The sequence below is a fragment of the Pseudomonas sp. UBA7530 genome, assembly GCF_002479365.1.
Classification (GTDB): Bacteria; Pseudomonadota; Gammaproteobacteria; order Pseudomonadales; family Pseudomonadaceae; genus Aquipseudomonas.
This window is the reverse complement of the sequence record NZ_DLMS01000006.1, coordinates 222,598-315,985: the sequence shown is the minus strand read 5'-3', so window position 1 is coordinate 315,985 and position 93,388 is coordinate 222,598. Positions and strand designations below refer to the sequence as shown.

The window sequence follows — 93,388 nt, the reverse complement described above, 5'->3', positions numbered from 1 at the left end:
AACCATCTCAAACCCGCCCAAAGAACAGAGCCCAGAACGCCATGACGATGATGATGGTGGTCAGCATGTTGGCGTCCATGAAAAGCCCTTATGTGAAAAAGCCCGATAACGAATTACCGGGCTGGTTTTGGAACAGCCGGCCTTACAGCGCGCGGCGGATGAACTTGAAGGCGGCAATCGCGATGATTACGCCGAGGACGATGCCCGCGACCTCGACGCCATCGGCCTGAGCATCAGTGAGGGCAGTGGTCACGCCAGTCGGGAGGGCGGCGTGGGCTTGCTGCATGGCCAGCAGGCCAACAGCGGCGGTAGCACCGAGCGAGCGGCGCAGGACTTTCAGGTTTTGCATGGGTGTGTCTCCTACAGGTTGAGTGCCTTTTTCAGCACGAGAGCGCCGAAGACGATGGCGAACAGCACCAGGGCGTGTTCACGTATCTGTGCATGGTCCTCGGCGGTTAGCCCGGTCGGGCTTATCTCACTGAGCGCGACGGTGGAGAGGGTGCCCACACAAACCGGGGTCTGGCCTGCGCTCTCCCATACGCCGTCGCACACAATGAAATTCATGGCGCCCCCTTACTCGGCCAAGCTGGGGTCACGAATGACCTCAGCCATGTCCAGGCAGTCGGGGCAGATCACGAGGGCGGGCGCCTTGTTCAGATCGGGCAGCAGGTCGGGCTGGGGAGCGGACTGGTTGTAGAGCTGGCCCATGGGCTGCCCGCAGCAGTCGCACAGCACGCGATCAACGATCAGCACGGCGGCGCCCTCCCGTCAGGCCTTGGCCGCGTCCGGCTGGGTGCCGGTCGGCTTGGGCTGTTGTTGGGTGCCTTGCGGGGCAGCAGGCTTGGCGGCCTGGCCTTTCGGGTTCACGGCTTCGATGTGCAGGGCTAGGTTTTTGCCCTTGTTCTGGCCGCCGCGTGCCACGTCGAAGGTGATGCGTACCAGCTCCAGCGGGGCGAACTGGGCGCCGGCTGCGAATACTTCGTCGGCGGCGTCTTCAGCGATGGCCATGCCGATGATGGACAGGCCGTGTTCGGTCTTGCCGTCCGGTTCGTCGCCGTAGAAGACCTTGGCGTATTTGGTGTCATCCACCTGGGTCATCTGAGTGCCGAGAAATGCAACTTCCATAGTCGAACGTGCCATTTGTGTTTCCTCGCTTAGTTGCGCGTTATTGCGCGGTTTTGCCTTTCAGCAGGCCGAGCGATCCCGCACGGGCAAACTTTCGTTTTTGCCCGAGGGTGGCTCTCGACTTGCCGGGGTTTCAGTTGCCGCTTGTGCAGCCTGTTAGTTGGTAAACACCAAGGGCTTTGCCCTTGTCATCCCACTCTTGCCGCCGAGGGCTCGGGAGCGCGGGGCGGTGGAGCTGCCCCACACTCACGAGCGGAGGCTATTTAGGGTGGTGGGCGTTCAAGGGTTCGCTCTGCCCGTGCCTCCGTTTGACCGAACGGTGAAGCGTGTTCGGACAAGCCGGGGGCGCGGCCCTTGACCGACATAGCAATGAGCGCGGCGGTCAGGCCTTTGAAGAAGCCGCGTGTTTCCGCTTGGGTGCTGGCTAGGCGCGGGTCAGCGGGGGGGCGCTGTTTGGCTAAAGCCTCCAGGCGATCCAGATACTTGCAGTAAAGAATGATCAGGGGCAGGAAAAGCACAGCCACCATGCCGACGGCGCAGGCGGCCAGAACGAAGAGGTACATGACCTGCAGCAGCAGGATTACCAGGCCCTCTAGGACGGCTTCTAGCGAGTTGATCCATTCAGTGATCATGCAGTCACCCCACCAGTTCGAATGGTTCGCGCAGAGGCACGAAGGGCGTTGGTTTGCCGGTGTCGCTCACAACGTGCCAGTACGCTTTCGGACGGTTGCCGGGCTTGTGTTTCTCGCAGGTGTAGGCCTGCGAAACGTGGTTCCGACCATTGACCACGGACCATCGCGCGGGGCGGCAGTCGGTGCATTGTGTGTATGGGTAAGTAGGCGCCTTGGGCGGTATCCAGTTGCGGTTTAGCCAGCACACAGAGCAGTCGCAGTCCTCGGCGTGGGGTTGGCGCAGGTACTGGCTCAGGCTTTTCATTGGCGGCCTCCAGCGCTTGGCGCTTTTCGAAGTCGGCGCCCTGGCCGTGGGCGAAGTCGTTGCAGCTGTTGCAGCCGCAGAAGTCGCCACCGCAGTCGCAGCGGTAATCACCGAAGTGGCCTGCATCGCAGTAAGCGCGAACCTGCAGACAGTCCTGGCAGAGCATCAGAGCGGCGATTTTCGCTAGCTGGGTAGTCATGCGGCAGCCCTCACACCACGGACGCGGTAGAAGTCGCGGGCGCGTTCCTGGGTAAGCCCCCAGTGACGACCAGGGCCGGACGGCAGGTCAGCGATGACGCGCTCTATATAGGCAGTGCACTCAGCCTTGTTTGGGCCGGTGTGGACGCGGTGCCAGCGGCGTTGTTTGGTGGGGCCGTGCAGGGTGCAGCATTCGACGACGTAGGCGGTCTTAGTCATCGGTGTAATCCCCCGCGCAGAAGATGGTTTTGCCTCGGTCGAGGTCGCGGCGGATGCGGTGCAGGTTGATGACGCGGTGACGGCCGATTTTCACGGTCGGGACGGTGTGGCTTTCGATCCAGCCGCGCACCACGTCTTCGGTGATTTGCTCCATGCCCAGGAGCTGAGCCAGCACGTATTTCGTGCAGAACGGTGCGTCGCGGAAATCCGTTACGCGTTGGGCGTCTCCCGAAATCGAAAGCCCCACTACACCAGACTGTTCCATGCAATTACCCCTATAATCCGACCCAATGTTCCACTTTTTGGAACCTAATGCGGAGCTCCTAAAGCGTAATCTTTACTCCTGGAGTGAATATTACGCCAAGATTTTGTTGGAGTAAATTTTACGCCTATTGATTTTTTATAAATGGACGCGGTTAGAGATAGAGCGCTTCAATTGATCAAGCGGATAGGCCCGAAACAGCTGAGCGAGCTGGGCGGGAAAAATCACGACAGGTGGAAGAACATCAGTCGGGGGGCTATCCGAATCAGCACGGTAGAGGTGGGCGTGCTTGCAGAGGCGTACCCAGAGTACGCGCTATGGCTGATATCCGGCCGGATTGAGCCTGAGAACGGCCACAGAAGCCCTGATTACGATGAAGCCAATCGAAACTTGGCCAATCCAAACGCGGGATAGCGATCACCCAGGAAGTGGCTAGGCGCTGGTACGCCCGAAAGTAGGTCAAGGATGGCAAAAAATGATTACACCCGAAATCCTAGAACAGTTCCCTAAAAAGCTCCGGCCAGTTCAATCGTGAGGGCAGGTATAGGATTATGGGATAGCCATAAGTGATACTTGTTACTGGTGAAGTGACACCAGATAATTTTGTTCAGATGTAAGTTATAAGGACGTAGTGATGGCGAAGTTTCTTAACACAAGCGCAACGAACTATTTTCTAGAGGAACTGATCAAGAACGCCAAAGATCGTTTAATTCTCATTAGTCCCTTCCTTAAGCTAAATGACAGGATTAAAGAGCTCCTTGTCGACAAAGATCGCTTAAAGATTGATGTGCGAATTGTCTACGGAAAGAGCGAGCTTCAGCCTGAGGAGATTAGATGGCTGAATGAACTGTCCTACATCAGAACAAGTTTTTGTAAGAACCTGCATGCTAAATGCTATCTGAATGAAGAGATATGCATAATTAGCAGTCTGAACTTGTATGAGTTTAGTCAGGTTAATAATAACGAAATGGGAGTGCTAATAGAGCGCTCGGATGATAGCGACCTATACCGCGATGCGTATGAAGAGGCGCAGCGCATAATTCGTATAAGCGAAGAGGTAAGGATTAGCCTTGAGCGTATAAGTGTCACTGAGAAAGAGGATGAAGATTCTGACGAAGAAAAAACCTCAAAACTTACATCGTCAAAGCTAGGTCAGCGTTATAAGCTGAAAACTCCAGAGCTTATCCAGAAGCTAGTAGAAAAAGGATATTTGGAGCTTCATGGAGAGAAACAGCAGCTGACAGAGAAAGGGAAGGGTGCAGGCGGGGAGCTAAGGGTTAGTCCAAAGTTTGGCCCATATTTCTTGTGGCCGAGCGATTTAGATATTTAGTGATCTTTTGTAAATTTTATATGTGTGCGTAACAAGGAAGAGGGACTGTTAATGCATTCATTTGAGCTTAAGAGAGAAGCTGAGCTTGCGCTTGGATCACTTGAGAAATTCTCAGGCTTCATAGATAGTGTAAGAAGTATTTCAAATGTCTTGTCAGATCTTCCTGTCCATCTAGGCCAGCTGTCAACGGTGGGCGATAATAGACTTGGAGCCGTTAGAGGTGAAATAAAGTCATCGATAGGCAATATTCGATCAATAGTCGCGTCGCTAAGTACAAGGCAAATATTTAAGGATATCGAAGGGCTTTCGAGCTTGCTTGAGGAACTGGGGGGTGGGGAGTTAGACGATTTAGGGCTGGTAGAAAAAACCAATTCAAAACTTCAAAAATTCTCTAGTGATTATGAGGGGTATATAGACAGCTATAGGGTAGAAAATGCTGTGCCTCTTTTATTTTCTTCTGGGCGACTTGTTTATTCTCTGGAGTCCTTGATAGGTGCATACAGGTTCTCTGCGACTAATCTATCCGGCAGTGATTGTATCGATGATGACGACTCTAGGTCACAGCTGTCACTGTATTTGTCGAATATTAAAGACTTAAGAGACTTTGCGGAAAAATTAAATGCTATATCTGATTTGTATGAGGATATAGCTGGTCTGCTAGGGATTGATTTAACTGACTATCCTTTGATTATTGATCAGGTTGAAGCTGGTAGCCTTTGGTCAAAGGTTTTTGGTGAGTCAAGAGTTATCGGTCTAATGGTTGAGGTTCTGAAGGGGAGCGCTGGGTTTCTATATAGAAACTATACAGTAGAGGGGAAAGTTGCTTCAATTCCTGGAAAGCTAGAATCATTGGACAAAATTATTGATCTTACAGGACGACTTGAACAGGCTGGTGTAGATACAGGTGAGATAAAGGATGAAGTTAGGCGGGCTGCAGTAGGTATAGCAAAGAGCCTTAATGAATTGCTAGATTATCAGCATAAAGTTGAAATTAATGGTGAAAGCCTCTCTGTAGCTGATGAGGTTTTAAAAGGATTGACAGGGGATTCCTGGCGGCGACCAAGACTGGCTTATGAGGATAAGGAAGATCCACCTTTGTCATTGCCACCACCAGAGTGACTACATTGGTCGGATTTTCTGGGAAGGACTGGCCTAGCCAGCTTGAATGAGGGCAGAAAGCCCCGTTTTATGGGGTTTCCTGGCTCAGTCGGGCGGTTCGTAGCGGATTCATAATCCCTGCTACCACCAGCCGCACAGACAATTCCCCACCCCCAAAACAACAAAACCCCGCCAAAGCGGGGTTTTGTTTATACGTGGCTTACAACGATCAAACGTTAAAGCGGAAGTGCATCACGTCTCCGTCCTTGACGATATAGTCCTTGCCTTCCAGGCGCCATTTGCCGGCTTCCTTGGCACCGCCTTCTCCCTTGTAGGCGATGAAGTCGTCGTAGGCGACCACTTCGGCGCGGATAAAGCCTTTTTCGAAGTCGGTGTGGATCACGGCGGCAGCCTGCGGGGCGGTGGCGCCGATGCGCACGGTCCAGGCGCGTACTTCCTTCACGCCAGCGGTGAAGTAGGTCTGCAGGTTGAGCAGCGAGTAACCGGCGCGGATCACGCGGTTCAGGCCCGGCTCTTCCATGCCCATGGTTTCGAGGAACATCTGCATCTCTTCGAGATCGTCCAGTTCGGCGATCTCGGCTTCGATCTTGTTGCACACCGGCACGACAATGGCGCCTTCTTCTTCAGCGATGGCGTTGACCACGTCGAGGTGCGGGTTGTTCTCGAAGCCGTCTTCGGCAACGTTGGCGATGTACATTACCGGCTTGGTGGTGAGCAGGTGGAAGGTCTTGGCCAGGCGCTTCTCGTCGTCACCCAGGTCCTTGAGCAGGCTGCGCGCCGGCTTGCCTTCGGTGAGGTGGGGGATGAGCTTTTCCAGCAGGGCCTTCTGCGCCACGGATTCCTTGTCGCCACCCTTGGCGGTACGGGCAACGCGCTGCAGCTGCTTCTCGCAGCTGTCGAGGTCGGCCATGATCAGTTCGAGGTCGATGATCTCGATGTCGCGCTTGGGGTCGACGCTGTTGGCGACGTGGATGACGTTCTCGTCTTCGAAGCAGCGCACCACGTGGGCGATGGCGTCGGTCTCGCGGATGTTGGCGAGGAACTTGTTGCCCAGGCCTTCACCTTTCGACGCGCCCGCAACCAGGCCGGCGATGTCGACGAATTCCATGGTGGTGGGGATGACCTTCTCGGGCTTGACGATCTCGGCCAGGGCATCCAGGCGCGGGTCGGGCATGGGCACGATGCCGCTGTTCGGCTCGATGGTGCAGAAGGGGAAGTTTTCTGCGGCGATGCCGGACTTGGTGAGGGCGTTGAACAGGGTGGACTTGCCGACGTTGGGCAGGCCGACGATGCCGCAATTGAATCCCATGGTGTGTCCCTCGGGGAAAGGTGGTTACTTGGTGGCCTTCTGGCTATGCAGTTTGCGCATGGCCACGGTCCAGTCGCCGGCGAGTATTTCCGGCAGGACGTCCAAGGCGAAGTCGATGCTCTTGTCGAGCAGTTCCTGTTCGCTGCGTGGGGCGCGTCCGAGCACGTAGCCGGAAACCAGGCTGGCGTGTCCCGGGTGGCCGATGCCGAGCCGCAGGCGATGGAAGTTATTCTGGTTGCCGAGCTGGGCGATGATGTCGCGCAACCCATTGTGCCCGCCGTGGCCGCCGCCCTGTTTGAGCTTGGCGACGCCGGGTGGCATGTCGAGTTCGTCGTGGGCCACCAGGATCTCTTCGGGTTTGATCTTGAAGAAATTGGCCAATGCCGCCACGGACTGGCCGCTGCGGTTCATGTAGGTGGTGGGAATAAGCAGACGAACTTCGCGCCCCTGGTGGTTGAACTTGCCCACCAGGCCGAAATATTTGCGATCTACGGAGAGGTTGACGCGCTGGCTCTCGGCCACGCGCTCAACGAAAAGGGCCCCTGCATTGTGCCGGGTCTGGTCGTATTCGGGGCCGGGGTTACCCAGGCCAACGATCAGTTGTACGGCAGTCATACAGGAGCCCTTTCGAGAACATGGCCCGGCGTGATCGCATGCCGGGCCAGCTACTGACGATTACTCGGCAGCGCCTTCGCCGGCAGCTTCTTCACGAACGCGCGGCAGGTGGATGCTGGCTACCGGCAGGTCGCTGCCGTGGGCCAGAGCAACCAGCTCAACGCCTTTCGGCAGCTTGATGTCGGACAGGTGAACGGTCTGGTCAACAGCGACCTTGGCCATGTCGACTTCGATGAATTCCGGCAGGTCTTTCGGCAGGCAGGATACTTCGACTTCGTTCAGGGCGTGCAGGACTTCGCCGCCGCCTTGCTTGACACCAACGGAGGTGGCTTCGTTGATGAAGTGCAGCGGTACGTGGGCGGTCAGTTTCTGGCCGGCAACGACGCGAACGAAGTCAGCGTGCAGAACGAAGCCTTTGGCCGGGTGGCGCTGCAGGGCTTTGATCAGGACGCTTTCTTTGGTGCCGGCAACGTCCAGGGTCAGAACGTGGCTGAAGGCAGCTTCGTTTTCCAGCAGCTTGGCCAGGTCTTTGGCCAGCAGGCTGATGGAGGCGGGGGCTTTGTCGCCGCCGTAGATCACGGCAGGCACCATGGACACGTTACGACGCAGGCGGCGGCTCGCACCTTTCCCCAGGTCGGAACGCACTTCGGCATTCAGGGCAAATTCAACAGTCATTTCACTTCTCCAAAATAACCAAACCGCCTTGTGGCTTGCGACCAGCCTCGGGCGGTAGGGCAAAAAGCCCCGCACGAGGCGGGGCAGTGTGATCTGGCCTGTTCCGCTTAGCGGAACATGGCGCTGATCGATTCTTCGTTGCTGATGCGGCGGACCGCTTCGGCGACGACCGGGGCGATGTCGAGCTGGCGAATGCGCGAGCAGGACTGCGCCGCAGCGGACAGCGGGATGGTGTTGGTGACCACCAGCTCGTCCAGGACGGAATTCTCGATGTTCTCGATGGCGCGGCCGGACAGCACCGGGTGGGTGCAGTAGGCGTAGACCTTGGCGGCGCCGCGCTCTTTCAGCGCCTTGGCGGCGTGGCACAGGGTACCGGCGGTGTCGACCATGTCGTCGACCAGGATGCAGGTACGGCCGTCGACGTCACCGATGATGTGCATCACTTCGGACTGGTTGGCCTTCTCGCGACGCTTGTCGATGATCGCCAGGTCGACGCCCAGGCTCTTGGCCACGGCGCGGGCACGAACGACGCCGCCGATATCGGGGGAGACGATCATCAGGTTGTCGAAGCGCTGGTCTTCGATGTCGTCGACCAGGACCGGGGAACCGTAGATGTTGTCCACCGGAATGTCGAAGAAGCCCTGGATCTGGTCAGCGTGCAGGTCGACGGTCAGCACGCGGTCGATACCGACCACGGTGAGCATGTCGGCAACCACTTTGGCGCTGATCGCCACGCGAGCGGAACGCGGACGGCGATCCTGGCGGGCGTAACCGAAGTAGGGGATAACCGCAGTGATGCGGGTGGCCGAGGAACGGCGGAAGGCGTCGGCCATCACTACCAGTTCCATCAGGTTATCGTTGGTGGGTGCACAGGTCGGCTGAATCAGGAAGACGTCCTTGCCGCGGACGTTTTCGTTGATTTCGATCATGACTTCGCCGTCGGAGAATTTACCGACCGAAGCATCGCCGAGGGGAATGTGCAGCTGACGAACGATCCGTCGCGCCAGATCGGGGTTTGCGTTCCCCGTGAAGACCATCATCTTGGACACGCGCAGTACCTGCCGGCTGGGGTATACCTGGATGGGTATGGAAAATGGCAGGGGCGGCTGGATTCGAACCAACGCATGCCAGGATCAAAACCTGGTGCCTTACCGCTTGGCGACGCCCCTATATTCTGTGTCGAATGCTGTTTAAATCGGTTTGCGATGCCTCCCGAGGGAGGTTATGGCAGGGGCGGCTGGATTCGAACCAACGCATGCCAGGATCAAAACCTGGTGCCTTACCGCTTGGCGACGCCCCTGTATCGTATAACCGAATGCTGAGCATTCACTTCTTGGCCAATGCTTGGAGCTTGCGGTGCAACATCGAGATGTTGCGACCTTGAGCGACAAAGCTCGGCAGAGTGCCTGGAAGTTGGCGGGCGACTTTATCAGCATCGTCCCGATTTGGGAAGCTCCCAAATACGCAAGCTCCAGTGCCGGTCAATCTAGCTGAAACAAATTTGTTCAACAAGATCAAAGCGTTACGAACTTCAGGGTAACGCTTCTCTACAACCGGCTGGCAGTCGTTTCGACCACCCCCCGCAAGAAGGCTGCGAACTTTAATGGGCGGCGTATCCCGTGTCAACTCGGGCGAGCCGAAAACTTCTGCTGTGCTTACAAAGACTTGCGGCGCGGCGACGAGGAACCAGGGTTCCTCGAGTTCCACTGGCGTCAGACGTTCGCCAACGCCTTCGGCGAAGGCGGCGCGGCCGCGCACGAAAACCGGTACGTCGGCGCCCAGCGCCAGGCCGATTTCGGCCAGGCGATCTTCGCCCAGTTCGGTGCGCCACAGGTGGTCGAGGCCGACCAGGGTGGTGGCGGCATCCGAACTGCCGCCGCCGATACCGCCGCCCATGGGCAGGCGCTTGTCCAGCCAGATGTCGGCGCCCAGTGCGGTGCCTGAAGCTTCCTGCAGGCGCCTGGCGGCACGCACGATCAGGTTGCTGTCATGCGGCACGCCTTCGATGGGGGTGTGCAGGTGGATTTCGCCATCCTGGCGCGCGCTGAAGCCGAGCTCGTCGCCGTGGTCGAGAAACTGGAACAGGGTCTGCAGCTCGTGATAGCCATCGGCGCGGCGGCCGAGGATATGCAGCATCAGGTTGAGCTTGGCCGGGGCGGGCAGGGTGAGTTCGGCGTGGGCGGGGATGGAGGTGCTGGTCATGGGGTGCGCTGAAGAGTCGTCTTAGGGTGCTTGTCTCCCCTCTCCCGCTTGCGGGAGAGGGGCCGGGGGAGAGGGGCGGCAAATCACCCTCTCCCCGGCCCTCTCCCATAAATGGGAGAGGGAGTGGTCCGCGGAAGTAGTTGGCCGCGTGGCCTATCCACCGGCTGCGTGCTATGGGAGACGCTGGACAAGCCGTCGCGGCTGAAGCCCCTCCCACAGTATGTACCGCTGGCTTACTGGCCGAGCTGTCGCGGCTGCCAGTCCTTGATCACCAGAGTCACTTCCAGGTCCTGGCCGTAGAGTTTCATGCGTTCCGGCAGGGCATAGCCGTTCTGCTCGGTATAGCGCTGGTATTCCACACGCCAGCCGTCCTGTTCCAGCTGCGCCAGGTGGCTTGCGCCGTCGAGGGTGATGCGGCTGCGGCTTTCCGGGGCGGGCAGGCCGCGAATCCACCAGAGCAGGTTGGACACTGGCAGATCCAGACGCAGTTGCTCGCGCAGCAGGGCTTCCGGCGATTCGGCGCGGAAGCGGCCACGGTTGGACACTTCCAGCAGGATGTCGCCCGGGCGCCCGGTCAGGCGCGCGGCGCCACCGCCCAGCGGGCCGGACAGGCGGATGTCGTAATAGTCCTGGCGCTGCAGCCAGAACAGCGTCGCGCTGCCGGAATCCTGCGGGGCGCGGATGCCGATCTTGCCGTTGATCTGCCAGCCGTCTAGCTGGGCGATCTGCTGCTTGTGAGCCTTCCACTGGGCTGGGTCGCCCTGGCCTTCCAGCGCTTCGTGCGAGGTGAGGCCGGCACAACCGGCGAGCAGGGCGAGGAGGCTGAATACGAGTAGGTGACGAATCATCAAAGAGTCTCGGAGCCGGTCAGGCGCAACAGGGTGTCACGCAGGATGGGACTGTCCGGCGCTGCACTCAGTGCATCGCGCCAGACGCTGCGGGCTTCGCGCTGCTTGCCCTGGGCCCAGAGGACTTCGCCGAGGTGGGCAGCGACTTCGTGGTCGGGGAATTTCTCCAGGGCCTGGCGCAGCAGGCGCTCGGCCTCGTCGAGATTGCCCAGGCGATAGTTGACCCAGCCGAGGCTGTCGAGAATCGCCGGGTCGTCCGGGTTGAGCTGGTGCGCCTTGGCGATCAGATCGCGGGCTTCTTCGTAGCGCGTGGTGCGGTCCGCCAGGGTGTAGCCCAGGGCGTTGAGGGCCATGGCGTGCTCCGGCTCGCGCTGGATGATGTAGCGCAGGTCGGTTTCCAGCTGGCCCAGGTCATCGCGTTTTTCCGCCAGCATGGCGCGGGTGTAAAGCAGGTTGAGGTCGTTGGGGTATTGCTCCAACCCATCGTTGATGACCTTCCAGGCCGGCTCGACCTGGCCGCTGTTGCTCAGGCCTTCGGCCTCGATCAGGTACAGCTGAATGGCGTAGTCCGGCTGGGCATCGCGGGCCTGGGCCAGGCGTGCGCTGGCTTCTTCGCCGCGCTGTTGGGCGAACAGCAGCTCGGCCTGACGTTGCTGGGCCGGCAGGTAGTCATTGCTCGGGCCGACCAGACTGTATTCCTGCAGCGCGCTGTCGTCGTCCTCCAGCGCCTCGTAGGCACGGCCGAGGTTGTAGTGCGCGGCATCGACATGGCTGCGGCGCTCGACCAGCTCTTCCAGGTAGACGATGGCCTCTTCCCAGGCTTCGGCCTCCAGGCACACCAGTGCCATGGAGAAGCGCAGGTCGTCGTCGTTGGGATTTTCCTGCACCAGTTTGGCGAACTCGCCCTTGGCGTCATCGAGGCGGTCCTGTTCGACCAGCAGGCGCGCGTAGGTCAGGCGCAGGCGCTTGTCGTCGGGGTTCTTGCGAATGCCTTTTTGCAGCAGCGGCAGGGCTTCGTCGCCCCGGCCGAGGCTTTGCAGCAGGCGTGCGCGCAGCAGGATCGGCGAGACCTCATTGGTGCTCGCTGCGCTGTCCTCGAGCAACTCCAGAGCTTCTTCGGCGCGGCCGTCCTGCTGCAGGAGGATGGCCTTGCCGAACAGCAGCTGGCTGTTGTCCGGGTTCTTGCTCAGCAGGCGGTCGAAGCCTTGCAGCAGGCCGGCGCGGGTATCCGGGTCGGTTTCTGCGGCGGACAGCGCGAGGAAGTCGAAATGGGTATCGCCCTGGCGCTGCAGCACCTGCTCCATATAGGTCATGGATTCGTCGTAGCGGCCGGCGCGGGCCAGCTGCACGGCGGCGGCGCGCTGCGCATCGATGTTGCCTGGTGCGTTGCCGGCCCAGATCAGCGCGCTGTCCAGCGCGGCTTGTTCGGCGCCGAGGTATTCGGCGATGCGGAAGGCGCGCTCGGCAACGCCGGCATCGCCGGTGATCTGCGCCTGCTGCACGTAGTTGCCAAGGGCGATGTCGAAGCGGTTGCGCTGCCCGGCCAGCTCGGCGGTGAGCAGGGCGAGCAGGCTTTCCTGGCTGAACGAGCCGTACTCGCTGGGTTCCAGTTGGGTGGCCTGGTCGGCTTCCTGCACCGGTGGCGTGCCGTCCGGCTCGCTGGGGGCGAAGGTTTGGCAGCCGCTGAGGAAGGCGAATGCGGTGAGCAACGCGAGGGGTCTGTTCATAGTGCCTTGTCGTGCGTTATTCCGGGGCGAGGGCCGTACCGGCTCGTGCCCTGCGACGTTCGCGGCATCATGACACAAGCCTTGGAGCAAGCCCACTGGCCAGGACGATGCGGCGAACCGTCTATTGGGACAATAGGTCGCAGGAGTTGTTCTCTCGGGGGCGAAGTAGGACAATTGCCGGCTCCCGTATTGCCCCTCAGCGACCCTGCATGGCCTTTATCGCCCTCGGTATCAACCACAAGACCGCCTCGGTAGAGGTGCGCGAGCGCGTTGCCTTCACCCCTGAGCAACTGGTCGAGGCGCTGCAGCAGCTGTGCCGGCTGACGCCCAGCCGCGAGGCGGCGATCCTCTCTACCTGCAACCGCAGCGAGCTGTACCTGGAGCAGGACCAGCTCAGCGGCGACGAAGTGCTGCAGTGGCTGGCCGATTACCACCGTCTGAGCATCGACGAACTGCGCGCCTGCGCCTATGTGCACAGCGATGACGACGCAGTGCGCCACATGATGCGCGTGGCCTGCGGGCTGGACTCGATGGTGCTCGGCGAGCCGCAGATTCTCGGCCAGCTCAAGTCGGCCTACGCCGTAGCGCGCGAGGCCGGCACCGTCGGCCCGCTGCTCGGGCGTCTGTTCCAGGCCACCTTCAGCACCGCCAAGACCGTACGCACCGACACCGCCATCGGCGAGAACCCGGTTTCCGTGGCCTTCGCTGCGGTGAGCCTGGCCAAGCAGATCTTCGCCGACCTGCACCGAAGCCAGGCGCTGCTGATCGGCGCTGGCGAGACCATCAGCCTGGTCGCGCGCCACCTGCACGATCAGGGCATCAAGCGTATCGTCGTCGCCAACCGCACCCTGGAACGTGCCAGCCAGTTGGCCGAGCAGTTCGGCGCCCACGCCGTGCTGCTCTCGGACATTCCCGACGAATTGGCGCACAGCGACATTGTCATCAGCTCCACGGCCAGCCAGTTGCCGATCCTCGGCAAGGGCGCGGTGGAAAGTGCGCTGAAAAAGCGCAAGCACAAGCCGATCTTTATGGTCGACATCGCCGTGCCGCGCGATATCGAGCCGCAGGTCGGCGAGCTGGATGACGTCTACCTCTATACCGTCGATGACCTGCACGAGGTCATCGAGGAAAACCTCAAGAGCCGCCAGGGCGCGGCCCAGGCCGCCGAGGAACTGGTCGCTGCCGGCACCGACGATTTCATGCAGCGCCTGCGTGAACTGGCCGCGGTCGACGTGCTCAAGGCCTACCGTCAGCAGGCCGAGCGCCTGCGTGACGAGGAACTGGCCAAGGCCCAGCGCATGCTGGTCAACGGCAGCAATCCCGAGGACGTGCTGGCGCAACTGGCGCGCGGCCTGACCAACAAGCTGCTGCACGCGCCCAGCGTGCGCATGAAGAAACTTACCGCCGAGGGGCGCGTCGACGCGCTCAGCCTGGCTCAGGAATTGTTCGCCCTCGACGAGAGCGCGCCGCAGGACAAAGGTCTGCAATGAAAGCGTCACTGTTGAACAAGCTGGACAACCTCAGCGACCGCTTCGAGGAACTGACGGCGCTGCTCGGCGATGCCGAGGTGATTTCCAAGCAAACGCAATTTCGCGCCTATTCCAAGGAATACGCAGAGATCGAGCCGGTGATCGCCACCTTCCGCGAGCTGCGCAAAGTGCAGAGCGACCTCGAAGGCGCCCAGGCGCTGCTCAAGGACAGCGACCCGGATCTGCGCGAGATGGCCGAGGAAGAAGTGGCGCAGGCCAAGGAAGCCCTGGCCATCCTGGAAGACAAGCTGCAGCGCATGCTGCTGCCGAAGGACCCCAATGACAGCCGCAACGTCTACCTGGAAGTGCGCGCCGGCACCGGCGGCGACGAGGCAGCGATTTTCTCTGGCGATCTGTTCCGCATGTATTCGCGCTACGCCGAGAAGCAGGGCTGGCGGGTCGAGGTGCTGTCGGCCAACGAGGGCGAGCATGGTGGCTTCAAGGAAGTGATCGCCCGCGTCGAGGGCGAGAACGTCTACGCCAAGCTCAAGTTCGAGTCCGGCGCCCATCGCGTGCAACGCGTGCCGGAAACCGAATCGCAGGGCCGCATCCACACCTCCGCCTGCACCGTGGCGGTGCTGCCAGAGCCGGATGAGCAGGCCGCCATCGAGATCAACCCGGCCGATTTGCGCGTGGATACTTACCGCAGCTCCGGCGCCGGTGGCCAGCACGTCAACACCACCGACTCGGCGATCCGCATCACCCACATTCCTACCGGCACCGTGGTGGAGTGCCAGGAGGAGCGCTCGCAGCACAAGAACCGCGCCAAGGCCATGGCCTGGCTGGCGGCCAAGCTGCAGGACCAGCAGGAAGCGGCGGCGCACAAGGAAATCTCCGAGACGCGCAAGCTGCTGGTCGGCTCGGGCGATCGCTCCGAGCGCATCCGCACCTACAACTTCCCGCAGGGCCGGGTGACCGACCACCGCATCAACCTGACCCTGTATTCGCTGAACGAGGTGATCGCCGGCGGCGTGGAGGCGGTGATCGAGCCGCTGCTGGCCGAGTACCAGGCTGACCAGCTGGCGGCGCTGGGCGACTAACCACAGCGGCAAGCTGCAAGCCACAAGCCGCAAGTTGAATGCGGGCCATCTTGTAGCTTGAAGCTTGCAGCTTGAGGCTTAAAAGTGATGGCCACCATCGAAACCCTGCTCGACACCGCTGACCTGCCCGACTCGCCCACGCCGCGGCTGGACGCCGAGCTGCTGCTGGCCGCCGCGCTAAACAAGCCGCGCAGCTACCTGCGTACCTGGCCGGAGCGCGAGCTGGAGGTCGATCAACTGGCGCTGTTCCAGGCGAATCTGCAGCGCCGCCGCCAGGGCGAGCCGGTGGCCTATATTCTCGGCCATCAAGGCTTCTGGAGCCTGGACCTGGAAGTGGCGCCGCACACCCTGATCCCACGTCCGGATACCGAGCTATTAGTGGAAACCGCGCTCCACCTGCTGCCGCCCACGCCACTGCTGGTGCTGGACCTCGGCACCGGTACCGGCGCTATCGCCCTGGCTCTGGCCAGCGAGCGGCCGGCCTGGCAGGTGACAGGCGTGGATCGTATCGAGGAGGCCGTGGCGCTGGCCGAGCGCAACCGTCAGCGCCTCGGGCTGGGCAATGCCGGTTTCCTGCTCAGCCACTGGTTTTCCGCGCTGGCCGGGCGGCGTTATGGTCTGATCCTAAGCAACCCGCCGTATATCCGCGCCGACGACCAGCACCTCGCGCAGGGCGACGTGCGCTTCGAGCCAAGCAGCGCGCTGGTAGCCGGTCGCGACGGGCTGGACGATATTCGTGCGATCATCCAGGCCGCGCCCGAGCACCTGCTAACAGGTGGCTGGCTGTTGCTGGAGCACGGTTTCGACCAGGCCGAGGACGTGCGCCGCCTGCTCGCCGATGGTGGTTTCGTCGAGGTACACAGCCGGCGTGACCTGGCAGGCCTCGAACGCATCAGTTTGGGACGTTTCGACCGTGAGTGATCAGATGCTGAGCGATGACGAGCTGCTGCGCTATAGCCGGCAGATTCTGCTGAAACAGATCGATGTGGAAGGCCAGCTGCGCCTCAAGCAGGGCCGAGTGCTGATCGTCGGCATGGGCGGGCTGGGCTCGCCGGTGGCGCTGTACCTGGCCGCGGCCGGGGTCGGTGAATTGCACCTGGCCGACTTCGATACGGTGGACCTGACCAACCTGCAGCGGCAGATCGCCCACGACACCGTCAGCATCGGCCAGGCCAAGGTAGACTCGGCCATGGCGCGCCTGGCCGCGCTCAATCCGCAGATCAGCCTGGTGCCGCATCGCCAGGCGCTGGATGCCGACTCGCTGGCCTCTGCCGTGAGCGCCGTCGACGTGGTGCTGGACTGCTCGGACAATTTCACCACGCGCGAGGCGGTCAATGCTGCCTGCGTTGCAGCCGGCAAGCCGCTGGTGTCCGGTGCGGCGATCCGCCTGGAAGGCCAGTTGTCGGTGTTCGATCCGCGCAATGTCGCCAGCCCCTGCTATCACTGCCTGTACGGCCACGGCAGCGAGGCCGAGCTGACCTGCAGCGAGGCCGGTGTAGTCGGCCCGCTGGTGGGCCTGGTCGGCAGCCTGCAGGCGTTGGAGGCGCTCAAGCTGCTGGCCGGTTTCGGTGAACCGCTGGTGGGTCGCCTGCTGCTGATCGATGCGCTGGGTACGCGTTTTCGCGAGTTGCGGGTCAGGCGTGACCCCGCCTGCGGTGTTTGCGGCGATGCCCAGTAACGCGCCGATCGGCGTTTTCGACTCGGGTGTTGGCGGCCTGTCGGTGCTGCGCGAAATTCGCCAGCTGCTGCCCAACGAGACGCTGCTCTACGTTGCCGACAGCGGCCACGTGCCCTATGGCGAAAAAAGCCCGGAGTACATTCGCGAGCGCTGCGTAGTGATCACCGAGCATCTGCTGGCGCAGGGTGCCAAGGCCCTGGTGCTGGCGTGCAATACGGCGACGGCGGCAGCCGCTGGAGAACTGCGCGAACGTTATCCTGATTTGCCCATCGTCGGTATGGAGCCTGCGGTGAAACCGGCGGCAGCAGCGACCCGCAGTGGCGTGGTCGGTGTGCTGGCGACCACCGGTACGCTCAAGAGCGCGCGGTTCGCTGCGCTGCTTGATCGCTTCGCCAATGACGTGCGGGTGGTCACCCAGCCTTGCCCGGGGCTGGTGGAATGCATCGAGGCCGGCGAGCTGCAGGCGCCGGCCACGCGTGAATTGCTGCAGGGATATGTGGCGCCGCTGCTGGCCGAGGGTTGCGACACGCTGATTCTCGGCTGCACCCACTATCCCTTCCTGCGCCCGCTGCTGGGTGAGCTGGTGCCGGCGTCGGTGACCTTGATCGATACCGGTGCGGCAGTAGCGCGTCAGTTGCAGCGTCTGCTCGCTCGGCATGATCTGCTGGCGACCGCGCCGGCCCAGGCGACTCGATATTGGAGTAGCGGTGAAATTTCGCAACTTTGCCGAGTATTGCCGATTTTGTTAGGTGAAAAAGCCGAAGTTCTTTCGATATAGTGAATTTTTTTTCCGATTGGGCTATCCCTCCTATCGGATACTTCTATATTTTTGTCACGGCCTGATAAAAACCTCTCGCTAAAAAAAGGAATGACTCATGAAGAAGTTGTGTGCCTTTGCCGCAGCTACGGCTCTCTCGTTCGGGATTCTTGGTGCTGCGCAGGCTGCGGATGTAACCGCGGCTATTGGTCAGAGTGGCGATTCCACCATGGTTTACCGCTTGGGCGCGCAGTGGGACTGGAACCATAGCTGGCTGGAAAGCAGCTACGGCCGTCTGACCGGTTACTGGGACCTGGGCTACACCTACTGGGACGGCGACGACACGGCGAGCAACCACAGCCTCTCCTTCGCTCCGGTGTTCGTTTACGAGTTCGCCGGGCAGAACGTGCGCCCCTATATCGAAGCCGGTATCGGCGTTGCAGCGTTCTCCAGCACCGAGCTGGAAAGCAACGAGCTGGGTTCTTCCTTCCAGTTCGAAGACCGCATCGGCGTAGGTCTGCGTTTCGCCGGCCAGGAAATCGGCCTGCGTGCGATCCACTATTCCAACGCGGGTATCAAGAAGCCGAACGATGGCGCCGAAGCCTACACCGTGCATTACCGCATGAGTTTCTAAGCCTCCGGCGACAGCGTTACAACCAAACCGCCCCTCTATATGAGGGGCGGTTTCGTTTCGCTCGCGGCTCAGATCATCGGGTCCCAGCGCTGCGACCAGTCGGTGTCTTCGGCGATGATCTCGCGCAGCAGATCGAACGACTGCTGCAGCACTGCCGAGTCGCGCTCGCGGGAATACACCAGGTAGGTCGGGTAGCTGAACTCCGGCGCGCGCGGCACGCGTTTGAGCACCTTCTTGTCCAGGTAGCTCTGCACCACCCGCGTGCGGAAGTAGCCGGAGCCGCCGTGTTCGAGGATGTACTGCAGGGCCAGCGGCCCGAGGTTGAACGACACCGGCGCCTTGGCCCGGTCTGGTAGCGCGCTGTCGTGTTGCAGGCGAAAGGCCTCGCCCCAGTCGACGTACACGTAGGGTTCGGGATTCTTCGCGCGCACCAGAATCAGCTTTTCTTCCAGTAACTGCTCTACCTGCATGCCCGGCCAGTAGTTGGGCTGATACACCAGGGCTGCATCCAGCACCCCCAGTTCCAGTTGACGCAGCAACTCCTGGCCGTCGCCGATATGGGTGTGCACGGCGTAGTGGTCGATGCGGGCGCGGATGCGGCTGACCCAGCGCAGCATCAGTGGGTTGCACAGGCTGACCTCGCCGCCGACGTGGATGACGTTGTGATAGCCGTCCGGCAGGGGCAGGTCGCGCTGCGCCGCCTCCCAGGTTTGCAGTATCTGGTTGGCATAGGCGACGAAGGCTTCACCGTCGGCCGTCAGCTTGGCCCCGGCTCGGTTGCGTACGAACAGCGTGCAGTTGAGGTGACCTTCGAGCTTCTGGATACGCGCCGTGACGGCCGTCTGGGTGACGTGCAGGCGTTCGGCGGCGGCGATGAAGCTGCCGCTGCGAACGATTTCCAGAAAGGTGCGGGTCAGATCGATGTCCATGTCGTGGCGGGCTCAGCAAGGGCAGGCAGGCAGTGTAAGGGCTGCTACGGCACTTTTCGATGAGCAGCACCGTTACGGCATCCTGAGCTGCAATCGCAGAGGGTCGAAACCTCAATCGAAGTGGGCCAACAGGTCTCGTTGCAGCGCCGCTATCACGTCGGTCTGGGTGATGATCCCCACCAGCTTTTCGTTCTCCAGTACCGGTAGGCAATGCAGGCCGCGGTCGGACAATACGCCGATCAGGTCGACGACGTGCGTATCGACATCGGTGCAGCGTACCGGGCTGCTCATCAGCTCGCCCAGGCGCGGGCGAGGGCGCCGCTTGAACAGGCCCAAGCGCCTCGCCGGGCGGTGATGCAGAGGCGCGATCAGGTCGCTGAGGCTGACGATGCCGACCAGTTGCTGGTTGTGGTCAAGGATTGGCAGCGCCTTGAGATGATGGTGGCGCAGCAGGTGCAGGCCCTGTTTGATGCTGGTGCCCGGCGTGGCGCAGACCAGGTCGCGTGACATCACCTGGCCAGCGCGGATGTCGCCCATGCTGCGGCGCAGCGCATAGCGCTCGGTGCTTTTGACGATCATCGCCAGGTCCTCGCGAGTCACGTCGACGAAGGCGCCCAGTTCGTCGAGCGCCTGGTCGAGGTCGGTATCGCGGATGCCTACGCGCTCGCCGGGCGATGGGTCGCGCGTATGGTGTTCATCGGCTGGCGGTGTGGTCTGGCGCGGGTAACGCATGCCGGTGAGGTTGTTATAGATCAGCGCGCTGCTCAGCAGGCCCAGCGCGGCGATTATCACGGCGATTGCCGGGTGCCAGGCAGGTATGCCCGGCGCTACCGGGGCGAATACGACGCAGAAGGCGATCGCGCCGCCCGGTGGGTGCAGGCAGCGCAGCGGGCACATCAGCAACAGGCTCAGACCTACCGCCAGGGCGGCACCGAGCAGGCTGTGATCGAGCAGATGGCCGACCAGCACGCCAACCAGCGTGGCGCACAGATAGCTGCCGAGGATCGACCAGGGCTGCGCCAGCGCGCCCGAGGAAACAGCGAACAGCAGCACCGCAGAGGCGGCCAGCGGGCCGGAGAAGTGCACGGCCAACTGCAGGCCGAAAAGCTGGCTGCACAGCCAGGTGGTGAAGACAAAACCCAGGCCGGCACCGAGTGCCGCGCGCAGCCATTCGCGTGGGCGCGTGTGCGCAGCGTCGGGAACAAAGGCGATGCACCATTGGTGCAGGCGAGATGGTGTGTTCATGGTATCCGGTCAAAAAAAGAGGGCTCTTCACTGCTGAAAAGCCCGTAGGGTGCCGCACGCGGCACTTCTGGATGCCCGTCCCTGGGCGAAGAAAACCTCAGGCGAGCAAGTGCTCTTCGGTCGTATTGCCGGGCTCTTCGAGTGGCTGCGTGGTGACCTGGCAAGGCCGGCCTGTCGCTTGCGTCATGCGCGCCGCCGCTTCCGGATCGTCGGCGAAGGGCAGCAGGCTGGCCTGGTCGAGCGTCGACGGTGTGCTACAGCACAGCCAGCAACCGAGCAGGCAACCCAGGGTGGCGAGAACCGGCAGGATCAGGGCGTCAGGCATGGGCGGCGGCTCCCACATCCGGGGTGGAGGGCACGGCATCGATGCGCTCACCGCTGCGTACCGTCAGCCAGGTGTTCCAGGCCATCAGCAGCATGCCGCTGGCGAAGATCGCCCCGCCCAGCAGGCGCACGACATAACCGGGGTGGCTGGCTTCCAGCGCCTCGACGAAGGAGTAGGTCAGCGTGCCGTCCTCGTTCACCGCGCGCCACATCAGGCCCTGGGTGATGCCGTTGACCCACATCGAGGCGATGTACAGCACGGTGCCGATGGTGGCCAGCCAGAAGTGCGCGTTGATCAGGCCGACACTGTGCATCTGCGTGCGGCCGTACAGCTTGGGCAGCATGTGGTAGAGCGCGCCAATGGAGATCATCGCCACCCAGCCCAGTGCCCCGGCATGGACGTGTCCGATGGTCCAGTCGGTGTAATGGGAAAGCGCATTGACCGTCTTGATGGCCATCATCGGGCCTTCGAAGGTGCTCATGCCGTAGAACGCCAGCGAAACGACCAGAAAACGCAGGATCGGGTCGGTGCGCAGCTTATGCCAGGCGCCGGACAGGCTCATCATGCCGTTGATCATGCCGCCCCAGCTTGGCGCCAGGAGGATGACCGACATGGCCATGCCGAGGGTTTGCGCCCAGTCCGGCAGCGCGGTGTAGTGCAGGTGGTGCGGGCCGGCCCAGATATACAGGGTGATGATCGCCCAGAAGTGCACGATGGACAGCCGATAGGAATAGATCGGCCGCTCGGCCTGCTTGGGCACGAAGTAATACATCATCCCCAAAAAGCCTACCGAGAGGATGAAGCCGACCACGCTATGACCGTACCACCACTGGATCATTGCGTCGGTGGCGCCGGAGTACACCGAGTACGATTTGAGCAGCGAGACCGGTTCGGCGATGTGGTTGACCACATGCACCATGCCCGTGACGATGATGAAAGCACCGTAGAACCAGTTGCCCACGTAGATGTGGCTCACCTGGCGACGGGCGATGGTGCCGAAGAACAGGTAGGCGTAGATCACCCACAACAGGGTGACCCACAGCGCGATCGGCCACTCCATCTCGGCATACTCCTTGGAGGAGGTGATGCCCAGCGGATAGCTGACGATCATCGCCAGCACGGCTGCCTGCCAGCCCCAGAACAGGAAGTTGGCCAGGCCGTCGGAGATGATCCGTACCCGACAGGTACGTTGCAGCACGTAGAAGGAGGTGGCGAACAGAGCACCGCCGCCGAAGGCGAAGATCACCAGATTGGTGTGGACCGGGCGGATCCGCCCGAAGCTGAGCCATGGAATACCGAAGTTCAGTTCGGGCCAGACCAGCTGGGCCGCGATGAACACACCCATGCCCATTCCGAGGATGCCCCAGAACAGAGTGGTGAGGGTGAAACGGCGAACGATCTCGTAGTTGTAATAGTGGGGGGCAGTCGCAAGGGTAGCCATCATGATTCCGTCTTGCTGAGAATTTCAGGCGCGCTCTCCTGTCGCTCGGAATGGGCCGTTGGCCGGTTCACGAGCATGTCAGGTTTCGTAGAGAGCACCGAAAGTGTGCGGGACGAGTGATGGATTCGACTAATTAATAATAAATTCTGCTTTGTTCTATTTTTTTGATATCAATCCATGGTGTGCGACGCAGTAGCGCACTGGATTGGTGCTGGTGCACTGAAATGGCTCGATGTGGAGCTAAGTATTTCTTCGCAGTTGATCGTTATGTATTTATAGAAATGCACTTGGCCAGCATTAAAATTCATACATAAGATGTTACTGACTGTAGGCGGTGGCGATACCGCGGCGTTCTTCCAGGCAGTCGCTTGCACCGAGTTCGAACTCGCGGCAGATCAGCGGGCGCTGTGCATAGATGGTGCAGCGCATGGTGTCGCGGTCGAGCGCTATGCACCAGCCGTCGTCCAGGCGGCGCATGACCTCGCCGCCCCAGTCGTCGGTCTCGACGTAGCGTTGTGGCACGCCGGTGTCGCCGATCAGCATGACTTCCAGCTGGCAGCAGCAGGCCGCACAGGTGCTGCAACTGATCTCTGGGACGGTCGGCAGTTGGGTGTGTGGGATGGTCTCGCTCATGGCGCGGCAGTGTACGCCACGCCGTGGCGATCAGGGACTTGGGCTGACAGGCGCGACGCCACCCTAAGCCGAGCGTCGGCTGCGCAGGCGCTGCTCGTATTGCGCGCGATACAGCCTGGCGAAGCCGTGTAGTACCGGCATCACAACGGCCCAGATCAGCGCCAGAATGGCCAGGGTTTGCCAGGTGCCGAGCGGCAAGGTCACACCTGCGATCTTGGCGCCGCCGTAATAAGACAGCGGTGCGGCAAGTGCGCCCAGCAGGCTGCCGCGCCACCAGGGCTGCGCCGTCCAGGCCAGGCAGTGGTTGAGCGTGCTGGCCAGCAGCAGCCAGAGTAGCGCCAGCCACAGGGGGATCAACTGGCGCGGTTCGCCGAAGTCGAACACCCCGAGGTTGAGCAGAAAACTGTCCAGCGCACTGCCGGCGAGAAACACGCTGAGCAGCAGCTTGCCTTCCGCTGCCCAGCTGCTGACCCACAGCAGGTGCACGCCGATGATCGCCGCCACTACCAGCAGCCAGGGGCCATCGCCGGCGAACACGCAGACGAGCCAGCCGAGCTGGAACAGGAGGGCGTTGGCGATCAGCTTAGGCATCGAAGTTTCCTAACAGTGGCGCAGGGCGAGCGGCCGGTTTGGCCAGCAGCAGTTGCGCGGTGCCAATGGTGCGTTCGAGGAAGCCGCCTTCGCAATAGCAGAGGTAGAACTCCCACAGGCGATAGAAGTAATCGTCGTAGCCCAACTGCTCCAGACGCTGGCGGGCCTGGCGCAGGTTGTCATGCCACAGGCGCAGGGTGCGCGCGTAATGCAGGCCGAAGTCTTCCATGTGATGCAGGTTGAGGTCGGTATGCCGGGTGACCACGTCTAGCATCTTCTGCACCGAGGGCAGGGCGCCGCCAGGGAAGATGTAGCGCTGGATGAAATCCACCGAGCGGCAGGCCTGCTCGTAGCGCTGGTCGCGAATGGTGATGGCCTGCAGCAGCATCAGCCCTTCGGGCTTGAGCAGGCGCGCGCACTGCTCGAAATAGGTGGGCAGGTAGCGGTGACCGACTGCCTCGATCATCTCGATGGAAACCAGCTTGTCGTATTGGCCCTTGAGGTCGCGGTAGTCTTCCAGCAACAGGATCACGCGGTCCTCCAGACCCAGCTCGCGGATGCGCCGCGCGGTGTAGGCGTGCTGCTCGCGCGACAGCGTGGTGGTGGTCACCCGACAGCCGTAACGGCTCGCGGCGTAGAGCGCCATGCTGCCCCAGCCGGTGCCGATTTCCAGCAGATGATCGGAGGGCTGCAGGGCGAGCTTCTGGCAGATACGTTCGAGCTTGTTCAGCTGCGCCTGCTCCAGGCTGTCGTTCTCGCTCCTGAACATGGCTGCCGAGTACATCATGGTCGAGTCGAGAAACTGCTCGAACAGATCGTTGCCCAGGTCGTAGTGCGCGGCGATGTTGCGTCGCGAGCCCTGCCGGGTGTTGCGATTGAGCCAGTGCAGGCCCTGGATCAGCGGGCGCCCGAGACTTGCCAGGCCGCCCTCCATGGCATCCAGTACATCGAGGTTGGCGACGAAGATGCGGATTACCGCCGTCAGGTCCGGCGTGCTCCAGTACCCGTGGATATAGGCCTCGCCCGCGCCGATGGAGCCGTTGCCGGCCACCAGGCCCCAGATGGCAGGGTCGTGCACCCGGATCTCGGCGCGCAGCTCGCTCTGCGGCGTGCCGAAATGCAGGGTGTCGTTGCCCTCCTGGATCAGCAGCAGGCCGTGGCGCAAGCTCTCCAGTTGGCGCAGTACGGCGCGTCGCAAGAGGCTGGCACCGATACCGTTGCCACTGCGTACCAGGCTTCGGGTAGAGGTCAGGCTAGAGCTCTTCATGGTGCATGTCCTTCACGTGCGGGCGGGCAACGCGCAAGTGGCCTTGCGCGGGGGTGTGGTCGAAAATCGGGATACGCTTGAGCAGCAGGCGCAGGGCCTGCCAATAGATGGCGGCCAGGGTCTTGCCGGTCATCCACGGGAAACTGAGCAGATAGCGATGCAGGCTGGCGCGGTCGAGCGCCTGGCGCTGCAGGCTGAGGCTGGCATCGAAGACCTTGGTCTCGCCTTGCCAGTCGGCCATGTGCACGCCAAGACGTTCGCCCACCGCGCTGAAGCTCATGCGGTATTCCAGTTCGCGCGGCAGGAAGGGCGAAACATGAAAGGCCTTGTCCACGCTGACCTGGTGACGCCCGTCGCCCTCTGCCGGCAGCACGTAGTGATAGCGCTCGCGCCACGGCGTGTTGCTGACTTCGCAAAGAATCGCCACCAGGCGTTCCTCGCTGTCATGGCAGTAGAAAATGCTCACCGGATTGAAGGCCAGGCCCCAGCTGCGCGGCTGCGTCAGTACGCAGATGCGCCCCTGCGGGCGCGCGCCAAGTGCCTCCTCGACGAGATCGCGCACCGCCTGGTGCAGCGCCACGCCCTGGCGCGTGGCCTTGGGCAAATAGTCGGTCTCGCGGAAGGCGAACGGCGCGAAGCGGCCGGAGCCGGCCAGCGCCGAGAGCGCGAACAGCTGCGCCTGCTCGCTCAGGTCGAGATACAGCAGGCCCATGCGATAGCGAAAGGCATGGGCGCGCGGGGCGAAGCGGCGATGCTGCACCCAGCCGCCGTACAGGGCGCTGTACATCACAGCGTTTCTCCGAAGGTGCGTGCCACGCGTAAGGCGCTGATCACGCCGTCTTCATGGAAGCCGTTGGCCCAGTAGGCGCCGCAGTAATAAGTGTGCTGGGCGCCGAGGAATTCCTCCCAGCGCGCCTGGGCAGCGGTGCCGGCCAGGCTGTATTGCGGATGGGCGTACTGGAAGCGCGCAAGGATCTTGGTCGGGTCGATGGCAGCCGTCTGGTTGAGGCTGACGCAGAATGTGGTATCGCTCTCGACGCCCTGCAGGATGTTCATGTTGTAGGTGACGGCTGCAGGCTGATCGGTCGGCCCGCCCAGCCGATAGTTCCAGCTGGCCCAGGCCAGCTGGCGCTTGGGTAGCAGGCGCGTGTCGGTGTGCAGCACCACGTCATTGTTGGCGTAGGGCAGGGCGCCGAGAATGTCCTGCTCCTGAGCGCTGGCCTGATCGAGCAGGGCCAGGGCCTGGTCGCTATGGCAGGCGAAGATCACCTTGTCGAAGCGCTCGGCGCCGGCTGCGCTGTGCAGGGTAACGCCGTCCTGATCACGGACGACGCGGCTGACCGGGCAGTTGAGGCGAATGCGTTCGGCGAAGCTTTCGGTCAGCGGGGCCACGTAGCTGCGCGAGCCGCCTTCGATCACCTGCCAGGTCGGCCGGTCGCTGACCGAGAGCAGGCCGTGGTTCTTACAGAAGCGTACGAAGAACTGCAGCGGGAAACCGAGCATGTCGGCCAGCGACATCGACCAGATGGCCGAGCCCATCGGCACGATGTAATGCTCGATAAAGCGGCGGCCGTAGCCGTTGCGCTCGAGGTATTGGCCGAGAGTGACATCGGCGCCGATGCGGTTGCTGGCCAGGTCGTCCAGCGACTGACGATTGAAACGCAGGATGTCGCGCAGCATGCCCCAGAACGCCGGCGACAACAGGTTGCTGCGCTGGGCGAACAGGGTGTTGAGGTCGTGGCCGTTGTACTCCACGCCGGTGGCCGGGTCGCTCACCGAGAAGCTCATTTCGGTGGGTTTGTAGCGCACCCCGACCTGCTCCAGCAGGCGAATGAAGTTGGGATAGGTCCAGTCGTTGAAGACGATGAAACCGGTATCGATGGCGTAGTTTCGCCCCTCCACCTGCACGTCGACGGTGTGGGTATGGCCGCCGATCCAGTCGCTGGCCTCGAACACCTGGATGTCGTGCCGGCGGTTGAGCAAATAGGCGCAGGTCAGGCCGGCGATGCCGCTGCCGACGATGGCGATTTTCATGCGTTGTCCTCGTTACGCGCCAGACGGCGACCTATGGCCAGTTGCAGGCTGCTGGGCAGGCTGCCGAGCAGTTTCAGGACGGCGATGAAGGGAGTGGGAAAGGCGATTTCGTGCGGGCGCTTGTCCAGGCGCGCGGCGATATGCCGGGCGGCGCGCTCCGCCGGCCAGCGCATGGGCATGGGGAAGTCGTTCTTCTGCGTCAGCGGCGTATCGACGAACCCGGGGCTGACCAGGGTGACGTCGATGCCTTCTGCCGCCAGGTCGATGCGCAGCGTCTGCATCAAATAACGTATGGCCGCCTTGGACGCGCCGTAGGCTTCGGCTCGTGGCAGCGCCAGGAAGGTTACCGAACTGCCGACCCCGACCAGATGCGGGCGCTCACCCTGGCGCAGCAGAGGCAGGGCGGCTTCAATGCAGTAGCTGGCGGAAAGCAGGTTGGCGCTGACCACGCGTTCGATCATCGCCGCCTCGAACTGGCGAACCTCGACGTATTCGCAGGTGCCAGCGTTGAGGATCGCGCAATCCAGCGCCCCCCACTGCTGAGCGATGCGCTCACCGATGGCGCGCACCTGCTCGGGATCGGTCAGATCACCGGGGGCCACCAGCACCTGCTCGCCATAGCGTGCGGCCAGGACTTGCAGCGGGCCCGTGCTGCGGGCGCTGAGCGCCATTCGATGGCCGGCGCGCAGCAATTCCTCGGCCAGGGCCGCGCCGATGCCGCTGCTGGCGCCGGTCAGCCAGATGCGTTTCATGCCAGCCTCCGTTTCAGCCAGGCGATCACGCGGCCAAGCACGGGCAGGTGCTCGTAAAGCAGCGCGCCGGCATCGAAGTAGTCGCGGTGCCGGTAGACGCGCTCGCGCCAGAGCAGGTGCGAGCAGCCTTCCACGGCGATTTCGGCACCGCCGCGCAGGCGCGGGTGGCGGTAGTACATGGTCCAGCGCAGGTAGCCTTCGTCGTCTGCGACCTGGTCGAAACCGTGAAACTCGAAGCGCAGCGCCTTGACGTTGGCGTACAGCTCGGCGAAGTAGCGGCGCATCTCGCTCAGGCCGTGCACTTCATGCAGCGGGTCGCGAAACAGCACATCGTCGCTATACAGCTCGCCCAGGCGATCGAGGTTGTCCTTGTTCAGCGCGGCGAAGCGCTCGGCGAAGTCGCGCAGGAAGGTGCTCATGCCATGACCTCGCGGCCCGGAAGGTTCTTGAACGCGGCCAGGGCGCGCTCGCGCGAGCGCGACAGGTCGACGATCGGCCGCGGATAACCGGATGGCGCGAACAGGCCGCCGAGCGCGGACGGATCATGGATGTCGCGCTTGTTCAGCGCGGCCAGCTCCGGCACCCACTGGCGAATGAACTGGCCATCGGGGTCGAATTTCTGCGACTGGCTGATCGGGTTGAAGATGCGGAAGTAGGGTGCGGCATCGGTGCCGGTGGAGGCGCTCCACTGCCAGCCGCCGTTGTTCGCGGCCAGGTCGCCATCGATCAGGTGACGCATGAAGAAGCGCTCGCCCTCGCGCCAGTCGATCAGCAGGTTCTTGGTCAGGAACATGGCGACGACCATGCGCAGGCGGTTATGCATCCAGCCGGTTTCCCGCAGTTGGCGCATGGCCGCGTCGATGATCGGCAAACCGGTGCGGCCCTCCTGCCAGGCGGCCAGCTCCTGCGGCGCGTTGCGCCAGGGCAGCGCCTCGGTTTCCAGGCGAAAGGCCCGATGCCGCGATACCCGCGGGTAACCGACCAGTATGTGCTTGTAGAACTCGCGCCAAAGCAGCTCATTGATCCAGGTAACGACGCCCTGGTTGCCGCTGTCGAATTCGCCACGGTTGGCGGACAGGGCGGCATGCAGGCATTGCCGGGGCGAGAGGATGCCGGCGGCCAGGTAGGCCGAAAGCTGGCTGGTGCCCGGTTTGGCGGGGAAGTCGCGTTCGTCCTGGTAAAAGGCCACCTGTGCGTCGACAAAGTGCTCCAGACGTTGCTGCGCCGCTTGCTCTCCGGCGGGCCACAGCAGGCGCAAGCTGTCGCTGGGCGTGGCGAAGCCCTTGACGCTGTCGGGAATGGCGTCGCGCTTCACGTCCAGCGGCGTCTGCGCCTTTGGCAGCGCGACCGGCGCCGGCATGGCTGTGTGCAGGCGCTCGTAGCAGACCTTGCGGAACTGGCTGTAGACCTGAAAGTAACCACCGGACCGTGTCAGCACGCTGCCCGGCTTGAACAGAAGCTGGTCGAGATGGCTGTGCCAGGTGATCGCCTGCTGGTTGAGGTAGGCGCTGACCTGCCGATCACGCTGGCTTTCGTTGATGCCGTATTCCTCGTTGGCGTGCACGGCGCAGATGTTGTGCTCCTGGCAGACATCGGCGACCAGGACCGGCACTTCGCTCCAGTCATGGCACTGGCGCACCAGCAGCGGCACGTTGAGTGCGGCCAGGGCCTGGCTCAGCTCACGCAGGTTGCGCAGCCAGAAGTCCACCTTGCACGGCGCGTCGTCGTGGCGCTGCCATTGGCCGGGCGTGACGAGATACAGGGCAATGGTCGAGCCGCTACTCATGGCCTGGCTCAGGGCGGTGTTGTCCTGAATGCGCAGGTCACTGCGAAACCACATCAGTTGTTGCATGGGGCTACCTCTTGAGCGCTTAGCAGGCGGTGACGCTGCAGCCAGGCGTGCGCGGCGAGCGGGTCGTTGGCCGAATCCAGGTCAGTGAGGGCGTCGCGGTGAATGTAGGCAGCTGGGCCGGCGATAAGCAGCGGCACCGGGCATTGTTCGGCCAGGCGTGGCAATTGGCGGCGCACCAGGGTGCCGTCCAGTGCGTCCTCGGCGTAGAGCAACACGGCACGCGGTGCGATGTGTTCCAGCGCCGTCAGCAATTCATTGGGCGGCAGCGGCCAATCGAAGACTTCCACCGGGCAATCGCTGGCACTGGCTAGCCAGGCGCACAGCCACAGGCCTGGCTCTATCGGCGCCTTGCCCAGGTTGACCAGTAGCAGCGGCGCGCCGCCGACCTGGCGATTGCAGTGGTAGATGCGGGTGGCCAGTTTGCTGCGCAGCCAGGACAGGAAGAACACCTGCTCGGCGCGCGCACCGAACTGGCCCTGCCAGCGCTGGTGCAGGTCGCCGAGCAGTGGCCAGAACAGCTGTTCGACCAGGGTGCTGGCCGGGTAGAGCGCCAGTGCCGAGTTGAAGCGATCGTCCAGGCGACGTTCATTGAGCTGGACGATGCAGCCGAGCATCTCGTTGCGCTGGCGTGTCCAGTTGTCGCCGCCGGTGGCCTGGGGCACCTGGCCGTGGTCGAGCAGCGCCTTGACCTGGCCGACGGCAACACCGCGGGCCAGCCAGGCGAGAATGGCGTTGATGCGTTCGAGGTTGGCCGGCGAGTAGAGGCGATGGCCCTTGGGCGTACGGTACGGCACGATCAGACCGTAGCGGCGCTCCCAGGCGCGCAGGGTCACCGGGTTGATGCCGGTGCTGCGCGCCACCTCGCGGATCGGCAGGTAGCCCTGGTCGAGCGCCTGGCGGTAATCGTGACTGGTGTCTTCGTCGGCGATGGTTTCGCGGGTCATGGCGTCACAGCGCGTTGCGCAGGGCAAGAGGCTCAGGGTGTGGCTGCAGGTAGGCCTGCTCGGCGATGTAGCGATCCGGGTGGCGGCGGAAGTGGTGCTTGAGCAGCGTCAACGGCACCACCAGCGGCACGATGCCCTCGCGGTACTGGCCGATCAGTTGCTGCATCTCCTGCTTCTCGTCAGGGCTCAGGGTGCGCTTGAGGTAACCGCTCAGATGCTGCAGCACGTTGCTGTGGGTGCCGCGGGTGGCACACTTCTTCAGCGCGCTCATCAGCTCGCTGAAGTAATGCGGCGCCAGTTCGCCGAGGTCGTGTTGGCTCAGTTCGCCGAGCAGGCGCCCCAGCGACTTGTAGCGCAGCGGGTCGGTGGCCATCAGCAGGTACTTGTAGCGCGAGTGAAAGGCGATCAGCGAGCGACGGGTCAGCCCCTGTTGCAGCAGGCGCTGCCATTCGGCGTGGGCGTAAACGCGGGTGATGAAGTTCTCGCGCAGCACCGGATCGTTGAGGCGACCGTCTTCCTCCACCGGCAGATCCGGATGCCGCGCGCAGAAGGTGGCGGCGAAGATGCCGCGGCCTGGCTCGCTCGGGCGGCCGCCGTCCTGATAGACCTTGACTCGCTCCAGGCCGCAGGAGGGCGATTGCTGCATGAAGATATAGCCGTTGATGCCCTGCAGTTCGCTCGCCATGCGCTCGCCATAGGCGGCCAGCGCATCGGTCACATCGCGCGAGCGGTCGACGCTGCCGACAGCACGTGGCGCCTGCGGATCACCGACCAGGCGAATCGGCTCGCGTGGGATCGGCATGCCGATCCCGACTTCCGGGCAGACCGGAACGAAGTCGAAGTGTTCGGCCAGGCTGCGGCTGCACAGCCGCGATAGCTTGTGGCCGCCGTTGTAGCGTACTTCGGCACCCAGCAGGCAGGCGCTGATACCCAGTTTGGCTTTGCTCGCTTGCATAACCCGACCTCGAAGAACCTTGTACATGAAATTGATCATGTACAACTTGTGTCCATCATAGGTGTGCGATTGTACAAGTCAAATCATTTGTACAGCTTTGGTATTGCTTTGTCGGGCAAGCACACGACAGCCGCAGAAGCGGCGCCGTTGAGAGCGGGGAGGAGGGATCAGCGCCAGCCTTGTAGCCAGCGCTCGCAATCCTGCAGTTGACGCCAATCGAGTTGCTGGCTGCGTCGGGTGAGTACAGCCTGGAGCTCCACACCAAGGATATTGTCGGCCTCGTCGCGGATCAGTTCGGTGACCAGGAAGTGGCGCTCGCGATTCTGTGGTTGCGCTGCCGTCCACTTCGACAGCAGCAGCTTGCGCGGGTTGAGATGACGCCTGCCAGGCCTGTCGTTGGGCAAACTCACTGCAGGTGCTCGAGCAGGCGCCGCGCCGCATCCTGGCCACTGAGCCAGGCCCCCTCGACACGACCGGACAAGCACCAGTCGCCACAGGCATACAGCCTCAGGTCGGCATCGGCCAGCGCGCCCCATTGGTGCGCCTGCGCCGGCCGGGCATAGAGCCAGCGGTGAGCGAGGGTGAAACTCGGTGGCGGCACCGTGCAGCCGATCAGTTCGGCGAAAGCACCATGCAGTTGTTCGATCACCGCCTCCCTGGCCAGGTCCAGATGCTGTCGGCTCCAGGCGCTGCTGGCGTGCAGTATCCAAGTGTCGAGGTGGTTGTCGCGGCCGGGTTTGCTGCGGTTGCGGGCGAGCCAGTCGATCGCGCTGTCCTGCACGAAGCAGCCCTCCACGCGGGTGTCCAGCGCGCTGTCGAAGCCCAGCGCCACTGCCCAGGTCGGCTCCATGACCACGCTCGCTGCGGCGCCGGCCAGTTTCGGTGCGGCCGCCAGCAGGGCACTGGCCTGCGGCGCGGGCGTGGCAACGATGACGTGACTGAAAGGGCCGTGGCTGTTGCCGTCGGCGTCCAGCAAGCTCCAGTAGCGGTCGCCGCGGAAAACTTCGGTGATGCGGCAGTTGAACCTGACCGGCAGGGCACCGAGCATGGCGCGGGTGATGGCGCTCATGCGTGGGCTGCCGACCCAACGCACCTGCTCATCCGGAGAGGCGCTGAGCTGACCATCCTGAGCGTTGTACAGACTTGGCTGCCACTCGGCGGCCCAGCCCCGCGTTTGCCATTGCTGCACCACTTCGACGAAGCGCCGGTCGCGGGCGGTGAAGTACTGTGCGCCGAGATCCAGGCTGCCAGCGTCGCTGCGTTTACTGGCCATGCGCCCGCCGCTGCCGCGACTCTTGTCGAACAGTTCGATGTCCTGCCCGGCGGCATGCAGGGCCTGGGCGGCGGAGAGCCCTGCGATGCCGGTGCCAATGATGGCGATGGGTGCGTTCATGGTTACCTCGTCAGCGCTGAATGCTCTACAGGCTAAGGTTTGGACAAAAGCTATACAAGGATGTTTTTATGTACAGCTGATGCCGTTCGAACCTGCTCAAAGCCTGCTGCGCGTCGGCTCTGCTGCGTTAAAAACAGGCTCGGACTGCTCATTTACAACTCGTAAAGTCGAGCGCGACTCCGACCGGTCCTCGCCTGTTTTTGCCTTGCATAGCTCTAGCTCGCCAGCCTTTGAACAGGTTCTGAGTGGCGCTCCCTTGCTTTAGGTTTAGGACAAACGCGGCATTCGATAAAGGCACGTGCGCGCGTCATGAACCAGACTAAAGGTGAAGTTACTTCCATTGCCAAGCGAGGACGATGCCATGCACATCCTGCTGACCGGCGGTACCGGTCTCATCGGTCGGGCGCTATGCGCGCACTGGGCCGAGCGGGGCCACCGCCTCACCGTCTGGAGTCGTGAACCCAGCAAGGTCGCACGTCTGTGCGGCTCCGACGTACGCGGTATCGCCCAGCTCGAGGAGCTGGCTGACGAGCCCCTGGACGCCGTGATCAACCTGGCCGGCGCGCCGATTGCCGACAAACCCTGGAGCAGCAAGCGTAAGGCGCTGCTGTGGTCCAGCCGTATTGGTTTGACCGAGCAATTGTTGGCCTGGTTGCAGGGCCGCACGCAGCGCCCGGCCGTCTTGTTGTCTGGCTCGGCAGTGGGTTGGTACGGCAACGGCGGTGAACGTGAACTGAGCGAAAGCACGCCGCAGGTGACCGATGATTTCGCCGCGCAGTTGTGCGGCGCCTGGGAGGAGACCGCTCTGCGTGCCGAGGAGCTGGGGATTCGCGTGGTGCTGATCCGTACCGGCCTGGTGCTGAGCCCCGATGGCGGCGTGCTCAAACGCCTGCTGCCGCCATTCAGGTTCGGCTTGGGTGGCCGCCTCGGCGATGGCCGGCAGTGGATGCCGTGGATTCATATCGCCGATCAAATCGGCCTGATCGATTTTCTCTTGCAGCAAGACGATGCTCGCGGTCCTTATAATGCCTGCGCGCCGATACCGGCGCGCAACGTCGAGTTCACCAAGGCGCTGGGCCAGGCACTGAGTCGCCCGACCCTATTGCCGGTACCGGCCTTCGTGCTGCGTACTGCGCTGGGCGAGATGTCCGAGTTGCTGCTCGGCGGTCAGCGTGCCGTGCCGACGCGCCTGCTGGAGGCGGGTTTCAGTTTTCGTTTCACCCATCTGGATGTGGCTCTGGTGGATTTGCTGAGCCATCACTGACTAGGATTTCGCATGACCGATCACGCATTGTTGCTGGTTAACCTGGGTTCGCCCGCGTCCACCGAAGTAGCCGATGTCCGCCGTTACCTTAATCAGTTCCTGATGGATCCCTACGTGATCGATCTGCCCTGGCCGCTGCGTCGCCTGCTGGTGTCGCTGATCCTGATCAAGCGCCCCGCGGCGTCGGCGCATGCCTATGCATCGATCTGGTGGGATGAAGGCTCGCCGCTGGTGGTGCTCAGTCGCCGCCTGCAGGAGGCGATGAAAGCTCAGTGGAGTCATGGCCCGGTGGAACTGGCCATGCGCTACGGCGAACCGTCCATCGAGTCGACGCTGCAACGCCTGGCCGCTCAGGGCGTTCGCCAGGTGACGCTGGCGCCGTTGTATCCGCAGTTCGCCGACAGCACCACGACCACGGTAATCGAAGAGGTCAAGCGGGTGGTGCGTGAGTGCGGGCTGGACCTGCGCCTATCCATACTGCCGCCGTTCTACGACCAGCCGGAATACCTCGATGCCCTGGTGGCCAGCGCCAAACCCTACCTGGAGCAGGATTTCGACCACCTGTTGCTGAGCTTCCACGGCCTGCCGGAGCGTCACCTGCACAAGCTCGATCCCAGTGGCCATTGCCTGAAAGGCGACGACTGCTGCCGCAACGCTTCGCCCGAGGTGCTCGCCAACTGTTACCGCGCGCAATGCCTGCGCAGCGCCGAGCTGTTCGCCGAGCGAATGGGCTTGCGCCCGGAGCAATGGTCGGTAAGTTTCCAGTCGCGCCTGGGGCGTGCCAAGTGGATCGAACCCTACACCGAGGCGCGTCTCGATGAGTTGGCCGCGCAAGGAGTGAAGAAGCTGCTGGTGATGTGTCCGGCCTTCGTCGCCGACTGCATCGAGACCCTGGAGGAAATCGGTGATCGCGGCCGCGAGCAATTCGTCGAGGCCGGTGGCGAGAGCCTGCAACTGGTGCCCTGCCTGAACGATCACCCGGACTGGGTAGCGGCGCTGAACGCGCTGTGCGAACGAGCGCCCTTGTCCATCTGAGTCGGGCCTGATCGCCGAGGCGAGCCATTCGCCTCGGCGGGTATGAAGCATTCGCCGACCTGATAACACCTTCGAGCGATACTCACGGCTGTTTATATCGTCCTAAGCTGACGCCACTTTCAACCGCCGCGCACCGCGTCAGCGGTGCCGAGGAGAGCGTCCGTGCATAACAACAATAACGGCTACCCCTCCAGTACCCGAGCCTGGGTCACTGTTGCCATCCTGATGGTGGCTTACGTGCTGTCCTTCGTCGATCGGCAGATTCTGAACCTGCTGGTCGAGCCCATCCGCCGCGATCTTGCGATCAATGACACGCAGATGAGCCTGCTGATGGGCCTCTCGTTTGCCCTGTTTTACACGATATGCGGGATTCCTCTCGGGCGCGTGGCCGATACGCGCAGCCGGCGTGGGTTGATCGCCGTGGGCATCCTGTTCTGGAGCGCCGCCACAGCTGCCTGCGGCATGGCCAAGATGTACTGGCAGTTCCTGCTCTGCCGCATCGGTGTCGGTGTGGGGGAGGCGGCTCTTTCGCCTGCAGCCTATTCGCTTATTGCTGACAGCTTTCCCGCCGAGCGCCGGGCTACGGCGATCAGCGTTTACTCGATGGGAGTCTATCTGGGCTCGGGCCTGGCCTTTCTGGTGGGCGGTCTGGTCATCCAATTCGCCTCGGCACAGGGCGACGTGACCCTGCCGGTGCTGGGCGAGGTACGTCCCTGGCAGCTGATCTTCCTTATTCTCGGTGTCGCCGGCGTGCTGTTCACCTTGCTGATGCTGGCGGTCAAGGAGCCGGCCCGGCGTGGCGCCGGCGCGGGCGTGGCGGTGCCGCTCAGCGAAGTGGGGCGCTACATTCGCGCCAACCGGCGTACCGTGCTGCTGCACAACTTCGGCTTCGCCGGCCTAGCTTTCGCCGGCTACGGCAGCGCGGCCTGGGTGCCGACCTTCTATATCCGTACCTATGGCTGGGACGCCGGCCAGGTTGGCATCGTCTATGGTTGCATCGTCGCGGTGTTCGGCTGCCTCGGCATCGTCTTCGGCGGACGCCTGGCGGACCTGATGGCCAAGCGCGGGCGCAGTGACGCCAACATGCGCGTCGGTCTGTACGCCGCGCTCGGTGCGCTGCCGCTGGTAGCGCTGTTCCCGCTGATGGACTCCGCGTTCTGGGCCAGCGTGCTGCTGGCGCCGACGGTGTTCTGCCTGAGCATGCCGTTCGGTGTGGCGCCTGCGGCGATTCAGGAAATCATGCCTAACTCGATGAGGGGCCAGGCGTCGGCCATCTATCTGTTCGTCATTACTCTGTTCGGCCTGGGGGTAGGTCCGACCGCGGTGGCGCTGGTCACCGACTTCGTCTTCGCCGACGATGCGGCGCTGCGCTATTCACTGCTGATCGTCACCACCCTGGCGGTGCTGACGTCGGTCATCCTGCTGGCCAAGAGTCTCAAGCCCTATCGTGAGAGCGTGACGCGACTGGAGCAATGGGCTGCCAGCCCGGCCTGAACAGGCGCCTTTTCCGACTTGCCGGGCTCTGTCCGGCACGGTTTATGCGCCAGCGCACGGGCAGCATGGAATTTTTGCGCTTTACTGAGGTTCTGAGTGTTGCGCGCGTCACTCCGGCGCGCGCCAGCCAGGGAACCTCCGGATGGGAGCGAGGCCAGTGTCTGCCGTGCAGGGCAGGGCATTCAACGACTCGATAGTGTGGCGACGGTTAGTGCTGCCGGGGCTCGCTGCGCTCCTGTTGCTGGGCGGCTGCACGGGCCGCCTGGACAACGACTCCATCGTCAACACGCGCAGCCCGCTCAAGCCCGCCGAAGTGCTGCAGACCGACGTCGACCGCATGGCGACCCTGGCCATGCGCAACAACCTCAACAGCCTTTATCGGCTGATGAACAAGCTGTACCAGCGCAACCCTCGCGAATGGCGCAAGAACTCCCTGCCCGACGCCGCGGCGGCCGAGCGCGCCATCCAGTACGCCATCGAGCATAATCAGGACTGGCCGACTCTGGGCGGCCGGCGCGATGTCGCCGCGCTGGATTATTCCTTGAGCCCCGGGTTTCAGGGGGACCGCGTGGCGGCCTTCACCTATGCCATTGGCAGCATGCTGGTCACCGCGCACGGTGGCCGCACGGAGTTCTATCTGACCGATAGCTTCGATGCGCAATTCATCCACAACGCCGCGCGTAACCTGGAGAAGGCCGGCTGGATGCTGTCGCAGCGGCGAGACGCCGCAGGCCGGCCGTTGCTGCTGTCCAACGAGTTCTCCGAACAGGGCGTCAACCTCAGCTACGCGGTGGAGTTCGGCAAGATGGTGGCGCGTCTCGACCTGCTCACGCACGTGCTGGAGGAGCGCTACCGGCGCATGGGGGCCAACTATGCGCAGAGCTTGTTCCTGCTGAACTTCCTGCCGGTGCAGTAGCGCGTCACGGATGCCAGCGCTGCTGGATTTCCTCCAGCGTTCCGGCTTTGCGCAGACGCACCAGGGCTTTGGAAAATTGCCGGGCGCGCTCGGTATCGCCTTTGGCGAAGGCGACGAAGCGCGGCATCCGGATCAGCGGGCGAGGGAGCACGCGCACCTGCTCCTGGGCGCGCTGTTCACGAATGAAATAAAGCAGCTGGGTGTGGTCACCGACGATGATGTCGATGCGCCCGGCCAGCAGCATCGATATCAGTTGCCGTGGGTTCTGTGCACTGCTGTCGCGGGCCAGATCGGCGCGATCGAACTTCTCTTCATAGGCATAGCCGCGAACCTGGCCGATCACGTAGGGCGAAAGATCGTCCAGCGTCTTCCAGTCTTTGATCGCGGTCTTGTCGGTGGTCATGAACACGGTGGATCCACTGCGCAGCGGGCCTACCAGTTCGTATTGCTGCTGACGTTGCGCGGTGCCGGCGAACTGGAAGGCCATCTGCACTTCGCCACGATCGAGCATGCGCTTGACCCGCTCCCAGGGATACAGACGAATTTCGTAGGGTACCTGTGCTTCACGCAGCACGGCGTCGATCAGTTCGACATCGAGCCCGCGTGGCGTATCGTCTTCGGCGGTGACGAAACTGTAAGGCGCGAACTGCTCGTCGCCCACGACCCGCCAGGGCTGCGCTGCCAGCGAATGGGTCAGTGCCAGCAGAGCGAGCAGCAGATAGCGCATGGCGGGATACCTCGTGACCGACCTGTATTCAGGCTAGTCAGTTTCTGCGAACGAGGCGGCTGAAACGATGAATATCAGACCTTGCGCACGAACTCGGACTTGAGCTTCATCGCGCCGATGCCATCGATCTTGCAGTCGATATCGTGATCGCCGTCGACCAGGCGGATGTTCTTCACTTTGGTGCCGACCTTGACCACCAGCGAGGAGCCTTTGACCTTCAGGTCCTTGATCACGGTGATGGTGTCGCCGTCCTGCAGCAGGTTGCCGACCGAGTCCTTGATCACGCGCGCGTCGTCGCTGGCCTCGGCATTCTCGCCGGCTTTCCATTCATGGGCGCACTCGGGGCAGACCAACTGATCGCCGTCTTCGTAGGTGTATTCGGAGTTGCATTTGGGGCAGGGCGGCAGAGCGGTCAAGGGGTGTCCTCGGAGGTCATGAGAAAACCGCAGATTATATAGGGTTTTGTCGACGAGCGCTGCTCTAGGGCGAGGCGCGTCTGGCAGTCGAGTGTTTTAAATATTGGACTTTTGTTGAGGCCGGTTTTACTGGGGATGCCCGTTTTGCGCCTTCAAGAGCGGTTGACGAATATGATTCGTCAAAAGATTTTGAGCGTATTCGTTTGACATATTTTACGGCTCGGGCAGACTGGCAGCAGATTCCGTTGCCGAACCGGGTAACGGGCAGCATCGCTGCAGCCCCTCTCTGGATGGAGCTGACCCGGTTCGAGCCGCCGTCGGAAGGCGACACGCTGGCTCAGGAAGAGTATGGGTGCACGGGGTTAGCCAAACAGGCCATCCGTGTAGGCAGAGCCTCTGCCGGACACCGGTCTGCACAGCAACGACAGGCCCGGCCTGTTCCAAGGTGACGTATGTCCGACAACAAGATTCGCAGCACCGCTCGCAAACCCGTCGTGTTGATGTCCATGGGCGCTCAAGAGCGCAAGGGCCACGACTATCAAGTCATGACGCACAAATATATCCAGCCTCTGGTCGAGTTCTCCGGTTGCGTACCGGTATTGGTGCCCACCTGCTGTGGCATCGAGGATCTCGATCAGTATCTGGATATGGCCGACGGCGTGTACCTCACCGGTGCCGGCAGTAACATCGACCCGGCACTTTATGGGCAGGAGAACGAAACGCCGAACAAGGCGCAGGATCGTGACCGTGATCTGTTCGACCTGCCGCTGATTCGCGCCGCCATCGCCCGCGGCCTGCCGATCTTCGGCATCTGCCGTGGCATGCAGGAAATCAACGTGGCGCTGGGCGGGGACATCTACCAGAAGGTCTATGCCGAGCCCGGCTTCAACGATCATCGTGAAAATCCCGATGACCCGGTCGAGGTACAGTACGCACCCAGCCACAGCGTGCGCCCGGTAGCGGGCAGCTGGTTCGCCGAATTGCTCGGCAAGGACGAGATTCAGGTCAACTCCCTGCATGGCCAGGCCATTCGCAACCTGGGCAAGGGGTTGGAAGTGCTGGCCACCGCCGAGGATGGCCTGATCGAGGCGGTTCACGCGCCAAGCCTGTCGCCGTTCCTGGTCGCGGTGCAGTGGCACCCCGAATGGCAGGCTGCACTGAACCCGGATTCGGTGAAGATCTTCCAGGCTTTCGGTGACGCCTGTCACCGTCGTGTGGCCTCACGTAGCAGCCGTCAGGCTGCCTGAACCAGGCACCGCCGCCGGCCCCTGAATCAGTAGGGGCTTGGCGGCTGCGGCCAGTTAAGGGTGCCACTGTCGCTGAAGCGGCGCGTGCCGAACAGGCCATCGGCCAGTTTGCCGCGCAGCACGTAGGGCACTTCCTGGCCCGGTTGATAGCCGGCGACGCCCCAGGCCTGGCGCATTACCGAAAACGCCGAAATGCTCACCGGCACGCTCACCAACGTTTCGCCGAAGCGCGGCACGCTGCCGCTCTGGTCGCTGACACCGCTGGCCAGCGGCTGGCCGTTCACGTCTAGATCCAGCGCCATGCCATTGAAATTCACCGTGCTGTCGTTGGGGTTCTGCACCCGCAGCTTGACCGCGAAGCGCACCTCCAGGCCCTGGCCGGGCAAAGGCTCCAAGCCGACCAGATCGACCCGCAACGGATCACGGTTGCCCAGGCTGGCGCAGGCGCTGAGGCCCAATATGAGCAGGCAGGTGAGGGTGAAGCGAGTGAGGCGAGGCATAGACATCGATCTACATCCATTAGCAGAGGTCACTGCATAGAGACTCTTGATGTCGGCGTTCTGCTCAATGGAGTGCGCGAGCGTGGTTAACTCGCCGTTTGCTGTGGCGCGGTGAATCCCAGGCTACGACGGTTATGAGCCGCAATATAGGTGTCGCGCGAGGGCCTGAGATGGGCGTGGCACAACTCGACCAGGCGCTGCGTATCACCCTTACGTAGCGCTTCGATGAGTAGCCAGTGCTCCTGGCGTGCCTGCTCCACGCGTTCCGGCAGCACCATGGTCGATGCTCGAATCGAGTGGGCGCGCTGCGCGTGATCCTGGATCGCCGCCACCAGTACCGGATTGTCGGAAAGGCCGAAGAACTCCCGGTGGAAGATCACGTTGAGGCGGAAGATTCGGCGCAGGTCACCGGCTGCCACAGCGGCGTCATGCTGTTTCTGAATTCCGATCAGGGCATCGAGCCGCCCCTCGCTCAGCGGAAAGCGAATCATCCGTGCGCCCTGGGTTTCCAGCAGTTCACGTACTGCGTAGAGGTGCTCCACCTCTTCCGCACCATAGGCTTTTACCAGTGCGCCGACATTGCGTTTGCGCTCGACCAGGCCCATGCGCTCCAGTTCGGCCAATACCTGACGGGCCACATGGCGCTTGAGTTGGAAACGGCTGAGCAACTCATCTTCCACGAGTCGCTCGCGCGGGTGCAGAGCGCCGAGCACGATCTCTTCCTCGAGAATTTCCACCACCCGGCTCACGGTTGGCTCGATATCCCGTGTTCTTGCTGTGTTCACGACGTCCAGGGTCACGCTGCCTTCTTCCGCGTCATTGGGGCTACGGCGCCAGAATATAGAGCGCTTTGCCCTGTGTCTCAATTGGTCTGGGGGATACCGCCAGCCTCTGGTCGGCAAGGCGATGGTTGCCAACGCCGAATTGACGTGGCTAACTATGTCGACAGGATTATCAATAATCTAATCGACAAGAGACTGCCGCATGACAAAAAAAGCAGCCGATACCCCTGCTGTGGTTGTACCCAAAGGCATTCGCAAGGGGCTTACCAATTATGGCGATACTGGATTCTCGCTATTTCTGCGCAAGGCCTTCATCAAGGGTGCCGGTTACACCGATGAGGCGCTGGACCGCACCATCATCGGTATCGCCAATACCGGCAGCGGCTACAACCCTTGTCATGGCAATGCGCCGCAACTGATCGAGGCGGTCAAGCGTGGGGTGATGATGGCGGGTGGGCTGGCCATCGATTTTCCGACCATATCCGTTGCCGAGAGCTTCTCCGCCCCCACCAGTATGTACCTGCGCAACCTCATGTCGATGGACACCGAGGAAATGATCCGTGCGCAGCCCATGGATGCAGTCGTGCTGATCGGTGGTTGCGACAAGACCGTGCCGGCGCAGTTGATGGGCGCGGCATCGGCCAACGTTCCGACCATCCAGCTGATTACCGGCTCGATGCTGACAGGCGGCCATCGTGGCGTTCGGGTTGGCGCCTGCACCGACTGCCGGCGCTTCTGGGGCCAGTTCCGAGGCCAGGAAATCGATGAACAGGAAATCAGCGAGGTCAATTCCAAGCTGGTAGCCAGTGTCGGTACCTGCTCGGTAATGGGCACGGCCAGCACCATGGCCTGTCTGGGCGAGGCATTGGGTATCGTGATGCCGGGTGGTGCGTCGCCACCCGCGGTGACCTCGGACCGTATTCGCATTGCCGAGCTGACGGGCAAGCAAGCCGTGGAGATGGCCCGCAGCGGCCTGACACCTGACAAGATTCTTACCGCCAAGGCGTTCGAGAATGCCCTACGGGTGCTGCTGGCCATCGGCGGCTCGACCAACGGAATCATTCATCTCACGGCAATTGCCGGACGCATGGGCTTCGATATCGACCTGGCGGCGTTCGATCGCATGAGCCGTGAGACACCGGTACTGGTCGACCTGAAGCCATCCGGGCAGCACTACATGGAGGATCTGCACCGAGCTGGTGGTCTGCAGACCGTACTGCATCAATTGCGCCCGCTGCTGCACCTGGATGCACTGACGGTGACCGGACGGACGTTAGGCGAAGAACTGGATGACGTCCCGGTGTTCATCCAGGACGTGGTGCGTAGCTTCGATGAGCCGATTTACCCCGCCGGAGGCATTGCGTTCCTGCGCGGTAACCTGGCACCGGAGGGCGCCATCATCAAGCAGTCCGCCGCCGATCCGGCGCTGATGGAGCACGAAGGGCGCGCCGTTGTCTTCGAAAATTCCGAAGACATGGCGCTGCGCATCGATGACCCGGAACTGGACGTTAACGCCGATGACATCCTGGTACTGAAAAACATTGGGCCCATTGGTGCGCCAGGCATGCCGGAAGCCGGTTACCTGCCCATTCCGAAGAAGCTGGCCCGTGCCGGCGTCAAGGACATGGTGCGTATTTCCGATGGCCGCATGAGCGGCACGGCGGCCGGTACGATCGTCCTGCACGTGACGCCCGAGGCGGCCAAAGGTGGGCCTCTGGCGTTGGTGCAGAACGGTGATCGCATCCGTTTGAGCGTGGCCGAGCGCAGCATCGAACTGAAGGTGTCCGACGAAGAGCTGGCGCGGCGGCGTGCGGCCTGGCAGGCACCCCAGCCGGTCGATGCCGAGCGCGGTTACCGCAAGCTGTTCTACGAGCAGATCACCCAGGCCGACAAGGGCTGCGATTTCGAATTCCTGAGGCCTCCATCCATGCAAGCCAAAGTGCCGGGGGATCGTTGATTCCCTGAGCACACGCCATGTGCCGCCTGGGCATCGCTCCAGGCGGCGTTTTTCCCGTCAGCACTCCCCCTACAAGAACAAACGGAGTTACTCATGGAAAACACCACCCTGGTGGTGGCCGTTTCGGTCAGCGCCATCGTCGCCTTGCTTATTCTTATTGTCCGATTCCGCTTTCAGCCCTTTCTCGCACTGATACTGGTCAGCGTCGGCGCCGGCCTCGCCCTTGGCATGCCGGCGCAGGAGTTGCTCGATTTCATCGTCAAATCCATGGGCGGGACCTTAGGTTTCGTTGCTCTGATCATTGGCCTGGGCGCCATGTTCGGCGAGATGCTGCGGGTCAGCGGCGGTTCCGAGCGGCTGGCGCTCAATCTCGTCGAACGCTGTGGCGACAGAACCGTGCCCTGGGCCCTGGGGCTCGCGGGGTTTCTGGTGTCGATCGCGGTGTTCATCGATGTCGCCATCATCATTCTGGTGCCGCTGATCTATGGCATCGCCAAGCGCACCAAGCGCTCGTTGCTGTACTACGGCATTCCCCTATGCGCGGGGCTGAGCGTGACCCACACCTTCATTCCGCCAACGCCGGGGCCTATCGCTACGGCGAGTATCCTCGGTGCCGACCTCGGCTGGGTGATCATATGGGGCGTGATTGCCGGCTTGCCCGCGATGGCCGTGGCCGGGCCCATCTTTGGCAAGTTCATCGCCAGCCGCATCTTCGTGCCGGTCCCGGAGCACATGAACCAGGGCGCGAGCAACTTCGATGATGCGAGCCGGCTGCCATCGTTCCGCTCCGTGGTGTTGACGTTGCTGTTGCCGCTATTGCTGATCCTCGGCAACACCTCGGCGGAGCTGCTGCTGGCCGAAGGCAATCCACTGCGCGACGTGCTGATGTTCGTGGGCAATCCGATCATCGCCTTGCTGCTTACCTGCCTGATGACCTTCTGGGTCTTCGGACACAAGCGTGGCTACAGCAAGGATGAGCTGCAGAAAATTGCCACCAAGGCACTGGAGCCTGCCGGGATCATCATTCTCATCACCGGAGCTGGCGGTGTGTTCGGTAAGGTGCTGGTCGCTTCCGGCATCGGTGAGATTCTCGCCTCCGGCATGCAGAATTTGGGCTTGCCATTGGTATTGTTCGCCTTCATGACTTCGGCGGTAATGCGTATTTCCCAAGGCTCGGGAACGGTCGCGATGATCACCGGAGCCAGCCTGACGGCGCCAGTGGCCGAATTGATGGGCGTGGGGGATCAAATGACCGCTCTGCTGGTGATCGCGATCGCCTGTGGCGGTACGGCATTCTCCCATGTCAACGATTCAGGCTTCTGGATGGCCAACCGCTACTTCGGCATGAGCGTCTCCGATACGCTGAAATCCTGGACTGTGATGAAATCCCTGGTTGGCCTGACCGGTCTGGTGATCTGCCTGGTGATCAGTCCGTTCATAGGTTGATCCGTCTCGTCGCTAGCTGCGTTGCCGGCTGCCCAGTACCAGCGCGATGCCGCCGAGCACTGCAACGGCGCTGAGCATCAGACGCAGGCTCAGCGCTTCGCCCAGCAGCAGGCTGCCGCCGATGGCGGCGAGGATCGGTACGCTCAACTGCACCGTGGCCGCCTGGCTGGCACGCAGACCGGGCAGGGCGCTGTACCAGATGGCGTAGCCGATGCCCGAGGTCAACGCGCCGGACAGCAGTGCGTAGAACAGGCCAGGCCCATCCCAGTCGAGCTGTCCTAACAGTAGCGCCGCCAGCAGTAATGCCAGCGGCGTTGCGCGTATGAAATTGCCCGCGGTCACCGCCAGCGGATCGCCCAGGCCGCGTCCAAGCAGGGAGTACGCGCCCCAGGCGACACCGGCCAGCAGCATCAGCAATGCGGCCAGCAACGGTGGCGCGCTGGCGCCTGGTAGCAGCAGCGCCAACAGGCCCGCCGTGGCCAGCGCCGTACCGAGGCTGGCGGCCAGGCCCAGGCGTTCGCCGCGCAGCCAGCCCCAGAGCAGCATGCTCAACTGCACCGCGCCGAACAGCAGCAGGGCGCCGGCACCGGTGTCCAGTTGCAGGTAGGCGAAGGAAAAGGCGGCCGCATAGATAAACAGCGCCAGTGCGCCAGGCCAACTGCCGGCCATGGGTTGGCCGCGTTGCCGCAATTTCAGCAATAACCACAGGGTCACTGCACCGCAGAGCAGGCGAATGGCGGTGAAGCTGGCGGCGTCGATTTCGGTTTCACGCAGTGCCAGGCGGCATAGCAGCGAGTTGCCGGCGAATGCCAGCATGGCAAGGGAGGTGAGCAGCAGGATACGCGGAGGCATCGTCCATCCTTGGGTGCAGGTCTGGTGATGCCTCGCAGCTAAACACGTCCGGCGGAGGCTTGGCATTGGCGGAAGGTCGCAAATCCCTGCGACCTTGGCCACTTAGGCGCGGGCGTCGATCAGAAATGCGCCTTGACCAGCAGGCTGGCGGTGTTCTGGTTGGTCGGGCCGACGAAGTTGTCGCTGACGAAACCGCCATCCTTGATGCCGTACTTGTTCTTCCAGTAGTCGTATTCGATGCCGACGTACAGCTGTTTCTCGCCCCACTTCATCGCCTTGCCCAGGTCGTACTTGATCTGCGGGTTGAAGTGCAGGTTGGCCTGGTAGTCGCCGCGGCGGTTGCTGTCGTTGTCCACCACCCAGTCCATGAAGCCATCGATGAGGATGTCCGAGTCGCCGACCGGAATGGTGTAGCTCCACACCGGGGTGATCTGCCAGACGTTCTTGCCCGGGCGGCTGCCGTCCGGTTTGCGCAGGTAGGTGTTGAGCTGGAAGTAGTCGAAACCAGGGATATCCAGGTCGAATGCCGGGCCGAGCAGGTAGGCATCGACGTCCTTCTCGCCGAACTCGTAGGTGAAGGCCAGCAGCACGTCCTTGATCGGGCCGAAGGAAAGGTCGGCGCCGGTGATCTTGCCGAACGACAGGCGCGGGCTGAATTCGCCGTAGTAGGTATGGCCGTCGCCGTTACCGTTCTGTGCGTCGGTGTTGAATTTGATCAGGTCGGTAAAGAAGAACAGGTCACCGAAACTCCAGCCGCTGGCATGCTCGAAGGTGATGGTCTGCTGGATCTCCGGATCGATCTTGAAGTCCTGCCCGTAGAGGTAGGTCAGGCTGTTGTTCTGCCAGTGCAGCAGATCATCGGCGACGGCGTGGCCGCCCGCCAGCAGACCGCTGGCGAGCACCAGCGAAGAGAGTGTGCGATTCATGGAAGCTCCTGGTGGTTAAGACGTGTCGTTATGATTTTTTGTGGCTTGCCGTCCCGGCAGACAACCTTTGGGCTGTCGCGAGGCGACGTGAGAAAACGCGCCCGGCGTTTTAAACCTGTCCGCCCGGTCAGGCTGGTACTGCTCTGAGCAAAAAGGGCGCCAATTCTCGTGTTTGCTCATAGCCGTTGCAAATCAATTGGATACGCATGCGTCTCAGGGCAGCTTTCATATGCTTGTTGCACCGTTTTCTGACCGACAAGACAAAAACGGCCATAACTTGGTGCGCCGCCGTCTGAGTGATGTCAGGCGGTGCGCATGTAAGGTGCTTGGGATGCGACGGACGTATGAGCGCCCGAGCGCAAGATCGCTGCCCGCAGCGCGCCCATGGAGGGGAACGCGCAGAGCGCCGCCTTGCTGTTAGCGGCCCTGCGCCTGTTCGATCAGTAGGCGCCGGGTCGTTTTCAACAGGCGGTCGGACAGCTCAGGGTCCTTGACGCTGCGTGACAGCATCAGGGCGCCGACCATGGCTGAGAGCAGCAGTACGCTTTGCTCGTCGGCTTTATCGCTGTCGAGGTCGCCTTCGATTCGCATCAGACGTTCGCGTACCAGGGCGTCGGTGGTCTCGCTGGCTGCGCCGCGCTGGCCCAGCTCGGCAGACATGGTCGGCAGCGGGCAACCGGCGCCTGGGTTGGCGCGATGCGCGCTGGACAGGTAGCTGGCGATAAAGCGCGTGAGCGGCGTTTCGGCATCCTTGCCCAGCGCTTCGGCGTTGTTGGAAAGCTCCTGCGCGGCGTGACGAAGTGCGGTCTCCACCAGATCATCCTTTGACTTGAAGTGGGCGTAGAAGCCGCCGTGGGTCAGGCCCAGCGCTTTCATCAGCGGTTGCAGGCCGGTCGCGCCGACGCCGTCGCGGCGAAAGCGCAGGGCCGCCTCCTCGATGATGCGTTGGTGGGTCTTGGCCTTGTGATCTTCCGAATAGCGCATGGGCGTTCCCGTCTTTCAAATGCCGGTCGTCATCTTACACCTGCGTCGCTGTTCTGGCGCGGGGCGTTCAAGTCGAGAATCAGGCAGGTGGTGGAGGCAACGGCATAAAGGCGTTCATCGACGTCATACAGGCGACCCTCAGCCAGGGCCGTGGAACGACCGAGGTGGATGATGCGGCCTTCGGCGCGCACTGGGCCGGCCTCGCTGCGCAGCGCACGGATGTAGCTTACCCGCAGGTCTGTGGTCGTATAGCCCTGGCCCGGCTTGAGCAGGGTATGCACGGCGCAGCCCATGCAGGAGTCGAGCAGGGTGGCGATGTAGCCGCCGTGCACGCTGCCCAGCGGGTTGTAGTGACGCTGACCCGGCGTACCCTGTAAGACGAACAGGCCGCTGGCCCAATGCATCGGAGTGAAGTCGAGCACGGCGTTGATCGGTGGTGACGGCAGGTCGCCGCGGCCGATAGCGTCGAAGAAATCCATCGGCGTCATGGCCGCCACTTCGGCCAGGCTGAGCGTGCCGGGGGCGGCGAGCTGGCTGCGAATGGTCTGTTCCTCCGCGACCCAGCTGGCGAGGCGGGCCTCACGTGATAAGGCGGTCATACGGGCTCCTAGTAAAGATGATGGACGACATTCAATGTTTCATATTATGGTTGAAATATTAATAGCCGCCAGTCATCCGGCTCGGAGCCTGTCATGCGTCCATCCCGAACGTTGTTGATCATCCTGATGCTGCTCACTGCGCTCGGGGAAACCTCCACGCAGCTGCTGATCCCGGCGTTGGGCGAGCTGGAACGAGGGTTGAGTGCCGAGCCCGGCAGCAGCCTGCTGGCGCTTTCGTTATTCGTCTGTGCCTTTGGCCTGGGACAATTGCTGCTCGGGCCGCTGTCCGACCGATTGGGGCGCCGCCCGGTATTGCTGCTCGGGCTGAGTCTCTATCTGCTGGCGACCCTAGGCATGTTGCTGGCGTCGAATATCGAGGTGCTGATCGGCATGCGCGTACTGCAGGGCCTGGGCGCTTGCGCTGCGCTGGTACTGGCGCGCGCCATCGTCCGCGATGTGTGGCAGGAGCAGGCGGGGCCGGCCCTGGCACTGACGGTGCTGGGTATGTTCGCGGCGATCGTGCTGTCGCCGGTGGTCGGCGGTTTGCTGACCCAGTATGGAGGCTGGCGCGCGCCACTGCTGGCCACCCTGGTGCTTGGCAGCCTGGCGCTGTTGTCCGTGCTTGGCGGCTACCGCGAGACGCATCTGCAGCGTGACCCGCAGGCTGGTCGTTTCAAGGGGCTGCTGGCCAACTATCTGCAGGTACTGCCCAGTTGCCGATCGCTGGCGCTGACCATCGCCTGTACCTACGGCGCGATGTTCGTCGTGGTGGCCGGCTCGTCGTCGATATACATCGGTTTGCTGGGGCTGAGCGCCGCGCAGTACGGGTTGACCTTTGCCCTAATGGTTTCCGGCCTACTCGGCGGTGCGCTGTTCACCCTGCGCAACGTGCAGCGACTGGGGCCGCAGCGGGTCGTCGGGATCGGCGTGGCGCTGGTGCTGCTCGGGTCGCTGCTGACCCTGGCAGTCTACCTGCTGTTCGGCCTGTCGCTATTGGGGCTGTCGCTGCCGCAGGTGCTGGTGACGCTGGGCGGCGGCATGCTGCTGCCCGCCGCCGTGGCCGGCGCGGTGCTTCCCAATCCGCAGCGCGCCGGCTTGGCAGCGGGGCTGATGGGCTTCTCGCAGATGGCCGGCGCCACCCTGGCGGGATTGCTGCTCGGCGCCCTGCAGGATGGCTCGGCCTGGCCTATGGTTGCCTTGAACGCGCTGTTCGCCGTGCTGGCGTTTCTGTTCTTCCACCTTCTGCGTGTCCGCCCGGCCGTTACGGCTGCGGTGGCCGGCAAACTTCCCTGATCGAGGACAAAGCAATGAGCAGCTATGACGTGGTCATCATCGGCGCCGGCCCCGGCGGCTACAACGCCGCCATTCGTGCCGGACAGTTGGGCCTGAAGGTAGCCTGCGTGGAAGGGCGCGAGACCCTCGGCGGCACCTGCCTGAACGTCGGTTGCATGCCGTCCAAGGCGCTGCTGCATGCCTCCGAACTCTACGAGGCGGCGGCCGGTGGCGAGCTGAGTGCATTGGGTGTGGAAGTCACACCGACGCTCAACCTGGAGCAGATGATGAAGCAGAAGGCGGACAGCGTCGAAGCGCTGACCAAGGGCGTGGAATTCCTGTTTCGCAAGAACAAGGTGGAATGGATCAAGGGCTGGGGGCGTATCGACGGCCCTGGCCGCGTGCAGGTCAAACTGCACGAGGGCGGCGAGCGGCTGCTGGAGACGAAGAACATTGTCATCGCCACTGGCTCCGAACCGACGCCGCTGTCCGGGGTTAGCATCGACAATGCGCGTATCCTCGACTCCACCGGCGCGCTGTCGCTGCCAGAGGTGCCCAAGCATCTGGTAGTAATCGGTGCCGGGGTGATTGGCCTGGAGCTGGGTTCTGTCTGGCGCCGCCTGGGCAGCCAGGTCACGGTGGTGGAGTACCTGGAGCGCATCTGTCCCGGCCTGGATGGCGAAACCGCCAAGACCCTGCAGCGCACCCTGGGCAAGCAGGGCATGGGCTTCAAGTTGGGCACCAAGGTCACGGGCGCGAAGACGAGCCAGTCCGGCGTGACCCTGACGCTGGAGCCGGCCGCCGGCGGTCCGAGCGAGACCCTGGAAGCCGATTACGTGCTGGTGGCCATCGGCCGACGCCCCTACACCACGGGGTTGGGGCTGGAGAGCGTCGGCCTGAATACCGACAAGCGCGGCATGCTGGGCAACGAAGAACATCAGAGCGGCGTGCCCGGTGTGTGGGTGATCGGCGACGTCACCTCCGGACCGATGCTCGCGCACAAGGCCGAGGACGAGGCGGTGGCCTGCATCGAGCGCATCGCCGGGCACGCTGCGGAGGTCAACTACGGGGTGATTCCCGGCGTGATCTATACGCGCCCAGAGGTGGCCAGCGTCGGCAAGGGAGAGGAGGAGCTGAAGGCAGAGGGGCGTGCCTACAAGGTCGGCAAGTTTCCCTTCACCGCCAACAGCCGGGCGAAGATCAACCACGAGACCGAAGGTTTCGTGAAGATCCTCGCCGATGCCAACACCGATCAGATTCTCGGCGTGCACATGATCGGCCCGAGCGTGGGTGAGCTGATCGGCGAGTACTGCGTGGCCATGGAATTCTCCGCCTCGGCCGAGGACATCGCGCTGACCTGCCACCCGCACCCGACCCGCTCCGAGGCCGGGCGCCAGGCGGCGATGGGCGTGCATGGCTGGACGATGCAGGCTTAGTGAGCGTTTAGCCCTTGCCCGCCGGTCTCTTCGGGTTGCACCTTGGCACGCGCCAGGGCTCGTAGCCCGGATGCGATCCGGTAAATGCGCCGAGCGCGCCCAGATTGCATCCGGGCTTTATCAGGGCACGTGCTCGAGATTCACCGGTTCACCTGGCTTGATGTGCAGCTTGTTGCGGATATCGGCGAATACCTTGTCGTACTCGTCGCGGCCACGCATGACCGGGCTGCAGTTGGGCGGCAGGCCATGGCGGGCGGCGATGCGGGTGGCGACGCTGGCGAAATTGAAGGCCACGTCGCGGTGCAGTTCGAAGGCCTCCTCGAAGTGCCGGCCATCCACCTCGCCAACCATGCGCATATGCAGCATCGGCCCCTGCTGCGTGTCGTTGCGTACTTCGTAGTAGAAATCCACCGAGAAGGGCGGCGCCAGGCGCAGGCCTTCCGGGCGGTCGAGGTTGTCACGGTGCAGATGGCCGGGGGTGAACATTTCTGTGCTCCTGCGAGAACGCGGCGAGGCCGAGGCCTCGTCACGGATCAGCGGTAATCGATGCCTTCGGTGTCCAGACCGATGCGAGTGCCGGAGCTGCCCTGAACGATGGCCTCGATGTTTTCCAGCGAGCCGATCACGGCGGTTTTGCCGGTGTTGCGCGCGAACTCGCAGGCGGCCTGCACCTTGGGCCCCATCGAGCCGGCGGCAAAGCCGAGTTTTTCCATTTCGTCGGGGTGGGCGGCGGCGATGGATTTCTGTCCGGGTTTGCCCCACTCGACGTAGGCCGCGTCGACATCGGTGGCGATCACCAGCAAATCGGCATTCAGTTGTTCGGCCAGCAGTGCCGAGCACAGGTCCTTGTCGATCACTGCCTCGACGCCGCGTAGCTGCTTGCCGTCGTACATGGTGGGAATGCCGCCACCACCGGCGCAGATCACTACGCTGCCCTTTTCCAACAGCCATTTGATCGGGCGGATTTCGAAGATTCGTTGTGGTCTGGGGCTGGCCACCACACGGCGAAACTTGTCGCCGTCCGGGGCAATGCTCCAGCCTTTCTCGGCAGCCAGGCGTTCGGCCTCTGCCTGGGGGTAAACCGGGCCGATGGGTTTGGTAGGTTTCTGAAACGCGGGGTCGGCGCTGTCCACTTCGACCTGGGTGAGGATGGTGGCGAAGGGCACTTCGAACGGCAGTAGGTTGCCCAGCTCCTGTTCGATCATGTAGCCGATCATGCCTTCGGTTTCGGCACCCAGTACGTCTAGCGGGTAGGGGTTGGCCGCATCATAGGCGTTGCCCTGCAGGGCCAGCAGGCCGACCTGCGGGCCATTGCCGTGGGCGATCACCAGCTCATTGCCGGGCGCTACCTTGGCAATTTGTCGGCAGGCGATACGCACGTTTTCGCGCTGGTTTTCCGCAGTCATGGCTTCGCCGCGGCGAAGCAGGGCGTTGCCGCCCAGGGCGATGACGAGTCGCATGGTGTTCTCCTTGTTCGAGGTTTGGCCCGGCTGCCATATGGGGAGGTGAAGGAGCTATTCCCGGATTTCATCCGGGCTACGTGACTGCGTCACCGGACAGACTCTCTCCCCCGGCCCCCGGCCCCCGCCCTGCGCCCCAGCCCTTCGCAGAGCTCAGGGCGCTTCAGCGGGCGAAGCAGTGCTTCGCTATTTCCGCTTACGCCCCGCAAGCGGGAGAGGGGAGGCAAGCGTGCAGCGTCAGATGTCAGCCAGGGTCGAAACCAATATCGCCTTGATCGTGTGCATGCGGTTTTCCGCCTGCTCGAAGGCGATGTTCCAGGGCGATTCGAACACCTCTTCAGTCACCTCGATGCCGTTCTTCAGGTTCGGATACTGTTCGGCGATCTGCTTGCCGACCTTGGTTTCGCTGTTATGGAAGGCCGGCAGGCAGTGCATGAACTTCACCCGCGGATTACCAGCGGCCTTCATGATCTCGGCGTTGACCTGATAGGGCAGTAACTCCTGGATGCGCTCGCCCCAGGCGTCGACCGGCTCACCCATGGAAACCCAGACGTCGGTGTGGACGAAGTCCACGCCCTTGACCGCTTCCTTCGGGTCTTCGGTGAGCAGGATGCGTGCGCCGCTTTCCTCGGCGAATTTCTTGCAGGCGGCAACGTGCTCGTCGCTCGGCCAGAGTGCCTTGGGGGCGGCGATGCGTACGTCCATGCCGAGCTTGGCGCCGATCAGCAGCAGCGAGTTGCCCATGTTGTTGCGTGCATCACCGAGGTAGGCGTAGGCGATGTCGTGCAGCGGTTTGTCGGCGTGCTCGCGCATGGTCAGTACGTCGGCGAGCATCTGCGTCGGGTGATATTCGTCGGTCAGGCCGTTGAACACCGGCACGCCGGCGTAGGTGGCCAGTTCTTCGACGATCTCCTGCTTGAAGCCGCGGTATTCGATGGCGTCGTACATGCGGCCGAGCACGCGGGCGGTGTCCTTCATCGATTCCTTGTGGCCGATCTGCGACGAGTTGGGGTCGATGTAGGTGACGTTGGCGCCCTGGTCGTAGGCCGCCACCTCGAAGGCGCAGCGGGTGCGGGTCGAGGTCTTCTCGAAGATCAGCGCGATGTTCTTGCGCTTGAGGTGCTGTTGCTCGGTGCCGGTGTACTTGGCGCGTTTGAGGTCGCGCGACAGGTCGAGCAGATAACGCAGCTCGCGGGTGCTGTGGTGCATCAGGCTGAGCAGATTACGATTGCGCATATTGAAAGCCATGATTCTCTCCTCGTGGGTAGTTGAAACGCCCCCGGCGGTGGATGCCCGCCGGGGCTGGCTGGATCAGTAGTCGATGGGGTCGCGGATGATCGGGCAGGTCATGCAGTGGCCACCGCCACGGCCGCGCCCCAGTTCGCTGGCGCTGATGGTGATGACCTCGACGCCGGCCTTGCGCAGCAGGGTGTTGGTGTAGGTGTTGCGGTCATAGCCGACCACCACGCCCGGCTCCAGGCAGACCACGTTGTTGCCGTCGTCCCATTGCTCGCGCTCGGCCTCGTAGGCATCGCCGCCGGTTTCCACCACGCGCAGCTTCGGCAGGTTGAGGGACGCGGCGACGACCTCGACGAAGGACTTGTCCTCGCGGCGCACATCGATGCCGCCGGGGCGGCTTTCGTCCGGACGCAGGGTGAAGGGCACGATGCCGTTGGCCACTTCCGGGAAGATGGTCACCAGATCGCGGTCGCAGAAGCTGAATACGGTGTCCAGGTGCATGGCCGCACGGGAGCGGCCCAGGCCGGCGACGATGACCTTGTCTGCCGCGCCCTTGGCGAACAGCGCACGCGCCACCTGGCCGATGGCTTGGTGCGAGCTGCGCTCACCCATGCCGATCAGCACGGTGCCGTTGCCGATGGGCATCACGTCGCCGCCTTCCAGGGTGGCCGAGCCGTGATCCTTGTCCGGATCGCCGTACCAGATCTCGAAGGATTCATTGGCGAAGTCCGGGTGGAAGGTGTAGATGGCGCTGGCGAGCAGGGTTTCCTGACGGCGTGCCGGCCAGTACATCGGGTTGAGGGTGACGCCGCCATAGATCCAGCAGGTGGTGTCGCGAGTGAACTGGGTGTTGGGCAGCGGCGGGAAGATGAAGCTGGATTCGCCCAGGTAGGCGTTGAACATCTTCGCCGCCTCGGAATCCTTGTGCTTGACCAGATCGGCCCCGGAAACGCCGCCGATGAGGAACTCGGCGATGCGCCGTGGCTCCAGGCCCTCGATGAAAGAACGCACTTCGTTCTGCAGGCCGAGGCCGACGCTGTTGGGGGTGATCTTGCGGTCGAGGATCCACTTCAGCGCGGCGGGATCGCTGATGGTCTCTTCCAGCAGGTTGTGCATCTCCACGACCTCGATGCCGCGCTCGCGCATCTTGGTCATGAAGTCGAAATGGTCGCGCTTGGCCTGCGATACCCAGATCACGTCGTCGAACAGCAGTTCGTCGCAGTTGGCGGGTGTCAGGCGCAGGTGGGCGAGGCCCGGAGAGCAGACCATCACCTTGTGCAGTTTGCCGGCTTCGGAATGAACGCCGAGGGGCTTCTTGGACATGTCGAACTCCTTCTCGTAGAGCGAGTTTTCAGGCTTGCCGGCGGCCCGGTGCGGGCCGCTCGCGGCCAGCGGTGTTACAAACTCAGGAAGCCGTCATACAGCCCGTAGGCGGCGATGGCGGCGCCGATCAGCACGACGATGAAAATCAGTTTCTCGATGCTGGTGAAAATGGCTTGGCCCATTTCGCGCTTGGCCTTGGCGAAGAGGATTGCGCCAGGTGCGTAGAGCAGTGCCGAGAGCAGCAGGTACTGAATGCCGGCGGCGTACACCAGCCACACCGCGTACAGGGTCGAGATACCGGCGATCAGCAGATCCTTGTTGCGCTCGCCGGAGGCGTTCTCGTAGGTCTCGCCGCGCACTGCCAGCAGCACCGCATAGGCGCTGGACCAGAAGTACGGCACCAGGATCATCGAGGTGGCCAGGTACAGCAGGCTGAGGTAGGTGGAGGCGTTGAACAGGGTGATGATCAGGAACAGCTGGATCAGCCCGTTGGACAGCCACAGCGCATTGGCCGGAACCTGATTGGCGTTCTCCTTGCGCAGGAAGGCCGGCATGGTGTGGTCGCGGGCGCTGGCGAAGAGGATCTCGGCGCACAAAAGGGTCCAGGACAGCAGGGCACCGGCCAGCGAGACGATCAGACCAATGGCGATCAGCTGCGCGCCCCAGGGGCCGACCACCTGCTCAAGCACCCCGGCCATGGAAGGGTTCTTCAACCCGGCCAGTTCGGCCTGAGCCATGATGCCTTGCGACAGGATGTTGACCAGCACCAGCAGCAGAAGCACGCCGACGAAACCGATCACCGTGGCCTTGCCGACATCGCTGCGCTTCTCGGCGCGGGCCGAGAAGATGCTCGCGCCCTCGATGCCGATGAACACCCAGACGGTGACCAGCATCATGTTGCGCACCTGATCCATCACGCTGCCCAGCTCCGGGTTACCCCGGCCCCAGAAGTCCGCGGTGAACACGTCGAGCTTGAAGGCGATCGCGGCGATAACGATGAACAGCGCCAGCGGCAGCATCTTGGCGATGGTGGTGACGGTGTTGATGAAGGCCGCTTCCCGGATCCCGCGCAGCACCAGGAAGTGCAGCAACCACAGCAGCACCGAGGCGCAGATCACCGCCGGCAGGGTGTTGCCCTCGCCGAATACCGGGAAGAAGTAACCCAGGGTGGAGAACAGCAGCACCATGTAGCTGACGTTGCCGATCCATGCGCTGATCCAGTAGCCCCAGGCCGAGGAGAAGCCCATGTAGTCGCCGAAACCGGCCTTGGCGTAGGCGTACACCCCGCCGTCGAGTTCGGGCTTGCGGTTGGCCAGGGTCTGGAACACGAACGCCAGGGTCAGCATGCCGACCCCGGTGATCAACCAGCCGATCAGCGTGGCGCCCGCGCTGGCGCTGGCCGCGATGTTTTGTGGAAGGGAAAAGATACCGCCGCCGACCATGGAGCCGACGACCAGCGCAATCAATGCGCCGAGGCGGAGTTTTTGTGTCGAGTCAGACATCTCAATTACCTCCGTGTCACAAGGGGACATAGGCATTGAGCGCGTTTGGCGAGCACTGCATCCTGACTTGAATCAATAGTCAGGGTTCGTCAACGCACATCCATGTAAACAAGCGTTGCCGAGCACCTGAACGGGTCAGGAATGCTGCTCCGACCGGCACGCTGAGGCGCCAGTGATGACACGATAGTCCGAACTTTTCGTTACGCAATAATGGCAGTTTGAGATGGGGTGAGGCGGGGTAGAAATCGGCGGGGCGTTTGGCCCCGCTCGAAGCGCCGGCCGGGTAGGCTGGCGCAGACCCGAAGGTCAGGAGGAGATGACACGGCGCCAGGCGGGTAGCCCCTGCAGGCAGTTGCGCCGTGTGGGTACAGCATGCCGTGGAAAGCTTTCAGCCAGCTTTCCACGGCATGACTTGTCGATGACGTCGGCGCTTAACCGATGGTCATCAGGCTGGCGTTGCCGCCGGCCGCAGCAGTGTTGACGCTCAGGGCGTGCTCCACCAGCAGGCGTTCCAGGGCGATGTCGGTCTCGCCCTTGTTCAGGCCATGCACGCCGACGATGGCGCCCTTGCGCTGCGCCGCCTGCTCGCTGACTGCGCGCAGCTGGTCGGAGTCGCCGTGGTGCAGGATGGCGTCCAGCTCCACGTCGACGCTATTCCAGTCGGCTACCAACTGAATGTGCTTCTGCACCTCCTTAGGCAGTTCGGCATGCAGCGCGCGCTGGCTGTCCAGCCAGATCGCCTTGCTGCCCACCGCCAGAGTGGCAGCCAACTGGGCCAGTAGGTCGCTGCGCTCGTCGGCCAGGTTCAGCACGTGCTCACGCGGCAGCAGGGTGTAGCTGTTGCGCTCGCCGGTCGGGCCGGTGAGGCTGTGGCTACTGTAGCTTTGCGACAGCGCGCGGTACTGCTCGAACAGCGCGGCGATGGCCGGCTCCTGCTTGCCTGCCCACTCGGCGAAGGCGGCGCGTACCTTGTCCAGCTCGGTCGGTGCCGGTAGCACCTGCACCTCGGCCTGTTGCAGGTAGCTGGCAACAGCCTCCTGCGGACGGGTCGACAGCAGGCGATACAGGTACAGCGGGCCACCGGCTTTCGGGCCGGTGCCGGACAGGCCTTCACCACCGAACGGCTGCACGCCGACCACGGCGCCGACCATGTTGCGGTTCACATACAGGTTGCCGACCTTGGCGGTGCCGACCACCTGGGCGATGGTCTCGTCGATGCGGGTGTGCACGCCGAGGGTCAGGCCGTAGCCGCTGTCGTTGATCTGCTGCAGCAGTTTGCCCAGATCCGCGCGCTGGTAGCGCACAACGTGCAGCACCGGGCCGAAGATCTCGCGCTTCATCTCGTCGAAGCTGTCCAGCTCGATCAGAGTCGGCACGACGAAGGTGCCGCGCTTGATCTCGTCACCGTTGACGCGCGCCAGCTGAGTGACCTTACGGCCTTTTTCGCGCAGCTTGGCGATGTGGGTTTCGATGCCGGCCTTGGCTTCGGCGTCGATCACCGGACCGATGTCGGTGTTCAGGCGTTCCGGGTTGCCGAGGGTGTATTCGGCCATGGCGCCCTTGAGCATGGTCAGCACGCGGTCGGCCACGTCGTCCTGCACGCACAGCACGCGCAGGGCCGAGCAACGCTGGCCGGCGCTGTCGAATGCGGAGGAGACCACGTCCATCACCACCTGCTCGGTCAGCGCCGAGGAGTCGACGATCATGGCGTTGAGGCCACCGGTTTCGGCGATCAGCGGGATGGTACGGCCTTGCGCGTCGAGGCGCCCGGCGATGTTGCGTTGAAGGAGGCCGGCCACTTCGGTGGAACCGGTGAACATCACGCCACGCACGCGCTCGTCACCTACCAGACGTGCGCCGACGGTTTCGCCACGGCCCGGCAGCAGCTGCACGGCGCCGGCCGGTACGCCCGCTTCGAGCAGAATGCGCACGGCCTGGGCGGCGATCAGTGGGGTCTGCTCGGCCGGCTTGGCCAGCACGGTGTTGCCGGCGGCCAGCGCGGCACAGACCTGGCCGGTGAAGATCGCCAATGGGAAGTTCCACGGGCTGATGCACACCACCGGGCCAAGCGGGCGGTGGCTGTCATTGCCGAAGCTGCGCGCCTGGATTGCGTAGTAACGGAGGAAGTCCACTGCCTCGCGTACTTCGGCGATGGCATTGGCGAAGCTCTTGCCGGACTCGCGCACCAGCAGGCCCATCAGTTGTTGCAGCTCGGCTTCCATCAGGTCGGCGGCGCGTTCCAGCACGGCGGCGCGCTCGGTCGGCAGGGTGGACTGCCAGATCTGCCCGCTGGCCAGGGCGCAGAGGATGGCGCTGTCGACATCCTTGACGCCGGCTTCGCGCACGTGGCCGACCAGGTCGCGGTGATCGGCCGGGTTGCGCACCGGCTCCGGCTCGCCGGGGTTGGCGCTTTCGCAGCCAAGCATCGGTTCGGCCAGGTAGCTGTGGTTGACGGTCGACAGCAGCGCCGAGGACAGCGAGCCGAGACGGTGTTCGTTGGCCAGGTCGAGGCCGGCGGAGTTCACCCGCTCGCTACCGTACAGGTCGCGCGGCAGCGCGATGCGCGGATGCGGCAGGCCGACGGTGCCTTCCTGCGCGGCCATCTGCTCGACCTGCTGCACTGGGTCGAGGACCAGATCCTTGAGCGAGATGCTGTGGTCGGCGATGCGGTTGACGAAGCTGGTGTTGGCGCCGTTTTCCAGCAGGCGGCGCACCAGGTAGGCCAGCAGGGTTTCGTGGCTGCCCACCGGCGCGTAGATGCGGCACGGACGGTTGAGCTTGCCATCCTTGATCTTGCCCACCACCTGCTCGTACAGCGGCTCGCCCATGCCGTGCAGGCACTGGAACTCGTACTGGCCCGGGTAGTAGTTCTGCCCGGCCAGGTGATAGATGGCCGACAGCGAGTGGGCGTTGTGCGTGGCGAATTGCGGGTAGATGGCTTCCGGCGCGGCCAGCAGTTTGCGCGCGCAGGCGATGTAGGACAGGTCGGTGTACGGCTTGCGCGTGTAGACCGGGTAGCCTTCCAGGCCGTTGACCTGGGCCAGCTTGATTTCGCTGTCCCAGTAGGCGCCCTTGACCAGACGGATCATCAGGCGATGACGGCTGCGCTTGGCCAGGTCGATGACGTAGTCGATCACGTAAGGGCAGCGCTTCTGGTAGGCCTGGATGACGAAGCCGATGCCGTTCCAGCCGGCCAGGCTCGGTTCGAAGCACAGGCGCTCGAGCAGGTCCAGCGACAGCTCCAGGCGGTCGGCTTCCTCGGCGTCGATGTTGATGCCGATGTCGTACTGCTTGGCCAGTTGGGTCAGGCCCAGCAAGGTCGGGTACAGCTCGTCCATCACGCGCTCGTACTGGGCGCGGCTATAGCGTGGGTGCAGGGCGGAGAGCTTGATCGAGATGCCCGGACCTTCGTAGATGCCGCGGCCATGGGAGGCCTTGCCAATGGCGTGGATGGCCTGCTCGTAGGAGGCCAGGTAGCGCTTGGCGTCTTCTTCGGTCAGCGCGGCTTCACCGAGCATGTCGTAGGAATAGCGGAAGCCCTTGGCTTCCAGGTTGGCGGCGTTGGCCAGGGCTTCGGCGATGGTTTCGCCGGTAACGAACTGCTCGCCCATCAGGCGCATGGCCATGTCCACGCCCTTGCGGATCACCGGCTCGCCACTCTTGCCGATGATGCGGTTGAGCGCCGAGGTCATGCCGGCCTCGTTGTGGGTGGACACCAGTTTGCCGGTGATCAGCAGGCCCCAGCTCGCCGCGTTGACGAACATCGACGGGCTCTGGCCGAGGTGCTGGCTCCAGTTGCCGTTGGCGATCTTGTCGCGGATCAGCGCGTCACGGGTGGCCTTGTCGGGAATACGCAGCAGGGCTTCGGCCAGGCACATCAGCGCCACACCTTCCTGCGACGACAGCGAGAATTCCTGCAGCAGGCCTTGCACCAGGCCCTGGCGGCCGCTGGCGTTCTTCTGGTTGCGCAGCTTCTCGGCGATGCCGAGAGCCAGTTTCTGCGAGGCCTCGGCCTGCTGCGGGTTCAGACGCGCCTGCTCCAGCAGCATCGGCACCACTTCGGTTTCCGGACGGCGGTAGGCGCTGGTGATGGCGGCGCGCAGCACCGACTGCGGCAGGATGCTCTCGGCAAAATCGAGGAATACCTGCAGGCCCTGTTCGGTCAGCGACTCCAGCGCCTCTTCACCGGCGGCAGCGGCCAGGCCGGCATGCTCGGCGGGCGTCAGGCCACTCTCGACTTGCTCCAGATAATTGAAGATCGCCTGCTTGATCATCCAGTGCGGGGTGCGGTCGATCTTTGCCGCAGCGGTCTTCAAGCGCTCGCGGGTGGCATCGTCGAGTTTTACGCCAAGGGTCGTGGTAGCCATGGAGGGTGTCCTACTTGTTCGGGTTATTCACGGCAAAAAGTTGCAGGAGATTAATCCCGGAAATATATGGGTGCAACCAGGTGCAACCATTATTTTTCGCTGACCCGACGGACGTTGCTCGTTGCCTGAAACACTCCCGTATTGGCTAAGAAGGTAAAGGTGCAACCCGCCTCTGTGGCCTTCGTATTGGAGGATAGTCCATCGCCAAGGCGGGGGCGCGACACGCCTTGATCGCCGGAACCCTTCAGAGCGCCTCGAATACCAACTGCGACGCTACCGCGAACATCATCGCCGCCACGCCCAGATCGATCAGGCGCCAGGTCAACGGCCTTGCCAGCCACGGCGCCAGCCAGGCCGCGCCGATTGCCAGAGTGCTGAACCAGAGGAAGGAGGCGCTGGCCGCCCCCGCCGCATACGCGCCCGGCTCCGGTTGCTGGGCACCGAGCGAGCCGATCAGCAGCACCGTATCCAGATAGACGTGCGGGTTGAGCAGGGTGACCGCCAGCGCCGCGAGCATCACCGCTCGAAGCGAACGGGGTTCGCTGCCGGCCGCCTGCAGCGCTTGCGGGCGGGCAGCGCGCAGTAGCGCCTGGCTGCCATACCAGATGAGAAAGGCGGCACCGCCCCAGCGGGCGATGGCCAGCAGCGTCGGGCTCTGCGTCAGCAAGGTGGCCAGGCCGAACACGCCGGCCGCTACCAGCACCGCGTCGCAGACGATGCACAACGCGGCCACCGGCAGGTGATGTTCGCGGCGCAGGCTCTGTGCCAGGACAAAGGCATTCTGGGCGCCGATGGCCATGATCAGACCGATGGCCACCAACAGGCCGTTACCGTAGCTCTGCCACATCAGGCTGGCTCCGGCAGGGACGCCGCTGACAGGGCGCGCAGGGTGGACAGCGCCTTTTCGGCTCGCTCGATGGGCACGAACAGGTGGTCGTGGTGAAAGCCTGCGACCACGTTACAACTGATCCCCGCCTGCGCCAGGGCGGTGGAGAAGGAAGCGGTCAAACCGACAGCGGCCAGCGACGAATGCACCTCAAGGGTGATCCACGCTGCGACATAGTCGTAGCTCAGGTTGTGCGCGTCGGCGACTTCGCGCGGCAGCACCAGGCTAAGGCCTTCGGTTTCGCGCAGGCTGGCGATGGGCTGCAGGCCGCTGCAGTCATGCTCGGCTGCGACGCAGCAGAACACGTACTGACCGGGGTTGAGCTGCGGCGTCATGCTTTGCAGCAGGCGCGCGAGGTCGGTTTCGCCAGACATGGCAGGCTCCTGATCGTGGGTGAATGCTGGCGAGTCTGCGGCGACTGGATGTATAAGAGAAAGCAATATTGCTGATCGCTCATTAGGAAAATCGATGTTCGATTACAAACTTCTGGCTGCCCTGGCGGCAGTGGTGGAACAGGCCGGCTTCGAACGCGCGGCGCAGGTGCTGGGCCTGTCGCAATCGGCGGTTTCGCAACGCATCAAGTTGCTCGAGGCGCGGGTCGGCCAGCCGGTGCTGGTGCGCGCCACGCCGCCGGCACCCACCGAGACCGGTCGACGTCTGCTCAACCACGTGCAGCAGGTGCGCCTGCTCGAGCGCGATCTGCAGGGGCAGGTGCCGGGGCTGGATGAACAGGCCTTGCCCGAGCGTCTGCGTATCGCCATCAACGCCGATAGTCTGGCCACCTGGTGGGCGGCCGCCACGGCCGGGTTCTGCGCCGCCCAGCAGGTGCTGATGGAGCTGGTGGTGGAAGATCAGGAAGTCGGTCTCAAACGAATGCGCGCGGGTGAGGTGGCAGGCTGCGTGTGTGCTGCCGAGCGTCCGGTGGCGGGCGCGCGCAGCCTGGCGCTGGGGGCGATGCGTTATCGCGCGCTGGCCAGCCCGGCCTTCATCGCCCGACACTTTCCCGCTGGCGTCACCGCCGAGGCGCTGGCGCGGGCACCGGCCATCGTTTACGGCCCGGATGATCAACTGCAGCACCGCTACCTCGCGGGGCTGGGGGTGACCGGAGCCTTTGCCTATCACTTATGCCCCTCATCGGAAGGCTTTGTACGGCTGACCGAAGGCGGCCTGGGCTGGGGCCTGGTGCCGGAGTTGCAGGTGCGTGAGGCGCTGGCCGGCGGCAGGCTGGTGGATCTGGTGCCGGAGCGCTTCATCGATGTGCCGCTGTACTGGCACCACTGGCGCAACGGCGGTGAACTGCTCGGCGAGTTGACCGAACAGCTGCGTCGCCACTCGGCTTCGGTGCTGGTGTCGCTGCACGCCTAGGCGGCCTGCTGGGTCGTCGTTCTGGCTGCCGCCGACAGCGCAGGCCGCACTGAGCGCTGCTAGAGTGCGGCGATTACAAGAATCGATATTAAGGGGATACGATGAAGATTCTGGTCACCGGCGCGAGTGGTTTCATCGGTGGGCGCTTCGCACGTTTCGCCCTCGAACAGGGCCTGGCGGTGCGGGTCAACGGTCGCCGTGCCGAGGGTGTGCAACACCTGATCAAACGCGGCGCCGAGTTCGTCCAGGGCGATCTTGGCGATGCCGAACTGGCCCAGGCGCTGTGCCAGGATGTCGAGGCCGTGGTGCATTGCGCGGGGGCCGTTGGCGTGTGGGGCGACTACGGGCATTTCCATCAGGCCAACGTGACGGTCACCGAGAACATCGTCGACGCCTGCCTCAAGCAGAAGGTGCAGCGCCTGGTGCACCTTTCGTCACCCTCGATCTACTTCGATGGGAAATCCCATGTCGATATCCGCGAGGAGCAGGTGCCCAAGCGTTTCTCCGATCACTACGGCAAAACCAAGTATCTGGCCGAACAGCAGGTGTTCGCCGCGCAGGAGTTCGGTCTGGAGGTGATCGCCCTGCGCCCGCGTTTCGTCACCGGCGCGGGCGACACCAGCATCTTCCCGCGCTTGATCGGCATGCAGCGCAAGGGCCGTCTAGTGATCATCGGCAACGGCCTGAACAAGGTCGACTTCACCAGCGTGCACAATCTCAACGACGCTTTGCTCAGTTCGTTACAGGTGGGCGGCGCGGCGCTCGGCCAGGTGTACAACATCAGCAATGGCGCTCCGGTGCCGTTGTGGGATGTGGTCAACTATGTGCTGCGCCGCCTGGAACTGCCGCCGGTGACGCGGCATGTGCCGTTGCCGCTGGCCTATGCTGCGGCGACGCTCAACGAAGGTGTGTGTCGCCTGTTGCCCGGGAGATCCGAACCGAGCCTGTTTCGCCTGGGCGTGGCGGTGATGGCCAGGGATTTCTCCCTGAACATCGACCGCGCTCGCGAGTACCTTGGCTACGAGCCCAGGGCCAGCCTGTGGGATGCACTGGATGAATTCTGCACCTGGTGGCAGGCGCAGATGGGACCTCAGGCGTAGACGCGCTGGCCGCGATAGATACGCACCGAGCCGGTGGCGCTGCCGACTGGCAGTTCCACTGCAGCCTCGGGCGTCGCGACGCGTTGGGGTTGATCGGACAGCTCGGCCAGGCGCCTGCCCAGGCTACGGGTTTCTTCGTCATCGGACTTCAGACTGCCATCGAGCATGGCACCGATGGCGTTGGGCTGGCTGAGGCGAATGTCCACTGCCTGCTCTTCGCGTAGGCGACGACGCAGCGCTTTCATGCAGTCCAGTATTTCTTTATTCAGTTCCATTGCGACTTCCCCCGGTTGGTTGAAGGGGCACGGGTTGCAGCCGTCCTCGCTCGCCGTGACCTGGCCAGCCGCTTCCCGGCGGCTGTAACACGTATGCTCGTGCTGATTGCATTGCAGAACTTTCGGGCCGCCTGCTGGCTCGTGGGCGGTGCGCTATCGCTGCGCTCACGAAAGGATCAAAAGCAAAGTGCGTACCAGTTCAAATTTTGCGGAACTGCTGTGCTGTGGGCGAGTCGATGGCCCTGTCGCGCCCTTCGTCGGTGCGCCGCGCACCTGCTTGGCGCGACGCTCATGGCATAGTGGCGAATCGGTATACTGCGCGGCATTTCCGTTTCCTGGTTCCAACCATAGGTCCGAACATGCGTAATGACGCCAACGACGAGCTCGACAACCTGCCCAGCCTGACCCCGGAGCGCCGCGAGGATTTCGCCGAGCCGCGTGAAGAGCCGGCCCCGCGCAGCAGCCGCGTGACCAGCAGCAAGGCACCGGTGGCCAAGGGCGCCAGCACCGGGCCGTTGTGGGCATTGGTCGGTGCGCTGAGTTTCGCCCTGGCCGGCCTGGGCTGGTGGAGCCTGCAACAGATCGGGTTGATGGAACAGCGCCTGGTGGCGACCCAGGAAAGCTTCGCGCGCATCAGCGAAGAGGCCGCCGGGCGCATTCAGGATATTTCCGGCAAGGTGGTAGCGACCGAGTCCAACGTCACCAGCGGCAGCGAGGCGCTCAAGCTGCAGGTTCGGCAACTGGAGAACCGCCTGGCCGAACTGAGCAAGCAACAGCAACAGAGCGGCACTGCGCAGGCCGCGCTGGACAAGCGTGTCGAGCAACTGGGTAGCGAACTGAAGAGTGGCATTGGCGCCAGCGCCGATTTCGAGAAGCGCCTGCAGGCGCTGAGCAGCGAGCAAACGGCGCTGAAGGCTGCGCAGGGTGACGCCAAGGCGACGCAGGCCGAACTGGCCAAGCTCGATACCCGGATCAAGACGCTCGGTGGCGATATCGATGCGCTGAAGAAGCAGGGCAACCCGGCCCAGGCCATCCGCAGCCTGGAGCAGGATCTGCTGGTGCTGCGCAGTGAGCTGGACAATCGCCCGGCTCCTAGCGCTGGTCCCAACGTCGCCGAATTCGATGCCTTCCGCGCGCAGATGACGCGCAACATCAACACCCTGCAGAGCCAGGTGGCTAATCTGCAGCAGCAGCTCAATCAGCGCTGAAGGTAGGCGAGGAGGGATGCCTCGCTGCTCAGGTGCTGCGCTGTCGTGAGTTAAACACCGGTGGGAGCGTAATGCTGTTCACTTAAGAAACGGTCAAACACGATCAGTCCCCTCGCCCCTTTAGGGAGAGGGGGAAACCGGCGGTTTCGGTGTTTTCTCCCCCAGCCCCTCTCCACTAGGCGTGCCCCCAATAAATGGGAGAGGGGAGCCAACGTGTGCAGCCTTATGTGAACAGCATTACGGTGGGAGCGGACTTGTCCGCGAGCTTTTTGTCGTTGGCCACGTTCGCGGATAAGTCCGCTCCCACACAAGTCCGCTCCCACACAAACCCTCACTCCTGAGTCGGGCTTACAGGCGCGGATAGTCGATATAGCCAACCGGGCCCGAGCCGTAGAAGGTTTCCGGATGCGGCTGGTTGAGCGCCGCGTCCTGCTCCAGGCGCTCCGGCAGATCCGGGTTGGCAATGAAGGGGACGCCGAAGGCCACCGCATCGGCATTGCCTTCAGCCAGCCAGGCGTTGGCCTGATCCTTGGTGAAGCGCTCGTTGGCGATGAACACACCGCCGAATTCCTTCTTCAGTTGCGGTGTCAGGCTGTCGTCACCTGCCTTCTCGCGGGCGCAGATGAAGGCGATGCCGCGTTTGCCCAGTTCACGGGCCACGTAGCCGAAGGTTTCGGCGCGGTTGGCGTCGCCCATGTCGTGCGAGTCGGCACGCGGGGCCAGGTGCACGCCAACGCGGCCGGCGCCCCACACGGAAATCGCGGCATCGGTGACTTCCAGCAGCAGGCGCGCGCGGTTCTCGACGTTGCCACCGTAGCGGTCGGTGCGCTGGTTGGTGCTGCTCTGCAGGAACTGGTCGAGCAGGTAACCGTTGGCACCGTGGATTTCCACGCCGTCAAAACCGGCCGCCATGGCATTCTCGGCGCCCTGACGATACGCCTCGACGATATCGGCGATCTCTTCGGTCTCCAGTGCTCGCGGGGTGACATAGTCCTTGATCGGGCGCACCAGGCTGACGTGGCCGGCCGGCTGGATCGCGCTGGGAGCGACCGGCAGTTCACCGTTCAGGTAGATCGGGTCGGAAATGCGGCCGACGTGCCACAGTTGCAGGACGATCTTGCCGCCGTTGGCGTGCACCGCCTGGGTGATGTTGCTCCAGCCACGCACCTGCTCGTCGGACCAGATGCCAGGGGTGTCCGGGTAGCCCACGCCCATCGGCGTGACGGCGGTGGCTTCGCTGATGATCAGGCCGGCCGAGGCGCGCTGGGTGTAGTACTCGGCCATCAGCGCGTTGGGCACGCGGCCTTCGTCGGCGCGGCAGCGAGTCAGCGGTGCCATGATGATACGGTTGTTCAGCTGCAGATCACCGATCTGGATGGGGTCGAACAGTGTGGGCATGTGATTTCTCCGAAGGAAGAGGTCAAATCAGAGTTGCTGGCCTAGGCGCTCGACGAAGGCCTGGATCAGCTCGTCGTTACGCTTGAAGAAGTGCCACTGACCGACCTTGCGGCTGGTCACCAGACCGGCGCGCTGCAGGGTGGTCAGATGGGCGGAAACGGTGGACTGCGAAAGCCCGGTGCGCAGGAAGATCTTGCCGGCGCACACGCCGATTTCCAGCGGATGATCCTGTTCGGCGAAGTGGCGTTCGGGTTCCTTCAGCCAGTCGAGGATGTCGCGGCGTACCGGGTGGGCGAGGGCCTTGATGATGGCGTCGAGATCGATGTCCATAGCGTGATCGTTGCGTATCGGCATGTGGCGAACCTTATATCGTCTCTGAGCGATATACAGATCGTTTGTTCCGATAGTCTCCATCAACCGCTTCGATGTCTTGTCAGTGCTAAGCTCGCCGGATGAACTACCTCGCCCATTTGCATCTCGGCGGCGACGCGCCATCACAACTGCTTGGCAGCCTCTATGGCGATTTCGTCAAAGGCCCGCTCAACGGACGCTGGCCGGCGCAGATCGAGGCAGCCATCCGTCTGCACCGGCGTATCGATGCCTTCACCGACAGCCACCCGCTACAGGCGCAGGCGCGCGCCCGTTTTCCGCTGGCGCGGCGACGTACGGCGGGCATGTTGCTGGACCTGTTCTTCGACCATTGTCTGGCGCGTGACTGGCCGGTGTATGCCACTTTGCCGCTGGAGCGCTTCACCGGCCGGGTGTATCAGGTGCTTGCTGCCGAACCGGAGTTGCCGGGGCGTCTGGCGCTGATGGCACCGCGCATGGCGGCGCAGGACTGGTTGGGCAGCTACCGCGAGTTCGCGGTGCTGGAGCAGGTGATCGCTGGCATGCAGCGGCGGCTGTCAAAACCGCAGTTGCTCGACGGCAGCCTGAGCGAACTGGAGCGCCTCTACGAACCCCTCAGCGAGGACTTCCGACTCTTCTACCCTGAACTGATGGCCTTCGCCGAGACCGAGCAGGGCGGGAGCGAGCCGTAGCCCGGATGCAATCCGGGGATCAGCGACATCCCTGTCACCGTCGCCGCTAAAGCGCCTCCCACAGAAGCGGGCGTCTGGCACCGTGGGAGGAGCTTCAGCCGCGACGACATCACCGCAGCGCTTCTCTGATGTTCAGACCGCCTGCGGATGCAACCGATAACGCCGCACCATCCACTTCTCCAGTTCTGCCACTGCAAAAAGCGCCAGGCCCGCCAACAGCACCCGCAACCATTGCTCCAGGCTCAGGCCAACCGAGCCGAACACGTTCTGCAGCGGCGAGGCGTAGGTGAACAGCAGTTGCAGCAGCAGGCACAGGGCGATGGTCAGCAGCACCGCGCGGTTGCCCAGCAGGCCGTCGCGGCTGAGTACCGAGCCGAACAGGCTGCGGCTGTTGAGCAGGTAGAAGATCTCGCACATCACCACGGCATTCACCGCCACGCTGCGCGCGTGCTCCAGGTCGCTGCCGAGCTGCAGCTCCCAGAGAAACAGGCCGATACCGGCACCGGCGATCAGCACCGAGACCATCAGCACGCGCCAGACGAAGAAACCGGACAGCAGGGGCTCGTTCGGCGCACGCGGGGCGCGGTTCATCAGCCCACGCTCGCTGGGCTCGAAGGCCAGCGCCAGGCCCAGGGTGCTGGAAGTGACCATGTTGATCCAGAGGACCTGCGCCGGGGTCATCGGCAATACCACCTGGAACAGAATGGCGAAGATCACGATCAGCGCCTGCCCACCGTTGGTGGGCAGGGCGAAGAGGATGAATTTTTTCAGGTTGTCGTAGATCGCCCGGCCCTCGCGCACGGCGCCGGCGATGGTGGCGAAGTTGTCGTCGGCCAGCACCACTTCGGCAGCTTCCTTGGCCGCTTCGGTGCCTTTCAGGCCCATGGCCACGCCCACGTCGGCGCGTTTCAGCGCTGGCGCATCGTTGACTCCGTCGCCGGTCATGGCCACCACCTGGCCGCTGTCCTGCATGTTCTGCACCAGGCGCAGCTTGTGCTCCGGGCTGGCCCGAGCGAATACCTCGACGCCGGGCAGCACCTCGCGCAGGCGGCGGTCGTTGAGCAGTTCCAGTTCGGCCCCGGTCATCGCCGGCAGGCCGACGCCAATGCCCAGTTGCGCGCCGATGGCGCGGGCGGTCTCGGCGTGGTCGCCGGTGATCATCTTCACCCGGATGCCGGCGCGCTGGCACTCGGCGACGGCGGCGATGGCTTCTTCTCGCGGCGGGTCGATGATGCCGACCAGGGCCAGCAGGATCAGCCCGCCTTCGACATCATCGAAATTCAGCGTGCGTTGTTCGGCTGCGGCCGGCTTGCTGGCCAGCGCCAGCAGGCGCAACCCTCGGGCTGCCAGGTCGGTGGCCTGGCGCCGCCAGTAATCGGCGTCCAGTGGCGCGCAACCGCCGTCGGCGCTGCGCTGGCTGGCGCACATCTCCAGCACGCGTTCGGGGGCGCCCTTGAGGTAGACCAGGCCATGGCCGGCGTGGTCGTGGTGCAGGGTGGCCATGAAGCGGTGCTCGGACTCGAACGGAATCGCGTCGCTACGTGGCAACTGAGCCTGCAGCGTCTGGATATCGAGACCACTTTTCAGTGCCAGGGTGAGGAGTGCGCCTTCGGTCGGGTCGCCATGCAGCAGCCAGTGGCCGGCATCGTCCTGTTGCAGGCGGGCGTCGTTGCACAGTTGCGCGGCGCGGGCGATTTCCAGCAGTTCGGCGTCGGGTTCGAGCAGGGCGCCGTCCTGATGGAAGGCACCTTCCGGGGCGTAGCCGACACCCGAGACATCGACAATGCGACTGGCGCTGACCACGCGCTGCACGGTCATCTCGTTGCGGGTCAGGGTGCCGGTCTTGTCCGAGCAGATCACCGTCACCGAACCCAGGGTTTCCACCGCCGGCAGGCGGCGCACGATGGCGTTGTGACCAGCCATGCGCTGCACGCCGAGGGCGAGGATCACCGTCATGATCGCCGGCAAGCCTTCGGGAATGGCCGAGGCGGTGAGCGCCACCACCATCATGAACATGTCGCCGGGGCTTTGCCCGTGCCAGAGAATGCCGAGGATGAAGGTGGCGAAGGCCAGGATCAGGATGATCACCGCCAACCAGCGGCTGAATTGTTCGATCTGTCGCAGCAGCGGCGTGGACAGCGCCTGCACCTGCTGCAGCATTGCGCCGATGCGCCCCAGTTCGGTGTCGGCGCCGGTCGCCACCACCACGCCAGTGGCCTGGCCGCTGCTGACCAGGGTGCCGGAATAGGCCATGCAGCGCCGGTCGCCGAGCGCAGCATCGACGTTGCAGTGCACCACGGATTTTTCCACCGGCACCGATTCGCCGGTCAGCGCGGCCTCTTCCACCAGCAGGTTCTTCACGCTGAGCAGACGCAGGTCGGCCGGCACCTTGTCGCCGGATACCAGCAGCACCACGTCGCCGGGCACCAGGCGTTCGGCATCGATTTCGTGGCGTTCTCCGTCGCGCAGCACCATGGCGTGAGGCGAGAGCATGTTGCGGATGGCGTCCAGCGCATTCTCCGCCTTGCCTTCCTGAATGAAGCCGATGATCACGTTGATCAGTACCGCGGCGAGAATCACCGAGGTGTCGACCCAATGGCCGAGCAGGGCGGTGATCAGCGCGGCGACCAGCATCAGATAGAGCAGTACGTTGTGAAACTGGTAGAGCAGGCGCAGCAGCGGCCCACGGCGTTGCGGTGGCGGCAGGCGGTTGGCGCCGTGGCGTTGCAGGCGTCGTTCGGCTTCGTCCTGGCTGAGGCCGCTGGCGTTGCCGTGCTGCGCCTCCAGTGCTTGTTGTGCAGTCAAAGCGTGCCAGGCGTGGTCACTATGTTCAGAGGGGGAATTGCCCATGGGTGCATCTCCTTCGGTGGGCCAGGCTGCCTTGCGTGTGGCGCGTTTAGCAGTCCTGATCACCCTAGTCCGCTTTCCCGCGTCTTGCCTGACCTGCATCAAGGAGTACGGCGCCGGCAGACGCTTGAATGTAACGCGGTGTTTGAACACATGGAGGAAACGAGATGATCAAGATTCTGGTAGCGACCGACCTGTCCGAGCGTTCAGCGCATGCGGTGCAGCGCGCCGTGCAACTGATCCGTCGCCAGGGTGGCGGCGAGTGGTACCTGCTGCACGTGATCGATGACGACGCACCGGCTGCGCATGTGCAGCGTCAGGTGCAGCAGGCGGAAACCCTGCTGCAGGCGCAGGCCGAGCGCCTAGGCGAGCAGTGCGGCAGTGTGCCGCGAGTGATCGTCGGCACCGGCGAGGCCGCCATGGTGATCGTCGAAAGTGCCCAGGGCATGGGCGCCGATCTGCTGGTGGTGGGCGCACATCGCAAGTCGGCGTTGCGCGACTTCTTCGTCGGCACCACGCTCGAACGCGTCGTGCGCAGCAGTCATCTGCCGGTGCTGCGGGTCAATGGTCCGGTCACTCACGAGTACCGTCATGCGCTGCTGGCGATGGACCTGTCGCGCACTTCGCAACAGGCGCTGAAGCGGGCGTGTGAGCTGGGCCTGGCGAACCTCGACGACCTGCACGCGGCCAGTGCGGTCGAACCGGTGGCAGCGGGCGCGATCATGGAGGCCGGGCTTAGCGCCGAGGCGCTGGAGAGCCAGCGCGAGCTGCTGCGTGAGCAACTGGTGGAACGTCTGCATGCTGCGGGCGCGTCGCTGGGCCATGAGCGCCTGCTGGTGCAGGTTGGTTCGCCGGAAGGCGTGATCGACGAGGCGTTGCGTCACTCCGGTGCCGACCTGCTGGTACTCGGCACCCATGCTCGTGAAGGCGTCTCGCGCTTCTTCCTGGGCAGTGTGGCCAGCCGCCTGCTGGCCTCGCTCGACAGCGATGCGTTGATCGTGCCGCCGGCTGGCTGAGCGGCTTTGTAGCCTGGATGAAATCCAGGGAGCCCTTGCAAAAGCCCCCGGATCGCATCCGGGCTACGCGGTGGATTAGGCGGCTTCGGCTTCGGTCGCCACCATGGCGGGCGTTTCCAACTGCAGTGCCGTGGCGATGATGGCCTGGCTGTGCCGGGCCAATTCGTTGCGGCTGCGTGATTCGCTGGGGATCGGCGCGAGCAGGCGTATCTCCACTTCACAGGCCGAGCTGGAAAGCAGGCGCAGCAGGTGCGAGAGCATGTCGTCGTCGCCCACGAAAGGCGCGACGGGGCAGGGTTGGCCATCGCGCAGGTATCGGATGGCCACCGGCTGCAGCGCCACGCCGCTGTCGATTGCGCTGCTCAGCAGGCGGCCGTGGAAAGTGCGCAGGGCGAGGCCATCGGTGGTGGTGCCCTCGGGAAAAATCAGCAAGTGATGGCCTTGTTGCAGGTGGCGGCTGAGCTGCTGGCCGACCTGGCCGCTGTCGCCGGCGCCACGGCGGATGAACAGTGTACCGCCCTTGTGTGCCAGCCAACCGGCCAGCGGCCAGGCGCGCACTTCGGCCTTGGAGAGGAAGGACAGCGGCTGCAGGGCGCCGAGCAGCGGGATGTCGGTCCATGACACGTGGTTGGCGACCCACAGCATCGGCTGCGTCGGCAGCTCGCCTTCGACTCGCACGCGAAACGGCAAGGCACCGCCCAGGCGCGCCAGGAACCAGCGCGTCAGGCGCTGGCGCAGGGGCATCAGGTCATGCCGCACCACGCGTTCGCAAAGGCTGACGATGGCTGCCAGCAGCGTGCCGAAGGCGATGACCAGGGCCAGGTGCAGCAGGCGCAGGGAAAGGCGCAGTCGGGTCATGAAGGACTCCAGATAAAAAAAGCCGGCCTCTGTCTACAGGGCCGGCGCAAGCGATGCAAGTTCCTAAATGTGTGGCGCGTCAGACGGCTGCCTTGAAGTGCCGGGCGTAGCGTGGGCAAAGCTCGTCGCGCTTGAGCAGGATGAACACGTCGGCCACTTGGAAGTCCTTGTCCCAGCAGGGTTCGCCGCAAATCTTCGCGCCCAGGCGCATGTAGGCCTTGAGCAGCGGCGGCATCTCGGCGATGACGTTGCTCGGCAGGTCCAGTTGCGGCAGCGGGTGTTTCGGTTCGGCGCGCAGGTGCTCGGTGCACAGGTAGCGCTCGCGCAGGCGCTGCATCACGGCATGAGCCTGGATGCCGCCGTCCTGCATGGAGATGCTGGCGCAGCCCATCAGGTAACGATAGCCGCCTTCGTTGAGCACCTCGGCCAGCTCGCCCCAGAGTACGGCGATGGTGGCGCCGTTACGGTAGGCGGAATCGACGCAGGTGCGGCCGATTTCCAGCACCGGGCCTTCGAGGCCGGCCAGGCCGTGCAGGGCGAATTCCTCTTCGCTGTAGTAGCGGCCGAGGCCCGCAGCGGCCTGATGGTCGAGCAGGCGGGTGGTCGCCACCAGCTGGCCGCTTTCCAGGTCACGCACGCCGATATGGCGGCAGTGGATGTCGTAGTCGTCCATGTCCAGACCCAGTTCGGCGCCGTTGAGCTTGGCGTCGAATTCCGCGCTGAACACGCGGTAGCGCAAGGCCTGGGCTTCACGCAGGGCGGCGGGGCCATGCAGGCGTTCGGCCTGCAGACGGCGAGCGTTTTGAGTCATGCCAGATCCTCCGTGTGCCGGCTGGGTGCTTGCAGCCGGGCGATCTTGTTGGGCAATCTCAGGCTAGGTAGCTGCGGTGTCATCACCGTGAAGCTTTTTTGATGCTTGTGTGACGGCAGTCGGAAGCTGCCCACGAGGAGAGCCGCGATGCCCTGGTCCAACCTGTTTCAGCCCGTCCAGCGCCTGACTGCCGAAGCCGGATTGGAAGACTGGTACACGCGCCTGCTGGCGCGGCTGGGCGGTACTCCACAGCCCTTCGATCTGGCTCTGCTGGGCGGTCTGCAGGCGGCCACGCCGGGTCTGGCCTTTCTCGCCGGCTACCAGGCGGCGTTGCGTGTGCTGTGGCCAGCGGCGCCGTGGACGGCCGGTGCGCTGTGTGTAACCGAGAATCGCAGCACCCGCCCGGCGGACATGGGCACACGCATCGAAGGCCTGCAGCTCAGCGGCCGCAAGGATTTCGTCACCGCCGCCGAGTGCGCCGACTGGCTGCTGGTGGCGGCGCGCGAGGAGGGTGCGGGGCAGGCGCCGCGCCTGGCCTTGGGCGTGGTGCGCCAGGGTGCGCCCGGTGTGCGTATCGAACCGCTGCCGGCGTTGCCGCTGATGCCGGAGATCGGCCATGCGCGCCTGCACTTGCAGCAGGCGCAGGGCGAGCGCCTGGCCGGCGACGGTTGGGACGGCTACGTCAAACCCTTTCGCACTCTGGAGGACGTGCATGTGCTCACGGCGGTGAGCGCCTGGCTGTTCGGCATCGGCCGTGAGTGTGACTGGCCGGAGGCCTTGCTGTTGCGCCTGCAGGCGCTGCTCGCCGGTTGCGCCGAGGTGGCGCGGCAAGCGCCCAACGCGCCGACCACCCATCTGTTGCTCGCCGGCCTGTTCGCCGAGCAGCAAGCCCTGGCCGGCGAGGTGGAGGCCGCTCTGGCGACCGGGCCGACGCCTTGGGCGGAACTGTGGCAGCGCGACAAGGGCTTGCTGCGCATCGCCGAGGCGGCGCGGGCCAAACGCCTGGAGAAAGCGCGGCGGATTGTCGCCGGCCTTTGATCCATATCAGTACTGGCTGGTGGTGGTGCGCATAAGGTTGCTTCGCGATTCATCTACGAGGTTTCCATGCGCCGCGAGCCCATCGTGCTGTTCGATAACGGCAGCCACCAATGCCTGATGTTCGATGACCTGGTCAGCGGCGAAGGCGTGCAATCCAACCAGTTCCTGATCACCGACAACGAGCAGTATCTGCTGCTCGATCCGGGCGGTGACCTGACCTACACGCCCCTGTCTCTGGAGCTGTCCAAACACATTCCGGTGCAGGACCTGACCTACATCTTCGCCTCGCATCAGGACCCGGACATCATCGCCTCGCTGGACAAGTGGCTGCTGCACACCCGTGCGCGAGTGATCTGCTCCAAGCTGTGGGCGCGTTTTCTACCGCACCTGACGGCCAACTATCTGGTGCTGAGCCGTGGCATCAACACCTTCGATCGCATCATCGCGCTACCGGATCGCGGCCAGAGCATCCCGCTTGGCAAATGCACGCTCAAGGCGGTGCCGGCGCACTTCCTGCACTCGGTGGGTAACTTCCAGGTGTACGACCCGGTGAGCAAGATCCTCTTCTCCGGCGACATGGGCGCCTCGATGGTCGACGACGCCACGCCGGTGCGCGACTTCGTCAACCACGTGCCGAACATGGAGGGCTTCCATCGCCGCTACATGGCCGGCAACAAGGCGTGTCGCCTGTGGGCGGCGATGGTGCGCGAGATGGACGTGGAAATGATCGTGCCGCAGCACGGCCGGCCCTTCGTCGGCCCGGAAATGATCAGCGCCTTCCTTTACTGGATCGAGAACCTCGAATGCGGTCTCGACCTGATGGGCCCGGAGGATTACCAACTGCCCAAGTGACGGCAGTGGTGCTCTGCCCGAATGAGCCGCGGAGATGGCGCAACAGACCCTTCAAGCCGTCATCTTCGCCATGCTAGGGTGCGCGACGATTTCTGATCGAGACCGCCCATGCCCACTTCCTTGCTTCGTCGACTGAGCCTGGCGCTCGCTCTCAGCCTGGCTGCCAGCACCGCCCTGGCGGAAAGCTGGCCGCAACCCGACTGGCAGAGCCAACCCCGTATCGATAGCGCCGCGCTGGCCGAACTGGAACAGTACGCCTTTCCTGAGCGCGATGACGTCGAACGCACGGGCGCGCGCACCGATGCCCTGCTGGTGATACGCGACGGGCAGATCGTCTACGAACGCTACGCCGAGCCCACCACGGCGCAGACCGCTCACCTGACCTGGTCGATGGCCAAGAGCCTGCTTGCCACCACCCTCGGTGTGGCCTACGGCGAAGGACGCTTCAAGCTCGATGCGCCGGCTGCGCAGTACTACCCGGCGATGGCCGAGCATGCGCAGATCAAGATCGGCCACCTGCTCAACTGGGCCTCGGGCCTGGCCTGGGAAGAGGACTACGAGTACGCGCCGCTGAAATCCTCGGTGGTGGCCATGCTCTATACCCGCGGTCGCGCCGATATGGCGGCGTTCACCGCCGCGCATGAAGCCGATGCCGCGCCTGGTACGCGCTTTCGTTATTCCAGCGGCGACAGCAATGTGCTGGCTGCCGCGTTGCGCGGCATGGTCGGCGAGCAGGCCTATGCCGACTATCCCTGGACCGCGCTGTTCGAGCCGCTGGGCATCACCAGCGCGACCTGGGAGCGCGATGCCAGCGGCACCTTCGTCGCCTCGTCCTATGCCTACCTGAGCGCGCGTGACCTGGCCCGGGTCGGCCTGCTGATGCAGCGCGGCGGGCGCTGGGGCGAGCGCCAACTTCTGCCGACGGCCTGGGTCGATTTCGTCTCCACGCCCTTCGCCGACTATCAGCCACAGAATTTCGCGCCTGGTGATGCCGTACCGGGCGGGCACTGGTGGCTCAACGCCGAGTTGCCGGGCGCTGCGCGGCCCTGGCCGGATGCACCGGCCGACACCATCGCCGCCCTGGGCCACTGGGGCCAGGGACTGTACGTGATGCCGCAGGAGAAACTGGTGGTGGTGCGTTACGCCGATGACCGCGACCGCAGCTTCCAGCACAACGAATTGCTCAAGCGCGTGCAGGCGGCCTTCGCCACGGAGGTGCAACCATGATTCGTCGTCACCCGATTCTCAGCGTGCTGGCGCTGCTGCTGATCCTGGCGCTGGCCTGGGCCTGGCCGAACCGCGCGCATCTGGCGGCGTTCCCCGACATCATCGGCGCCTACACGGCCAAGGAGTACTGCTCCTGCCGTTACGTCAGCGGTAATCCGGCGGCCTATTGCGAAGGCTATGTCGCGCAGTACGTGCCGATCAGCAGCCTGCTCGATGATCACAATGCCAAGCGTGTGACCGCCAGTGGCCTGGGCCGCACCCACAGTGCAGCTTGGCTGGGGGAGCGGCAGGGCTGCCAGTTGCTGCCGAGCAAGTAGAACGGGTGAAACCCGCCAACTCGGAAGCGGCGGGTTGCAGCCGCGCTACGGTGCTCTGGGCGCTGGGCTTTGCAACGCTGGCCGTGGCGACTATCGTTGCCGCCTGGTCATGCCTTTATCGAGTTCTCATGCGCCGTTCGCTTCCTGCCCTGCTGCTGGCTGTCGCCTTGCCCGTTCACGCCGACTGGTACCTGGACAACGAGTCCTCGCGGCTGTCGTTCATCTCCACCCATTCCGGCAGCCAGTCGGAGGTGCATCGCTTCCTCACACTGCACGGGCAGATCGCCGCCGATGGACGCGCGCGCCTGCGCGTGGACCTGGATTCGCTGAGCACCGGCATCCCGCTGCGCGACGAGCGTCTGCGTGCCATGTTGTTCGACACCTCGCGTTTGCCTGAGGCACGCATCAGTGCCCAGGTCGACCTGCCGCAACTCACCGACCTGGCGCCCGGCGCGCAACTGGAGCTGCGCCTGCCCCTGCAACTGACCCTCAACGAGCGCACCCGCGAGCTGGACAGCGAGCTGCTGGTCACCCGCCTCGATGATCGCCGCTTCCAGGTGGTGACCCTGGCGCCGCTGGTGCTGCACGCCGAAGACTTCGCCCTGGCCAGCGGCATCGAGGCGCTGCGCAAGATCGCCGATCTGCCGGCCATCAGCCTGTCGGTGCCGGTGGGCGCCGTGCTGATCTTCACGGCGCGGTGAGCGTGCACAAGCGCGGCCGCATCTTTCCCTGGCGCGGTGGCAATCGCTTCGAATTGCTGTTGGACGGTCCGGCGTTCTTCCCGCGCATGCTGGCAGCCATCGAGGGTGCCCGGCAGCAGGTGGAGATCGAGCTTTACCTGATCGAAGACGGCCGCTGCAGCGAGCGCCTGGTCGATGCCCTGTGCCGAGCGGCCGAGCGCGGGGTGACGGTGCGCGGCCTGTTCGATGCCTTCGGCGCGGCCAAGCTGGGCGCCGCGCTGCGCGAGCGCATGCAGGCCGCCGGCATACAGCTGCGCTGGTACAACCCGGTGCGCTGGCGGCGTGGCATCCGCAACTTTCACCGCGATCACCGCAAGCTGCTGCTGGTGGATCAGTGCCTGGCCTACGTCGGCGGTACCGGCTCCACCGATGAGTTCTGGCTGCCGGACGAAGCCCGCAGCCCCTGGCACGAAGCCATGGTGGAAATCGAAGGGCCGCTAGTGGGCGACTGGCAGCAGTTGTTCGAGCGGCTGTGGCGGGCACGATTTTCCTGGCGCCCGAGCCATCAGCCGATCCCGCTGAGCCTGCCGGAATGCCCGCCGGCCGGCGTTGGTCTCGGGCGCGTGGCCTACGCCGACGCGGCGCAGCACCGCGACATTCTGCTCTCGCTGTTGCGTGCGCTGAGAGGCGCCAGGCGGCGCGTGTGGCTGGCCACGCCGTACTTCCTGCCCACCTGGAAAATCCGCCGTGCCCTGCGCCGCGCCGCGGCGCGCGGTGTCGAGGTACGCCTGCTGCTGGCCGGGCGCAACACCGATCACCCGCCAGTGCGTTTTGCCGGCCAGCGCTACTATCCCAGGCTGCTCAAGGCCGGTGTGCGCATCTTCGAGTACCAGCCCAGCTTTCTGCACCTGAAGATGGTGCTGGTGGACGACTGGGTCAGCGTCGGCTCGTGCAACTTCGATCACTGGAACCTGCGCTTCAACCTCGACGCCAACGTCGAAGCCCTGGACCCGGACTTCACCCAGGCGGTGGCGGCCAGCTTCATCGAGGATTTCGCCAACAGCCGCGAGATCACCCTCGATGACTGGCGCCAGCGCCCCTGGTGGCGCCGCGCGCAACAACGTCTGTGGGGCTGGCTGGATCGCCTGGCGGTGAATCTGCTGGATCGCTGGCGCTGAGCGCCTGAACCACCCGTCGATGCCTGAGGGCTCTATCTAGCGTGTTTCAGTCACATTCGGCAAAGCATTGCAGCCTTGATGAGCGGGGGCGGTTGCTATATTCGCTAGCCCCTGCATGCCTGCGCCTGGTCGTAGCGAGCATGCACTCATCAGACACAGGAATGCGCCCGTGAAGAAAACCCTGCTCACCGCGACACTTTCCGCCAGCCTCCTTCCACTTTCCATGCTTCAGGCTGCGCCGCAGACCGAATATGGCCCGCAACTGGAGGGCTTCGAGTATCCCCACCCGATCCAGCGCTTCGCGTTCAGTTCGCAGCAGCAGGAGCTGTCGATGGGCTACATGGATGTGAAGCCAGCCGGCAAGGCCAATGGCCGCACGGCGGTGCTGCTGCATGGCAAGAACTTCTGCGGTGCAACCTGGGAAGCGACCATCAAGGAGCTGGCGGATGCTGGCTACCGCGTGATCGCGCCGGACCAGATCGGCTTTTGCAGCTCGAGCAAGCCGCGCGGCTATCAGTTCAGCTTCGGCCAGCTGGCCAGCAACACCGATGCGCTGCTGGAGTCCTTGGGCGTGGAGAAGGCCACGGTGATCGGCCATTCCATGGGCGGCATGCTGGCCGCACGCTACGCGCTGGCGCATGCCGAGCGGGTGGAGAAACTAGTGCTGGTCAACCCCATCGGCCTGGAGGACTGGCAGGCCGAGGGCGTGCCCTATGTGACCGTCGACCAGCTCTACCAGGGCGAGCTGAAAACCTCCTACGAGGGCATCAAGAACTACCAGCTGAAGTTCTACTACAACGGCGTGTGGAAGCCCGAGTACGACCGCTGGGTCGACATGCTTAACGGCATGTACAGCGGGCCAGGCAAGGAAATCGTCGCCTGGAACCAGGCGCAGACGGCGGAGATGCTCTTCACTCAGCCGGTGGTGCACGAGTTCGCCAACATCAAGGCGCCAACCCTGCTGCTGATCGGTGGCAAGGATCGCACCGCCCCAGGCGCCAACCGTGCGCCAGAGGACGTCGCCAAGCGTCTCGGCAACTACCCGGAGCTGGGGCGCAAGACCGCCGAAGCGATCCCTGAGGCGAAACTCGTGGAATGGCCGGAACTGGGCCACTCGCCGCAGGTGGAAGCGCCGGCGCTGTTCCACGAGGTGCTGTTGCGCGAACTGGCAGCCAGCGGCAACTGATCGACCTGGCAGAGCCTGGCCCCAGGCTCTGCCCCTTCTCCAGGACGCCATTCGCGTCGTCCTCTGACAGCGCCTTTCGGTGCCTGCCTGCAAATAGTTCCCCACCCGCCTGATGGTCCGTCATTCAGCAAGCTGAGGTCGGCCCGCGTGCGCCCGTCTCAGGGCGCCGTTCATCCTTTCGGGCGACAGGCGAAATCCCTCCTTGGTGCGCTTATCCGGGGCCTGTTCCCCGCCTAGGGTTGGCGCTGCAGTACCCAATACCTAGGAGACCCGCATGACAACAACAACAGGGCCCGGACTATTCCAGCCGCACACCTTGGCTTTGGCCGTCGCCGTCGGTTTCGCCGCTCCGGCACAGGCCGTCAATTTCAACATCGGTGAGATCGAAGGGCAGTTCGACAGTGCGCTGTCGGTCGGTGCCAGCTGGTCGATGCGCAGCCCGGATCGCGATCTGATCGGCCCCAACAATGGTGGCCAGGGTCAGGCGCAGACCGGCGACGACGGCCGCCTGAACTTCAAGAAGGGCGAGACCTTCTCGAAGATCTTCAAGGGCATCCACGATCTCGAGCTGCGCTACCGCGACACCGGCGTTTTCGTGCGCGGCAAGTACTGGTACGACTTCGAGCTGAAGGACGAGAGCCGCCTGTTCAAGGACATCGACGACAGCAACCGCAAGGAGGGCGCCAAGTCCTCGGGCGCGGAAATCCTCGATGCCTTTCTCTACCACAACTACGCCGTCGGCGATCTGCCGGGCACCGTGCGGGTCGGCAAGCAGGTGGTGAGCTGGGGCGAGAGCACCTTCATCGGCAACAGCATCAACTCGATCAACCCCATCGACGTCGCGGCCTTCCGCCGTCCCGGTGCGGAGATTAAGGAAGGCCTGATCCCGGTGAACATGCTCTACGTATCGCAGAGCCTCAGCGACCGCCTGAGCATGGAGGCCTTCTACCAGCTGGAGTGGGACCAGACCATCCTCGATAACTGCGGCACCTTCTTCTCCACCGCCGACGTGGCCGCCGATGGCTGCGACAGCGGCTACCACATCGGCTCGCCGGCCATCGCACCGCTGCAGCCGGTCGCCGCCGCGTTCGGTCAGGGCTTCCGCGTCGACAGCGAAGGGGTGATCCTGCCACGCGCCGGTGATCGTGATGCGCGTGACCAGGGCCAATGGGGCGTGGCCTTGCGCTGGCTGGGTGACGAGACCGAGTACGGCGCTTACTTCATGAACTACCACAGCCGTACGCCCATCGTCAGCACGCAGAACGCCGGCCTGGCCACGCTGGCGGCGCTGCCGGGGATCATCGGCACCGCTAACGGCATCGCGCCGGGCAGCGGCGCCGGCCTGGCGCAGAGCGTGATGCTCGGCAATGGTCGCTACTACCTGGAATACCCCGAGGACATTCGTCTCTACGGTCTGAGCTTCTCCACCACGCTGCCCACCGGCACCGCCTGGGCCGGCGAGATCAGCTACCGGCCGAACCTGCCGCTGCAGATCAACACCACCGACATGACCCTGAGCCTGCTCAACCCGATCGCCCCCGGCACCTCGCCGGTCGCGGCAGGGCCGGGCCAGGACAACGTCGGCTATCGGCGCAAGGAAGTCACCCAGCTGCAGACCAGCTTCACCCACTTCTTCGATCAGGTGATGGGCGCGGGACGCTTCACCCTGGTCGGCGAGGTCGGCGTGGCCCACGTCGGTGGGCTGGAAAGCCGCGAAGACCTGCGCTATGGCCGTGATTCGCTGTTCGGTGCCTACGGCTTCAACGGCGACACCGACGGCTTCACTACCAGCACCTCCTGGGGCTACCGCGTGCGCGGCATCTGGGAGTACAGCAACGTGTTCGCCGGGGTCAACCTCAAGCCGAATATCTCCTGGTCGCACGATGTCGACGGCTACGGCCCCAACGGCCTGTTCAACGAGGGCGCCAAGGCCATCAGCTTCGGCATCGACGCCGACTACCGCAATACCTACACCGCCAGCCTGTCGTACACCGACTTCTTCGGCGGCGATTACAACGTCGCGATCGACCGCGACTTCCTGGCGCTCAGCTTCGGCGTGAGCTTCTAGGCCATCAGGATCAGTTGAGGAATGCAGATGAATACAACCCTGAAGATGCTCGGCGCACTTTCCCTGAGCCTGCTGGCCAGCGGTGTGCTGGCCGCGGTCGGCGAACAGGAAGCGGCCAAGCTCGGTAACAGCCTGACCCCGCTGGGTGCAGAGATGGCCGGCAATGCTGCCGGCACCATCCCGGCCTGGACGGGCGGCCTGGCCAGCGATGCCGGTCAGGTCGATGCGCGTGGTTTTCTCAGTGACCCGTTCGCCAACGAGCAGCCGCTGTTCACCATCACCGCGCAGAACCTGGACCAGTACCGTGACCGCCTCACTGCGGGGCAACTGGCGATGTTCCAGCGCTATCCGGAAAGCTACCGCATGGCGGTATACCCGACCCACCGCAGCGCCGCAGTGCCGGACAACATCTATGCCGCGGCCAAGACCAGTGCGCTGAACACCGGGTTGGTGGAAGGCGGCAACGGATTGACCAACTTCGGTCAGAGCCGTTACTACGCGTTCCCGATTCCGCAGAACGGCCTGGAAGTGGTGTGGAACCACATCACTCGCTATCGCGGCGGTAACCTGCGCCGCAGCATCGTCCAGGCATCGCCACAGGCCAATGGCTCCTACACGCTGGTCAACTTCGAGGATGAGGTCGCCTTCCCGGACAACATTCCCGATATCGACCCGGCCAAGGCGGAAAACACCCTGCTGCTGTTCAAGCAGCGGGTCACCGCGCCGCCGCGCCTGGCGGGCAACGTGCTGCTGGTGCACGATTCGTTGGATCAGGTGCGCGAGCCGCGCATGGCCTGGATCTACAACGCCGGCCAGCGTCGCGTGCGGCGTGCCCCGCAGGTGGCGTACGACGGTCCGGGGACTGCCGCCGATGGTCTGCGCACCACCGACAACTTCGACATGTTCAGCGGCGCCCCGGATCGTTACGACTGGAAGCTGGTGGGCAAGCGCGAGGCGTTCATCCCGTACAACAACTACCGCCTGGCCTCGCCGCAGGTGAAGTACAGCGACATTCTCAAGGCTGGCCATATCAACCAGGATCTGGCCCGTTACGAGTTGCACCGCGTCTGGGAAATCGAGGCCACGCTGAAGAGCGGCGAGCGCAACATCTACGCCAAGCGGCGCTTCTACGTGGATGAGGATTCCTGGCAGATCGCCCTGTCCGAGCATTACGACGGCCGCGGTCAGATGTGGCGTGTCGGTGAGGCGCTGCTGTTCCAGCAGTACGACAAGAAGGTGCCGGTATACGCGCTCGAAGCGCTGTATGACGTGATCGCCGGACGCTATATCGCGATCGGCATGGCCAATGAGGAGAAGACGGCGGTGCAGTACGGCACCAAAGCCTCGGCCAAGGACTTCACCCCGGCTGCACTGCGTAACGCTGGCGTGCGCTGACCGGGTCGCTCCAAGCAAGCCGGTGTCGCCTCGCGCGTCGCCGGCTTTTTTGTGCCTGCCTCTTTCTCGTGAATTTCGCACCATAAGCGCCAGGGGGTAGTCGTGCCTGGTGAGCGGCGTACCATCGTCGGGTGGTTCAACAATGACAAGCAGAGAGAACCGCTGCCATGCCGACCCTCGCCATCGCCCGCACGAGCGCGCTGCAAGTGCAACCTGTCGATCTACCGCGGCTGCCACCGTGCGTCGTTTCCCGTCCCGCCCTGCTGCAACGTCTGCTCGCCAGTCAGGCGCGTTTGCGCCTGCTGTGTGCGCCCGCCGGCACCGGCAAGAGCGTGCTGCTGGGCCAGTGCGCGCGACACACGCCCGCCGCCATCGAGCGGGTCTGGCTCGATCTTGCCGGGCGCAGCCTGAGCCCGGCGCAGCTGTGCAAGCGACTGGCGGCAGCCATGCAGCTGCCGGGCGAGGATACCGGTGAAGCAGAACTGATCGAACGGCTGCATGCGCGCGCGGGGCGCTTGTGGATCTTTATCGACGACTATCCGCGGCAGGCCGACGAGGCGCTCGATGCCTGCCTCGATCGGTTGTTCGCTGCAGCGCCGGCGCAAGTCACCTGGTGGGTCGCCAGCCGCCGTACGCCAGCCTGGAACCTGCCGCGTCTGCTGCTGCAGGGCGATTTGCTGGAACTCAAGGGCGAAGAGCTGGCGCTGGATGAGGCGGGGCTGAGCGAATTGTTGGCCACGCTGCAGATCGAGTTGGTCGATGATCTCCGTCAGGCGCTGCTCGCGCGCAGTGAAGGCTGGCTGGCGGCGATTCGTCTGCTGCTGCTCGATGCCGGTGAAGACGCGCTGCGTCAACGTCTGCAGGATGGCTGCCCGGTGCTTTGTGACTACGTGCAGCGGGAGGTGCTGGACGATCTTGACGATGAACTGCGCAGCGACCTGCATGCGCTGGCCCTGCTGCCACGCTTTTCCCGGTCGCTGTGCGAGCACCTGCTCGAAGGCCGCGGTGCCTTGTTGCTGAGCGAATTGCAACGGCGTCAGTTATTCGTGCGCAGCCTGGACAGCAGCGGTACCTGGTTCCGTCTGTGGCGTCCTCTGGCCGAGGTGCTGTGGCGCCTGCCGGGTGCTCCGTTGCCAGCCTCGATCCATGTGCGCGCCTGCCAATGGTTCGCTCAGCACGGTGAGATTCGTGAGGCCGTCGAACATGCTCTGCAGGCCGGGCAGGTCGAGGTTGCGGTCAACTATCTGCAGCGTTTCGACCAGGAGCAGTTGCTGCAGGGGCATTCGGTGGCGCAACTGCTGCAATGGCGCGAAGAGCTGCCGGATTGGTTGTTCGCCAGTTCGCCGCGGCTGATCGTGCTACAGGCTTGGGCCTTGATCATCTGCGCCCGTTTCGACGACGCCAGTGCCTGCATTCAGGGGTTGGCGCATTTCATGCCGCAACCCGATGCGCAGCGTCAGCGCAAACTGATCGCGCACTGGCAGGCATTGATGGGCGTACTGGCGCGGCAGTGCGGCCGCCGTGATGCTCGGCTGCACTGTCAGGAGGCCCTGCAGATGCTGGATGAGGGCAGTTGGTCGCAACGTGTGCTGTGCTATCAGGCGCTGGCGCAGCAGCATATGGCCGAGCATGCGCTGGAGCAGGCCAAGCAGGCGCTGGATCAGGGCCTGCATCTGGCGCGCTTGCGTGGCAGTCTGATCTTCGAAGCCCTGCTCAATACCGATCACTGCCTGCTGTTGCAGATGCGTGGCGAGGCCGGGCGCGCGGCCCAGCTGGCCGAGCAGTCGCTGGCGCTGTTGCGCGAACGTTTCAACCATAGCCCGGTGGTCGCCCGCCTGTTGCTGGTTCGGGCCAGCCTGCTGGCGCGCCAGGGCCTGGACGAGGCGGCGCAGCAGGCGTATCGCCAGGGGCTGCAGGAAGCCGAACATTGCGAGGATGCCTACATCATTTCCGGCTACCTGGGGCTGCTGGAGCTGGCCGAGAGTCGGGGGGAACTCGACGAGGCGCACCAGTGGCTGCAGAAGGCCGAGCGCGTCATGCAGTGGTCGCACGTGCCGGAAGTGCGTTACCGCTGCGTGCTGCAATTGCAGGCAGGGCGTCTGCTGTTGCGTCAGGGGCAGACCGGGCGGGCGCGCGAGTTGTTCGCCCAGACCCTGCAGCAACTGCAGCAGCGCCAGCAACTGGCCCCTTCCGAGTTTTACGACCTGCTGCCGCGCTTGCGCCACTGCCTGGCGATCAGCGACCTGCTGCTCGGTCATCAGGCGGCTGCCGAGCATGCGTTGCGCCTGTTACTGGATGAAAGCCAGCTCGCCGGGCATCGCAGCCTGACCTGTGAATGTCGGGTCAGCCTGGCCGAGGCGCTGCTCGTGCAGGGTCAGGACGAACAGGCCGATGAGCTGCTTCACCAGGCGCTTGGCGAGGCGCGACAGCTGCGTCTGCTGCGGCCATTGCAGGAGTTGCAACAGCGTCAGCCGCAGTGGTTGGAACGCATGTTGCCGGGAGAGGTTGGGCAAAGCCTGCATCAGCGCTTGTTCGAGCCGGCTTCGGCCCTTGACGAGCCCGCCAGCGCCGGAACCGCCCTGCTCAGCTCGCGCGAGCTGGCCGTGCTGCAATTGATCGCGCAGGGTTTTTCCAATCAGGAAATCGCCGATCGCCTGTTCATCTCGCTGCACACGGTCAAGACCCATGCACGGCGGATCAACGTCAAGCTCGGTGTGCAAAGACGCACCCAGGCGGTGGCGATGGCCAAGGCGCAGGGGCTGATGGGGGATTAAGTTAGGCACAGCCTGCTGCGCGTCGGCGCTGCTGCGTTAGAAGCAGGCTCACAATGCTCATGTACAAAAGTACACTCCGCTTGCTCGCCTGCCTCTGCCTTGCATCGCTCTAGCTCGCGAGGCCTCACAGTGCGGTGATCGCGAGCGGGGATTCAGCCGAGCAGATAGAACGCCCCGCAGATCACCACGCCCGAGTACAGCAGCATGATCAGGCAGTAGCCCATGATGTCGCGGGCGCCGAGGCCGACGATGCCGAGCAGCGGCAGCGCCCAGAACGGCTGGATCATGTTGGTCCAGGCGTCGCCCCAGGCAATCGCCATGGCCGTGACGGTGGGCGAGACGCCCAGGGCCTGGGCAGCCGGCAGCATGATCGGGCCCTGCACGGCCCACTGGCCGCCACCGGACGGGACGAACACGTTGACCACACCGGCGCTGAGGAAGGCCAGCAGCGGGAAGGTGTCGGCCGAGGACCAGGAGATGAACGCTTCGGTGATCTGCCGGCCGAGGGAGATGCCGTCGGCGTTGGCGCCCATCATCATGCCCATGATCCCGGCGTAGAAGGGGAACAGCAGGACGATGCCGCCGATGCCGCGCACGCTCTCGTCCACTGCGCGCATGTAGCGCTCCGGGGTGCCGTGCATCAGCAGGCCGCTGAACAGGAAGATGGCGATGACCACGTCCAGGCCGAGCACGAAGCCCTTGCTGGCGAAGTGGTTGAACAGGTAGATACCGGCCATGGCCACCAGCGCCAAGCCGAGAATGCGGCTGTCGTCCAGGCGTTGCGCCGGGGTTTCACGGGCCGGCAGTTCGGCGCGTGACTCGACCAGTTTGGCGGCATCGGCGACCTTGGCGCCCTGGCGCGGGTGCATGGCGCGGTTGAGCAGTGGCAGGCCGATCACCAGCAGGGCGACGATGGTCAGATTCAGGGTGCTGAACAGGGTTTCGGTGATGCTTACCGGGTCGCTCAGTACGCCGGCAGTCATGCGCGCCAGGTCCGGGCCGCCAGTGGCCAGGGAGAGCGGCACCGAACCGGCGAGGCCGCCATGCCAGACCAGGAAGCCCGAGTAGGCCGACGCCACCAGCAGCGGGTAGTCGACGCCATCGACCTTGCGCGCCAGGGCGCGGGCGAACACAGCGCCGATCACCAGGCCAAAGCCCCAGTTGACCCAGCAGCCGACCAGCGCCACCAGGGTAACCATGATGATCGCCTGACCCGGTGTGCGCGCCATGCCGGCCAGGCGGTCGAGCTGACGGTTGATGAGCGGTGCGCTGGCCAGGGCATGGCCGGTGACGAAGATCAGCGCCATCTGCATGGCGAAGCCGAGCAGCGTCCAGAAGCCGCCGCTCCAGTGTTGCACCATGGCCGGCAACGACTGGCCGGTGGAGAATATACCGGCGAGCAGCACGCCCAGGGTCAGGAGCGCAGAGAACACGAACGGTGACGGCAGGTACTTCTGTACCAGGCTCACGCTCATGCGGGTGAGGGTGTTGAACATGGATGACGCCTCTTTCTTATGGTTGTGTAAGGGCTAACCGGGCATTCAGAGTTGGCTATGCCTGGGTGTTGCGGTGGATATGACAAAGCTCGGCCGAGACCGAGCTGGGTGGTGGTAGCCCGGATGAAATCCGGGAGGTCCATTTCAGGTTTCCCCGGATTGCGTCCAGGCATACCTCTTTATAAATCGTCGCGGCTAAAGCCCCTCCCACAGGAGCCAGACGGGCAGTGTGGGAGGCGCTTCAGCGGCGATTGTCTGGCGCTCAGGCGCGCTCGATGGCCAGCGCCACACCCTGGCCGCCGCCGATGCACAGCGTGGCCAGACCCTTCTTGGCGTCGCGGCGGATCATCTCGTGCAGCAGGGTCACCAGCACGCGGCAGCCCGAAGCGCCGATGGGATGACCGAGGGCGATGGCGCCGCCGTTGACGTTGACCTTGTCGGCATCCCAGCCCAGCTCCTGACCGACCGACAGCGCCTGGGCGGCGAAGGCCTCGTTGGCTTCGATCAGGTCCAGATCGGCCAGGCTCCAGCCGGCCTTGTCCAGGCAGCGACGGGTGGCCGACACCGGGGCGATGCCCATGATCGCCGGGTCGACGCCGGCGTTGGCGTAGCCGGCAATCTTCGCCAGCACCGGCAGGCCCAGCTCGTGCGCCTTGGCCGCGCTCATCAGCAGCACGGCAGCGGCGCCGTCGTTGAGGCTGGAGGCGTTACCGGCGGTGACGCTGCCGTCCTTCTTGAATGCAGGTTTGAGCTTGGCCAGGGATTCGGCGGTGGTGCCGGCACGCGGTTGCTCGTCACGGGCGAAGGCGACAGGGTCACCCTTACGCTGCGGGATCAGCACCGGGGTAATCTCGGCGTCGAAGCGACCGGCTTCGATAGCGGCCACGGCCTTCTGCTGCGATTCGGCAGCAAAGGCGTCCTGCGCCTCACGGCTGATGCCGTATTTCTCCACCAGGTTCTCGGCGGTAATGCCCATGTGGAAGTCGTTGAAGGCATCCCACAGGCCGTCGACGATCATGCTGTCGAGCATCTGCGCGTGGCCCATGCGCAGGCCGGTGCGGGCCTTGGGCAGCACGTAGGGCGCCAGGCTCATGTTCTCCATGCCGCCGGCGATGATCACCTCGGCATCGCCACAGCGAATGGCCTGGGTAGCCAGGTGTAGAGCTTTGAGACCCGAGCCGCAGACCTTGTTCAGGGTCATAGCCGGCACGGCATGCGGCAGGCCGGCGCGGATAGCGGCCTGGCGTGCGGGGTTCTGGCCGCTACCGGCGGTGAGTACCTGGCCGAGGATGACTTCATCGACCTGGGCGGCGTCGAGGCCGGTTTGTTCGAGCAAGCGCTTGATGACGATGGCGCCGAGCTCCGGCGCGGGAATCTCGGCCAGGCTGCCCTGGAAGCTGCCGATGGCGGTGCGGGTGGCGGCGACGATGACGACGTCTTGCATGGGGAATCCTCTGTGCGCGGTAGGGCGGAAAAAGCTTCGCGGATGAATCCGCTCCTACAGGGTGTAGGACATAGCCAAAAAAACGTTCCGTAGGCGCCGTGCGTGGTGGCGCCTACAGAACGGTAGACAACTTTAGAAGCTCATTTCCGGCACGTGTTCGGGGACGATCAGCTTGCCGGCGGTCTTGGCGACGATTTCCTCGACGCTCACCCCTGGCGCGCGTTCGCGCAGGATGAAGGCGCCGTTTTCGATCTCCAGATAAGCCAGGTCGGTCAGCACCTTGCGGATGCAGCCGCAGCCGGTCAGCGGCAGGCTGCAATGCTCCAGCAGCTTGGACTCACCGTCCTTGGAGGCATGGGTCATGGTGACGATGATGTTGTCGGCGCCGGCCACCAGGTCCATGGCGCCGCCCATGCCCTTGACCAGCTTGCCGGGGATCATCCACGAGGCGATGTTGCCGCGCACGTCCACCTCGAAGGCGCCGAGCACGGTCAGATCGACGTGGCCGCCACGGATCATGGCGAAGGACTGCGACGAGTCGAAGATCGCCGCACCCTTGATCGCGGTGACGGTCTGCTTGCCGGCGTTGATCATGTCGGCGTCCACTTCCTCTTTGGTGGGGAAGGCGCCCATGCCGAGCAGGCCGTTTTCCGACTGCAGCATCACCTGCATACCCTCGGGCACGTAGTTGGCCACCAGGGTCGGGATGCCGATGCCGAGGTTGACGTAGAAGCCGTCCTGCAGCTCGCGGGCCACGCGCTGGGCCATTTGTTCACGGGTAAGAGCCATGGTCTTTCTCCTCAGGCGCGCAGCGTGCGTTTTTCGATGCGTTTCTCGAAGCTGCCGCAGATCAGCCGATCGACATAGATGCCGGGCGTGTGAATCTGCGTCGGGTCGAGTTCACCGGGCTCGACGATCTCCTCGACCTCGACCACGGTGATGCGCCCGGCAGTGGCGACCACTGGGTTGAAATTCTGCGCGGTATGGCGGTAGACCACGTTGCCGAAGTGGTCGGCCTTCCAGCCTTTGACGATGGCGAAGTCGCCGGTGATGGCCGGTTCGAGGATGTAGTGGCGGCCGTTGATCTCGCGCGCTTCCTTGCCTTCGGCGACCGGGGTGCCGTAGCCGGTGGCGGTAAAGAAGGCAGGAATGCCGGCACCGCCGGCGCGCAGCTTCTCGGCCAGTGTGCCCTGCGGGGTGAGCTCGACTTCCAGTTCGCCGGAGAGCAGTTGCTGCTCGAACAGTGCGTTTTCGCCGACATAGGAGGCGATCATCTTGCGGATCTGCCGGTCTTCCAGCAGCACGCCGAGGCCAAAACCGTCGACGCCGCAATTGTTGGACACCACGGTCAGATCGCGCACGCCGCGACGGCGGATCTCGGCGATCAGGTTCTCGGGGATGCCACACAGGCCGAAACCGCCGGCCAGCACGGTCATGCCGTCCTGCAGGCCGTCCAGGGCTTCTGCGTAGCTGCCGACGCGTTTGTCGAGTCCGCTCATTCGAGGCTGCCTCTTTTGTTGTTATCAGGAGTGAGGCCAAGCTTCTGCGCTGTAGCCTTATTTGTTAAGTTTGTTTTTTCTCTTGATTGATCAGGTAAATAAATCAATGACCGTCAAGCAGCTGCGCGCCTTTCTTGCCGTGGCACAGAGCCTGAGCTTCGCCCAGGCCTGCGAGCGCCTGCACCTGTCGCAGCCGGCGCTGAGCCTGGCGATCAAGAACCTGGAGCAATCGCTCGGTGGTCAGTTGCTGGTGCGCACCACCCGCAGCGTGGCGCTGACGCCCGAGGGCGAGACGTTGCTGCCCATCGCCGTGCGCCTGCTGGCCGACTGGGACAACGCCGAGGACCTGCTGCGCCAGCACTTCACCCTGCAGATGGGCAAGGTAGCGGTGGCGGCCATGCCGTCGTTCGCCGGTAATCGCCTGCCGGCGGCGCTGCGCGCCTTTCGCGACGCCTACCCACGGGTCAACGTGGCGGTGCACGATGTGGTCAACGAACAGGTAATGGAGATGGTGCGCGACGGCCGCGTCGAACTGGGCATCGCATTCGAGCCTTTGAGCCTCGACGGCTTGCAGTTCACGCCGCTGTACGAGGATCGCTTCGTCGCGGTGGTGCCGGCAGATAGCGAGCTGGCCGGGTGCGAGGCCTTGAGCTGGGTGGATCTGCTCGACCGGCCTTTTATCACTCTGCAGCGACCCTCGGCGGTGCGCCTGCTGCTGGAAGACAGCGTGATCTCCAGTCACGGCAAGCTGCCGGTGGCGTTTGAGAGTCATCAGTTGGTCACGGTCGGGCGCATGGTCGCCGAAGGCCTCGGCGTCAGCGCGGTACCACAGCTATGCCGGCAGCAGATGGAGGACCTGGGCGCCCGCTGCCTGCCGCTGATCGAGCCGCAGGTGTCGCGCCGGATCGGTCTGCTGCACCTGGCCGGGCATCAGTTGTCCAGCGCGGCGCAGGCGTTGAGCGAAACGCTGATGACGCTCGCCCGCAAGGGTTGAGGTGAAGAAAGAAAGTCATATTCTGTAGATATCAATTCAATACTATTTATATATTTTTAATCTCTATTTGTTGTCTTTAGCATCCCTTTGCCAGTTGCCTGGCCGCTAACAAAAACAATGAATCGAGGCATGAAAATGATACGACCTACCTCGCGCCTGCCCGCGCTTCTCGCCGTGGGCAGCTCCCTTGTCTTGCCCACCGTCGCCAACGCCGCCTTCTTCGAAGACAGTAAAGCTTCGCTCGAGCTACGCAATTTCTACATGAACCATGACTTTCATCAGGACGGTGCCAGTCAGTCCAAGCGAGACGAGTGGGCACAAGGATTTCTGCTCAACTATCAGTCCGGTTTCACCGAGGGGCCGATAGGTTTCGGTGTCGATGCGCTGGGGCTGCTTGGCCTGAAGCTCGACTCCGGCCCCGATCGTCAGGGCACCGGTCTGCTGCCCGTCGGTGATGACAAGGCACCGGATGATTACAGCCAGCTGGGTTTCACCGCCAAGGCGCGTATCTCCAAGAGCACGCTGCATGTCGGTACGTTGATTCCGAAACTGCCGACGGTCCTGCCTAGCGATTCGCGCCTGTTGCCGCAGACTTTTCGTGGCGCACAGCTGCAGTCACGGGAAATCGACGGGCTGACGCTGGACGTCGGTCAACTGACGAAGAACAGCCTGCGCAACTCCAGCGCCAGTGATGACATGCTGGTCGCCGGCAAGGGCATTCGAGGTGGTCAGGCCAGCGATGAGTTCAATTTCGCGGGGGCCAGTTACAAGTGGTCCAAGCACCTAAGCACTGCCTACAACTACGGACACCTGGAGCAGAACTACAAGCAGCACATCGTCAACGTGCGTCATCACCTGCCGATCATGGATGGGCACTCTTTCGACAGCGACATTCGCTATGCCCGCTCCACTCACGATGGCAACAGCAATGTCGACAACACTGCCGTCGGCGCCAAGTTCACCTACAACCTCAACAGCCACTCGCTCGGTGTCGCCTATCAGAAAATGAGTGGCGATACGGGCTTTCCGCACATCGAAGGCACCAACTCCTTCTTGGTCAACTACGTGATGATCTCGGCGGACTTCGCCAGCCCCGAGGAGCGCTCCTGGCAGGTGCGTTACGACTACGATTTTGCCGCGCTGGGCCTGCCGGGCCTGACCTTCATGACGCGCTACATCAGCGGCGACAACTTCGATCGCGCAGGTGGTCGCGAGGGCAAGGAATGGGAACGCAACACCGACATTGCCTATGTCGTGCAGAACGGCCCGCTGAAGAACTTCGGCGTCAAATGGCGTAACGGCACCTACCGCAGCAACGGTGGTAATGACATCGATCAGAACCGCCTGATCTTCAGCTACACCCTGCCGCTGCTCTGACCCTTTTTATGCCCGATACCGGGCCCGCAGTGGCCCGGTACCTTCGCGAGGACTTACATATGAATACCCACAAGACCCTGCTGCAGTTGGCCATCAGTGCCGCGTTGTTCCTGCCGCTGACCACCCAGGCTGCCAACACCGCCGACGTTTCCTGCAACAGCACCGCCGAGTGCGCCGAACAGGCCGCCAGGATCGGTGCGAGCACCGACAAGCGTGCGCTCAAAGGCGGCGCCTACGAAAGTCAGTTCGCCTGGATGAACCGCATCAACAAGGCCTCCATCGTCATGCTCACCGAGGAAGGCATCGTCAGTGCGCCGCAGGGCAAGCGTATCGCCAGCGGCGTGCAGCATGTCATCGACCAGGCCGGGCAGCCCGATGGCAGGCGTCCAAGTGACGTGCTGCAGGTCGAGAAAATCATGATCGACAAGATCGGCCCAGAGGCGTCGCTGATCCATTCCGGGCGTAGTCGGCAGGACATGTACGCGACCTACCGCCTGGCAGTGCTGCGTGCTCAGGTGCTGGATTTCAGTGATGGTCTCAACAGTGTGCGTGAGCGTCTGCTGAAGCTCGCCGCCGACAATGTCGATACGCTGATTCCCGCTTATACCAACGGTGTGCAGGCCATGCCGATCAGCTACGCGCACTACCTGCTGGCGTTCGAGGCGGCTTTCCAACGTGACGCTCAGCGTATTCACGAACTCTACGGGCGTCTCAATCTCAGCCCAATGGGCACGGCGGTGTTGGCCAACTC

General features: G+C 63.7%; 92 protein-coding genes and 2 tRNA genes (1 of these 94 cut by a window edge). 35 read left to right on the top strand and 59 right to left on the bottom strand.

Translation table 11 applies throughout. From position 1 onward, the window contains the following. Window positions 1-142: 142 nt before the first annotated feature. From B2U07_RS11425 to B2U07_RS11390, 8 genes are all read right to left on the bottom strand, one after another. Window positions 143-349, bottom strand: coding sequence for a major capsid protein (locus tag B2U07_RS11425; protein WP_275545189.1), 207 nt, complete (start codon window positions 347-349; stop codon window positions 143-145). Between the two features lie 11 nt (window positions 350-360). Continuing rightward, complete coding sequence (locus B2U07_RS11420) at window positions 361-564, bottom strand: hypothetical protein (RefSeq protein ID WP_012018527.1); 204 nt, start codon at window positions 562-564, stop codon at window positions 361-363. A 9-nt stretch (window positions 565-573) separates the two neighbouring features. Further along, the gene (locus B2U07_RS11415; RefSeq protein WP_275545188.1) at window positions 574-753 is read right to left on the bottom strand and encodes a hypothetical protein; all 180 of its coding nucleotides are present in this window, start codon (window positions 751-753) and stop codon (window positions 574-576) included. 15 nt (window positions 754-768) lie between these two features. Beyond that, on the bottom strand, window positions 769-1,140 hold the full coding sequence (locus tag B2U07_RS11410; protein ID WP_275545187.1) for a hypothetical protein: 372 nt from the start codon (window positions 1,138-1,140) through the stop codon (window positions 769-771). A gap of 248 nt (window positions 1,141-1,388) precedes the next feature. Then, window positions 1,389-1,757: a hypothetical protein gene (locus B2U07_RS11405; protein ID WP_296276937.1), complete on the bottom strand. Its 369-nt coding sequence runs from the start codon at window positions 1,755-1,757 to the stop codon at window positions 1,389-1,391. A 4-nt stretch (window positions 1,758-1,761) separates the two neighbouring features. Further along, window positions 1,762-2,061, bottom strand: coding sequence for a lysogeny maintenance protein PflM (pflM, locus tag B2U07_RS11400; protein ID WP_296276935.1), 300 nt, complete (start codon window positions 2,059-2,061; stop codon window positions 1,762-1,764). A 195-nt stretch (window positions 2,062-2,256) separates the two neighbouring features. After that, complete coding sequence (locus B2U07_RS11395; protein ID WP_296276934.1) at window positions 2,257-2,478, bottom strand: hypothetical protein; 222 nt, start codon at window positions 2,476-2,478, stop codon at window positions 2,257-2,259. After that, a complete protein-coding gene (locus tag B2U07_RS11390) occupies window positions 2,471-2,743 on the bottom strand; it encodes a DNA-binding protein (protein WP_296276932.1) in 273 nt (90 codons plus the stop codon). The genes B2U07_RS11395 and B2U07_RS11390 overlap by 8 nt, the downstream gene beginning before the upstream one ends. A 631-nt stretch (window positions 2,744-3,374) precedes the next feature. Between B2U07_RS11390 and B2U07_RS11385 the strand changes: the two genes are divergently transcribed. Beyond that, a complete protein-coding gene (locus B2U07_RS11385) occupies window positions 3,375-4,070 on the top strand; it encodes a phospholipase D family protein (protein WP_296276930.1) in 696 nt (231 codons plus the stop codon). 51 nt (window positions 4,071-4,121) lie between these two features. Further along, window positions 4,122-5,189: a hypothetical protein gene (locus tag B2U07_RS11380; RefSeq protein ID WP_296276927.1), complete on the top strand. Its 1,068-nt coding sequence runs from the start codon at window positions 4,122-4,124 to the stop codon at window positions 5,187-5,189. 208 nt (window positions 5,190-5,397) lie between these two features. Here the strand turns inward: B2U07_RS11380 and ychF are convergent, their stop codons facing one another. The 9 genes from ychF to B2U07_RS11335 all read right to left on the bottom strand — a co-directional run bounded on the left by ychF (window position 5,398) and on the right by B2U07_RS11335 (window position 12,565). Further along, complete coding sequence (gene ychF / locus B2U07_RS11375) at window positions 5,398-6,498, bottom strand: redox-regulated ATPase YchF (protein WP_275547115.1); 1,101 nt, start codon at window positions 6,496-6,498, stop codon at window positions 5,398-5,400. A 24-nt stretch (window positions 6,499-6,522) separates the two neighbouring features. Beyond that, window positions 6,523-7,113 carry an aminoacyl-tRNA hydrolase gene (gene pth, locus B2U07_RS11370; RefSeq protein ID WP_072422958.1) on the bottom strand — a complete coding sequence of 197 codons (591 nt, stop codon included), beginning with the start codon at window positions 7,111-7,113 and terminating at the stop codon, window positions 6,523-6,525. Window positions 7,114-7,173: 60 nt separating this feature from the next. Beyond that, on the bottom strand, window positions 7,174-7,788 hold the full coding sequence (locus B2U07_RS11365; RefSeq protein WP_197854835.1) for a 50S ribosomal protein L25/general stress protein Ctc: 615 nt from the start codon (window positions 7,786-7,788) through the stop codon (window positions 7,174-7,176). 107 nt (window positions 7,789-7,895) lie between these two features. After that, window positions 7,896-8,837, bottom strand: a complete 942-nt coding sequence (locus B2U07_RS11360; protein ID WP_197854836.1) for a ribose-phosphate pyrophosphokinase — start codon at window positions 8,835-8,837, stop codon at window positions 7,896-7,898. A 45-nt stretch (window positions 8,838-8,882) separates the two neighbouring features. Further along, window positions 8,883-8,957: transfer RNA gene (locus B2U07_RS11355), tRNA-Gln, on the bottom strand. Window positions 8,958-9,013: 56 nt separating this feature from the next. After that, window positions 9,014-9,088, bottom strand: a tRNA-Gln gene (locus B2U07_RS11350). Between the two features lie 26 nt (window positions 9,089-9,114). After that, window positions 9,115-9,990: a 4-(cytidine 5'-diphospho)-2-C-methyl-D-erythritol kinase gene (gene ispE, locus B2U07_RS11345; protein WP_275547116.1), complete on the bottom strand. Its 876-nt coding sequence runs from the start codon at window positions 9,988-9,990 to the stop codon at window positions 9,115-9,117. A 233-nt stretch (window positions 9,991-10,223) separates the two neighbouring features. Beyond that, a complete protein-coding gene (gene lolB / locus B2U07_RS11340) occupies window positions 10,224-10,838 on the bottom strand; it encodes a lipoprotein insertase outer membrane protein LolB (RefSeq protein ID WP_275547117.1) in 615 nt (204 codons plus the stop codon). Then, window positions 10,838-12,565 carry a tetratricopeptide repeat protein gene (locus B2U07_RS11335; RefSeq protein WP_275547118.1) on the bottom strand — a complete coding sequence of 576 codons (1,728 nt, stop codon included), beginning with the start codon at window positions 12,563-12,565 and terminating at the stop codon, window positions 10,838-10,840. The genes lolB and B2U07_RS11335 overlap by 1 nt, the downstream gene beginning before the upstream one ends. Window positions 12,566-12,774: 209 nt before the next feature. Here B2U07_RS11335 and hemA point away from each other — a divergent pair, with 209 nt between their 5' ends. From hemA to B2U07_RS11305, 6 genes are all read left to right on the top strand, one after another. Then, entirely contained in the window at window positions 12,775-14,055 is a 1,281-nt protein-coding gene (hemA, locus tag B2U07_RS11330) for a glutamyl-tRNA reductase (protein WP_197854844.1), read from the top strand. Further along, the gene (gene prfA, locus B2U07_RS11325; RefSeq protein WP_275547119.1) at window positions 14,052-15,134 is read left to right on the top strand and encodes a peptide chain release factor 1; all 1,083 of its coding nucleotides are present in this window, start codon (window positions 14,052-14,054) and stop codon (window positions 15,132-15,134) included. Before hemA ends, prfA begins: the two co-directional genes overlap by 4 nt. 87 nt (window positions 15,135-15,221) lie before the next feature. Beyond that, on the top strand, window positions 15,222-16,055 hold the full coding sequence (prmC, locus tag B2U07_RS11320) for a peptide chain release factor N(5)-glutamine methyltransferase (protein WP_275547120.1): 834 nt from the start codon (window positions 15,222-15,224) through the stop codon (window positions 16,053-16,055). 4 nt (window positions 16,056-16,059) lie between these two features. Then, window positions 16,060-16,812 (top strand): molybdopterin-synthase adenylyltransferase MoeB, encoded by a 753-nt coding sequence (locus B2U07_RS11315; RefSeq protein ID WP_275547151.1) that lies wholly within the window; start codon window positions 16,060-16,062, stop codon window positions 16,810-16,812. Continuing rightward, complete coding sequence (gene murI, locus B2U07_RS11310) at window positions 16,802-17,590, top strand: glutamate racemase (RefSeq protein WP_275547121.1); 789 nt, start codon at window positions 16,802-16,804, stop codon at window positions 17,588-17,590. The genes B2U07_RS11315 and murI overlap by 11 nt, the downstream gene beginning before the upstream one ends. A gap of 97 nt (window positions 17,591-17,687) precedes the next feature. Continuing rightward, window positions 17,688-18,203, top strand: a complete 516-nt coding sequence (locus B2U07_RS11305; RefSeq protein ID WP_197854852.1) for an acyloxyacyl hydrolase — start codon at window positions 17,688-17,690, stop codon at window positions 18,201-18,203. Window positions 18,204-18,271: 68 nt separating this feature from the next. Here B2U07_RS11305 and B2U07_RS11300 read toward each other — a convergent pair whose 3' ends face one another. The 16 genes from B2U07_RS11300 to B2U07_RS11225 form a co-directional block, all read right to left on the bottom strand. Further along, complete coding sequence (locus tag B2U07_RS11300) at window positions 18,272-19,132, bottom strand: LysR family transcriptional regulator (RefSeq protein WP_197854855.1); 861 nt, start codon at window positions 19,130-19,132, stop codon at window positions 18,272-18,274. 111 nt (window positions 19,133-19,243) lie between these two features. Next, complete coding sequence (locus tag B2U07_RS11295; protein ID WP_275547122.1) at window positions 19,244-20,377, bottom strand: HPP family protein; 1,134 nt, start codon at window positions 20,375-20,377, stop codon at window positions 19,244-19,246. 97 nt (window positions 20,378-20,474) lie between these two features. Further along, window positions 20,475-20,702, bottom strand: a complete 228-nt coding sequence (locus tag B2U07_RS11290; protein ID WP_197854860.1) for a hypothetical protein — start codon at window positions 20,700-20,702, stop codon at window positions 20,475-20,477. Then, a complete protein-coding gene (gene ccoN / locus B2U07_RS11285; RefSeq protein ID WP_197855322.1) occupies window positions 20,695-22,143 on the bottom strand; it encodes a cytochrome-c oxidase, cbb3-type subunit I in 1,449 nt (482 codons plus the stop codon). The genes B2U07_RS11290 and ccoN overlap by 8 nt, the downstream gene beginning before the upstream one ends. A 318-nt stretch (window positions 22,144-22,461) precedes the next feature. Next, window positions 22,462-22,776, bottom strand: coding sequence for a YkgJ family cysteine cluster protein (locus B2U07_RS11280; protein WP_275547123.1), 315 nt, complete (start codon window positions 22,774-22,776; stop codon window positions 22,462-22,464). Window positions 22,777-22,839: 63 nt separating this feature from the next. Beyond that, window positions 22,840-23,367 carry a DUF2878 domain-containing protein gene (locus B2U07_RS11275; RefSeq protein ID WP_275547124.1) on the bottom strand — a complete coding sequence of 176 codons (528 nt, stop codon included), beginning with the start codon at window positions 23,365-23,367 and terminating at the stop codon, window positions 22,840-22,842. After that, a complete protein-coding gene (locus B2U07_RS11270) occupies window positions 23,360-24,634 on the bottom strand; it encodes an SAM-dependent methyltransferase (RefSeq protein ID WP_275547125.1) in 1,275 nt (424 codons plus the stop codon). Before B2U07_RS11270 ends, B2U07_RS11275 begins: the two co-directional genes overlap by 8 nt. Next, complete coding sequence (locus tag B2U07_RS11265; RefSeq protein WP_197854868.1) at window positions 24,621-25,421, bottom strand: DUF1365 domain-containing protein; 801 nt, start codon at window positions 25,419-25,421, stop codon at window positions 24,621-24,623. Before B2U07_RS11265 ends, B2U07_RS11270 begins: the two co-directional genes overlap by 14 nt. Continuing rightward, the gene (locus B2U07_RS11260) at window positions 25,421-26,668 is read right to left on the bottom strand and encodes an NAD(P)/FAD-dependent oxidoreductase (RefSeq protein ID WP_197854870.1); all 1,248 of its coding nucleotides are present in this window, start codon (window positions 26,666-26,668) and stop codon (window positions 25,421-25,423) included. Before B2U07_RS11260 ends, B2U07_RS11265 begins: the two co-directional genes overlap by 1 nt. Further along, complete coding sequence (locus tag B2U07_RS11255) at window positions 26,665-27,420, bottom strand: SDR family NAD(P)-dependent oxidoreductase (RefSeq protein ID WP_197854872.1); 756 nt, start codon at window positions 27,418-27,420, stop codon at window positions 26,665-26,667. Before B2U07_RS11255 ends, B2U07_RS11260 begins: the two co-directional genes overlap by 4 nt. Beyond that, a complete protein-coding gene (locus B2U07_RS11250) occupies window positions 27,417-27,839 on the bottom strand; it encodes a nuclear transport factor 2 family protein (RefSeq protein ID WP_275547126.1) in 423 nt (140 codons plus the stop codon). The genes B2U07_RS11255 and B2U07_RS11250 overlap by 4 nt, the downstream gene beginning before the upstream one ends. After that, a complete protein-coding gene (phrB, locus tag B2U07_RS11245) occupies window positions 27,836-29,272 on the bottom strand; it encodes a deoxyribodipyrimidine photo-lyase (protein WP_275547127.1) in 1,437 nt (478 codons plus the stop codon). The genes B2U07_RS11250 and phrB overlap by 4 nt, the downstream gene beginning before the upstream one ends. Then, the gene (locus B2U07_RS11240) at window positions 29,260-30,216 is read right to left on the bottom strand and encodes a MerR family transcriptional regulator (protein WP_296276919.1); all 957 of its coding nucleotides are present in this window, start codon (window positions 30,214-30,216) and stop codon (window positions 29,260-29,262) included. Before B2U07_RS11240 ends, phrB begins: the two co-directional genes overlap by 13 nt. Before the next feature lie 4 nt (window positions 30,217-30,220). After that, on the bottom strand, window positions 30,221-31,171 hold the full coding sequence (locus tag B2U07_RS11235; RefSeq protein WP_275547129.1) for a DUF523 and DUF1722 domain-containing protein: 951 nt from the start codon (window positions 31,169-31,171) through the stop codon (window positions 30,221-30,223). 167 nt (window positions 31,172-31,338) lie between these two features. Continuing rightward, window positions 31,339-31,581, bottom strand: a complete 243-nt coding sequence (locus tag B2U07_RS11230) for a TIGR02450 family Trp-rich protein (RefSeq protein WP_275547130.1) — start codon at window positions 31,579-31,581, stop codon at window positions 31,339-31,341. Then, entirely contained in the window at window positions 31,578-32,564 is a 987-nt protein-coding gene (locus tag B2U07_RS11225; RefSeq protein ID WP_197854882.1) for an NAD(P)/FAD-dependent oxidoreductase, read from the bottom strand. The genes B2U07_RS11230 and B2U07_RS11225 overlap by 4 nt, the downstream gene beginning before the upstream one ends. A 361-nt stretch (window positions 32,565-32,925) precedes the next feature. Between B2U07_RS11225 and B2U07_RS11220 the strand changes: the two genes are divergently transcribed. From B2U07_RS11220 to B2U07_RS11205, 4 genes are all read left to right on the top strand, one after another. Further along, entirely contained in the window at window positions 32,926-33,828 is a 903-nt protein-coding gene (locus tag B2U07_RS11220; protein WP_275547131.1) for a TIGR01777 family oxidoreductase, read from the top strand. A 12-nt stretch (window positions 33,829-33,840) separates the two neighbouring features. After that, a complete protein-coding gene (gene hemH, locus B2U07_RS11215; protein WP_197854884.1) occupies window positions 33,841-34,863 on the top strand; it encodes a ferrochelatase in 1,023 nt (340 codons plus the stop codon). 162 nt (window positions 34,864-35,025) lie between these two features. Beyond that, complete coding sequence (locus B2U07_RS11210; RefSeq protein ID WP_275547132.1) at window positions 35,026-36,357, top strand: spinster family MFS transporter; 1,332 nt, start codon at window positions 35,026-35,028, stop codon at window positions 36,355-36,357. 142 nt (window positions 36,358-36,499) lie between these two features. Next, a complete protein-coding gene (locus B2U07_RS11205; protein WP_275547133.1) occupies window positions 36,500-37,273 on the top strand; it encodes a hypothetical protein in 774 nt (257 codons plus the stop codon). Window positions 37,274-37,277: 4 nt separating this feature from the next. On the opposite strand, the gene B2U07_RS11200 is transcribed toward B2U07_RS11205, so the two are convergent. Beyond that, window positions 37,278-38,000: a substrate-binding periplasmic protein gene (locus B2U07_RS11200; RefSeq protein WP_275547134.1), complete on the bottom strand. Its 723-nt coding sequence runs from the start codon at window positions 37,998-38,000 to the stop codon at window positions 37,278-37,280. A gap of 74 nt (window positions 38,001-38,074) precedes the next feature. Next, a complete protein-coding gene (locus B2U07_RS11195; RefSeq protein ID WP_275547135.1) occupies window positions 38,075-38,416 on the bottom strand; it encodes a zinc ribbon domain-containing protein YjdM in 342 nt (113 codons plus the stop codon). Window positions 38,417-38,868: 452 nt separating this feature from the next. Here B2U07_RS11195 and B2U07_RS11190 point away from each other — a divergent pair, with 452 nt between their 5' ends. Continuing rightward, a complete protein-coding gene (locus B2U07_RS11190) occupies window positions 38,869-39,663 on the top strand; it encodes a gamma-glutamyl-gamma-aminobutyrate hydrolase family protein (protein WP_275547136.1) in 795 nt (264 codons plus the stop codon). A gap of 26 nt (window positions 39,664-39,689) precedes the next feature. On the opposite strand, the gene B2U07_RS11185 is transcribed toward B2U07_RS11190, so the two are convergent. Beyond that, on the bottom strand, window positions 39,690-40,163 hold the full coding sequence (locus B2U07_RS11185; protein ID WP_275547152.1) for an LEA type 2 family protein: 474 nt from the start codon (window positions 40,161-40,163) through the stop codon (window positions 39,690-39,692). Window positions 40,164-40,249: 86 nt separating this feature from the next. Further along, window positions 40,250-40,963, bottom strand: coding sequence for a GntR family transcriptional regulator (locus B2U07_RS11180; protein WP_275547137.1), 714 nt, complete (start codon window positions 40,961-40,963; stop codon window positions 40,250-40,252). A 184-nt stretch (window positions 40,964-41,147) separates the two neighbouring features. Here B2U07_RS11180 and B2U07_RS11175 point away from each other — a divergent pair, with 184 nt between their 5' ends. Beyond that, the gene (locus tag B2U07_RS11175) at window positions 41,148-42,902 is read left to right on the top strand and encodes an IlvD/Edd family dehydratase (protein ID WP_275547138.1); all 1,755 of its coding nucleotides are present in this window, start codon (window positions 41,148-41,150) and stop codon (window positions 42,900-42,902) included. Window positions 42,903-42,995: 93 nt separating this feature from the next. Further along, entirely contained in the window at window positions 42,996-44,348 is a 1,353-nt protein-coding gene (locus B2U07_RS11170; protein WP_275547139.1) for a gluconate:H+ symporter, read from the top strand. 12 nt (window positions 44,349-44,360) lie between these two features. Here the strand turns inward: B2U07_RS11170 and B2U07_RS11165 are convergent, their stop codons facing one another. The 4 genes from B2U07_RS11165 to B2U07_RS11150 all read right to left on the bottom strand — a co-directional run bounded on the left by B2U07_RS11165 (window position 44,361) and on the right by B2U07_RS11150 (window position 47,709). Beyond that, window positions 44,361-45,200, bottom strand: a complete 840-nt coding sequence (locus B2U07_RS11165; RefSeq protein ID WP_275547140.1) for a DMT family transporter — start codon at window positions 45,198-45,200, stop codon at window positions 44,361-44,363. A gap of 119 nt (window positions 45,201-45,319) precedes the next feature. Then, complete coding sequence (locus tag B2U07_RS11160) at window positions 45,320-46,126, bottom strand: outer membrane protein OmpK (protein WP_275547141.1); 807 nt, start codon at window positions 46,124-46,126, stop codon at window positions 45,320-45,322. A 417-nt stretch (window positions 46,127-46,543) separates the two neighbouring features. After that, window positions 46,544-47,110 carry a TetR/AcrR family transcriptional regulator gene (locus B2U07_RS11155; RefSeq protein ID WP_275547142.1) on the bottom strand — a complete coding sequence of 189 codons (567 nt, stop codon included), beginning with the start codon at window positions 47,108-47,110 and terminating at the stop codon, window positions 46,544-46,546. Between the two features lie 29 nt (window positions 47,111-47,139). Continuing rightward, window positions 47,140-47,709 (bottom strand): PaaI family thioesterase, encoded by a 570-nt coding sequence (locus B2U07_RS11150; protein WP_296276908.1) that lies wholly within the window; start codon window positions 47,707-47,709, stop codon window positions 47,140-47,142. A 93-nt stretch (window positions 47,710-47,802) separates the two neighbouring features. Between B2U07_RS11150 and B2U07_RS11145 the strand changes: the two genes are divergently transcribed. Together B2U07_RS11145 and lpdA are read left to right on the top strand one after the other, a co-directional pair. After that, window positions 47,803-49,002: a Bcr/CflA family efflux MFS transporter gene (locus B2U07_RS11145; RefSeq protein WP_275547144.1), complete on the top strand. Its 1,200-nt coding sequence runs from the start codon at window positions 47,803-47,805 to the stop codon at window positions 49,000-49,002. Between the two features lie 14 nt (window positions 49,003-49,016). After that, window positions 49,017-50,417 carry a dihydrolipoyl dehydrogenase gene (lpdA, locus tag B2U07_RS11140; RefSeq protein WP_275547145.1) on the top strand — a complete coding sequence of 467 codons (1,401 nt, stop codon included), beginning with the start codon at window positions 49,017-49,019 and terminating at the stop codon, window positions 50,415-50,417. Window positions 50,418-50,537: 120 nt separating this feature from the next. Here lpdA and B2U07_RS11135 read toward each other — a convergent pair whose 3' ends face one another. The 8 genes from B2U07_RS11135 to B2U07_RS11100 form a co-directional block, all read right to left on the bottom strand. Further along, window positions 50,538-50,903, bottom strand: coding sequence for a DUF5064 family protein (locus tag B2U07_RS11135; RefSeq protein ID WP_197854902.1), 366 nt, complete (start codon window positions 50,901-50,903; stop codon window positions 50,538-50,540). 47 nt (window positions 50,904-50,950) lie between these two features. Further along, complete coding sequence (gene arcC, locus B2U07_RS11130; protein ID WP_275547146.1) at window positions 50,951-51,877, bottom strand: carbamate kinase; 927 nt, start codon at window positions 51,875-51,877, stop codon at window positions 50,951-50,953. Window positions 51,878-52,114: 237 nt separating this feature from the next. After that, window positions 52,115-53,125, bottom strand: coding sequence for an ornithine carbamoyltransferase (locus tag B2U07_RS11125; protein WP_197854904.1), 1,011 nt, complete (start codon window positions 53,123-53,125; stop codon window positions 52,115-52,117). Window positions 53,126-53,188: 63 nt separating this feature from the next. Next, window positions 53,189-54,439, bottom strand: coding sequence for an arginine deiminase (arcA, locus tag B2U07_RS11120; protein ID WP_275547833.1), 1,251 nt, complete (start codon window positions 54,437-54,439; stop codon window positions 53,189-53,191). 74 nt (window positions 54,440-54,513) lie between these two features. Further along, window positions 54,514-55,941 carry an arginine-ornithine antiporter gene (arcD, locus tag B2U07_RS11115; RefSeq protein WP_197854906.1) on the bottom strand — a complete coding sequence of 476 codons (1,428 nt, stop codon included), beginning with the start codon at window positions 55,939-55,941 and terminating at the stop codon, window positions 54,514-54,516. Between the two features lie 431 nt (window positions 55,942-56,372). Beyond that, window positions 56,373-60,308: a trifunctional transcriptional regulator/proline dehydrogenase/L-glutamate gamma-semialdehyde dehydrogenase gene (gene putA / locus B2U07_RS11110; RefSeq protein WP_275547832.1), complete on the bottom strand. Its 3,936-nt coding sequence runs from the start codon at window positions 60,306-60,308 to the stop codon at window positions 56,373-56,375. Between the two features lie 244 nt (window positions 60,309-60,552). Further along, the gene (locus B2U07_RS11105) at window positions 60,553-61,155 is read right to left on the bottom strand and encodes a LysE/ArgO family amino acid transporter (RefSeq protein WP_275547831.1); all 603 of its coding nucleotides are present in this window, start codon (window positions 61,153-61,155) and stop codon (window positions 60,553-60,555) included. After that, window positions 61,155-61,568 (bottom strand): ACT domain-containing protein, encoded by a 414-nt coding sequence (locus B2U07_RS11100; protein ID WP_197854909.1) that lies wholly within the window; start codon window positions 61,566-61,568, stop codon window positions 61,155-61,157. The genes B2U07_RS11105 and B2U07_RS11100 overlap by 1 nt, the downstream gene beginning before the upstream one ends. 94 nt (window positions 61,569-61,662) lie before the next feature. On the opposite strand from B2U07_RS11100, the gene B2U07_RS11095 reads away from it, so the two are divergent. Further along, window positions 61,663-62,559 carry a LysR family transcriptional regulator ArgP gene (locus B2U07_RS11095; protein WP_275547830.1) on the top strand — a complete coding sequence of 299 codons (897 nt, stop codon included), beginning with the start codon at window positions 61,663-61,665 and terminating at the stop codon, window positions 62,557-62,559. A 101-nt stretch (window positions 62,560-62,660) separates the two neighbouring features. Then, window positions 62,661-63,659 (top strand): NAD-dependent epimerase/dehydratase family protein, encoded by a 999-nt coding sequence (locus B2U07_RS11090; RefSeq protein WP_275547829.1) that lies wholly within the window; start codon window positions 62,661-62,663, stop codon window positions 63,657-63,659. Here the strand turns inward: B2U07_RS11090 and B2U07_RS11085 are convergent. After that, window positions 63,650-63,934, bottom strand: coding sequence for a hypothetical protein (locus B2U07_RS11085; protein WP_275547828.1), 285 nt, complete (start codon window positions 63,932-63,934; stop codon window positions 63,650-63,652). The two genes, B2U07_RS11090 and B2U07_RS11085, sit on opposite strands and share 10 nt — an antisense overlap. Before the next feature lie 359 nt (window positions 63,935-64,293). On the opposite strand from B2U07_RS11085, the gene B2U07_RS11080 reads away from it, so the two are divergent. Beyond that, on the top strand, window positions 64,294-65,142 hold the full coding sequence (locus B2U07_RS11080; protein WP_275547827.1) for an ATPase: 849 nt from the start codon (window positions 64,294-64,296) through the stop codon (window positions 65,140-65,142). A 348-nt stretch (window positions 65,143-65,490) separates the two neighbouring features. On the opposite strand, the gene B2U07_RS11075 is transcribed toward B2U07_RS11080, so the two are convergent. Together B2U07_RS11075 and B2U07_RS11070 are read right to left on the bottom strand one after the other, a co-directional pair. Beyond that, the gene (locus tag B2U07_RS11075) at window positions 65,491-66,540 is read right to left on the bottom strand and encodes an alkene reductase (RefSeq protein WP_275547826.1); all 1,050 of its coding nucleotides are present in this window, start codon (window positions 66,538-66,540) and stop codon (window positions 65,491-65,493) included. 27 nt (window positions 66,541-66,567) lie between these two features. Further along, window positions 66,568-66,870: an ArsR/SmtB family transcription factor gene (locus tag B2U07_RS11070; RefSeq protein ID WP_041769672.1), complete on the bottom strand. Its 303-nt coding sequence runs from the start codon at window positions 66,868-66,870 to the stop codon at window positions 66,568-66,570. Window positions 66,871-66,992: 122 nt separating this feature from the next. Between B2U07_RS11070 and B2U07_RS11065 the strand changes: the two genes are divergently transcribed. Next, window positions 66,993-67,580 (top strand): ACP phosphodiesterase, encoded by a 588-nt coding sequence (locus B2U07_RS11065; RefSeq protein WP_275547825.1) that lies wholly within the window; start codon window positions 66,993-66,995, stop codon window positions 67,578-67,580. Window positions 67,581-67,712: 132 nt separating this feature from the next. Here the strand turns inward: B2U07_RS11065 and B2U07_RS11060 are convergent, their stop codons facing one another. After that, window positions 67,713-70,430 carry a cation-transporting P-type ATPase gene (locus tag B2U07_RS11060; RefSeq protein ID WP_275547824.1) on the bottom strand — a complete coding sequence of 906 codons (2,718 nt, stop codon included), beginning with the start codon at window positions 70,428-70,430 and terminating at the stop codon, window positions 67,713-67,715. A 164-nt stretch (window positions 70,431-70,594) separates the two neighbouring features. Here B2U07_RS11060 and B2U07_RS11055 point away from each other — a divergent pair, with 164 nt between their 5' ends. Continuing rightward, entirely contained in the window at window positions 70,595-71,443 is an 849-nt protein-coding gene (locus B2U07_RS11055) for a universal stress protein (RefSeq protein ID WP_275547823.1), read from the top strand. Between the two features lie 75 nt (window positions 71,444-71,518). On the opposite strand, the gene B2U07_RS11050 is transcribed toward B2U07_RS11055, so the two are convergent. Beyond that, window positions 71,519-72,301, bottom strand: a complete 783-nt coding sequence (locus tag B2U07_RS11050) for a lysophospholipid acyltransferase family protein (protein WP_275547822.1) — start codon at window positions 72,299-72,301, stop codon at window positions 71,519-71,521. 79 nt (window positions 72,302-72,380) lie between these two features. Further along, window positions 72,381-73,112 (bottom strand): L-ornithine N(alpha)-acyltransferase, encoded by a 732-nt coding sequence (olsB, locus tag B2U07_RS11045; protein WP_275547821.1) that lies wholly within the window; start codon window positions 73,110-73,112, stop codon window positions 72,381-72,383. A 147-nt stretch (window positions 73,113-73,259) separates the two neighbouring features. Between olsB and B2U07_RS11040 the strand changes: the two genes are divergently transcribed. The 10 genes from B2U07_RS11040 to B2U07_RS10995 all read left to right on the top strand — a co-directional run bounded on the left by B2U07_RS11040 (window position 73,260) and on the right by B2U07_RS10995 (window position 85,827). Beyond that, complete coding sequence (locus B2U07_RS11040; RefSeq protein WP_275547820.1) at window positions 73,260-74,150, top strand: acyl-CoA dehydrogenase family protein; 891 nt, start codon at window positions 73,260-73,262, stop codon at window positions 74,148-74,150. Window positions 74,151-74,216: 66 nt separating this feature from the next. Beyond that, window positions 74,217-75,002, top strand: coding sequence for an MBL fold metallo-hydrolase (locus B2U07_RS11035; protein ID WP_197854935.1), 786 nt, complete (start codon window positions 74,217-74,219; stop codon window positions 75,000-75,002). A 108-nt stretch (window positions 75,003-75,110) separates the two neighbouring features. Continuing rightward, window positions 75,111-76,229 carry a serine hydrolase domain-containing protein gene (locus tag B2U07_RS11030; protein WP_275547819.1) on the top strand — a complete coding sequence of 373 codons (1,119 nt, stop codon included), beginning with the start codon at window positions 75,111-75,113 and terminating at the stop codon, window positions 76,227-76,229. Beyond that, window positions 76,226-76,546, top strand: coding sequence for an amidase (locus B2U07_RS11025; protein ID WP_275547818.1), 321 nt, complete (start codon window positions 76,226-76,228; stop codon window positions 76,544-76,546). The genes B2U07_RS11030 and B2U07_RS11025 overlap by 4 nt, the downstream gene beginning before the upstream one ends. A 128-nt stretch (window positions 76,547-76,674) precedes the next feature. Beyond that, a complete protein-coding gene (locus tag B2U07_RS11020) occupies window positions 76,675-77,247 on the top strand; it encodes a YceI family protein (RefSeq protein ID WP_275547817.1) in 573 nt (190 codons plus the stop codon). Further along, window positions 77,244-78,404 carry a phospholipase D-like domain-containing protein gene (locus B2U07_RS11015; protein ID WP_419096337.1) on the top strand — a complete coding sequence of 387 codons (1,161 nt, stop codon included), beginning with the start codon at window positions 77,244-77,246 and terminating at the stop codon, window positions 78,402-78,404. The genes B2U07_RS11020 and B2U07_RS11015 overlap by 4 nt, the downstream gene beginning before the upstream one ends. 223 nt (window positions 78,405-78,627) lie before the next feature. Then, entirely contained in the window at window positions 78,628-79,590 is a 963-nt protein-coding gene (locus tag B2U07_RS11010) for an alpha/beta fold hydrolase (RefSeq protein WP_275547836.1), read from the top strand. Between the two features lie 274 nt (window positions 79,591-79,864). Then, the gene (locus B2U07_RS11005) at window positions 79,865-81,658 is read left to right on the top strand and encodes a DUF1302 domain-containing protein (RefSeq protein WP_275547815.1); all 1,794 of its coding nucleotides are present in this window, start codon (window positions 79,865-79,867) and stop codon (window positions 81,656-81,658) included. A 27-nt stretch (window positions 81,659-81,685) separates the two neighbouring features. Beyond that, the gene (locus B2U07_RS11000; protein ID WP_197854946.1) at window positions 81,686-83,053 is read left to right on the top strand and encodes a DUF1329 domain-containing protein; all 1,368 of its coding nucleotides are present in this window, start codon (window positions 81,686-81,688) and stop codon (window positions 83,051-83,053) included. Between the two features lie 167 nt (window positions 83,054-83,220). Continuing rightward, on the top strand, window positions 83,221-85,827 hold the full coding sequence (locus B2U07_RS10995) for a LuxR C-terminal-related transcriptional regulator (protein ID WP_275547814.1): 2,607 nt from the start codon (window positions 83,221-83,223) through the stop codon (window positions 85,825-85,827). A 152-nt stretch (window positions 85,828-85,979) separates the two neighbouring features. Here B2U07_RS10995 and B2U07_RS10990 read toward each other — a convergent pair whose 3' ends face one another. The 4 genes from B2U07_RS10990 to B2U07_RS10975 form a co-directional block, all read right to left on the bottom strand. Next, window positions 85,980-87,323, bottom strand: a complete 1,344-nt coding sequence (locus B2U07_RS10990; RefSeq protein ID WP_197854948.1) for a short-chain fatty acid transporter — start codon at window positions 87,321-87,323, stop codon at window positions 85,980-85,982. A 262-nt stretch (window positions 87,324-87,585) separates the two neighbouring features. Beyond that, complete coding sequence (locus B2U07_RS10985) at window positions 87,586-88,767, bottom strand: acetyl-CoA C-acetyltransferase (protein ID WP_275547813.1); 1,182 nt, start codon at window positions 88,765-88,767, stop codon at window positions 87,586-87,588. A 132-nt stretch (window positions 88,768-88,899) separates the two neighbouring features. Then, on the bottom strand, window positions 88,900-89,556 hold the full coding sequence (locus tag B2U07_RS10980) for a CoA transferase subunit B (RefSeq protein ID WP_275547812.1): 657 nt from the start codon (window positions 89,554-89,556) through the stop codon (window positions 88,900-88,902). A gap of 11 nt (window positions 89,557-89,567) precedes the next feature. Next, entirely contained in the window at window positions 89,568-90,266 is a 699-nt protein-coding gene (locus tag B2U07_RS10975) for a CoA transferase subunit A (RefSeq protein ID WP_074859308.1), read from the bottom strand. Between the two features lie 106 nt (window positions 90,267-90,372). Between B2U07_RS10975 and B2U07_RS10970 the strand changes: the two genes are divergently transcribed. The 3 genes from B2U07_RS10970 to B2U07_RS10960 form a co-directional block, all read left to right on the top strand. Further along, the gene (locus B2U07_RS10970; RefSeq protein WP_275547811.1) at window positions 90,373-91,260 is read left to right on the top strand and encodes a LysR family transcriptional regulator; all 888 of its coding nucleotides are present in this window, start codon (window positions 90,373-90,375) and stop codon (window positions 91,258-91,260) included. Window positions 91,261-91,395: 135 nt separating this feature from the next. Continuing rightward, on the top strand, window positions 91,396-92,637 hold the full coding sequence (locus tag B2U07_RS10965) for an OprD family porin (RefSeq protein ID WP_275547835.1): 1,242 nt from the start codon (window positions 91,396-91,398) through the stop codon (window positions 92,635-92,637). 59 nt (window positions 92,638-92,696) lie between these two features. After that, window positions 92,697-93,388, top strand: partial view of an argininosuccinate lyase gene (locus B2U07_RS10960; protein ID WP_275547810.1) — the start only. It continues 898 nt past the right edge of the window; the window shows 692 of its 1,590 coding nt (coding positions 1-692); it begins with the start codon at window positions 92,697-92,699; its stop codon lies beyond the right edge, outside the window.

Bases quoted from the DNA above. Each gene is read 5' to 3' on its own strand.
- B2U07_RS11425 (WP_275545189.1), bottom strand. From the start codon at position 349: ATGCAAAACCTGAAAGTCCTGCGCCGCTCGCTCGGTGCTACCGCCGCT.
- B2U07_RS11420 (WP_012018527.1), bottom strand. From the start codon at position 564: ATGAATTTCATTGTGTGCGACGGCGTATGGGAGAGCGCAGGCCAGACC.
- B2U07_RS11410 (WP_275545187.1), bottom strand. From the start codon at position 1,140: ATGGCACGTTCGACTATGGAAGTTGCATTTCTCGGCACTCAGATGACC.
- B2U07_RS11405 (WP_296276937.1), bottom strand. From the start codon at position 1,757: ATGATCACTGAATGGATCAACTCGCTAGAAGCCGTCCTAGAGGGCCTG.
- pflM (WP_296276935.1), bottom strand. From the start codon at position 2,061: ATGAAAAGCCTGAGCCAGTACCTGCGCCAACCCCACGCCGAGGACTGC.
- B2U07_RS11395 (WP_296276934.1), bottom strand. From the start codon at position 2,478: ATGACTAAGACCGCCTACGTCGTCGAATGCTGCACCCTGCACGGCCCC.
- B2U07_RS11390 (WP_296276932.1), bottom strand. From the start codon at position 2,743: ATGGAACAGTCTGGTGTAGTGGGGCTTTCGATTTCGGGAGACGCCCAA.
- B2U07_RS11385 (WP_296276930.1), top strand. From the start codon at position 3,375: ATGGCGAAGTTTCTTAACACAAGCGCAACGAACTATTTTCTAGAGGAA.
- B2U07_RS11380 (WP_296276927.1), top strand. From the start codon at position 4,122: ATGCATTCATTTGAGCTTAAGAGAGAAGCTGAGCTTGCGCTTGGATCA.
- ychF (WP_275547115.1), bottom strand. From the start codon at position 6,498: ATGGGATTCAATTGCGGCATCGTCGGCCTGCCCAACGTCGGCAAGTCC.
- pth (WP_072422958.1), bottom strand. From the start codon at position 7,113: ATGACTGCCGTACAACTGATCGTTGGCCTGGGTAACCCCGGCCCCGAA.
- B2U07_RS11365 (WP_197854835.1), bottom strand. From the start codon at position 7,788: ATGACTGTTGAATTTGCCCTGAATGCCGAAGTGCGTTCCGACCTGGGG.
- ispE (WP_275547116.1), bottom strand. From the start codon at position 9,990: ATGACCAGCACCTCCATCCCCGCCCACGCCGAACTCACCCTGCCCGCC.
- lolB (WP_275547117.1), bottom strand. From the start codon at position 10,838: ATGATTCGTCACCTACTCGTATTCAGCCTCCTCGCCCTGCTCGCCGGT.
- B2U07_RS11335 (WP_275547118.1), bottom strand. From the start codon at position 12,565: ATGAACAGACCCCTCGCGTTGCTCACCGCATTCGCCTTCCTCAGCGGC.
- hemA (WP_197854844.1), top strand. From the start codon at position 12,775: ATGGCCTTTATCGCCCTCGGTATCAACCACAAGACCGCCTCGGTAGAG.
- prfA (WP_275547119.1), top strand. From the start codon at position 14,052: ATGAAAGCGTCACTGTTGAACAAGCTGGACAACCTCAGCGACCGCTTC.
- prmC (WP_275547120.1), top strand. From the start codon at position 15,222: ATGGCCACCATCGAAACCCTGCTCGACACCGCTGACCTGCCCGACTCG.
- B2U07_RS11315 (WP_275547151.1), top strand. From the start codon at position 16,060: ATGCTGAGCGATGACGAGCTGCTGCGCTATAGCCGGCAGATTCTGCTG.
- murI (WP_275547121.1), top strand. From the start codon at position 16,802: ATGCCCAGTAACGCGCCGATCGGCGTTTTCGACTCGGGTGTTGGCGGC.
- B2U07_RS11305 (WP_197854852.1), top strand. From the start codon at position 17,688: ATGAAGAAGTTGTGTGCCTTTGCCGCAGCTACGGCTCTCTCGTTCGGG.
- B2U07_RS11300 (WP_197854855.1), bottom strand. From the start codon at position 19,132: ATGGACATCGATCTGACCCGCACCTTTCTGGAAATCGTTCGCAGCGGC.
- B2U07_RS11295 (WP_275547122.1), bottom strand. From the start codon at position 20,377: ATGAACACACCATCTCGCCTGCACCAATGGTGCATCGCCTTTGTTCCC.
- B2U07_RS11290 (WP_197854860.1), bottom strand. From the start codon at position 20,702: ATGCCTGACGCCCTGATCCTGCCGGTTCTCGCCACCCTGGGTTGCCTG.
- ccoN (WP_197855322.1), bottom strand. From the start codon at position 22,143: ATGGCTACCCTTGCGACTGCCCCCCACTATTACAACTACGAGATCGTT.
- B2U07_RS11280 (WP_275547123.1), bottom strand. From the start codon at position 22,776: ATGAGCGAGACCATCCCACACACCCAACTGCCGACCGTCCCAGAGATC.
- B2U07_RS11275 (WP_275547124.1), bottom strand. From the start codon at position 23,367: ATGCCTAAGCTGATCGCCAACGCCCTCCTGTTCCAGCTCGGCTGGCTC.
- B2U07_RS11270 (WP_275547125.1), bottom strand. From the start codon at position 24,634: ATGAAGAGCTCTAGCCTGACCTCTACCCGAAGCCTGGTACGCAGTGGC.
- B2U07_RS11265 (WP_197854868.1), bottom strand. From the start codon at position 25,421: ATGTACAGCGCCCTGTACGGCGGCTGGGTGCAGCATCGCCGCTTCGCC.
- B2U07_RS11260 (WP_197854870.1), bottom strand. From the start codon at position 26,668: ATGAAAATCGCCATCGTCGGCAGCGGCATCGCCGGCCTGACCTGCGCC.
- B2U07_RS11255 (WP_197854872.1), bottom strand. From the start codon at position 27,420: ATGAAACGCATCTGGCTGACCGGCGCCAGCAGCGGCATCGGCGCGGCC.
- B2U07_RS11250 (WP_275547126.1), bottom strand. From the start codon at position 27,839: ATGAGCACCTTCCTGCGCGACTTCGCCGAGCGCTTCGCCGCGCTGAAC.
- phrB (WP_275547127.1), bottom strand. From the start codon at position 29,272: ATGCAACAACTGATGTGGTTTCGCAGTGACCTGCGCATTCAGGACAAC.
- B2U07_RS11240 (WP_296276919.1), bottom strand. From the start codon at position 30,216: ATGACCCGCGAAACCATCGCCGACGAAGACACCAGTCACGATTACCGC.
- B2U07_RS11235 (WP_275547129.1), bottom strand. From the start codon at position 31,171: ATGCAAGCGAGCAAAGCCAAACTGGGTATCAGCGCCTGCCTGCTGGGT.
- B2U07_RS11225 (WP_197854882.1), bottom strand. From the start codon at position 32,564: ATGAACGCACCCATCGCCATCATTGGCACCGGCATCGCAGGGCTCTCC.
- B2U07_RS11220 (WP_275547131.1), top strand. From the start codon at position 32,926: ATGCACATCCTGCTGACCGGCGGTACCGGTCTCATCGGTCGGGCGCTA.
- hemH (WP_197854884.1), top strand. From the start codon at position 33,841: ATGACCGATCACGCATTGTTGCTGGTTAACCTGGGTTCGCCCGCGTCC.
- B2U07_RS11205 (WP_275547133.1), top strand. From the start codon at position 36,500: ATGGGAGCGAGGCCAGTGTCTGCCGTGCAGGGCAGGGCATTCAACGAC.
- B2U07_RS11200 (WP_275547134.1), bottom strand. From the start codon at position 38,000: ATGCGCTATCTGCTGCTCGCTCTGCTGGCACTGACCCATTCGCTGGCA.
- B2U07_RS11190 (WP_275547136.1), top strand. From the start codon at position 38,869: ATGTCCGACAACAAGATTCGCAGCACCGCTCGCAAACCCGTCGTGTTG.
- B2U07_RS11185 (WP_275547152.1), bottom strand. From the start codon at position 40,163: ATGCCTCGCCTCACTCGCTTCACCCTCACCTGCCTGCTCATATTGGGC.
- B2U07_RS11175 (WP_275547138.1), top strand. From the start codon at position 41,148: ATGACAAAAAAAGCAGCCGATACCCCTGCTGTGGTTGTACCCAAAGGC.
- B2U07_RS11170 (WP_275547139.1), top strand. From the start codon at position 42,996: ATGGAAAACACCACCCTGGTGGTGGCCGTTTCGGTCAGCGCCATCGTC.
- B2U07_RS11165 (WP_275547140.1), bottom strand. From the start codon at position 45,200: ATGCCTCCGCGTATCCTGCTGCTCACCTCCCTTGCCATGCTGGCATTC.
- B2U07_RS11160 (WP_275547141.1), bottom strand. From the start codon at position 46,126: ATGAATCGCACACTCTCTTCGCTGGTGCTCGCCAGCGGTCTGCTGGCG.
- B2U07_RS11155 (WP_275547142.1), bottom strand. From the start codon at position 47,110: ATGCGCTATTCGGAAGATCACAAGGCCAAGACCCACCAACGCATCATC.
- B2U07_RS11150 (WP_296276908.1), bottom strand. From the start codon at position 47,709: ATGACCGCCTTATCACGTGAGGCCCGCCTCGCCAGCTGGGTCGCGGAG.
- B2U07_RS11145 (WP_275547144.1), top strand. From the start codon at position 47,803: ATGCGTCCATCCCGAACGTTGTTGATCATCCTGATGCTGCTCACTGCG.
- lpdA (WP_275547145.1), top strand. From the start codon at position 49,017: ATGAGCAGCTATGACGTGGTCATCATCGGCGCCGGCCCCGGCGGCTAC.
- B2U07_RS11135 (WP_197854902.1), bottom strand. From the start codon at position 50,903: ATGTTCACCCCCGGCCATCTGCACCGTGACAACCTCGACCGCCCGGAA.
- arcC (WP_275547146.1), bottom strand. From the start codon at position 51,877: ATGCGACTCGTCATCGCCCTGGGCGGCAACGCCCTGCTTCGCCGCGGC.
- B2U07_RS11125 (WP_197854904.1), bottom strand. From the start codon at position 53,125: ATGGCTTTCAATATGCGCAATCGTAATCTGCTCAGCCTGATGCACCAC.
- arcA (WP_275547833.1), bottom strand. From the start codon at position 54,439: ATGTCCAAGAAGCCCCTCGGCGTTCATTCCGAAGCCGGCAAACTGCAC.
- arcD (WP_197854906.1), bottom strand. From the start codon at position 55,941: ATGTCTGACTCGACACAAAAACTCCGCCTCGGCGCATTGATTGCGCTG.
- putA (WP_275547832.1), bottom strand. From the start codon at position 60,308: ATGGCTACCACGACCCTTGGCGTAAAACTCGACGATGCCACCCGCGAG.
- B2U07_RS11105 (WP_275547831.1), bottom strand. From the start codon at position 61,155: ATGTGGCAGAGCTACGGTAACGGCCTGTTGGTGGCCATCGGTCTGATC.
- B2U07_RS11100 (WP_197854909.1), bottom strand. From the start codon at position 61,568: ATGTCTGGCGAAACCGACCTCGCGCGCCTGCTGCAAAGCATGACGCCG.
- B2U07_RS11095 (WP_275547830.1), top strand. From the start codon at position 61,663: ATGTTCGATTACAAACTTCTGGCTGCCCTGGCGGCAGTGGTGGAACAG.
- B2U07_RS11090 (WP_275547829.1), top strand. From the start codon at position 62,661: ATGAAGATTCTGGTCACCGGCGCGAGTGGTTTCATCGGTGGGCGCTTC.
- B2U07_RS11085 (WP_275547828.1), bottom strand. From the start codon at position 63,934: ATGGAACTGAATAAAGAAATACTGGACTGCATGAAAGCGCTGCGTCGT.
- B2U07_RS11080 (WP_275547827.1), top strand. From the start codon at position 64,294: ATGCGTAATGACGCCAACGACGAGCTCGACAACCTGCCCAGCCTGACC.
- B2U07_RS11075 (WP_275547826.1), bottom strand. From the start codon at position 66,540: ATGCCCACACTGTTCGACCCCATCCAGATCGGTGATCTGCAGCTGAAC.
- B2U07_RS11070 (WP_041769672.1), bottom strand. From the start codon at position 66,870: ATGGACATCGATCTCGACGCCATCATCAAGGCCCTCGCCCACCCGGTA.
- B2U07_RS11065 (WP_275547825.1), top strand. From the start codon at position 66,993: ATGAACTACCTCGCCCATTTGCATCTCGGCGGCGACGCGCCATCACAA.
- B2U07_RS11060 (WP_275547824.1), bottom strand. From the start codon at position 70,430: ATGGGCAATTCCCCCTCTGAACATAGTGACCACGCCTGGCACGCTTTG.
- B2U07_RS11055 (WP_275547823.1), top strand. From the start codon at position 70,595: ATGATCAAGATTCTGGTAGCGACCGACCTGTCCGAGCGTTCAGCGCAT.
- B2U07_RS11050 (WP_275547822.1), bottom strand. From the start codon at position 72,301: ATGACCCGACTGCGCCTTTCCCTGCGCCTGCTGCACCTGGCCCTGGTC.
- olsB (WP_275547821.1), bottom strand. From the start codon at position 73,112: ATGACTCAAAACGCTCGCCGTCTGCAGGCCGAACGCCTGCATGGCCCC.
- B2U07_RS11040 (WP_275547820.1), top strand. From the start codon at position 73,260: ATGCCCTGGTCCAACCTGTTTCAGCCCGTCCAGCGCCTGACTGCCGAA.
- B2U07_RS11035 (WP_197854935.1), top strand. From the start codon at position 74,217: ATGCGCCGCGAGCCCATCGTGCTGTTCGATAACGGCAGCCACCAATGC.
- B2U07_RS11030 (WP_275547819.1), top strand. From the start codon at position 75,111: ATGCCCACTTCCTTGCTTCGTCGACTGAGCCTGGCGCTCGCTCTCAGC.
- B2U07_RS11025 (WP_275547818.1), top strand. From the start codon at position 76,226: ATGATTCGTCGTCACCCGATTCTCAGCGTGCTGGCGCTGCTGCTGATC.
- B2U07_RS11020 (WP_275547817.1), top strand. From the start codon at position 76,675: ATGCGCCGTTCGCTTCCTGCCCTGCTGCTGGCTGTCGCCTTGCCCGTT.
- B2U07_RS11010 (WP_275547836.1), top strand. From the start codon at position 78,628: ATGCTTCAGGCTGCGCCGCAGACCGAATATGGCCCGCAACTGGAGGGC.
- B2U07_RS11005 (WP_275547815.1), top strand. From the start codon at position 79,865: ATGACAACAACAACAGGGCCCGGACTATTCCAGCCGCACACCTTGGCT.
- B2U07_RS11000 (WP_197854946.1), top strand. From the start codon at position 81,686: ATGAATACAACCCTGAAGATGCTCGGCGCACTTTCCCTGAGCCTGCTG.
- B2U07_RS10995 (WP_275547814.1), top strand. From the start codon at position 83,221: ATGCCGACCCTCGCCATCGCCCGCACGAGCGCGCTGCAAGTGCAACCT.
- B2U07_RS10990 (WP_197854948.1), bottom strand. From the start codon at position 87,323: ATGTTCAACACCCTCACCCGCATGAGCGTGAGCCTGGTACAGAAGTAC.
- B2U07_RS10985 (WP_275547813.1), bottom strand. From the start codon at position 88,767: ATGCAAGACGTCGTCATCGTCGCCGCCACCCGCACCGCCATCGGCAGC.
- B2U07_RS10980 (WP_275547812.1), bottom strand. From the start codon at position 89,556: ATGGCTCTTACCCGTGAACAAATGGCCCAGCGCGTGGCCCGCGAGCTG.
- B2U07_RS10975 (WP_074859308.1), bottom strand. From the start codon at position 90,266: ATGAGCGGACTCGACAAACGCGTCGGCAGCTACGCAGAAGCCCTGGAC.
- B2U07_RS10970 (WP_275547811.1), top strand. From the start codon at position 90,373: ATGACCGTCAAGCAGCTGCGCGCCTTTCTTGCCGTGGCACAGAGCCTG.
- B2U07_RS10965 (WP_275547835.1), top strand. From the start codon at position 91,396: ATGATACGACCTACCTCGCGCCTGCCCGCGCTTCTCGCCGTGGGCAGC.